We start from the raw sequence: 94,437 nt of genomic DNA on the forward strand, positions 1-94,437 counted from the left end.
AAGAGTAAGATTAGCTCTTAGGTTTAAAATAAACGTTGGCTAGTTTCAGCTTCTTAAAGAAAGATAGCCTCCACTATAATTATTTGTTGACGTATGATTTGTTTAGTTTTCAAAGTGCAATAACAACGGATATTTCGCATTAACGAAATGCCATTTCTCAACTCTCCCAAGAAGGGAAATTTCTTTGCATCGCCCGTAAGCGACTTTTTTAATATAACACATCAATAATTCTTCGTCAACAACTTTTTAAAAACTTTTTTCGTTCTTGCTAAGTTGTTATCAGCGACGTTTATTAATATATCAAGATAGCAATACGAAGTCAATACTCTTTTCGCAAATTATTTAAATGCTTTTTGTTGAGCGAATATACGTTAAGCATTCCTTAGAAGGAGCCACTCGCTTAAACAGAGCAAACAATATTTTATATCTTTCTTCCATCGCTCTTTTAACAATATGATCTATACGCTCGTCTTCTAAGTCAAAAAGAATCTCATCCATTTCTCTCTTAATTAAATACTGAATTTCCTTTACTTCCTTATCATTCATCATCATCCCTAACACTTTAACCACTCCTATATGCTTAATGGTTATTGTAGTGTTATCCATTTTTATTATTTTTATGAGTAGTTAACATATTTTTCTTAGCATTGCATAACTATGAGACAAGGAGTGTATTGGACGAGGTGATGGAAATTGAACTTTTTTTTCGTACTAAATGGCAAAACCATTAAACAATTAACCCTAATTATTATCGCAGCCTTTTTTACAGCATGGTTTTTGTATCTAGAAAGTTATATTCATATTCCTACTTTCTCAGATAAAAATGAACCAAAGGCCATTTACAAAGGTGAGAAGAATCTTGCCTTAACGTTTAATATCGGCTGGGGAGATGAGAAGGCTGAGCCTATACTTGATATTTTAAAAAGAGAGGAGATAGCAACAGCTACCTTTTTTCTATCAGGAGCATGGGCTGAGAGACACCCTGATTTAGTCGAACGAATTGTAAAAGATGGCTATGAAATCGGATTATTAGGATACAATTATGTCGATTATACAAATGTCGAGGAAGAAGAAGTTCGCAAGGATTTAGCTACAGCCCTAGAAGCATTTAAAAAATTAAATATCAAAAATATTAAGCTTGCTCGTGCTCCCACTGGACATTTTGACCAAAAAACATTAAAGATAGCTGAACGTCTCGGCTTAACTTTTGTCCATTGGAGTGTAGATTCTAAAGACTGGACGAATCCAGGAGTTGAGGTCATTGTAAAAAATGTCTCGAAGGCGAAAAAAGGAGATATTATCCTTATGCACGCTTCCGATTCTGCTAAACAAACCGCTGATGCGATTCCTTCTATAATGAAGGAACTTCGAAAAAAGGGACTCAAGTTTGTAAACGTATCTGAAATGATTGTCAATGCTGATTCCAAAACAAAAGAGATTAAATAAGTATATGGACCGAGACAATTTTCAAAAAAAGAAAATTGCTTTACCAGTGGAAGCAAACAGAAATCGCAAATCCTGGACAGGACCATATCGACATTCAAACTTCTAAGCACTTCAAGAAAAGAAGCCTTACGCAGGCTTCTTTTCTTGTGCAGATTTTTGATTTAATTTATGAAGTATGAGCATTTGGTAGCCGTTGCATAATAACAGAGGGTATAGCATTAAGTACAGCCACCCTTCCTCATTCACACGCAAAACGGGCATCCATTCAATAACGGTAACAACAATCATAAAAAAGACGGCCGGAATAAAAGCCTCCTTATTGGTTTGCTTCGCTTTAAAAAAGGCAACAACTAGTGCGACAATTAAAATGAATGCAGGGTCCCATAGATAAGAAGTAACACTACCACCAAAGGCTCTATGACGGAAATAAACTAAATCAAATAAAACAAATAAAATGAGTACAACCTGAACAGCATTCCATAGTCTTACTGATTTAAAAATTCCCAACCCAAAGCGGTGTACAGTTAAGTAAGCAAAAAAGCCCATTTGGCTAATTAAACTAAAAATCAAACCTACTCCGATAAACCAAAACAGCGTCGACAAAATTTTCAGAATATCAAAATCCGTAAAATAGGATTGAAACTCATCCCAACGAACAATAAATCCTATTATCCCTGTTGCAAACCCACCGAGCAACAGCGTGGACATAAACAATTGAACAACATAACGGCTTTTCACGTTTGTTTTCCTCCAAGTTCTAGATTCCCCTCTAGATTGTACCAACCAAAGTTTGAAAAATCTAGGCATTCGGATCAAACGCATAAAAATTGTTAAAATTCTTCATGATAAAGAATAAGTGGGCTTATTTGTTCATCACTAATCGATTTACAACAATAGACCTATTTCAGCATTTAGTGAAAGGAGCTTTTGTTATGAGGAATAAAACGGTTTTGCTCCTCATCGGTTTACTTGTTATTGCAATCACTGGTTGTGCTCAAACAGAGGCAGGCAGCAAAGAACTTGATTACGAGGAAACAAAGAAAATGGTCGTAGATATTTTGAAAACAGATGATGGAAAGAAAGCTCTCCAAGAAGTTATGGGCGATGATGGAATGAAGGAGAAGCTTGTCATGGATCAGGCAGTTGTTTCAACCACTATTCAAGAAACACTTACATCTGAAAAAGGGGCAGAGTTTTGGAAAAAGCAATTTGAGGATCCTAAATTTGCAGAAGCCTTTGCTAAAGGTATGCAATCAGAGCACGAAAAGCTAATCAAGAGTCTTATGAAGGATCCTGAATACCAAGGAATGATGATTGAGCTCCTTAAAGATCCAGAGTTAACAAAAGAAGTCACAGCCTTAATGAAGAGCAAGGAGTACCGGGAGCATCTCCAAAAAGTTATGACAGAAACCTTCGAAAGTCCTCTTTACAAGGCAAAAATTGAAGACATATTGTTGAAGGCCGCCACGGAAAAAGGAAGTGGAGAAGGGGAAAAGAAAGAAGAAGAATAATTCCTAAAGAGGATGTCCCATTGCAAAATGGAACATCCTCTTTGATTATTATTTTTCTAATTTCGAAATGACTTTTTGCGCAATATCTAAATATATTTTTCCAATCTTATGATCTTCTTGGTAGACTGACGGAGCAAAATCATCCTCGTTCCAATCTGGCTGACCTAATGGCAGCTGACCTAACACCTCTGTTCTAAGCTCATCTGCAAGCTTCTCTCCGCCACCTTGACCAAAAACATATTCCTTTTCTCCTGTTAATTGACTTTCAAAATAGGCCATATTTTCAACAACCCCGAGAATTTCATGCTCGGTTTTCAAAGCCATTGCTCCAGCACGGGCTGCAACAAAAGCTGCTGTTGGATGCGGTGTTGTTACGATCAATTCTTTGCAGGATGGAAGCATAGAGTGAACATCTAAAGCTACATCACCTGTTCCCGGAGGGAGATCGAGAAGTAAGTAGTCGAGTTCGCCCCACTCCACCTCATTGAAGAAGCTGTTCAACATTTTACCTAGCATTGGTCCACGCCAGATAATCGGAGCGTTATCTTCAACAAAGAAGCCCATCGAAATGACTTGTACGCCGTAGCGTTCCACTGGAATAATCTTTTCTCCACGTACGGCTGGTCGCTCTGTAATTCCCATCATATCAGGTACGCTAAATCCATAAATATCCGCATCCACAAGACCGACCTTTTTGCCGAGTCGGGCTAACGAAATAGCCAGGTTGACTGATACAGTTGATTTACCAACTCCGCCCTTACCACTCGCAATGGCAATAAAAGTCGTATTGCTTTTTAATAAACCCTCGGATTCATCTTCAGCGGTACGGTGCTGTGCCAATACTTCCTCCGGAAGCTGGGAAAAGCGAATTCCAACCGTCTCAGCTCCACCTTGTTTTAGCAAGCGAACAACTTCTTGCTGAAGCTGTAGCTGTTCAGCGGTACCTGTTTTAGCAATCGCTATTTTTACACTGACGTGGTTTTTTTCTGCCTTTACTTTCACTTCTTCGATTGCATTCAATTCTTTTAACGTTTTATGTAAGAAAGGTTCCTTTATTCCGTTAAGAATCTCAACAACGTTTGCTTCTGATAACATGTATGACACCCTTTCTTGAATTCGTTTCCAATCATAGTATAACATAAACGGGTCGCCTGTCTGTTAATTCGATCACACCCTTTTTGGACAAGCCAAAAAGAAGGCTTCTAACGCCTTCCTATTCGCTCTCCTCCAGCTCATCCTCTTTCGAGTAGTAGCGCAATATGCCTTTATAAACAGACGCGGCTATTTGTTCTTGATAGTCTTCCTGCATAAGTCTTTCACGCTCCGCCGGGTTAGACAAAAATCCCACTTCAACAAGCACACCAGGTTTTTTCGCATATTTTAAAATATACACTTGATTAATCGGCTTTGCCTTTCTCGTCGTGTTTTCTAAATTATGACGAAGTTCATCTTGAATAAATTTTGCCGCCCGAGCATTTTCAGAAATTTGACTAGCATAAAAAGTTTGCGCGCCACTCCACCTTGGAGAAGGAATTGCATTCAAATGAATACTGACGTAAAAATCCGCTTCCGATTCATTGATCATCTCTAGTCTTCGCTTCAAATCCTCTGTTTTTCTGCGACTAAGACCCTTTGTTTCTTCATCTGCCAGATCAATATCTTCTTCCCTTGTCATCATCACTAAAGCACCCTGTTGCTGCAAATAATCTCTTAATTTAAAGGCAATCGTTAATGCGATATCCTTTTCTAGTGCTTCACTGTCGCCAGCACCTCCATCGGGACCGCCGTGGCCAGGATCTAATAAAATAATCTCTCCAGATAAAGGAAGGTTCCACGGCTTAATTGAGTTATCATTTCGAAAGTCGTATTGTAAAATGAAAATTAAGAGGGTAAGCCCTACAAGAAATGCAGCAATTTTTATCTTCCTTCTATTCATTCCCATAACCAACCCTTCCTGCTCGTCCTTTTCATTTCAATATATGGGACAAGAAGAAGGATTAGAACAAATAATCTTTGCTCTTTTCATCCCCCTAGTGAAGCCTTAGCTTATGTCTCCTTTCTCCCTTGCGAAAGCCTTCCATCCACCAACTATCCACATACTGCTCACATACATAATAGAGGGATTCGCTGTAAATTCCTTCCATCCCTTTCCCCCAATAAAGCAAGAAATTATATAATGTATCAATAAGATGTTTTTCTTCTTTTCTGCATCTATTCTTAACGCTCTCCAGCGATTCGCCATAATAACCGAAACGGCTAAAATAAGCCCCTAATAAATACGCTTCTATCGCCACATCATAACAAGCCTCTTCAATTCCGGCTTGCAAAATAAGACTGGACGTTAAATCAGACGAACCGAAAAATTGGTTCACACGTTCTTTTAACGTCTTAAGCGAGATTTCTCTTAAAACAGATCTTTCATATTTCATCTGTTTCTCTCTTCTTTTTTCATTTAAGGTTGTCACCAAATTCACGGATTACTCACCCCTTTTGCATAGTCTTTATCGACTTCAAAAGAGAAATACCAAAACGTCGCTTGATTCCGATTGCCAATTTTTAATCTGAATGGAAAGAAGAGCAACGATTCAAATTAACAGGAATAGCAATGGTCTTCATCAAACAGATTGATGGAGCCTTTAAGGAAATCAAGAAACGATTAAAAAAATTAATTCAAATATGCTGTACCCCCAGAATTAAAGATATGGCAGTTAATCGACCTCCTTATGCCTTTGATATGTTAAAAGAAAAACAACTCCTAACGCTGTTTAGGCTTAAGCCCCTTTTCTGCCAACATCCAATAAACGAGATGATTGGCTAAGTCATGATTGCCACTTTTTTGTAAATTTCAGCTTGACCTCAAAGCTAAAATGAACCGAAATCAACATGAAAAAACAAATACAGCGATCATCCTTAGATGAACGCTGTAAGCGATTTCTAACTTAAGCAACTTCTTTTTTCGAAAGCTCGACTAAATCTGATTGTGGTATTTTAAATAATTGGCTCCATTTTCGTATAGCAGTTATGATAATGACCACACCAAGTACAAGCATGACAATCGAGATGATTCCATTCAGCACATTATACCCCGGGTTTGCTGAATTTAAATAGACATTTTTAACCATCCAATACCCTGCCACATTCACTGTTATATATAGATAAGCAAGTGGTACAAGACATGTCAGCATATACCAGCGCTTTTCAGCGACCTTCAATACAACTGTTGCCCCAACAACAAGACCGATAGAAGCCATCAATTGATTTGAAACCCCGAACAATGCCCATACCGAACTAATGTCCCCTGAGTAAAGAAGATAACCCCAGACAAAACAAGCCAGAGCACTTGCAAAAATATTGGCTCCTAATGAATCCGTGCGTTTTAACGGTTTAAAGAAGTTTCCAAAGAAATCCTGTATAAGATAGCGTGCAACCCTTGTTCCAGAATCTATGGCGGTTAGGATAAACACAGCTTCAAATAGGATAACAAACTGATAGAAGTAAGAGGCCATCTTTTCAAAGATGGGAATTTCCGTGAAGATATATGTCATTCCTACAGCAAGCGTAACCGCTCCACCTGTTCTACCTTCAAGATCCATTCCTACCTCTTCTTCAAGGGTTCTTAAATGTACCGTCTCCATTCCTAATGTCTCAAATTTTTCAGGTGTTGAATTGATGGCAAAGTAGTCTCCTGGTTGGAGAGAAACCGCAGCAATTAAAGCCATGATCCCTACTAAACATTCGACGAGCATGGCTCCGAACGCTACTCCCTTGGCATCACTCCAACGATTGACCATTTTTGGAGTTGTGCCAGATCCAACGAATGCATGGAAACCGGAAATCGCCCCACAGGCAATGGTAATTGATACAAATGGCCACACCGGACCCGCTATAACCGGTCCACCACCATTAATAAATTCTGTAAATGCAGGAAACTGAACATCTGGATTGACGATAAATACTCCAACAATTAAAGCTGCAAAAACACCAATTTTCATAAAAGTACTCAAGTAATCACGTGGTGCAAGTAATAACCAAACTGGAAGCGCAGCAGCAAAAAAGGCATAAATAGGTAAAATAATAGCTAGTGTACTCTTTTCAAGGGTCAGCAGATCACCTAAAGCTGTTCCTTGAATATTGGGTCCCCAGATAATCGCAGCCATAATTAATCCGAAACCAACGATAGTAGCAGCCTTTAAATTTCCTGTTTTTTTATGGTATAATCCAACTCCCATAGCAATGGGAATGGTGATTCCGACTGCAAAGGTTCCCCATGGATTTCTTTCTAACGCGCTCAATACAACCAGTGACAAACCTGCCATGGTAATTGTGATGATAAACAACATCGCTAACCCTGCACAAAAGCCTGCTACAGGGCCAAGCTCTTCTCTTGCAACCTCTGATAGCGACTTTCCATCTCTACGCATAGAAGCAAATAACACAACTAAATCGTGCACCGCTCCACCAATTACAGCTCCGACAAGCAACCACACTAATCCTGGCAAATAACCGAATTGTGCCGCCAAAATCGGACCTACTAAAGGGCCCGCCGCCGCAATAGCCGCAAAGTGATGGCCAAATGTTACCCACTTGTTTGTAGGTACATAATCTTTACCATCCTCCAATTTATGAGCTGGTGTCGGCTTTGAATCGTCTAATTTTAATACTTTTGCCGCCATAAAGGTACCATATAAGCGATAAGCAATTAAAAGAATACATATCCCCGCAACTACAATTGTAACTGCATTCATACAATGACCCCCTTCACATTCTGTTATACATCAACAATAGTACACGATGTAAAGGCTTTCATGGCATTTTCAGGATAAATTGCAGAAATGGGCGGCTGAATTACCAACATGAACCGATGAATTACAAATAATAAAACGAAAAATTCAGAAACCTATCTTTCGCTTTAAATCTTTCACATAAGTTCTACTCACAGGAACGGTCGAACCATCTTTCAATCTTAAGTTATAAGTAGAATTAAACCATGGCTCTATTTCAACGATATGGTCCATGTGAACAATAAAGCTGCGATGAACACGAATAAACGCTGTGTTATTCAATTTTTTTTCTAATACAACTAGCGGCTCGCTTACCTTATACTCATTCTCTATCGTTTTAATAGTGCTTTTTCCCTCGGATGAATGCAAAAATAAAATATCATCATGGTGTAGTAAAACGATTCTTTCGTCCACAAGAATCACCAGCTTATCATTATTCTGTTTAATAAGCTTTGAAGCATCAGGCGTTTCTTGCCCTCTATACCTTAGGTTACTAATTTTCTCCAATGTTCTCTGAAGGCGATTTTCATCAAAAGGCTTTAAAATATAATCAACTGCATTTGATTCAAATGCTTGTAACGCATATTCATCATAAGCTGTTGCAAAGACTATAGCTGGCGGTGGATTCAAAAACTCCAAATGTTGAGCTAAACTTAAACCATTCTCAGAATCAAGCTCGATATCGATAAATATTAAGTCTGGCTTAAGAGAGGTAATTTCCATCAACGCTACATCTATACCATCACCTTCGCCAATAACTTCTACTTCCTTGCTACGATTTAATAAATATTTTAATTCATCCCTAGCTAAGGGTTCATCATCCACAATATAGGCTTTCAGCATTTTTCTCGAAAACTCCCTTTTCATCAAGTGGAATAGAAATCATAATTGTTGTCCCATCCCCTGCTTGACTTTTAATTTGCATACTTGCTTGACCGCTATAAATCCCATTTAGCCTTTCACTAATATTGAAAAGGGCAGTCCCATTCCCTTTTTTTGACTTTACGACTTGTTTACCTAAAAGTTCAATTTTCTCTTTAGGCACCCCCTGGCCATCATCTGACACCATGATTTGCAATTGTCCATCTACCGTTTTAATTTGAACAGAAATATGCCCCTCCTTTTTGCTATGCGGAAAACCATAGTGAATAGCATTCTCAACGAGAGGCTGTAAGGTAAATGGTGGTAGCAAAACGGTCTCTAAATTAGGTTCTACTGAAAAATCAATCATAAATTTATTTGGAAAACGACTCTGCTCCAAAGCGATATAGGCTTTAACATTTTCTAACTCTTTTTCAAGGGGAATGAGCATTTGCCTTGCTCCTTGAAGATTGCCACGAAAGAAAGAACTGAGCTCTAATAATAATTTACGTGCTTTATTGACATCTGTACGGCAAAGCGCAGAAATAGTGTTTATGCTATTAAATAGGAAGTGGGGATGAACCTGGGCCTGTAAAGCTTTAATTTCGGCATCCTTTAGTAGTTCTGCTTGCTTCTCTGCCTGAGCTAATTCTAATTGTGTAGAAAATAAGTTAGCTAGTCCTTCTGCCAATTGCTGCTCTACTTGGTCAAGCTTTTCTTGGGACGCATAGTACATTTTTAACGTTCCGACTGTTTTCCCTTTTACCTTTAAAGGTAAAACGATGGCTGCCTCTAGAGGGCACTCATCATGCAAACATGCAATTTCCCTTTTTGATCTTGCAATAGAGATTTTCCCACCCTCCAGAACTCTACGCGTTAAGTCCGTTTCCGGTTTCCCACCTGGAATATGGTGGTCCGAAGCTTTTCCCAAGTGTGCCAAAACAAGTTTGTCATCAGTTATGGCTACAGCATCCGAATCCGTCAGTTTTAAAATAATTTCTGCAATTTCTGTGCAGGAATGAATATTTAACCCTTGACGAAAAAATGGCAGTGTTTGATCGGCAATAAGAAAGGCCCTGTTCGTTTGACTCGCACGCGTCCGTTCCTCATCTCGCTTAATAAATTGAATAATAAATAAAAATAGCATCATTCCAAAACCATTGACTAAAATCATCGGAAAAGCAATTAACTCAACAACATTCCAAGCTTGCTCAAAAGGTTTGGCGGTCAAAAGAATGATTAGCATCTGTACAGCCTCTAAAAACATCCCCACAAAAACCGCAAATGGGGTATCAATCTTTTTCCCCTGCTTTTTTCTCTTGTAGCCTAAGTATCCAGAGATCATTCCTGCTAAAATTGTTGAAAGCGAGCAAGAGAAAGCGGTAAATCCCCCAAGTGAATATCGATGTATGCCTGCAATGAGGCCGGCACCCAAACCCACCAATGGACCACCTAAAAGCCCACCAATTACCGTCCCCATTACTCTTGTATTTGCCAATGCATTATCCGCCTCTAATTCTGCCAGCCAGGCTGCTCTCTCAATCGTATCAGGATGAATGACAATCCCAGTATAATTACTCAGTATTCCAAAGCCTCCAAATAACATAATCAATATTAATTTCTCATTGGGATTGTTCTGATATTGAACAATTTGACGAAAAGATTTCATTTGTGAAAGCAGAAAAGCTACAATTACAATAATACCGACCTTTTCCAACATTATAGGGACTAAATTTATCATCCTTATCCAACCTTTATCCTCATCTAACCTCATTATAAAGATTTTTTAAGATTAAAAAAGACCTGAAGTTTTAGAATTATATTATCGCTTAAAGCTAGATGTAGATACAATCATTAACAGGTGAGCCACAACAAACGAAATTTATCAATTTCTAGACCGTTAAAAAGCCGTCGAGATAAATCTCGACGGCAAAAGTAAATTTATTTTTTCAATTCCTCATATTGTGCAACAATCTCTTTTGTCAATTCATTTGTTGATTCCAAGCCAGATACTTCCTGCAAAACATAGTCTATACCGTGTTTTTGAAGCATAGCTTGAAGCTTAACTGCATCTTCATCTCCACTGAAATCGAACATTAATGCAGCAGCAATCGCCTTTGCTAAATTAGTATATGATAGACCAGCCTTTTGCGCCTGTACTGCTGGTCGAACTAATCGATCCTCATGCCCTAATTTTCGAAGTGGTGAACGTCCCACTCTTGTAACACCATCATTTAAATGAGCATTTTCGAAACGACCAATAATTTTATCAATATATTTCTGATGCACATCCGCATCTAACCGGTATTCATTAATTAAATAGGCGCCCGTTTCACCAAGGGTTGCTTTTACTTGCTTATAAATTTCTTCATCAGCCAATGTTTGATCGATTGTTTCTTTACCCGCCAAATATCCAAAATAAGCAATTACCGCATGCCCCGTGTTTACAGTAAACAGCTTTCTCTCGATGAACGGAGCTAGCTCAGGAACAATCGTCATCCCTTCAATTCGAGGGATTTCCTCCTTTGTTTCCACTACCCATTCATAGTAAGGTTCAACAAGAACATCAAGGGAACCTTCATTATTTTGAATTGGCACAATCCGATCGACAGCTGAATTCAAAAATGAAACTTGTGCAAGTACCTTCTCTTGTGCCTTCTGATCAAGATGCTCCATAATATAACCTTTTAACAAGTCCGTTGCTGAAATTTGATTCTCACAAGCAATGACGTACAGTCTTTCCTTGTTTTCCTCCACTCTAGCTGCCAACCCTTTTGCAATTAAAGGGGCAATTCTCGGGAGGATACTGGGACCAATCGCAGTCGTTAAATAGACGGCATCTTTTATGGCAGCAATCACTTCTTGTTCCTGCTTTAGATTATTTAAACCTGAGACATTGTCAATCTTCAGCGATTCCTTTGTATCTGTGGCAAGCACCACGCGGTATTCTTTCTTCTCATTCAGTTGGTCGATAATTTGGTCTGCAATGTCGACAAAGATAACCTCGTATCCTGATTGAGAAAAAAGAGCGCCGATGAACCCTCTCCCTATATTCCCTGCTCCAAAATGTACTGCTTTTCTCATCTGAATCATCCCTTTATTTCATGATTTTAAAATTGGTTTCAATATACTTCACAAGGATCGATTTCAACTTGTTATATATCAAATCCTCATTTGCCGAAGAAAAAATAAGCAGCGACTCATCTGTTTCGATGATACTCGTACTAATCAGACTTAATATCTCCTGTTCTCTCAAGCTTAATTCCGCAGGAGCAAGCATGAGAATCAAGTTCTTCATTAACACATCATTGCCGTCCATCCCCTTTACAAGACACGGATTCGGGAGGTGAGTGATTTGAAAAATAAGCTGATGGACATGCTTGTTCCTTGCATGAAAGAGGGCAATATTCGTTTGCGGAATTCCAAGTCCGCCTAGAGTCTCGCGCTCTCTTAAAGATTTAAGGACGTCTGTCCGGTTCTCAAGCAAGGATTCCTCTTCGGCCTTTTGCAACATCGCTTCCAAAATTTCCTCTTGACTTTCCCATCGTTCTCTCCGATAAAAGCGAAAATGATTTGCTATCGCCTCAACACTTTGTTGAACATCCTTCAAGTCTTGCAACATATCGTTTAAATCCAAATTTTCTTCATAAACTTTTGGAAAGTGATCCACTTCAGCATACTGCTTACCTGTTGTTAGCGAGGCAATATGATTTTGTAAAAACGACTTAATAGTGGCAATATTGGCCTCTGTTAACAGCGGATTCACCAGTGTGTACTCAACATTTATAAAAGGCAAACGAACAGTAGAAATAATCATGTCATAGGATTTTAAATCCACCTGACTCTTTATATCTTTAATAGACATGATTTCAATCTGATTGATTTCGCTTATTTCTTTTTTTATGCGACTGGCCAGCATCTTTGATGTTCCAATTCCAGTAGGACAAATAACCAATGCTTTAATGATTAAATGCTCTTCACGCATGACAAGCGCTGAACCAAAATGCAAAACCATGAAGGCAATCTCATCTTCGGGGAAATAATCAATTTCTTGAAACTCTCGTTCAACACTGTTTTTTACCGCCATAAAGAGAACTGGATACTTCTTTTTAATTTCTTCTTTTAGCGGATTAAAGGTCTCCATCTTTTGTTTTATCCGAAACAAGGAAGGGCCCATATGAGCGAGCAATCCCTGAAACAGAGAAAAATCCTGTGTCAAATCTACATGTAATTGATTGGAAACGGATTGGATCACATTTTTTATTTTCTGGGCAAAAATGATGCTGTCATTCGGAACAGCATCAGAAGCCCGGAGCTTTGATCCCTTGAGAATAAGAGCTAAATAAAATATATCTTCCTTTGATACCTCTACATCAAATGTCTCTTCCAATTTTCTCACAATCTGTTCCATCAATTCGTATTCTGCCGCAACCTCACTTTCAGTTAAGCTTACTTCCTCGTCCATAAGGTTGTCAGCATCAATTCTCTGTAAAGTAATATAGATATGGAGAAGCATTTCCAAAAACCCGCTGTCAGCTAATCGTTCAGGAGCACTATGAAAGGCTTCCGTAACAAGAATGTTCACTTCTTGTAAATAGTCTGGCGTAAAATAAAATAATATTTTTTCTTCGTGAAGTGCATCCTGCTCTAAGAGAAATAACTTCTCTATCAACTCATCATGGAAGTTTTGCATAAAAAAGTAAGCGAGCGCTCTGCGCTTGTTTGCTTCATTGCCATCTAACTCAACGCCCACGCCTCTTTTCCTCGTAAGCTTTAACTGAAAATAACTAAGCCAAGCCGTGAGCTCATCTAAATAAACAGCTAAAGTAGCTGTGCTAACACCAAGATAATTTGCTAACAGCTGAGTCTTATACATATCCTCATTCAAGATTGCCAACAAGAGGCGCAACTTCCGTTCCTGTGGTGTTTCATCAATCGGATCACTAGAGGTTAAATGTTGAACAAGGCGAAAGATCTGTTCGTTTTTTCCTTCAATTACTAGTCCTTCGTTCTTGTTGCGCGACAATTTCAGATCATAATGTGCTAAGATCTTCTCCACTGTCTTCAAATCTCGTTGAATCGTCCTAGCACTTACATGAAGAGAGGAGGAAATCGATAAAGCTGTGTGCTTTCCTGATGTTTTAATAATCAGTTCAATGATCGCTTTTTCCCTCGAAGTAATGTGCATAGCCATCAACTCGTTCCTGATAAAATAGCAAAAACACTAAATAGAAAAGCGCCAGCGATACGCTTTTCTATTCAGTAAGCATTTATTTCTTCCCAATAATATCAATAATCTCTTGAGCCGTTTTTGCCTCAACCATTTTTTCAATATTCTCCATATCAGAGCATGTTACAGCTATTCCAGAAAGAATTTCAAGATGCGTTCCATCCTTTCCAGCAATACCAAAAATCAAACGAACTTTTTGACCATCAAAATCAATACCTTCCGGCACTTGTATAACGGTAAATCCAGATTTAAGCACCGCTTTTTTTCCAGCCTCTGTTCCATGCGGAATCGCAACATCATTGCCCATATAAGTTGAAGTCATTTGCTCACGCTCAATCATTGCCTCGATATAGCTTTCTTCAGCATATCCTGCATTGACTAGCGCTTTTCCTGCAAAACGAATAGCCTCTTCCTTGTTGGCAAACTTTTGATTTAAAAAGACATTTTCCGGAAGGAGCAAACCTTCAAACTTCCCTGCTTCAGACTGATTTTCAGTTCCAGCATCCTCTGCATCATCAACGATTTCATGAAGTTCCGAATTGGCTGGAAATTGTAATTTACTTATCAACTTATCGTATTCTGGGCTTGATAAAAAATTATCCACTGAAATATGGTAAGCATTCGGCACTTTGTTTCGTGCTCTTGGCGTTAATTCCTCCTGCGTAATAACAACCTGGGCATCTGCAGGAAGATTGCTGATCGATGTATTGGTTACCGTTACATCCATGCCTGCCTCTTTCACTTTTTTACGAAGAAGAGATGCGCCCATTGCACTTGAACCCATTCCAGCATCACAAGCAAAAATAATTTTAGTCACATGATCCGGCATTGCTCCTTGACTTCCTGCAAATGCATTGGCAACAGAGCTTTTCTTGCCTTTCATTTCCTGCATTTTTTGAGCGGCTGCTTCAATATCATCTTCGTTTTGTTTTCCTGTTTTTAAAATAAAAGAGGAAGCAAGGAATGATACAACCGCAGCCACAATAACACCTGCAAAGTTAGCCAAATAGGCACTTGCATGATGTGGTGTTACCGCAGTAATTGCAAAAATACTTCCCGGCGAAGACGGAGCAAATAATCCACCATTAAGTAGAACTAATGTGAAGACGCCGCTCATCCCACCTAGAATAACAGCCACAATCAGAAGGGGACGCATTAAAATATACGGGAAATAAATTTCATGAATTCCTCCGAAGAAATGGATGACTCCTGCACCTGGAGCAGACCTTTTCGCAGCACCCTTTCCAAAAAACATATACGCAAGTAGAACACCGATACCAGGACCAGGATTTGCTTCTAATAAGAAGAGAATCGACTGTCCTGTTTCTTTTACCTGTTCAATCCCAATTGGTGAAAGGACACCATGGTTAATAGCATTGTTTAAGAATAATACTTTTGCTGGTTCAATAAGGATACTTGTTAACGGCAGTAATCCTGTACCAACCATCCAGTCAACTCCAGCTATAAGCATGTTCGTAAACGTATTAATAACTGGACCCACACCTAAGAAAGAAAGAATAGCAATAATAGCTCCTAAAATACCAGCAGAGAAGTTATTCACTAACATTTCAAACCCTGCACGGATCTTTCCTTCAATCATTTGGTCAAACTTCTTGATGACCCACCCACCAAGTGGACCAATAACCATTGCCCCTAGGAACATCGGGATTTCTGCACCGGCGATTACTCCCATTGTTGCGATCGCACCAACAACTGCCCCGCGTTGATCATATACAAGTTTACCACCTGTATATCCGATTAAAATCGGTAGTAAGTAAGTCACCATTGGACCGACCATAGTAGCTAATTCTTCATTTGGCCATAAGCCATCTGGTATAAATAACGCTGTAATCAAACCCCATGCGATGAATGCAGAGATGTTCGGCATCACCATCGAGCTAAGAAAATTACCGAACTTCTGTACAGCAACCTTAATATTAGACTGAGACATTTTCATCTCCCCTTTATAGTTCGTTCATGATCATCCTATCTTAGAATGACAGCGTTATCAACAAAGTCAAAATCTAGATTTGTCGCATGAACTAAGACAAAAGTAATGTATCTCACGTACGCATATTATTAACTGATTTTGGATGATACGAACTCAAAAAAAGATAGGAGAGCCTTTCTTGAGACTCACTTTACTTTTGCAACTCCGATGGCATAATGCTTAAATAGAATATTTTCGACAATTTCTGCTTTTTCTTCTTCACAATCCACAATGACAATGACTTCCGAATGATATCCTTTCAACTGTCTCCGTTTCTTTTTTAAAATGATCTCCGTAAACAGACGAATGGCAAAGCCCACCAAAAACCCAACAGCTGCTCCGATTAATCCCCAGTAAATCGGTCCCCATGCTAGCTTAAAGCCAATGCTCGCTCCAATAACAGCAAACGCTGTTGATAGCGCTGCGCCAATATCAATCAAAGATGTTCCATCAGAGCGGTTAATTGTATCGAATACCTTATGTTCCTCTTTTCGATTATCAAGGGGAACGACAAAGATATGTTCTTTTTTAATCCCCTTTTTCTCCAAAGTGGCAATAGCCAGTTCAATATAAGTGGTATGTTCAAATGTAGAAAATAGCTGCATATTCTAGTTCACCTTTTGCCCTTTTAATACTTTAAAAGTTGGAGATTGATAATTCTTTTTTAAAAACAACCGCTGTTCCTGATCAAACAATTTATTATTTTCTACCGTATTACTATATGAATCATAAACAGAGAAGCCGTAAAGCGAGGGAAAGAATAAAAACCATTCGGGATTTATCACACTTGTTGCTTCTGCAATTTCTCCTAAAAACAATAGTGAAATCGCTTCGAGACCTCGAGATTGATAAAAGAAAACTACGACCCAAATAATCACAAAAAAAGCTGTCGTAATTCTATGCAAATATAGCTGTCCCAGTCCCGGAATAAAAAGTGACCATATAATAGACATAGCCGGATTTCTTCTATCCAAATAATTAATTTCAAGAGCCCCTATACTAAAAGAATTAAACTGGTGATTTTCACGCTCCGCTAATATATACACTTTGTTCATGTCGATCGTTGTGCGATAACTATCCCAGATTCCAAATATATAAACGGGAATATAAATTAAGAGCCACCTCGTATCTAAAATATCTTTCGCCTTATCAATTTCACCTTGGAAGGAATAGATCATGGCAAAATTGAGATTACATTTTATATTAACGACGACTTCCCAGATAAACAGCACGAAGCCACGAAGATATTTTGATAATAGGAGGTGGCCAAACCCTGGGAAGGCAGCGCTTCACCATGCGATAATGTAGGGGTTTCGACGATGAACTTGAGTGGTCCCAAGAATGCTGACATGTGCTTGATATCTTCTTGCTGTATTATCATTTGTAAAATTGTTCATTTTTTCACCCAATGAATTCTTTTTTCTTAGCATTGCTTTTGTCTTGCGTCTTTATGCAAAGGAGACTTCTGTCAACAATGAACCTTCGGGCCCATTTTCACAAATCACACTACTTGTACGCTGGGGCATACTGAGATTTCCGACGTAAAGCCTAAACTTATCAGCGCATAAGCAGACGCACCTTCAGAACAGTTCCTGCGAAAAAAGGATCGAAGGAATCATGGTACAGGCGTTGCGAAAGAAGATACACAGTGATCTACGACTCTTAAACCACAAAAAACGGCTCTCAACCTAAATAGATTGAGAACCGCTCCTGTATATTTTTACGATACATGCTCAAATTGACTATTATATAGTTCAAAGTAGAAGCCTTTTTTCTTAAGCAGCTCATCATGGTTTCCACTTTCGATAATGTCCCCATCTTTCATCACCATAATCAAATCTGCATTTTTAATTGTAGAGAGCCGGTGAGCAATGACAAAGGATGTCTTTCCAACCATAAGCTTATCCATAGCCTTCTGGATTAATGCCTCTGTTCTCGTATCGACAGAGCTTGTCGCCTCGTCCAAGATCAGCAATGGCGCATTTTCAACCATCGCACGGGCAATGGTGATCAGCTGTTTTTGCCCTGAAGAGAGATTGGCCTTATCATCCAAAACGGTATCATAGCCCTGCGGTAATGTTTGAACAAAATGGTGGAGGCCAACTGCTTTACAAGCCTCCTCCACTTGTTCGTCTGTAACATAGTCCTTGGAATATTTAATATTCTCACGAATCGTTCCTTCAAAGAGCCACGTATCCTGCAGAACCATACAGAAAAGATTATGAATATTATCCCTTGTCAGCTTGCTGATCGGAACTCCATCAATTAAAATTTCTCCATCGTTTACCTCATAAAACCGCATCAGTAAATTTACGAGAGTTGTCTTTCCTGCTCCTGTAGGACCTACAATGGCCACCTTCTGTCCAGCTTTAATGGTTGCTGTAAAATTGTTAATAACGATTTTATCTTCACTATAACCAAATCGAACATTTCGAAACTCGACATCCCCTTTAGCTGTCTTGAGCTTCTCTTTTTTATCACTCTCATCTGCCAGCTCCTCTTCACGAAGAAATTCAAATACCCGTTCACTTGCAGCAGCAGTTGACTGTAAGCTCGTCGCTACCTGGGCAAGCTGAGAGAGCGGCTGAGTAAAGAGGCGAATGTAAATCATAAATGCAACAATGACACCAAATGAAATTGTACCGTTATGAACTAACAGCGCTCCCACAATACAAACCACCACATATCCGAAATTTCCGATAAACATCATGAGCGGCATCATAAGTCCGGACATAAACTGTGATTTCCATGCACTATCGTACAGCCTTGTATTGATATCGTGAAAAATCTTTTTTGCTTCCTTCTCTCCATTGTATACCTTGACGACATCATGGCCAGCATGCGTTTCCTCGATATGTCCATTCAACTTCCCTAATTCCTTTTGTTGTTGAATAAAATGCCGTTGCGATTTTGAAATAATCAACGACATAAAACCGAAGCCAACGATCGTCGATAACACTGCTGATAGAGCCATGATCCAGTTCGTATAAATCATCATCACGAGCGATCCTAAAAACATCGTTACAGAAGTAACTAGCATCCCCAAGCTCTGATTCATCGTCTGGGCAATTAAATCAATATCGTTGGTGACACGGCTCAGAATATCACCATAGCTGGTTTTATCGAAGTATTTTAACGGCAGTCGATTAATCTTCGTTGAGATGTCCGCTCTCAATCTCTTTGTCACCCTTTGCGTAACGGTTGCCATAATAAATCCTTGTATATAATTAAATAAAAATCCTAAACCGTATAAAATCGCAAGAATAACAGCCAAATGGACAATGGCATCGAGATCCATTTCTGCCATGAGTCCCTCACCAATTAAATCCGTCATTTGACTGAGAAAATCCGGTCCTACGATATTAAAGATTGCTCCGGTCATCCCAAGAATTAACGCTAAAAGGATAATGGCTAAATACTTCCTACAGTAGCCGATTAGCTGCTTCATCGCTTTTTTTATATTTGTTGGTCTCGCTCCAGAAGCTCCCATCGGTTTCTCCTTTTTTCCTTGAGGAGGCATCTTTTCATCGTTTGTCACTTCTTTATTAGCCAACTTCAAGCTCCTCCTTCGTCAGTTGAGAATAGGCAATTTCTTGATAAACACTACAGGTTTGCATCAGTTCCTCATGTGTTCCGCTTCCAGCCACTTTTCCTTGATCGAGTACAATGATGCGATCGGCATCCTTAATCGTCCCGATTCTCTGGGCAACAATCAACATTGTCGCATTCTGTATTTCCTTTTTCAATGCATTTCGCAGTACCCGATCTGTTTTATAATCGAGTGCTGAAAAAGAATCATCAAATAGATAAATTTCAGGTCGTCTCGCTATCGCTCTGGCAATCGACAGCCTTTGCTTTTGCCCACCGGAAAAATTTGTCCCTCCTTGAGAAACGCTTGCTTCATACTGTCCTTCCATTTTTTCTACAAATTCTTGACCTTGGGCAATTTCAATTGCTTTTTTCACCATTTCTTCATCTGGAATATCCTCGCCATTATCACCATAGGCGATATTAGATAAAACCGTACCGCTAAATAACACCGCTCTTTGCGAGACATATCCTAACTTATTATGGAGCGCCTCTTGAGAATACTCCTTAACATTGATCCCATCGATTAATACTTCACCGTCTGAAGCATCGTAGAAACGGGGAATCAGGTTAACGAGCGTGCTTTTTCCACTTCCTGTTGAGCCAATGAAAGCAACCGTTTCTCCGGGGTGCGCTTTAAAACTAATGTTTTGCAAAATGTAATCTGCTGCATCAGGGTACTTAAAACTGACGTTCTTAAATTCAACTTCCCCTGCGAGCCCCTCCTTGCCTGCTGTTAAATTTCCATCAAGGATCTTTGCCTCAGTATCCAATACCTCGTTAATCCGCTTGGCCGATACAGATGCTCTTGGCAGCATAAAGAACACAATTGAAAGAAGCATAAACGCCATAATCACTTGCATCGCATAAGAAGAAAATACAACCATATCAGAGAATAGTGATAGCCGATCAACGGCCGCAGCATTATATATGAGATATGCACCAATCCAATAAATGGATAAGCTGATTCCTGACATAATTAAACCCATACTGGGCTGCATTAAGGCCATCAAACGAGTTGTAAACAAATTGGTTTTCGTCAAATCTTCATTTGCCTTTTCAAATTTTGCTTCCTGATAGCCTTCTGCGTTGTAGGCTCGCACAACGCGAATTCCTGTTAGGTTTTCTCTTGTTACTCGATTCAAATTATCTGTCAGCCCTTGAATAATTTTAAACTTCGGCATCGCAATAAAAATCACGATCGACAGCAACAAAATTAAAAAGGCTACGGCTAGCCCAGTAGCAGCTGTCCATTGCCAGCTCTTACCCATAATTTTTGCAATTGCCCAAACAGCTAAAATCGGAGCTTTCACAATTGCCTGCAGCCCCATCGCAATCAATAATTGAATCTGTGTAATATCATTGGTGGAACGAGTAATTAAACTTGCCGTTGAAAATCCGTTTATCTCTTCCATGGAAAAGGACATCGTCTTTTCAAACACCTTTGCGCGTAACCGAACGGAAAATCCCGCTGCCACTTTTGCAGCGAAGTAACCGACTATGATAGCCGCGCCCATACTGCCAACCGCACATAAAAGCATATAGCTCCCTTGGAGTAATATATCGCTCATTTGACTTCCTTCTGTTTGCACAAGCATCGTAATTTCATACATATAATCAGGCAGCTTTAAATCGAGCCAAACTTGCATCACAATGAATACTAAACAGCCAAGTATGAGTAACGAATCTTTTTTCTCCAGATGTTTTAAGATTTTTACCATATTCTAATCCCCTTTTTCTTACTCTCTCTTGTTGGTAATTTCGGCAATCCGCCGCATAATTCTAATTAATTCCTTTGTGTCCTTTTCACCAAGTTCTTGAAGAAGCTCCTCCAACATCAGCATCGCTTTTTCATGCTCTTCTAAAACAAAGCTTCTCCCCGTCCCCGTAATATGGACGACAACAAAGCGTTTATCTTTTGGATCACGAGCGCGCTCGATAAATCCTTTCTTTTCCAAACTTTTCAAAACAGATGCAATGCGGGGGGTGCTAAAGTTAAGCTTTTCACTGAGTTCACCTGCCGTTAGCCCGTCTCCTTCAAATATCAGGGAGCCTAAAATTCTTCTTTCTCCTTGTGTGATGTCCCCCACTTTTTTCTGAAAAGGCATGTGAATAATCTTTTTCATTGTCCCGAACAATTCATTTGCCAACTCACGATAGCTCATGATTTTCCCCCTTTATTTATCTAACACTATTAGATAATATTCTTGTTTGCCGTCGAAGTCAACTAATCACACTTCAAAGACAAAATGAAAAGAGGCCTCCTAACAAGAAGAGCCTCCTCTTTTTCGGTTAATATAATAAATATTTCTTTCGATCCTTGTTAAATTCAGCTAAATCAGCCTGCCACGCTGCTTTCATTTCATCAATCGATTTGCCGGCTTTAATATCAGCGCGGATTGAGCCATTTCCGACAAGATTATCAAAGAAAGAAATTCCTGCTGCGTTTTCTGCTCTAAATTGGAATTCATTTGGATACAGAGCATGGATTGCTTTTACAATATACAATCCTGTTTCAAACGGCTTAAACGAATGTCTATTTTTCACATGGATTTGAACTCCATGACTTAATTCATTGGCATGTTTCGAGAAAGTCGGGATAAACGATGCCGCTCGGAAAGTAACACCAGGTAATCGATAGGAGTTCAATTTTGCAGCTAACTCATCGCTATTAATAAATGGCGCTCCAATCAACTCAAATGGTTTTGTTGTTCCCCGTCCTTCAGAAACATTCGTGCCTTCAATGAGGGCTGCCCCTGGATAAACAAGCGCCGTTTCCAATGTTGGCATGTTAGGTGAAGGGAGAACCCATTCTAATGGCGTTTCATCATAATACATATTACGCTTCCAGCCATCCATTTTCACAACAGTCAAATCTGCTCCAATTTCAAATTCACGATTAAAAAGCTTTGCCAGCTCTCCGACTGTCATTCCGTGGCGTACAGGAATCGGATATTCACCAATGAATGAAGAATACTGATCCTCGAGTACAGGTCCCTCAACTTTTGTTCCACTAATTGGATTCGGACGATCAAGAACGATTATGGGAATATTATTCTCTTGCGCTGCTTCCATCGCTAATGCCATCGTATAAATATATGTGTAAAAACGAGCTCCCACATCTTGGATATCAAATAACAATACATCGACATTGCTTAACATTTCAGGTGTTGGCTTTTTCGTCGCTCCATATAAGCTGTAAACAGGCAGCCCTGTTTTTTCATCAGTATACTGCTCAACATATTCACCTGCTTGGGCACTTCCTCGAACTCCATGCTCAGGACCATAGAGTGCTGTTAAATTTACATTTTTGTGATTGTAGAGAAGATCGACGATACTGGTTAAGTTTTGATCCACCCCTGTTGGATTCGTGATTAAACCGACGCGCTTATCTTTGATCAAATCGATCCTATCCTGCAATAAAACCTCTACACCTAAACGAAATTTTTTCTTCTTCTCTTTATCGTTCTTTGCAACAGCGGCAGATACAATCGATAGTAACAAAGTAAGAACTAATAATCCTGCAAACCACTTCTTCAAAACTACCCCTCCTCTTCGTCCCTTCAAAATTTTGGGAAAAGAGCTGTATCTCTTAGCAGTTACAGCTGAATTCCCCTTTCTCTCTTAGTATCCTAATCCATGATTAAATCCGTATAAAACACTGCCATCATGATTGTAAATCGTAATCGGAAGCTTTCCAGTTGGATGATTTTCACCAAAAATGGTATTTACAGTTGCTTCAAAGCTTGCTGGTCTAAAACCATATTGAACAAGATAGGCATCTACTTCACTGTAGGACATCACATCATATGGATTTCTTGCCCCTACAGCAATAACAGGAATACCCGTCTCGATCAGTTGTCTTGTCATCACCATTTGACTAGCATTTTCTGCTCTATCGTTCACACTAGATGTATAAGTGCCAACTATGATATATTTCGCCCCTTCTACCTGTTCTAATTGCGCCTCTGTAAGTCTCCCTGAAGCGTTGATGTAGACAGCACCTGGATGATGCCTCTGTACCTCCGTAGCAAGAAGGTTTATAGAGTATCCAGATCCACCGACCACAACAACCTTATCTTCCGAAGATACGGAAAGAGGAAGAACGGAATTATTTTTTACAAGAGTAATGGACTTTTCGGCCGCTTCTTTTTCAATCGCTCTATGTTCATCTGAACCTACTACGTTAAGGGCATTCTCAATCTTTTCATCAAGGCTTTTTTCGACTTCAGCCTTAACAATCCCTCTATTTAACTTCAGCGTTAAGATTCTCTCAACAGATTGCTCTAACCGCTCATCCGATATCTCGCCTGCGTTCACAGCATCGTAAAGACCATTTGCTACTTCTACGATGCCAACCGGCATTAACACGATATCAGCACCTGCCTTAACAGCACGAATCGCAGCATCTACAGGTCCAAAATGATCTGCAATGGCAGCCATATTCATTGCATCCGTTACGATCACCCCATTAAAATCCATTTCCTCGCGCATTAAACCCGTTAAAATCTTATGGGACAGTGTACCTGGTACTGCGACTTCCGTTCCGTCTTTCCTTGAGATTGCCGTCGTATCATCAATCTCTGGGAATGTCACGTGTGCTGACATAATCGCATCGATTCCCGCATTCATCGCTTCTTGAAAAGGATATAATTCTACTTCCTTCAAACGATCGAGATCGTGAGGCACCGATGGAAGTCCCACATGCGAGTCAACTGCAGTATCTCCATGACCCGGAAAATGCTTTGCTGTTGCCGCAGTGCCGGTTTCTTGAAGCCCTTTAAGATACGCCTTCCCCAAATGTGCCACTAACTCAGGGTCCTCACTAAATGAGCGAACACCAATAACCGGATTATCTGGATTATTGTTCACATCCAGCACAGGGCCAAAATTCATATTGATCCCAAGAGCGTTAAGTTCTTGACCAATCGCCCTTCCAACCTTTTCAGCTAGTTCTTCAGAACGCGTTGCTCCAAGGGCCATGTTTCCAGGAAAGTCCGTACCTGTTTGAAGCCGCGTTACAATTCCACCTTCCTGATCAATGGATACTAATAATCCATACTTTTCCGCTGCCTCCTGATAAGCATGCACAAGCCTAGTTGTTTGCTCTGCCGTTACTGTATTTTCGCGGAATAAAATGACGCCGCCGAGGTGATAGTCTTTGACAAGACCAGCAATTTCCGCATTCATTTCCGTTACATTTTGGCCATTCCAAGTTCTAAAATCAGGCATTAGCATTTGTCCAACCTTCTCTTCCATTGACATATGCCGGATAGCATTATCAATCAGGTCATAACGCGCCCCTCTTTCTTTTCCTACGATGATTTTATCCTGCTTTTTCTTAAATTGAATCGAAATTCTGTCCCTATATTTGCCATCACTGACAGAGATAAACGTCTTGCCATTGTGGCCCGTTAGAGTTACTACCCCATCTTGGGACACAGAAGCAACATTCTTATTAGAGGATTGCCATTTTAAATTTTCAGATGCAATCATGAAGTGGCCATCCTTATAAACATGGAGTGCGTTTAAATCGAGTTTATAATCAGTTACATCCCTTTTAACCTGTGGAACATTGAGATCAATCACTAAATCTTTAATCCTTGAAGCTGCTGTCGCCCCTGAAAAGGGAATACCTGATAAAAAAAGGACAAACGCTAGAAAGGAAATCATAAATGTTTTTAAAAAGATCCGCATGGTTTTTCTCCTCCAGTCATTTTCTTCATTTAATAGTTCCTTAGCTCCCACTCATTTATCGCAAAGGAAAGCTTCCTTCCTGAATCTAGCTTTGGATTTTTAATATACCAGCCGCGTAAATTCGTTGAGCCATCTGTTCGATAAACAAATCGTAATTTCGTTGCATCTCTAGGTATTTCCAATTCCTTCTTCTCCCAGCCATTACTTATTCCCGTTAATACAGCAAGCTGCTGCCAACGGCCCTCTCTAAAAATTTCTATAGAACCCACATCCCAAACATTCTCAATCATATGCCATGTAGAGAAGGTGAGCTTAGCGTCCTTGGATAAATGAAGCTTAGTTTCCATCGTACGGTTGAGCATATCGCCGTATCCTGCAAACCACGCACCACCTTTACCCGGAATCGAGACCGGAATCGAATCAGCTACATGTCTTGCAAATAAACGACGAGTTTGATTGATTGAGCCCATATCCCTTGATGGATGGACGCGATTGGTTAGCAAGATTGCTACTGTTTTATTGTTTGGGCTTACAACAATTGAAGTCCCCGTATACCCTGTATGTCCAAAAGAATAGGTTCCTTCTGTTAGAGCATCCATATACCAGCCTTGACCTAATTCCCAACCAAGACCGTGGTCATTTCCTGCGAATTCTTCCGTTTGATTCTCCAACAACAGCTCTACTGTTTCTGGCTTCAATATCCTCTTTCCGCCATACTTTCCTTTGTTAATAAAAATATGGGCAAGCTTTGCCAAATCGTTTGCAGTTGAAAAGACACCTGCATGTCCAGCAACTCCATCTAAAGACCACGCGTTTTCATCATGAACCTCTCCCCAGACAAGACCACGATTCGGTACAGCTTGGTACTCTGTCGCAGCAATGCGACTTTTCAATGAGGCTGGTGGATTATACATTGTATCTTTCATTCCTAAGGGTTCTGTAATATGCTCCCGGACAAAATCATCTTGACGTTGGCCGGACAGATGTTCAATTAAAATTCCTAACGTAATCATATTTAAATCACTGTATTCGTACGTTGTTCCTGGCGGGTTTTTCAACGGTTGGTTTAATACCAGCTTCAGCCTATCTTCCCGGGAATTTCCTTCAGTATATATAGGAATCCATGAAACAAATCCTGATGTATGGGTCAACAGCTGACGAATCGTTACATTTTCCTTTCCGTTTGCAGCAAACTCCGGTATATGTGCCGCCACCGGATCATCAAGATGAAACAAACCTTCCTCAAAAAGAATCATCACAGCTGTCGCAGTAAAAATTTTACTAATTGAGGCTAAATCAAAAATAGTATCTTTTTTCATAACGAGCGGTTTTTCCATTTCAGAAAAATGACCGTCAGTATATTGGGCAGAGTAGCCGAATGCGTCATGTTTGACAATTTTTCCAGCTCGCGCCACAAAGGTGACCGCTCCAGGCATTAATTTTTGCGAAATCGCTTCATTCATTACATGATCAATTTGCTGAAGTGGGAATTCTACCATTCCGGCTCCCCGTATTGAGCTTGGATGAAGCTTGCTCGAAACAGGAATGATTTTTGAGTTCCAGGTAAAGACAGGGTGTGGCTTCTGAAATGGAAATGAGGATTTTTCGTGCTTTTCAATCGTTGGAGCATAAGGATGGCCAATGTCCGCAAAAGCTGTAGAGGTGCCTAGCAGCATTGTACAAACAACTGTGATCATAAACGTTTTTCTGTTCATATGTCCTCCTTCATCCTTTTAAATCATTGTAGGCAAGATCTCTCCTAATATACGACAAGGCCGACAGCGCTTACAGTCTATATATAAAAGCATATAGGCAATGATGTATAGTAGTCTATACCACATAGGTCCCATATCATATCGTTTTACAGGACAAAAGAATTGCGTCATCGGAATTATTTTTTAAAATTTCTGACAAATGCATAAAATTTTATTTCAATACTCCTCTAATCTGAAAAAAGAAAACCTTACTGATGTCTTCGCAAGTATTCCTTTCATTTTGAAACGAACAAACGCTCCAAGTAATACGTTTTTGCTCATTAATTTTGGAAATCGAATAGGATAGGCTTAGTTTCAACCTAAATTTTATTTTTTGTTTTATACTCTGTAACCTTTTATGTATGTAGTCCGAAAAAAAGCTTCCATATATTAGTCTGCTTTGTTTTTAGGCTTTGACATTAGTAACAACGGCCTAAATAGAATCATATTTTGTTGATGAGAGTATGAATTGTCTGATGAGCTTGATGCCCACTCAAATTGTAGTCTAATTCATCTCTCCATCGTATCAGTTTAAACCTGATAATAAATACAAAGGAGAAGAAAAAATGTATAATTTTCAAAACCAATTGCAAAACTTGGAAATGTCTCCATACCAGGTTAGTGAGCTAAATCATCTGGACCCTTATGGTGAGAATGCACGTCAATTTGAACAATTCGGAGGCTTTGGTCGGTGCGGAGGTTTTAGATGCTTTAGATGTTTTAGCTGCTTTAGATGTTTTAGCTGTTTCAATTGCTTTAACTGCTTTAGATGTTCCAGTTGCTTCCGCTGTTGGGGTTAATGCTCTTGACAAAATTTTAGGGAATTAAATTGTGTCCTTGCATGAAATTGCGGGGACATTACTTTTTGGCTATTCATAAGGGACAAATAAAGTTACATAGAATGGTAATACATAGCTCGAATCGATTAGAAGCAAGGAGGAGTTGAATGACAAAATTAAACGGTTCCACACGTCTAAAGGTAAAAAGAGATACATTTTATCTTCCTGATTCAGAAGGTGGTGTGTATTTTAGAAATAACGAAAGCTCATTTCGTATGAAAGGCAGCACTATCTATCAGTGGATTGAAACACTGATGCCGATGTTTAATGGGGAACAAACATTGGAAGAATTAACGGACGGACTAACCGCCCCTTACAAAAAAAGAGTTTATGAAATTGGAGAAACGTTATACGAGAATGGCTTTGTTCGAGATGTAAGTAAGGCTCAACCACATCAATTAAATTCTACAGTTCTGGCAAAATATGCTTCGCAAATTGAATTTATTGAAAACTTTGTTGATTCTGGTGCGTACCACTTTCAAGAATTCCGTCAAACTAAAGTTCTGGTCGTCGGAGCTGGTCCCATCCTAGTTTCATTGGTAGGTGCATTAATGGAATCGGGATTACCAAAATTCAATTTTCTGGTAACAGAATCAATCCCGACAAATCGACCAAGGATTTATGAGATCGTGCAGAAAGCTCATGATGTAGACTCCGAGGTAGAGGTTAAGGAGGTTAAACTTGAAAAAGGAAACCACGAGCGTTTATGGAAGCAAGCTGTGGAGCCATATGAGTGGGTTCTTTATGTCTCGCAGGATGGGAATATAAATGAACTAAGAAATCTTAATGTTATCTGTAAGGAAATAGGAAAAGGATTCCTTCCTGCCGTATGTTTAGGGCAAGTAGGGCTATCCGGTCCAGTTGTTCATCCTGAATCAGATGGGTGCTGGGAATCTGCTTGGCGCCGCCTTCATCAATCTGCCGTGCAGATAGACCAGAAGCCTAACAACTACTCTTCAGTATCAGGGGCCATCCTCGCAAATTGCCTTGTATTTGAATTTTTCAAGAAAGCAGCAGGAATTGGAGAGACTCAAAGTAATCAAATTTACCTGCTTGACCTTGAAACATTGGAAGGGAATTGGTTATCATTCATTGCACATCCATTAGTAACATCTATAAATTTAACCCCCAGACTGGTAGCAGACCTTGATGTAAAGATTGAACATGAATCTAACAGAAATGCTCCACCTAGCAAATTATTAGAATATTTTAGTCGGCTGACTTCTAAAGAAATAGGAATTTTTCATTCATGGGAGGAACGAAATTTGACACAGCTTCCTCTGTCACAATGCTATGTTCAGGCAGTAAACCCTTTGACTAACGGACCAGCACCACTTCTTTCAGAAGTGATTTGTGCCGGTTTCACACATGAGGAAGCCAAAAAAAATGCCGGGTTAACTGGCATTGAAATGTATGTTTCACATTTGATCGATTCACATGCTAAGGGATTCAAAAATCGGAATCATGATGTTGATTCGAATATTCCGGAAGGGTTTATGGGGATAGGTGCAGGAGAAACAATCGAACAGGCCGTTTGTCGAGGGCTCCAAAAATATTTAGATCAAGAATTAACAGAACGGGAGGAAAAGCAACAAGACACAATTTTAGATTTGCAGCTCGGGTCCGTGGAAGATCAGTATTGCAAATATTACTTAAGTTCACTAACCACCTTAAATGGGCCACCGGTCATCGATTTAAAAGAGGATGTTCTAGGTTTCCCTGTCATTCGGGTAAGGTCGAATGATCGTTATTACACGAAAGCTGGTTTAAATATAACGCTTGCATTACGAAATGCGTTACAACTCGCACTTTTAAATACTCAAAACCAGGGAATTTCAGAAATTGAGGGACCTGAAACGGAAAGATCTAATTTGCTAGAAAAAAGGGAATTTAAACTCCACATTCCTTCTTGTGATGAAATGACTCAGTTGGAGCTACTACGATCTTCCATTCAGGTTTTAAAAGAACGCAGGGAACGGTTAGTGGTCTATGATCTTTCGTTCGAACCTTTTTTACAACAGGAACTATCAGGGGTATTTGGTGTACAGGTTCGAGGGGAGGATTCCTAATGACAGCCCAAATCACCATAGAAGGAAAGGGTTTATTATCGGATCTAGTCTATACTCAATTATCCGGAAGCTTTTCCATTAAGCGCTTAAGTTTAGTAGAAGATATTCCAATGGAAACAAAACTAGCGCTCGTACTTCACGATTCCTGGTACCCATCGGTTCATCAAAAAGCGGAAGAAAAATTTAGAAATGCAGGTATCCCGTGGCTTCGAGGCTTCGTTTTGTTTGGGGAAGGAATCATTGGACCGTTCGTACCTCCAGACACACCGGGATGTTCTTGCTGTGCTGATATCAGACGTATAACAGCAGCTCCCGATCGTCAAGAAATGTGGGAATTACAAGAGAGAATAACAGCAGAAGAAGATGTACGGCGAGATGCCTGGGGATCACGAACAGGTTTTTACCAAATGGCAAATTTACTAACGAATGAAGTGCGGAGGATTATTCAAGGAGAACCCAGCAACTTAAAAGAAAAAATGTTCATTCTGAACCTGAAAACATTATCAAGCTCTCACCATTTTTTCCTGCCTGACCCATCGTGCCCGATTTGCAGTAATTTGCCTAATGATTCACCAGAATTAGCTCAAATTCGGTTACAATCCAGTCCTAAAGTCAATAGTAGCAGTTATCGCAGTCGTTCGATGAATGAATTAAAAACCGTTTTAACCAAAGATTATCTTGATTCTCGCACCGGGCTTATGAATGGGAAAATGCAGGATTTCAGACTGCCGTTTGCTGATGTATTAGTGAATATGCCTTTATTTAGAGGAAATGAGGGAGTAGCGGGCAGATCTAATACTTATGAAATCAGTGAGATGACCGCCATTTTGGAAGGCTTGGAGCGATATTGCGGAATCGAGCCCCGTGGCAAAAGGACAGTCGTTCGTGAAAGTTATCACCGATTAAAAAATAACGCACTAAATCCACTAAGTGTAGGTGTCCATGAATCTGAAAAATATGAACTGCCTCATTTCCCATTCAAAAAGTTTCATCCTGATGACCCAATGGATTGGGTCTGGGGTTACTCATTTTTGCAAGAGAGACCTATTTTGGTTCCTAAGCTGCTTGCCTATTATAGTTTAAGCTGTGGGGATGGCTTTGTATATGAAACTTCAAACGGATGTGCTTTAGGCGGAAGTTTAGAGGAAGCCATTTTTCACGCCATAATGGAAGTCGTTGAAAGAGATTCATTTTTGTTAACCTGGTATGCCAAGCTCCCCCTTCCACGGCTTGATCTTCGTTCTGCAAACGATCAAGAATTACAGCTAATGGTAGACCGGATTCTTGAAATGGCCGGATACGACCTTTATTTTTACAACTCAACGATGGAACATGGAATTCCAAGTGTTTGGGCAGTGGCAAAAAACAGAAGAGCCCATGGCGTAAATATAATTTGTGCAGCTGGTGCAAACCCTGATCCTGTAAGAGCAGTGAAAAGCTCGATCTACGAACTGGCAGGAATGATGTTTAGGGATGATGAAAAATTGGAAATGAACAGACAGAAATACCAAAAGATGCTGCAAGACCCGTTCGAAGTCCGGACGATGGAGGACCATGGTATGCTATACGGTTTGAAAGAAGCAGAGGATCGACTGAATTTTTTATTAGATAATCATCGTCCTGTACGAATGTTTGCGGAAGAATTTATGGAGCCACCAGCCAATACTGATTTAAAAGATGATCTTCAGGATCTTCTACAGAGGTTCCGCGACTTAAATCTTGATGTTATCGTGGTTGACCAGACCACGGATATCACTAAACGGAATGGATTATTCTGTGTAAAAGTACTTATTCCCGGTATGTTACCGATGACATTTGGACATCACCTTACTCGCGTAAAAGGCTTGCAAAGGGTGCTCACGGTACCTAAGCAGCTAGGCTTTGCACCAACACCATTAACGTATGATCAGCTTAATCCATTTCCACATCCATTCCCATAGTGGAAGAGTAGGAGGACAAAAGGTTTGGATCTAGACACATTTATACATCAATTGCATTTTGACACGGATAAACTCTTTCATCCAGATTGGAAGATAGATTGGGAAGATGCCCCACTTCCATATAAATTGTACCGTGGCTTGCCAGAGATACCATTATCTGCGGAAGTGCCGTCAACTCTCAAGAAGAAAGAAAATAACCAAAGCCCTAGTCTAGATGAGCTTGGTCATTTTTTATGGTATGTATACGGTTTAACTCAATACTCCCAATCTTCGTTAATGGATGATACCAAAGATAAGCTTGTAAGTTATAAACAGTCGTTAAGGAGATTTGTTCCCTCAGGAGGAGCTTTGTATCCTAATGAACTATATGTATATATAAAACTGGATGAAATTCCAAATGGTATTTACCATTACGATGTGGCACATCATCGTCTTATTTTACTACGAGAAGGAACTTACGATTTCTATTTATCTAGAGGTCTTGAAAAGGGCCTTCCCATTTCGGACTGTTTTTGCACCATATTTATCTCGACTGTTTTTTTAAAGAATTTTTATAAATACAATAATTTTTCTTACAGACTCCAAGGGTTAGATGCAGGAGGATTAATTGGGCAATGCTTAGAAATTGCCAATATGATGGGGTTCTCAACACGGGTCTGTTATCAATTTCTTGATCGATCTATTAATCATTTACTTGGATTATCCGAAATGGAGGAAAGTGTATATGCTGTTATTCCATTAAGCAAGAAATCATCAATACCTCGTGTTGATGACGAAAAAAGTGAAGAAATGGTTTCTGCTTCTGAATTGTGTCGGGAAATTCCAGAGTTGCACCATGCTTCCTATAATCGTTCAAATAAAGTCATTGACTATCCTGTACTGAGGGAATTTAATGAACAATCGATGTTTGAAACAAGACAGTCCTTCATAAAATTAACCAAAAACAATACTGAGGCTTCCTTAGGTACGCAGCTGATCCTATTGCCAATTACAGAGTGTTTTTCATACGATATCGCATCTGCCTGCAGAAAGCGATATTCACCTGATATCGATTTTACATTGGGAAAAGTGAGCCTTACACAATTATCTATTCTATTAAAGGAGACATTTTCTTTTGTATACCAAAATGATCTTGACATTACACAGGGACAAATTGAAACACGGACTTCTTTATTTGGCTGTTTTTATAACGTAGAGGGAGTTCCAAATGGCGCCTATTCTTATGACAATAGCACTCATGCACTACAGAGAATAGCCAAAGGGGATTTCCGGGAAGCTTTACAGTCTGGATTAACCATGCCCAACGTAAATTTGTATCAAGTTCCACTCTGTATGCATATTGTTGGAGACAGAGAACACCTTAAGGGGGTATTGGGATATAGAGGTTACCGTATTCAACAAATGGAAGCGGGCATACTCATGCAACGGATGCTTCTGTTGTCGGGTGCATTAGGAATGGGTGGGCATCCATTGTTAGGATTTGATGCGAATCAATGTGATGATCTTTACAGGCTCCATTTGAAAGATAAAACCAGCTTGATTCAAATTCCGATCGGCCCATACCGTCCACGCGCTTGGTTAAAGGGAAGTTTGCATAGCTAGGGAAAAGATCAGATTTTAATTTAGAAGTACAATTCTAAGAACTGAGGCTCGCTTCAGTAGGGCTCAAATTCCTGTTGAACATATTGTTGATCCATAGACTGTATAGGATACAAGGACGGACACAATATAGGTGAGGATTTACAATAATTATTTATACTTTCCATTGTTGATATAATGATCATACTTCCTTTAATTGTTAAAAAAGTGTCGTACCTCTATCAAAGAGAAGCGTGTTTTTAACGCTTCTCCTCTAATTTTCGTCTCTATTTATCTTCTTAAACATTCCCTTATTAAATATTTCTCCATATACAGAAAAAATAGTAACAATTGGGCAACATTTAAAAAACGGCGAACCATCATCTATGATCTCCAACCCCGCAAATAACCACCTCACTTAGAATAACTGTTTAATGTTTTGGCATTGCCCCTCCTATATATGGGGTCCTTATAAATACCGGAATTCTTAAAATATACCCGCCTATTCCTATTAAATTATGATACAAGGTTATGCCAATAACCATAACTAAGCAATTTATCCCCCAAAATAACAAAGGAAGTGAAAAAATGGGTATTATTAGCGGAAAAGAATATATTGATCGTTTAAATAAGCTAGAAAGCGAAATTTGGTTTGATGGTGAAAAAATTAAAGGGAGAATTTCTGAGCATTTTGCCTTCAAAGGAGTTCTTAAGACAAAAGCTTCTCTATATGATTTACAGAATGATCCCATTCTAAAAGATGAAATGACTTTCTGTTTACCTGGTCAAAGGGAACGTATCGGACTTTCTTATATGCAGCCAAAAACAAAAGATGATTTAAAAAGGAAAAGAAAAATGATGGAGCACTGGGCAAGAGCTACCCATGGTTTAATGGGAAGAAGCCCTGATTATATGAACACAGCAGTTATGAGCTTTGCATCCTCATCAGCAATTTTAAACAACAGGGAGAATTGTTTTCCTGAGAACATTCAGTCCTTATATAAAAAGGCGATGGAGGAAGACCTCTCCTTTACACATACATTTATTACTCCCCAGGTGAATCGTTCCCAGTTTTATTTGGGGATGTCTGAGAAGCCTATCTCCGCAAAGGTCATTAAACATAATCAAAACGGGCTGATTATTAATGGTGCCCGCCTCCTCGCTACTCAGGGCGGTTTAACTGATGAATTATTGGTAATTTCTGCGCCAAAATTATATTTTAATAAAGATGAAGCGTTTGCCTTTTCCATCCCTTCTAATACAAAAGGATTAAGATTTATTTGCAGAGAGTCCTTTACAGGAGGAGAATCTTCTTTTAATCATCCCCTAAGCTCAAGATATGAAGAGATGGATTCGATTGTTGTCTTTGACAATACGCTAGTTCCATGGGACCGTGTATTTTTTTATAATAATGTCGAAGTAGCTACAGATTTTATGACCCAAAGCTCTTTTTACATTTTTGCGTACCATCAAGTAGTAAGCAGGCAAATTGTAAAAGCAGAATTTATACTTGGGGTGGCACAACTCCTCGTTGAGGCGATTAATGTTGTCGAGTATCAGCATATACAAGAAAAACTTTCAGAAATCATAATAGGCCTTGAAACCATGAAATCGCTATTAGAAAGGGCAGAAAATGATGCCATATTAGATGAATGGGGATGTATGTGCCCCAGCATGATACCACTGCAAGTTGCCAGTAACATTTTCCCTAGAATATATCCCCGTTTCTGTGAAATTATTCAATTAATCGGTGCTAGCGGAATGATTTCAATTCCCACCGAAAAAGACTTTGGATCAGAAATTAGAGCAGATCTGGATCAATATCTTCAAGCATATAGCATGGATGCTGAGGATCGAGTTAAACTATTCCGTTTAGCATGGGATCTTACGATGAGTCCTTTTGGTACAAGACAAACCCAATATGAAAGATATTTTTTTGGTGATCCCATACGACTGAGCAGCGATTTATACAGAAGCTATTTAAAAGAACCACATGTTGAGAAGATTACTAAATTTTTAAATCTAAAAAGGAAAACTAACTGATAAAGAATATCGATTTAAATAGAAAGCTGTTCATGCTAATATGGGAATATAAAGTAGGCAGTGTTAAATAAACGGGTTAGACTTTGTGCAAGAAACAAGTTGAATTATATATGACATTAAAAGGGGAGGAGATAAATTGGTTGCAAAAACGAAAAAGGATTTTGATGGGTTAAGAGAAATTGGGAAAATTTGTGGAGAAATTCGGGATCAATTAGTCTATAGTACAAAGCCTGGAACTTCCACAGAAGAACTTGATGAAATTGCGAAAGAAATGTTTGAAAAAGCTGGGGCCCAATCTGCTCCAAAAAGTGCTTACGATTTTCCTGGATATACTTGCATAAGCATAAATGAAGAAGTAGCACACGGAATTCCGGGGAAACGAACCATTCAAGAAGGGGACATAGTAAATATTGATGTTTCCGGTTCAAAAAACGGCTATTTCGCAGATACCGGCATTTCCTTTGTAGTAGGAGAAGGAGATACAACTTTACAGAAAATATGTGACGTTGCGAAAGAAGCATTCTATGCTGGACTTAAGAAGGCTAAGCCAGGTTCGAGAAAAAGCGCTCTCGGTAAAGCTGCACACAATGTAGCGAAACAACATGGCCTAACAGTCATAAAAAATCTTACTGGGCACGGTGTTGGCCGTTCAATTCATGAAGAACCAAATCATATTTTCAATTACTTTACTCCATGGGATGACGAAATTTTAAAAGATGGTATAGTAATTGCCTTTGAGCCTATGATCTCTACATTTGAAGAGGAAGTTTTCCAATCCGAAGATGGCTGGACTTTCCTAACCGATGAAAGCTTTGTGGCTCAATACGAACATACGGTTATCCTTACCAAAGAAGGACCGATTATTACTACATTATAAAAGCGTTACACCACAATAGGATACAATGTAGCTATTTAACAGGGCTCTTGCCCATCAGGAGATTGGACAATGCTAAATGAGCAACCGAGCACCTAATAGGGTTTTGTCAAAAAAGAGGGACATTCTGTTCCTCTTTTTTAATGTCTTTTTGGGAAAATCAAAAAGAAAAATCCTTTCACCAATTTATATTCACTTATACTTTAAAAATAGCACAAAGGGAAACTTATTAAAGGCGCTGGATCCCGTTGCAAATCAATCTGTTATTATGGTGCAATTCATCGAATTAAACCAAATTGACAAATTATTTAAGGGAGAAATACAGGTTTATTAATGGATTTCATGTGGATAAAAAAGCACCGACAAGAACTGATGCTTTAAAGCTGTTAAGTTCTTTATAAGATTACAGTTAATTTAAACCAACTTAAACCCATAAATTTTTATTTTTTTTATTTTAATTCCTACATGTAAGCCTAGTAAGTTTATAATTAACTAGAACATAAATATAAACAGAAAGGATGTTTTTCTTGCTTTTTCCATTTCGAAACGATCCTAGAAAAACTTTAATCCCCTACCTAACCAATCTTGATGAAGAATATTGGTATATGAAATCAGATGTTTATCCAAATAACATTGCTTGGATAATATCTCATATAAGTAGCAGTGAAGACTATTGGATTAATGAAGTTGCTCTAAAAAAAGATTGTATTTTAAATGTTAATGAATTCAGTTCCACTAAAGAAATCTTGGAAAGCTATATTCAGATTAGAAAATATACAGATGATATCCTGCACAAATTAGACAATTCGCAACTAAATAAGTTAGTTGAAGTCCCTAAGTTTTCGGACGGATGGACGCCACCTTCAGTGCCTACCCTAAACTGGCTGTTTGATCATGTTTATTCACATGAAAAGTACCATATTGGACAAATTGCAGTTATTGCAAGTCTTAACAGTTTTCAAAAACCTTTATTTTAATATTGTTACAGGAGGGGAGCGTTTCGTCCATCAATAAAGCTCTGTAATATTCATCTCTAGAAAGTGGGGGGAATTTGTACTCTTCTAGCAAGCTTCTTAGGATTATCCCTAATAAGCTCAAATAACCTAGTAAACTTAATACAAAATAAGTAGTTGTTTAATCTCACTTTCGATTTATTATAAGGATTAAAAAGGAGATGTATTGTTCTGAGAAAATATACTGTAATAAAAAAACATGTATCAAACTATCCTGATCCCATTGTCTTAAAGAAAGATCAAAAAGTATTATTTGGAAAAGAAGATACACAATTTCCAAACTGGATTTTTTGCACATCTCTAGACACTCAAAAAGAAGGCTGGGTTCCAAAACAAATTTTAACTCCTCCTAATAACGCGGGAATATCAAGAATTACTCAGGACTATTCTGCTCATGAGTTAACCGCATATCCAGAAGAAGTATTGTTTGGAATAAAGCATTTAAATGATTGGACATACTGTAAAACAGAAAAAGGTGAGTTTGGTTGGATACCTACCTCATGTTTATCTGAATAGAAGAAAAAGCTAACTATAAATCAGGTGAAATGCCTGATTTTTTATTTAAATACAATAACGGTAACAGAAATACGAATATCTTGGCTACTTCTCATCCTGACAAGAAGCAATGATTCAGCCCAGAATAATGTGAATAATGCGTTATGATTCTAAAGATATTTCGGATAAAGTATATACACATAAGGGCATAGAGCAGCTACTCATAGCAATTGAACACTATGAGAAAGGCTGCTTTCTCTATAAAAAATGTGTATATTACATGTGCGATTTTCAACGATTTTAAAGCAACGCATATAAAGTAAAAACCCCCAACCATGCGTGGTTGAGGGTTTAATAATTCCCAATATCTTAACGCTTTGAGAACTGAGGTGCACGACGAGCACCTTTAAGGCCGTATTTTTTACGTTCCTTCATACGAGCGTCACGAGTTAATAGTCCAGCACGCTTAAGAGTTGGACGGAATTCTGGGTCAGCTTGAAGCAACGCACGTGCGATACCATGGCGGATTGCGCCAGCTTGACCAGTATAGCCGCCACCTTTAACGTTAACTAGAACATCATAGCTACCAAGTGTTTCAGTAGCATTTAACGGTTGCTTCACTACTTCACGTAGTGCTTCGAATGGAATGTAATCTGTAATATCACGATCGTTCACCGTAATTTTACCATTGCCTGGAACTAAACGAACTCTTGCAACGGAACTCTTACGACGACCAGTACCAATGTATTGAACCTGTGCCATTTATAAATCCTCCCTTAATTATCCGCGAAGTTCCCAAACTTCAGGTTTTTGTGCTTCATGTGGATGCTCTGCTCCAGCATAAACGTGTAATTTCTTGAACATTTGACGACCTAAAGAATTCTTTGGAAGCATACCTTTAATAGCAAGCTCAAGCATTCTTTCAGGGTAGTTTGTACGCATTTCAAGCGCCGTTCTAGTCTTTAATCCGCCTGGGTGCATGGAATGACGGTAGTAGATTTTGTCAGTAAGCTTCTTACCAGTCAATTCGATTTGAGAAGCATTGATAATGATTACATGATCACCAGTGTCAACATGTGGTGTGAAAGTTGGTTTATGTTTACCACGTAGAATAGACGCTACTTCAGAAGTAAGACGACCTAAAGTCTTGCCTGCAGCATCTACTACGTACCATTTACGTTCGATATTGTTAGCGTTAGCCATAAACGTTGTACGCATGAGTTACCCTCCTAAAATTGTTCATTTTCAAAAATTCATTTTCATGTTCGTATATTCTTTATCACAATAAGTTCCGGGGCTTATCGTGGGATTAAAATACATACCATATTATGATAAAACACTGTACTCCATATGTCAAGAAGTTATTTGACACCAGGACAAGTTGTTATACATGATTCATAAAACACTTTCCACAAGTACAGCCCCTGCGGCGGTGCGGTCTTGCCTGCATAAATCCGATTTTTCTTTGCGAGGATAGCTGGAATATCCGCCACTGCAATTTTCCCAGCTCCAACCTGTAGCAATGTCCCTACCAATATTCTAACCATATTGTAAAGGAAACCATTCCCAACAAAGCGGAAAACAAGGAATCCTCCATCCTCCATTACCTCAATCTCATACATTTCCCTAACCTTATCCTCAACCTCTGTTTTAGCTGAGCAAAAGCTCGAAAAATCATGAACGCCGAGCAAGTGGCGACTAGCAGCCTTAATGGCCGCAATATCAATGGAATAGGGATAATGATAAGCAAAGTTGCGACGAAAAGGATCATGCGCTTGCTCTCTATAGACAAGATAACGATATTCTTTCGCCGTCACATCAAAACGGGCATGGAAAGTAGGCGCAACCTTTGTCACAGCAAGGATTGAGATATCGTCCGGAAGGAGAGTCTGCAGAGCGACACTCCACCTTTCCCCTGGGATCTGCAGCGGAGTGTCAAAATGAATGACTTGACCTCTGGCATGGACACCGGCATCAGTGCGTCCTGAAGCATACACCTTTACTACCTGTCCTTTATGAAGCTTTAGTAATGCCTGTTCTAGCTCACCCTGCACGGTACGTTTATTCGGTTGGATTTGATAACCTGAAAAGGCTGAACCATCATAAGCCAGCTCACATTTTAACCTCTGCATATTTTCTCCTTCTCCTTATGATCTGAAAAAGAATAGCGCTACCGCTATTACAACAAGCAATAACAGCATCAATGTATCGACCAGTCCCCAACGAAGCTGACGGTACCTGGTGCGTCCCTCGCCTCCACGATAGCCTCTTGCTTCCATCGCAATCGCCAGTTCCTCTGCCCGTTTAAAGGAACCGATAAACAACGGGATTAACAATGGGATAATCGCTTTAATTCGTTCCTTCACCGGCCCTCCTGAAAACTCTACTCCGCGAGCTGTCTGAGCCTTCATAATCTTATCCGTTTCCTGCATCAAAGTGGGAATAAAACGCAAGGAAATGGACATCATAAGCGCTAATTCATGAACAGGAAATTTTATCCTCTTCAGCGGGTCAAGTAAAATTTCGATCCCGTCTGTAATCTCAATTGGGGTCGTCGTTAATGTTAATAATGAAGTCATTAAAATTAAAAGGAAAAATCTTAGCGAAATAAAGATTCCCTTCTTTAAGCCTTCTTCATAAATCGTAACCCAGCCCCATTGAAAAATGATCTCCCCTTCCTTCGTGAAAAAAAGATGTAGGATCAAGGTGAATAAGACGAGCCAAAATACTAGTTTTAATCCTCCGAACAAAAAGTGGAGCGGCACTTTTGAAGATAGAACCATAAATAATGTGTAGACTACTAATATGCCATACGTAATGGCATTATTAGCGATAAACACAACACAAACGAATGCAAACACGAGAATCAGTTTTGATCTTGGATCCATTCGGTGCAAGGGAGATTCCGCCGGGATATAACGACCAAAAATCATTTTATCCATCATAATGGTTGTCCCCCTTTAAAAAGCTTTTCAATTTCTCCCGTCAGCTCTTCAATCGTCAAGCAAGTTTTGCCCAGCTTTGTCTGAAAAGCTTTCTCCACCTTCTGTTGGAATCGAACGACTTCAGGGACGTCTAACCCAAGCTCAAGCAGCCCTTCAGGAGAATGAAAGATTTCTTGCGGTGTGCCTTTCTTATATACTTGACCTCGATGCATAATTACAATTTGATCCGCATACAAAGAGGCGTCCTCCATACTATGGGTCACAAGAACAGTAGATAGGTTTCGTTTTTTATGGAGCTGATAAAACATCTCCATAATTTCCTTTCGTCCGCGTGGATCTAGACCTGCAGTAGGCTCGTCTAGGACGATGACATCCGGCTCCATCGCCAGTACCCCAGCAATTGCGACACGCCTCATTTGTCCACCTGAAAGATCGAATGGTGACTTTTGGAGAATTTCTTCTGATAGTCCAACCTGTCTAATTGCTTCTCTGGCCCGTCTCTTTGCTGCTTCCTCAGTAACGCCGAAATTCATCGGTCCAAAACAAATATCCTTTTCTACTGTTTCTTCAAAGAGCTGATGCTCTGGAAATTGAAAGACAATCCCGACTCTTTTACGAATTTCTTTCAAATTCTTTTGCTTTTTCGCATTGGTCACTTCTCGCTCACCAATGACGACCTTTCCTTTTGTAGGCTTCAAAATCGCATTTAAATGCTGAAGAATGGTCGATTTCCCTGAGCCCGTATGGCCAATAATCGCGAGGTAAGTTCCCGATGGAATGTCAATGGAGACATTTTCAATGGCCAAACGTTCAAAGGGTGAATTTGCTTGATAACGATATTCTACTTGCCGGAGTGAGATGTCCATAACTGTGCCACCAACGCTTCCTCTGATAGATAACTTTTGCTAACAGGAATGCCTTTTTCCCTCAGCATTTTGCTTATTTTCACTGGAAATGGAATGTCTAAGCCAAGCTTGACCAATTCCTCATCCAATTGAAAAATTTCCTCAGGCGTACCCTCACGGTATAGTTGTCCGCGATTTAAGACAATCATCCGATCTGCCTTTGCCGCCTCTTCTAAATCATGGGTAATGGAGATCACTGTCATATCATGATCTTCCTTCAGCTCTCGAATAACATTAAGGACTTCTTCTCTTCCCCGTGGGTCCAGCATCGAAGTTGCTTCATCCAACACAATAATTTGCGGACGGAGCGCAATAACACTTGCAATGGCTACACGCTGTTTTTGACCGCCTGACAACTGATGGGGTTCCTGTTGCAAAAATGCTTCCATTTGCACCTGTTTTAAAGAGTTTTCCACCCTCTCTACCATTTCTTCCCGGAGAATACCGTTATTCTCTAAACCAAAGGCGACGTCATCCTGAACAGTAGTACCCACAAATTGATTATCTGGATTTTGAAAAACCATTCCGATCAATTTTCGTGTTTCCCAAACCGTGTCTTCCGTCAATTCCAATTCTCCTATTTGAATCCTTCCTTTTTCAGGATATTGGAGGCCATTTAAAAGCTTAGCTAGTGTTGATTTTCCTGAACCATTATGTCCAACGATCGCTAGCCATTCACCGTCATATATTTGTAAGGATACGTCCTTAAGGGCATATTCCTCTTGTCCTTCATATTTAAAATGTACATGCTCGATTGACACTAGTGGTTTATTCATAATATCCTCCTCTCAACTCCGCTTCACTTTACTATTCTTTTCTAAACTCTTAACGAAATCTACTATACCATTTTTTAAATAAGGATTGGGTACTGAGGAGAAAAAAAGAGGGGCGAAATGATGTTTCCTAGTTAAAGGACAAAAGCGCATGGCGCCTTCAAAGCAATTAAAGCTCGTATCGTTCCTTAGTGTTCTTCGCCATACAAACAATAAAGGGAACCTGCTGTTGACTTATCGTAAGTTGTAAAACCGAAATACTGATTTTTACTGGGACCTGTATTTGTTAGTCTTTGGCGACCTTGTGCTAGGAGGAAATACACTCTTAAAGAGTTCGAAATAATTCCCTTAAAAAAGAAAACTCGCCATTTTGGCGAGCCTTTAGTATGCGAAGACAATTTAAAAATATAAATAAGTTCACTATTTTTCAAAACAAATGTCTTCCATTGGCTCTAGTGTATTACATAAAGCCTGCACCTCTTTAAAAACCCTTTCAAAGAGGTGCGTGAGCTAGACGTGACATGTAAAGCATAATTCCCGCTCATAAGTAAGGAGGAATTAGCGTAAAATAAAGATCCAAAAGATACATGCCCATCGTAACACTCTAGTAATGGCTTAGTTCAATCTTCTCTTACAGAAAAAGGGCAATGAACAAGTTTGTTCAAACTGTCCTATGCCCTTGTTTGGTAGAAAAGCGTCAGCGCCTTTCCACACCCAACAAGCACAAGATCAGCCCACCCTTAAATGATGGATTGATTTATGGCAAAGGAACGATCAAGTTCTTCCTTTTCGAGGGTGTAGACGCTGCTGCTAAACATGAAAAAGGATATTACACTAATTCGATAATGACCATTGGAGCACCGTCTCCACGACGTGGCCCAAGCTTCATGATACGAGTATATCCACCTTGACGCTCTTGGTAACGAGTAGCGATATCAGAGAATAACTTTTGTAGTGCATCTTGGTTTTCTTCAGCATTTGCAATCTCATTGCGAACGAAAGCAGCAGCTTGACGGCGAGCATGAAGATCTCCACGTTTTCCAAGTGTAATCATTTTTTCCACAACTGAACGAAGTTCTTTCGCACGAGCTTCAGTTGTTTCAATACGCTCATTGATGATTAAATCTGTAGCTAAGTCACGTAACATTGCTTTACGCTGAGCGCTTGTGCGTCCTAACTTTCTGTATCCCATGAAAGTTTCCCTCCTTTGTTGAAGTCCTAAAGCATTGGCATATCTCACCTTTAAGGGACTAATTAGTCATCCTTACGTAAGCCTAAACCAAGCTCCTCTAATTTATGTTTTACTTCTTCAAGAGATTTACGTCCTAAATTTCGTACCTTCATCATATCTTCTTCAGTCTTATTCGCTAATTCCTGAACAGTGTTGATGCCTGCACGCTTTAAGCAGTTATATGAACGAACTGATAAATCAAGTTCCTCAATCGTCATCTCAAGAACTTTTTCTTTTTGATCTTCTTCTTTTTCAACCATGATTTCAGCATTTTGCGCTTCATCCGTTAACCCAACGAAGATATTCAAATGTTCTGTAAAGATCTTAGCTCCTAATGCAACCGCATCTTGAGGACCAGTACTTCCATCTGTCCACACATCTAAAGTTAACTTATCATAGTTGGTTAATTGGCCGACACGCGTATTTTCAACTTGGAAAGCCACGCGTGAAACTGGAGTATAGATTGAATCGATTGGAATGACACCGATCGGTTGATCTTCTCTCTTGTTTTGATCAGCAGGCGTATAACCTCGACCCCTTTTGGCCGTTAATCGCATACGCAAATTACCGTTTTTACCTAGGGTCGCAATGTGAAGATCCGGGTTTAAAATCTCAACATCACTATCATGAGTGATATCGGCTGCTGTTACTACACCTTCACCTTGGACATCAATCTCAAGCGTCTTCTCTTCATCAGAGTAGATTTTAAGTGCAAGCTTTTTAATGTTTAAAATGATAGATGTAACATCTTCAACGACGCCTTCAATTGTTTGAAACTCATGAAGTACTCCATCAGCTTGAATCGATGTGACAGCGGCACCTGGGAGTGACGATAATAGGATACGACGTAAGGAGTTACCCAAAGTAGTACCATATCCACGCTCAAGTGGTTCTACGACGAACTTCCCGTACTTTGCATCATCGCTGATCTCAACCGTTTCGATTTTTGGTTTTTCTATTTCGATCATCAAATTACCCTCCTTCAAAACGTCGAAATCTCAGTTAAGAGTCCTAACTGAAATTCCCCCTGTATACGTTCCCGATTGTGCACAACAACTGGATGAATGATTCTGTATTTATTTGACAAAAAACATCTTACTTTTCCCATTATAGACAGGGATTTAAAATCTATACAGAAAAATTACACACGACGACGCTTAGGTGGACGGCAACCGTTATGAGGAACTGGAGTTACGTCTCTAATTGCTGTAACCTCAAGACCTGCAGCTTGAAGAGCACGAATAGCTGCTTCACGACCTGCACCAGGACCTTTAACTGTTACCTCAAGAGTTTTCATTCCGTGTTCCATAGAAGACTTCGCTGCTGTTTCAGCTGCCATTTGAGCTGCAAAAGGAGTAGATTTACGAGAACCTTTAAATCCTAATGCACCAGCACTGGACCATGCAATTGCATTTCCATGAACGTCTGTAATAGTTACGATTGTGTTATTGAAAGTAGAACGAATGTGTGCAACACCTTGTTCAATATTCTTTTTAACACGACGTTTACGTGTATTTGTTTTACGAGCCATTTAAAGTACCTCCTTTACCGATTATTTCTTCTTGTTAGCTACAGTTTTACGTGGGCCTTTACGAGTACGAGCATTGTTCTTCGTATTTTGACCGCGAACAGGTAAACCACGACGATGACGAAGACCACGGTAGCTTCCGATTTCCATTAGACGCTTAATGTTTAAAGATACTTCACGACGAAGATCCCCTTCAACCTTTAGCTTGTCAATGATGTCACGGATTTTATTTAATTCATCTTCAGTTAAATCGCGAACGCGAGTGTTTTCAGAAACACCAGCTTCAGCTAAAACCTTTTGTGCTGTACTTTTACCAATACCATAAATGTATGTTAGAGAAATCACTACACGCTTTTCACGTGGGACGTCTACACCAGCAATACGTGCCATTATATGCGCACCTCCTTAATATTAACCTTGTTTTTGTTTATGCTTAGGGTTTTCACATATAACCATAACTTTACCGCGTCTGCGGATAACTTTACATTTTTCGCAGATCGGCTTAACAGATGGTCTAACTTTCATTATCCTAACCTCCTTGATAGTACGGAGTGCAATAGATTTATTCAGTTCTTACACTCAATCTTGTTTGTAAAAATCCAAAAGCCGATTTTTACGTTAAAGTTCTTTGTATCCGCAATTAATATAGTACGCAGGCACTTTTCTCAGCCCTTACATACAATTTCATTCCTACTAATCATGAATACGATACTAACATGGCTTGGATTAGGAACAAAGATTGAGAAAAGAGCCTCACTTATTTAAAGCGGTAAGTAATTCTTCCGCGTGTTAAATCATATGGGGATAGCTCAACAGTTACTTTGTCACCTGGTAAAATACGAATAAAATGCATGCGAATCTTACCAGAAACATGAGCTAACACTGTATGACCATTTTCTAATTCTACCTTAAACATTGCATTCGGCAAAGTTTCAAGTACTGTACCTTCAATTTCAATTACATCATCTTTCGCCATCGAACTTAGTCTCCCTTCAAAGATTTATCATATTGTGGAAAAACCTTTCTCCTTCCACGCTAGTGAACAAATCTTATTGATTATTGAATTCAAACTTTTTCAATGCATATCGCAGTTTTCCATTCGTTACGTGACCGGTTTCTAATAAACTTCTTTGAACTTCTAGAGATACATAATCAATTAGCTCGAGGTGTAATAGATTCTTCTTTTTCGGCCGGTCAAATTTCTTTTTATCGCCGTCCGCTACAAAAACAAAGCGATCATCTAACAACCTTACTATTATAGCATATTGTCCTGCATCTCGCCCGTGTGAAATTAAGACTATTTGACCTAATTTTGATCGAGAAGGATAGTCCATCCTTGGATCACCTTCTTAGACTATCGTTAGAATGTCATAGCCGGTTTCCGTAATCGCAATCGTATGCTCAAAATGAGCACATCTCTTGCCATCTGTTGTTACTACCGTCCAATCATCAGCCAAAGTTTTAACAAAACGACTTCCCACATTCACCATCGGTTCTACGCAAAGTACCATTCCCGGTTTTAACAATGGACCTTTATTAGGTGGACCATAATGAGGAATTTGTGGGTCCTCATGTAAGTCTTGCCCTATTCCATGCCCAACATACTCACGCACGATAGAAAAACCATTCGATTCTACATACGTCTGAACGCTATTGGAGATGTTCGATAGACGCGCACCTGGACCAGCTTCCTTAAGACCATTGTACAAAGATTGTTCTGTTACGTCTAAAAGACGTGCAGATACTTCGTCAATTTTACCAACAGGGTAAGTCCACGCCGAATCACCGTGATAGCCTTCATATTTCGCACCGATATCAATGCTAATAATATCGCCCTCTTGTAAGACACGCTTACCAGGAATACCATGAACAAGTTCTTCATTCACAGATGCGCAAATGCTTCCAGAGAAACCATTATACCCTTTAAATGAAGGATATGCATGATGAGAACGAATAAATGCTTCGGCAATTTCATCCAGCTCTTTTGTCGTTATCCCAGGAGCAATATGTTTTTTCAATTCCTGATGGGTTAATGCTACAATCCGTCCAGCTTCACGCATGATTTCAATTTCCCTAGGGGTTTTACATATAATCATGCAGTTATGCCCCCGAGGAGATGATCTATATCAACAAACACTTTATTAATATCCTGTTTGCCGTCAATATTTCTCAAGTACCCTTTTGTTTCGTAGAAATCAAGTAATGGTTTCGCTTGTTCGATGTTTACCTGAAGGCGATTATTTACCGTTTCAGCATTATCATCTGCACGTTGGTACAGTTCCCCACCACAACGATTACATACACCCGCTACGGCAGGAGGATTGAATACTAAGTGATAAGTGGCACCACAGTTTTTACAAATGCGGCGTCCTGTTAATCGCTCCATTAAAATGCTTTGATCAACATCAATATTCAAAACGAAATCAATCTTTTTCCCCAATTCAACCAGAATGGATTCCAGAGCCTCTGCTTGAGGAACTGTTCTTGGAAAACCATCCAACAAGAATCCATTTTGACAATCTTCTTTGCTTAACCGTTCTTTCACAATTCCGATTGTTACTTCGTCTGGAACAAGCGCTCCTTGATCCATAAAAGATTTAGCTTTTAAGCCTAATTCCGTACCTTCTTTCATTGCTGCACGAAACATGTCGCCTGTTGAAATATGAGGAATGCCGTATTTTTCGACGATTTTCTCGGCTTGTGTACCTTTACCGGCACCCGGAAGACCCATTAAAACTAAATTCACGTGAATTCCTCCTTAGGCTAAAACGGTATGGGAACCAGTTAGTTGTCCCCACGACCGAATTATTTAATAAAACCTTTATAGTGACGTTTAACAAGCTGAGCTTCAAGTTGTTTCATCGTTTCAAGGGCAACCCCAATCACGATAAGCAAACTTGTTCCACCGATTTGCGCAGACTGAGGCAAACCAGCAAAATTTACGAAAAACACCGGCAATATTGCAATAGCCGCTAAGAAAATCGCACCAACAAATGTTAAACGATATAAGACACGAGTTAAATATTCCTGTGTACTCTTCCCTGGACGAATACCTGGAATATAACCACCTTGTTTCTTCAAGTTATCAGCTACCTGTTCAGGATTAACTTGAATAAAGGCATAAAAATAAGTAAACGCAATAATTAGTGCGCTATAGATTACCATTCCGATTGGCTGTGAATAATCAAAAACTCTTTGAATCCACAATGTAACATTGTTTTGTTCAAAAAACTGCGCAATCGTGGTAGGTGTTACAATAAATGAAATTGCAAAGATAACCGGAATAACTCCAGCAGCATTTACTTTTAACGGTAAATGTGTGGATTGACCAGTAGGCGTACGCCCCGCCACCATACGTTTCGCGTATTGGATTGGAATTTTACGTAACGCTTGGTTAACGAAAATAACTCCAACAATAATCGCAATGACAGCAACCAAAATAAGAAGCATGGTCACGATACGAATGAATAGCGCATCTCCAGCGTTTTCGAATTGTTGAGCATAAATTTGATTTAATGTTGAAGGGATTCCTGATACGATACCTGCAAAGATGATAATCGAGATTCCGTTACCAACACCCTTGGACGTAATTTGCTCGCCAAGCCACATTAAAAACGCCGTTCCTGCCGTTAAAACCGTAGCAATTAGCAAATAGCTAGCGATACCAGGGTTGTTAATTAACATTCCGCCAGCCATGTTGTTGAAACCATACGACATCCCAAAAGCCTGAATGAACCCTAGAACGATGGTGAAATAACGTGTAAATTGAGCTAATTTACGACGTCCCACTTCTCCTTGCTTAGACCATTCCGTAAACTTCGGTACAACATCCATTTGTAGCAATTGAATGATGATCGACGCTGTAATGTACGGCATGATTCCCATCGCTAAAATCGAGAAGTTCAATAATGCACCACCGCCAAACGTATTTAGTACACCAAATACATTTAGCTGATCCTGAGCTTTTAAAACTTCAGCATCCACTCCCGGTACGGGAATAAATGTACCGATTCGGAAAACAATCAACATTAAAAGGGTGAATATGATCTTTCGTCTTATATCACCCACGCGCATAAAATTGGAGATTGTCTGAAACATTAAATCACCTCTAAGTTACCGCCGGCAGCTTCAATTGCTTCCTTAGCAGCAGAGGAGAATTTATGAGCTTTAATTGTAAGCTTTTTCTCTAACTTGCCGTTAGCAAGAATCTTGATTCCTGCTTTTTCTTTGCTTACAATCCCTGTTTCGATAAGAAGTTCTGGAGAAACGACTGTACCGTCTTCGAAACGATTTAAAGCATCAAGGTTAACGATCGCATACTCTTTACGGTTGATATTTGTAAATCCACGTTTTGGTAAACGACGGAATAGAGGTGTTTGACCACCCTCAAATCCTGGACGTACGCCACCGCCCGAACGAGCATTTTGACCTTTATGACCTTTACCAGCAGTCTTACCATTACCAGACCCAATACCGCGTCCCTTACGTTTACGTTCGTGACGAGATCCTTCTGCAGGTTTTAATTCATGAAGTTTCATGTTGGCACCTCCTTATTTTAAGAAGAATTAAATTATATTTCTTTCACTGTTACTAAGTGAGCAACTTTGTTAATCATTCCACGGATAGCAGGATTATCATTTTTCTCCACTGTTTGATGCATTTTGCGAAGACCTAATGCTTTAACAGTTTCCTTTTGATCCTGTGGGCGACCAATAACACTGCGAGTGAGGGTAATTTCTAATTTGTTAGCCATTTGATTTCCCTCCTTATCCTAACAGTTCTTCTACTGACTTACCACGTAATTTCGCTACGTCTTCAGCACGTTTTAATTGTTTTAATCCGTCCACAGTGGCACGAACCATATTAATTGGTGTATTTGTTCCTAATGATTTAGAAAGGATATCACCAACACCAGCCAATTCCAGAACCGCACGAACTGGTCCTCCAGCGATAACTCCTGTACCTTCAGAAGCTGGCTTAAGAAGAATTTCACCAGCGCCAAAGTGTCCGATAACTTGGTGAGGAAGAGTAGATCCTACCATAGGCACTTCGATTAAGTTTTTCTTCGCATCTTCAATTGCTTTACGGATAGCATCTGGTACCTCTTGAGCTTTCCCAGTACCAAATCCAACGTGACCGTTTTTGTCTCCTACTACTACAAGAGCAGAGAAACGAAAACGACGTCCACCTTTTACAACCTTCGCTACACGATTAACTGTAACTACGCGTTCTTCAAGTTCAAGTTTGTTTGGATCAATACGACGCATCTATTGTGTCCCTCCTTTGTCTCTTAAAATTCTAACCCATTTTCACGAGCTGCATCAGCCAAAGCTTTCACACGTCCGTGATATAAATAACCTCCACGGTCAAAAACAACAGCTTTTAAACCTTTTTCTACTGCGCGCTTTGCAACCAATTCTCCGACCTTAACTGCTGCATCAACGTTTCCAGTAGATTCAAGACTAACTTCTTTATCTAAAGTTGAAGCACTTACTAAAGTAACTCCATTCACATCGTCAATGAGTTGCGCATAAATGTGTTTGCTAGAACGGAACACATTTAAACGAGGACGAGCTGCAGTACCAGAAAGTTTAGAACGCACACGTGCGTGTCTTTTCTTACGGGTTGCATTTTTATCAGCCTTCGTAATCATTTAGGTCACTCCTTTCGTTTACCTACGCGGCATTACTTACCTGTTTTACCTTCTTTACGACGAACATATTCGCCTTCGTAACGAATTCCTTTACCTTTATAAGGCTCTGGCGGACGAACATCACGGATGTTAGCTGCTAATGCACCAACACGCTCTTTGTTAATTCCTTTTACAGTTACCTTAGTATTTGAAGGAACTTCGATTTCAAGGCCTTCTTCAGGCTCGATTTCAACAGGATGAGAGTAACCAACGTTCAATACAAGTTTCTTTCCTTGCTTTTGAGCACGGTAACCGACACCGATAAGTTCTAAATTTCTTTCAAAACCTTTAGAAACACCTTCTACCATGTTTGCAAGTAGTGCACGAGTTGTACCGTGAATAGTACGGTGTTCTTTAGATTCAGAAGGACGAACTACGTTAATTACGTTCTCTTCCATTTTAATTTCCATATCAGGGCTGAATGAACGACTTAATTCACCTTTAGGACCTTTTACAGTTACGACGCTGCCGTTAATAGTAACGGTAACACCTGCTGGAATTTCAATTGGTTTTTTTCCTACACGAGACATTTATTGCACCTCCATTCTTTAAGAAACTCTATTACCAAACGTAAGCTAATACTTCTCCGCCAACTTGTTTAGCGCGAGCTTCTTTATCTGTAAGAACGCCTTGAGAAGTAGATACTAATGCGATACCAAGTCCGTTTAGTACACGTGGTACTTCGTTCGTTTTAGCATAAACACGAAGACCAGGCTTGCTGATACGTTTTAAACCTGTGATAACACGTTCGTTGTTAGCACCGTATTTTAAGAAAATACGAATGATGCCTTGCTTGTTATCCTCGATATATTCAACATCACGAATGAAACCTTCACGCTTTAAAATTTCAGCGATCTCTTTCTTAATATTAGAAGCAGGAACCTCTAATTTTTCGTGACGAACCATATTCGCATTACGGATGCGAGTTAGCAAATCTGCAATTGGATCTGTCATGACCATTGTTTTTTACCTCCTTCCCAGAAATGGGGTTTACCAGCTAGCTTTTTTCACACCAGGAATTTGTCCTTTGTATGCTAATTCACGGAAACAAATACGGCAGAGCTTAAATTTACGGTATACAGAATGTGGACGCCCACAACGTTCGCAGCGTGTATATTCTTGTACCTTAAATTTCGGCGTGCGTTTTTGCTTCGCAATCATTGACTTTTTAGCCACGTTTTCGCCTCCCTTATTTTAGCGATTACTTTTGGAATGGCATTCCAAATTGAGTTAAAAGTTCACGAGCTTCTTCATCAGTATTAGCTGTAGTAACGATAACGATATCCATACCACGAACCTTGCTTACTTTATCATAATCAATTTCAGGGAAGATTAACTGTTCTTTTACACCTAAAGTGTAGTTACCACGACCATCAAATGATTTCTTAGAGATACCGCGGAAGTCACGTACACGTGGTAAAGATACAGAAACTAATTTATCGAAGAATTCGTACATACGCTCACCACGAAGGGTAACTTTTGCACCGATTGGCATCCCTTCACGAAGACGGAAACCAGCGATTGATTTTTTAGCGCGAGTTACAACCGGTTTTTGACCAGTAATTGTCGCTAATTCTTCAACTGCGTTATCTAATGCTTTTGCGTTTTGTACTGCATCACCAACACCCATGTTGATAACGATTTTTTCTAACTTAGGCACTTGCATAACTGATTTATAGTTAAACTTGCTCATTAGAGCAGGAGTGATTTCTTTTTGATACTTTTCTTTTAGGCGGTTCATTCATTGTACCTCCCTTCTTCATTTGAACTATTTATCTAGAACTTCACCGGATTTTTTTGCAACACGTACTTTTTTGCCATCTTCCACTTTGTAGCCTACGCGAGTTGGCTCACCAGACTTCGGATCGATTGGCATTACGTTTGATACATGAATAGGTGCCTCCTGGCTGATGATTCCACCGTTAGGATTCACTTGGCTAGGCTTAGAGTGTTTTTTAACGATATTTACACCTTCAACTAAGACACGGCTTTGTTTTGGGTAAGCTGCTAAAATCACACCTGATTTGCCTTTATCCTTACCAGAGATGACCATTACTTTATCACCTTTTTTTACATGCATCTGTTCGCACCTCCTTAAAGGCAATTAGTTTTGAAATTATAGTACTTCTGGAGCTAATGATACAATTTTCATAAAGTTATTATCACGGAGTTCGCGAGCAACTGGTCCGAAAATACGTGTTCCACGTGGGCTCTTGTCGTCACGGATAATTACACATGCGTTTTCATCGAAACGAATGTATGAACCATCAGTACGACGTGCTCCGCTCTTTGTACGAACAATAACAGCCTTTACAACGTCGCCTTTTTTAACAACGCCTCCTGGTGTTGCTTGTTTCACTGTACAAACGATAACATCACCAATATTAGCAGTTTTGCGGCCTGAACCACCAAGAACTTTAATGGTAAGTACTTCACGAGCACCTGAGTTATCAGCAACTTTTAAACGTGTTTCTTGTTGAATCATTTGTGTAACCTCCCTTCGGGATGAAAACTAATTCCGAGCATTATATAATGACAGCTTTTTCTACTACTTCTACTAAACGGAAACGTTTAGTTGCGGAAAGTGGGCGAGTTTCCATAATACGTACAACATCGCCGATTTTTGCTTGGTTCTGCTCATCATGAGCTTTGTACTTTTTAGAGTACTTAACGCGTTTACCGTATAATGGATGCTTCTTGTATGTTTCAACAAGTACAGTAACTGTCTTATCCATTTTGTCTGAAACGACACGTCCAGTGTAAACTTTGCGTTGGTTGCGTTCACTCATTGTGCGAACCTCCTCTCAAAGATTATCGATTATTGACGCCGATCTCTCTTTCACGAATAACAGTTTTCATGCGAGCAATCGCTTTGCGTACTTCACGGATGCGAGCTGTATTTTCAAGTTGTCCAGTCGCCAATTGAAAGCGCAGGTTGAAAAGCTCTTCTTTTAATGATTTAACTTTTTGTTCTATTTCGGCAGTGGTAAGGTCACGAATTTCATTAGCTTTCATTTGATTCACCACCAATTTCTTCTCGTTTTACAAACTTACATTTTACAGGAAGTTTGTGTGATGCAAGTCGTAATGCTTCACGTGCGATTTCTTCAGAAACACCTGCGATTTCAAACATTACTTTCCCAGGTTTAACAACTGCAACCCATCCTTCTGGAGCACCTTTACCGGAACCCATGCGGACTTCAAGAGGCTTAGCTGTGTAAGGCTTATGCGGGAAAATTTTAATCCAAACTTTACCGCCACGTTTCATATAACGAGTCATCGCAATACGTGCAGCTTCAATTTGACGGTTTGTAATCCAAGATGCCTCAGTTGCTTGTAAACCGAATTCACCGAAATTAACTTCAGTACCGCCCTTCGCTTGACCGCGCATTTTTCCACGGTGTTGACGACGATATTTAACGCGTTTAGGCACTAACATATTATTTGCCTCCTTCCTCAGTTTTCTTCTTAGTTGGAAGGACTTCTCCCTTATAGATCCATACTTTTACGCCAAGCTTTCCGTAAGTTGTATCTGCTTCAGCAGTAGCGTAATCGATATCAGCACGAAGAGTATGAAGTGGAACAGTTCCTTCGCTATAGCTTTCAGAACGAGCGATGTCAGCTCCGCCAAGACGACCAGATACCATAGTTTTGATACCTTGAGCTCCAGCGCGCATTGCACGTTGAATAACTTGTTTTTGAGCACGACGGAAAGATACGCGGTTTTCTAATTGGCGAGCAATGTTTTCCGCAACTAATTTCGCATCGATATCAGCTTTTTTGATTTCAAGAATGTTGATGTGTACACGTTTGCCAGTAAGTGAGTTAAGAGCTTTACGTAACGCTTCAACCTCAGTACCACCTTTACCAATAACCATTCCTGGTTTAGCAGTATGGATAGTGATGTTAACGCGGTTAGCAGCACGCTCGATTTCTACTTTAGAAACAGAAGCATCACTTAAACGCTTAGTGATATACTCACGAACCTTTAGGTCTTCGTGTAAAAGATCAGCATAGTCTTTACCTGCGTACCACTTAGACTCCCAATCACGGATGACACCGATACGCAAACCGACTGGATTTACTTTTTGACCCACTGATTATCCCTCCTTCTTTTCTGTTAATACGATTGTAATGTGGCTAGTGCGCTTGTTGATTGCACTTGCACGACCCATTGCACGTGGACGGAAACGTTTTAGAGTTGGTCCCTCGTCAACGAAAACTTCCGAAACTACAAGGCTATTAACGTCCATTTCGTAGTTATGCTCGGCATTTGCCATAGCAGAATTTAATAATTTTTCAACGATTGGAGAAGCAGCTTTTGGCGTATGTTTTAATATCGCTACTGCTTCACCTACTTGCTTTCCTCGAATTAGATCTACAACTAAACGAGCTTTACGAGGCGCAATACGGACTGTTCTTGCAACAGCTTTTGCTTGCATCTGAATGCCTCCTCTCATTAACGTCTTGTTTTCTTGTCATCACTTGCATGACCTTTGTAAGTACGAGTTGGAGCAAATTCTCCAAGCTTGTGACCGACCATGTCTTCAGTGACGTATACAGGTACATGTTTACGACCATCATAAACAGCGATTGTGTGTCCGATGAATTGTGGGAAGATCGTAGAACGGCGTGACCAAGTTTTTACCACTTGTTTGCCTTCTGTTTCATTTAGCTTTTCGATCTTGTTCATTAAATGTTCATCAACAAAAGGTCCTTTTTTTAAGCTGCGACCCATGATTGAACCTCCCTTCGCGATTGCCCTACGGCTCTTAGTTGGAACCGTAGCCCAATCCCGTTATTTTTTACGACGACGTACGATAAATTTATCTGATTTATTGTTTTTCTTACGAGTTTTCGCACCAAGTGTTGGTTTACCCCATGGTGACATTGGTGACTTACGTCCGATTGGCGCACGTCCTTCACCACCACCGTGTGGGTGATCGTTAGGGTTCATAACAGATCCACGTACAGTTGGGCGTTTGCCTAACCAGCGTGAACGACCTGCTTTACCAATGTTGATAAGTTCATGTTGCTCGTTACCAACTTGACCTACAGTTGCACGACAAGTAGCAAGAATCATACGAACCTCACCAGAGTTTAAACGAACTAGTACGTATTTGCCCTCTTTACCAAGAACTTGTGCAGACGTACCTGCAGAACGTACTAATTGTCCACCCTTACCTGGCTTTAATTCGATGTTGTGTACGACTGTACCAACAGGAATATTTGCTAAAGGTAGAGCATTTCCTACTTTAATATCTGCCTCAGGTCCAGACATTACCTCCATACCTACTTCTAAATTCTTAGGAGCTAGGATGTAACGCTTTTCTCCATCAACATAATGAATTAATGCAATGTTTGCTGAACGGTTTGGATCGTATTCGATTGTAGCAACGCGGCCTGGAATGCCATCTTTGTTACGTTTAAAATCGATGATACGATATTGACGCTTATGACCGCCACCTTGATGACGAACTGTTAACTTACCTTGGTTGTTACGGCCACCCTTACTTTTTAAAGGAGCAAGTAATGATTTTTCCGGCTTATCTGTTGTGATCTCTGCGAAATCAGATACCGTCATACCGCGACGACCATTAGAGGTAGGTTTATACTTTTTAATCGCCATTTGTTTTCCCTCCTCTTCTTCTTTTAATCAATTAAACCTCAAAGAATTCGATTTCTTTGCTGTCTGCAGTTAATTTAACGATGGCTTTACGACGTTTATTTGTGTAACCGCCAAATTTACCCATACGCTTAAATTTACCTTTATAGTTTTGAACGTTTACTTTCTCAACTTTAACGCCGAAGATTTCTTCAACAGCATCTTTAACTTGAGTTTTATTCGCTCTAACGTCAACTTCGAAAGTGTACTTTTTCTCAGTCATTAAATCAGTTGAACGTTCAGTGATAACGGGGCGCTTAATGATTTCGCGTGCATCCATTATGCAAGCACCTCCTCTACTTTTTCAACCGCTGCTTTTGTCATGATTAACTTGTCATGACCTAAAACATCCAATACGTTGATTCCACTAGCAGTTACAACTGTTACACCAGGGATGTTACGAGCAGATAATGCTACGTTTTCATCTAAATCAGCTGTAACAATAAGTGCTTTTGAATCAACAGAAAGACCTTTTAGGAAACCTTTGAAGTCTTTAGTTTTTGGAGTTTCGAAAGCAAGGCTTTCTAATACTAAAATGTTTTCTTCTACTACTTTAGAAGATAATGCCGATTTAATCGCTAAGCGACGAACTTTTTTCGGTAATTTATAGCTATAGCTGCGAGGTACAGGACCGAATACAGTACCACCTCCGCGCCATTGTGGAGAACGGATCGAACCTTGACGTGCGCGACCAGTTCCTTTTTGACGCCATGGCTTACGACCACCGCCAGCTACTTCAGAACGGATTTTTGTTTTATGAGTTCCTTGACGTAAAGAAGCTCTTTGAGCTACAACAGCTTCAAATAACACATGGTTATTAGGCTCAATACCAAAGATGGAATCATTAAGCTCGATTTCACCAACTTGAGATCCAGCTTGGCTAAACAATGTTACTTTTGGCATTCTTGTTTCCTCCTTTCTGCCTTAATGATTATGCTTTAACCGCACTTTTGATTTTTAATAGAGCTTTTTTAGCTCCCGGTACGTTACCTTTGATTAATAATAAGTTACGTTCAACGTCAACCTTTACAATTTCAAGGTTTTGTACAGTAATTTGCTCGCCACCCATACGACCTGGTAATGCTTTACCTTTAAATACGCGGTTTGGAGCTACAGGACCCATAGAACCTGGGCGACGGTGATAACGAGAACCGTGTGCCATTGGTCCGCGAGATTGCCCGTGGCGCTTGATAGAGCCTTGGAAACCTTTACCCTTTGAGATTCCTGTTACATCTACGATATCGCCTTCAGCGAATACATCTACTTTGACTTCCTGACCAATCTCTAACTCAGCTAAACCTTCCCCGCGGAATTCACGTACGAAGCGCTTAGGAGCAGTACTTGCCTTTGCGACATGTCCCTTTTCAGGTTTGTTTGATAGCTTTTCACGCTTGTCATCAAAACCTAATTGCACAGATACATATCCGTCAGTTTCAACAGTTTTCTTTTGAAGAACTACGTTTGGAGCTGCTTCAACAACTGTTACCGGGATAAGATCACCATTTTCAGCAAATACTTGAGTCATACCGATTTTTCTTCCTAAGATTCCTTTGGTCATTACAGTCACACCTCCTATTAATTATCATCTTTTATTTCATTGTTTGAAGTTTCAATGTTACATCTTTTATAGTTCAAAATTAAAGTTTAATTTCGATATCTACGCCAGATGGTAAGTCTAAACGCATTAATGAATCAACAGTTTGTGGTGTTGGGTTCACAATGTCGATTAGACGCTTATGAGTACGCATCTCAAATTGCTCACGAGAGTCCTTGTACTTATGCACCGCACGAAGAATTGTATAAACAGATTTTTCGGTTGGTAATGGTATCGGACCTGATACAGCAGCACCAGAACGCTTTGCTGTTTCCACAATTTTTTCTGCAGATTGATCAAGAATTCTGTGATCATATGCTTTCAAACGGATACGAATCTTTTGTTTTGCCATTATTTTCCCTCCTTTTCGCCTATTTTAAAATAGACATTCTCCGTGAAAATTTCCCACACACTCGCCATGGCAAAGCGGCCGGGTGTGTCAGCAACCTTCCACATCATCGCAGTCAAAGACCAACATTGTCTATTATACAATGAATCATAAAGGAAATGCAATATTAAATTTCATTTCTTTATCAATCACACTTGTTCTATTATATAGACTACCGCTGACGTTTTCAAGTACACGGGAAATAGTCGAACTATTAAATGAAAAGGACATCGAAATTAATTTAAGTTAAGAAAATATTAATGCTCTCCCAGCATTGATGAAATGGAAGATTGCTCTGGATCAGATTGATGGGGTTTTAGTTTCATTACGGGGACTTTGAACACCGCTGTTGTGGGTATGGTGGTTTTCTACGACTATAATCTTAAAAATTATTTGCTCTTGAAAAAAACAACACGTTTTTTCCAAGAGCAGTATTTTAACTTGCTCCTATGTCATAAAATTACTCATAGAATGTAGTAAAAGACTCCACCGGTACCCTTGATGTCCCGAAAGCTGGAGCTTGGGCTTTTCCGATAGCAATTAGCGTTATCGGAAATACATTTGCAGGTAAGTCAAAACGCTTAGCAAACTTTTCCTTATCAAAACCACCCATTGTCACTGTATCGTATCCACGATCTTTTGCAAGTAGCATGAACTGCATAGCAAACGCACCAGCATCATAGGCAGCAATTAGCTTTCTTGTTTCTTCAGGAACGTTTGGATAAAAGTTTAACGTATTTTTAATGGTGTTATTGGCAATTTCTTGAGAAACATGACCTTCTGCTACATTTTGATTGAAAATCTCCTCTGCATTTTTGTATGCTTCTGAATCACTAAGAATAGCAACAACTGCAGAAGATTCTTCAATTTGAGCTTGGTTGTTTCCAATAGCACGCAGTTCTTTTTGCAATTCCTTATTTTTGATTACGATAACACGCCATGGCTGTAAATTACTTGAAGATGGAGCCTCTGAAGCAAGACGCAACAGCTTTTCAATCTCCTCTTTAGCAATGGTATAATTCGGATCGTAAGAGCGGACCGACTTACGTTGTTGTACAATTTCGTCAAGTTGTGACATTATGATTTCCTCCTAAACTTACTATTCATTAGCTTTATTAACTTACCATTTGTAAGTTAATGAGTCAAGGAGGAACTCTCATGTTATAATGCAAGTATTAATAAAACTAGGAGGAACATAAATGGAATCATCTCCAAACAACAACAGAACCCAACTGGATCAAAACGGACATCCTAGCAGTATTTGCGTTAACTATCAAAAAACTATTGAATTTATCGGTCAAAAATGGGTAGGGATGATCATTTATACTTTACTTGACGGACCTAAAAGATATTATGAATTAATGGAAATGATTGAAGGGATTTCGGACAGACTTCTCACCGAAAGATTAAATGAATTAGTAAAAGAAGGACTTGTCAGAAAGAGTTATTTGGAGGGATCTTTAAAAAAGGTTCAATACGAGTTAACACCAAATGGGAAAGGATTGCAGGATATCATTTCCGCCATTCATAAATGGGTCGAACAAAAAGACATATTGAATAAACGATGAAGCGTTAACTCTAGCCACAAATAATACTATTAAGAATAGAAGATAAATAAAAAAAGCAGATAGGTCGTCACCTATCTGCTTTTAATATTGTCTAGCTATTACTCAACAATCGCAGTAACAACACCAGAACCTACAGTACGTCCGCCTTCACGGATTGAGAATCTAGTACCATCTTCAATTGCGATTGGAGAAATAAGCTCAACGTTCATTTCAATGTTATCTCCAGGCATAACCATTTCTACACCTTCTGGTAAATTAACAACACCAGTTACATCAGTTGTACGGAAGTAGAACTGAGGACGATAGTTTGAGAAGAATGGAGTATGACGTCCACCTTCGTCTTTAGATAATACGTAAACTTCAGCTTTAAATTTTGTGTGTGGTGTAATTGAACCTGGTTTAGCAAGTACTTGACCACGTTGGATTTCTTCACGAGCAACCCCACGAAGAAGTGCTCCAATGTTGTCTCCAGCTTCAGCATAATCAAGAAGTTTACGGAACATTTCTACTCCAGTTACTGTAGTAGATTTTGGCTCTTCAGCAAGACCAATGATCTCAACCACGTCACCAACTTTAACTTGACCACGTTCAACACGGCCAGTAGCAACTGTTCCACGACCAGTGATAGAGAATACGTCCTCAACAGGCATCATGAATGGCTTATCAGTCTCACGAGTTGGATTTGGAACATATTCGTCAACAGCATTCATTAATTCAATGATTTTTTCTTCCCAAGCTGCATCTCCTTCAAGAGCTTTAAGAGCAGAACCCTTGATTACAGGAATATCATCACCAGGGAATTCATATTCTGATAATAGGTCACGAACTTCCATTTCTACTAATTCAAGAAGTTCTTCGTCGTCTACCATATCACACTTGTTCATGAATACAACCAAGTGTGCAAGACCTACGTTACGAGAAAGTAGGATATGTTCACGAGTTTGTGGCATTGGACCATCAGCAGCAGATACTACTAAGATACCGCCGTCCATTTGAGCAGCACCAGTGATCATGTTCTTAACATAGTCAGCATGCCCTGGGCAGTCAACGTGTGCATAGTGACGGTTAGCTGTTTCATACTCAACGTGAGAAGTGTTGATTGTGATTCCACGCTCTTTTTCTTCTGGAGCGTTGTCGATTTGATCATAGCCGCGTGCTTCACCGCCACCTGCTTTTGCAAGTACAGTTGTGATAGCAGCTGTTAAAGTTGTTTTACCATGGTCAACGTGACCAATAGTTCCGATATTAACGTGTGGTTTTGAACGGTCAAATTTTTCTTTAGCCATTAGGAAAATCCTCCTTTAAATATAGAAAAGTTTAAGTATATGGATGCCGTAGGAAAAAGTTATTCCTTTCCTACAGCTTCGTACATAAGTAGTTATACTTTAAAGACAGGCGAAAATCAATTATTCACCTTTATTTTTCTTGATGATTTCTTCTGAAATTGATTTTGGCACTTCTTCGTAGTGGTCAAAGTGCATAGAGAATACTCCACGACCTTGAGTGCTTGAACGTAAAGTTGTTGCATAACCAAACATTTCAGAAAGTGGAACCATAGCACGGACAACTTGCGCATTACCACGAGCATCCATACCTTCAACACGTCCGCGACGGGAAGTGATGTTACCCATAATATCTCCCATGTATTCTTCAGGGATGATTACTTCAACTCTCATCACCGGCTCTAAAATAACAGGGTTACATTTTGATGCTGCATTTTTAAGGGCCATAGAAGCAGCGATTTTAAACGCCATTTCTGAAGAGTCGACATCATGGTATGAACCATCAAAAAGTCTTGCTTTAATATCTACTACTGGGTAGCCTGCAAGAAGTCCTCTTTCAAGAGCATCTTCAAGTCCAGCTTGAACAGCAGGGATGTATTCACGAGGAACGACACCACCGACGATACCATTTTCGAATTCGAAGCCTTTTCCTTCTTCGTTTGGTGAGAATTCGATCCAAACGTGTCCGTATTGTCCACGTCCACCTGATTGACGTGCGAACTTTCCTTCAACTTGAGCAGATGTACGGATTGTTTCGCGGTAAGCAACCTGTGGCGCACCAACATTAGCTTCAACTTTGAATTCACGCTTCATACGGTCTACAAGGATATCTAAGTGAAGCTCACCCATTCCAGCGATGATAACCTGACCAGTCTCCTGGTTCGTATGCGCACGGAATGTAGGGTCTTCCTCTTGTAGTTTTTGAAGTGCCGTTGTCATCTTATCTTGGTCAGCTTTTGACTTAGGCTCGATTGACAATTCAATAACCGGCTCTGGGAATTCCATTGATTCAAGGATAACCGTTGCTTTTTCATCACATAAAGTGTCGCCTGTTGTTGTATCCTTTAAACCAACTGCAGCTGCGATATCTCCAGCGTATACCATTGAAATCTCTTCACGGCTATTCGCATGCATTTGTAGAATACGTCCTACGCGCTCACGCTTACCTTTTGTAGAGTTTTGTACATATGAGCCAGAGCTTAATGTACCAGAATATACGCGGAAGAATGTTAATTTACCAACATAAGGATCAGTCATAACTTTAAATGCAAGTGCAGAGAACGGCTCGTTGTCGTCTGAATGACGTTCAACTACCTCATCACTATCAGGAAGTGTACCTTTAATAGAAGGAACATCTAATGGTGATGGAAGATAATCAATGACTGCATCTAGCATCTTTTGAACACCTTTGTTTTTGAAAGCAGAACCGCAAATAACTGGGTATAATTCAACATTAACAGTACCTTTACGGATAGCAGCTTTTAACTCATCCGTAGTGATTTCCTCACCACCAAGGTATTTTTCCATTAAGTCTTCGTCAAGTTCTGACACTGCTTCAATTAACTTTTCACGGTATTCCTCAGCTTGATCCATATATTCAGCTGGGATTTCACGCTCTTCAATATCCGTTCCAAGGTCATTTCCGTAGAAAGTAGCTTTCATTTCTACAAGGTCAATGATTCCTTCGAACGCATCTTCTGCTCCAATTGGTAATTGGATTGCTACAGCGTTAGCTTGCAAGCGATCATGAAGAGTTTTTAAAGAATAAAGGAAGTCCGCACCTAGCTTATCCATTTTATTAACGAATACAACACGTGGAACTCCATAAGTTGTTGCTTGACGCCAAACTGTTTCTGTTTGTGGTTCAACACCAGACTGTGCATCAAGAACAGCTACCGCACCATCTAATACACGAAGAGAACGCTCAACTTCAACTGTGAAGTCTACGTGTCCCGGTGTGTCGATGATGTTAACGCGGTGACCTTTCCATTGTGCAGTTGTTGCTGCAGATGTAATTGTAATCCCACGTTCTTGCTCTTGCTCCATCCAGTCCATTTGAGACGCACCTTCATGTGTTTCACCGATCTTATGAATACGACCAGTATAATAGAGTACGCGCTCAGTTGTTGTTGTTTTACCAGCATCAATGTGAGCCATGATACCGATATTGCGAGTATTTTCTAAGGAGAACTCTCTTGCCATTCAGTTTTTCTCCTTCCATATGAGTGTATTTTTTATTAAAAAGAGATTACCAACGATAATGTGCAAATGCTTTGTTTGCTTCAGCCATTTTATGTGTATCTTCACGTTTCTTCACTGATGCACCAGTGTTGTTAGCTGCATCAAGAATTTCGTTAGCAAGACGCTCTTCCATTGTCTTTTCACCACGAAGACGTGAATAATTTACTAACCAGCGAAGACCTAAAGTAGTACGGCGCTCTGGACGCACCTCTACTGGTACTTGGTAGTTAGATCCACCTACACGGCGTGCTCTTACTTCAAGAACAGGCATAATGTTCTTAAGGGCTTGATCAAATACTTCCATTGGGTCTTTGCCAGTACGTTCACGAATAATATCAAATGATGAGTAAAGGATAGATTGTGACTTACCTCTTTTACCATCAACCATCATTTTGTTGATTAAACGAGTAATTAACTTTGAATTGTAAATTGGATCTGGTAATACATCTCTTTTTGCTACAGGACCTTTACGTGGCATATTTCTTCCTCCTTTCAAAGAAGCTTATTTTTAAGTTTTTATTTCTTTGATTCTTTTGGTTTCTTCGTACCGTATTTAGAACGACCTTGCATACGGTTGTTTACTCCAGCTGTATCTAAAGCTCCACGAACGATGTGATAACGTACCCCCGGTAAGTCTTTTACACGTCCGCCGCGGATTAATACTACACTGTGCTCTTGAAGATTGTGTCCGATACCAGGAATATATGCAGTTACCTCAATGCCGTTTGTTAAACGCACACGAGCATATTTACGTAACGCTGAGTTCGGTTTCTTCGGAGTCATTGTACCAACACGAGTACAAACACCGCGTTTTTGTGGAGATGATACATCAGTTTGTGCTTTTTTGAAGCTGTTATAACCTTTGTTAAGTGCTGGTGATTTTGACTTTTCCTCTTTTGATTTACGAGGCTTGCGCACTAATTGGTTAATAGTAGGCATTTATGTTTCCTCCCTTCACTTTTTCATTTAAGCCCACACATCCAGGTGGTTCATTTTGAAACAAAAAACAAAGTCCTTGCAGTTAATCTGCAAAAACAGTTTTTAATGGGTTATCGCAACGGTAGATGCGGCAACTTCTATGCCACAAGCTTTCCCTAGTGATTTCATAGAATCAACATAGATTACCGGGGTGTTTGTTTCTTTAGCTGTACTTACAACTGAAGCTGTCACATGGGGATCAGCATCAGACGCCACTAGTACTTCTTTTACGTTTCCATTCCTCAGCGCTTTTACCGTCTGCTTTGTTCCTACTATAATTTTTTTCGCCTGCAATACTTTTTCATAAGACATCGATCATATCCTCCAAAGTAACAGGTAATAGGAGCACCTTTGCTATATTAGCATTTTCTAAAACCAATGTCAATAAAAGTTTAAAAATTTTATTAGAAGTGGTTTGTCATTGTTAGTTTTTGCTCCGCTTCAACTCTTCCACTCACACAGCTATTTCAAAACCCATTCTAAAAATGCGGTACTCACCATTTGGTAAGCACCGCATTGTTCATTGTTAACTTTACTCAACTGTTACAACATCTTCAGATTCTTCGATTGCGGCAACTGGTTCCGCTTTACGGTAGCGTTGCATACCCGTACCGGCTGGAACAAGTTTACCAATAATGACATTTTCCTTTAATCCTAGTAACTCATCACGTTTTCCTTTAATCGCAGCATCTGTAAGAACTCTTGTCGTTTCTTGGAAAGACGCAGCGGATAAGAAGGAATCTGTTTCAAGGGAAGCTTTCGTGATACCAAGCAATACTGGACGACCGGTTGCTGGTAATTTTCCTTCAAGCAAGGCTTTTTCGTTTGCATCTGTAAATTGGTGAATATCGAGTAAGGAACCTGGTAAAACATCTGTTTCCCCTGCATCGACGACACGGATTTTGCGAAGCATTTGACGAACCATTACTTCCACGTGCTTATCGCCAATTTCAACCCCCTGCATTCGATATACCTTCTGTACTTCTTTAAGCAAGTACTCTTGAACAGCTGTTACATCCTTTACTTTAATAAGTTCTTTCGGATCGATTGAACCTTCTGTGAGTTCCTGACCTCGTTCTACACGATCATTAACAACAACCTTTAAGCGAGCAGTATAAGGAGCCGTGTACGTACGTGATTCAATTTCCCCTTGAACAACGATCTCATGTTGGCGATCACGGCCTTCATTAATGCCGACGACAACACCTTCAATTTCAGATATAACCGCTTGACCTTTTGGATTACGTGCTTCAAAGATTTCTTGAATACGCGGTAGACCTTGTGTAATATCGTCTCCAGCAACCCCACCTGTGTGGAATGTACGCATTGTTAACTGTGTACCTGGCTCACCAATGGATTGAGCAGCGATAATACCAACCGCTTCACCCACTTCAACTTCTTGACCAGTTGCAAGGTTACGACCGTAGCATTTTTTACATACGCCGTGGCGAGTATTACATGTAAAGGCTGAGCGAATCCATACCTCTTCAATATTCGCTTCCGTAATCTCAGCAGCTAAATCTTCTGTGATTAATTCATTTTCTGGAACAATTACTTCATTCGTTTCAGGGTGTTTAATCGCTCTTCTAGCATAACGACCGATTAGGCGCTCATCTAGAGATTCGATAATTTCTGTTCCATCACGTAATGCACTTACCAACAAGCCTCTATCTGTGCCACAATCATCTTCACGAACGATGACATCTTGAGCTACATCGACAAGACGGCGTGTTAAGTAACCAGAGTCAGCCGTTTTAAGTGCAGTATCTGCAAGACCTTTACGGGCACCGTGCGTAGAGATAAAGTACTCTAATACGGTCAAACCTTCACGGAAACTTGAGATAATCGGCAACTCAATGATACGTCCAGCCGGGTTCGCCATCAATCCACGCATACCAGCAAGCTGGGTGAAGTTTGATGCGTTACCACGGGCACCTGAGTCACTCATCATAAAGATTGGATTTGTCTTCTCTAATGATTTCATCAGTTTTGCTTGTATATTATCTTTCGCTGCACTCCAAATAGAGATTACCCGATCGTAGCGCTCATCTTCCGTGATTAATCCACGTCTGAATTGCTTCATCACGTTATCTACTTTGCTTTGTGCTTCTTCGATAATTTCTTGCTTTTCTTTCAATACAACGATATCTGCTACACCAACTGTGATACCAGCTTTTGTAGAATATTTGAAACCAAGATTCTTCATGCGGTCAAGCATTTTAGAGGTTTCAGTAATTTTGAATCGCTTAAATACTTCAGCAATGATATTCCCAAGAATTTTCTTCTTGAATGGGTCTACCAACGGTAAGCTTTTAATGATTTCTTTTACATCCGCACCCTTTTCTACAAAGTATTTCTTCGGAGTTTCCTCTTCTAAATTACTTTTTGTAGGTTCATTAATGTAAGGGAATGATTCTGGTAAAATCTCATTAAAAATCAGTTTACCTACTGTTGTAATAAGAAGCATATTATTTTGTTCTTCTGTAAATGTTTCGTTATTTAAAGATCCTGCATGAACAGCTACACGAGTATGCAGATGAACATAACCGTTTTGGTAAGCAATTAATGCTTCATTTGTATCCTTAAAGACCATTCCTTCGCCAACAGCATTCTCACGTTCTAGTGTAAGGTAATAGTTACCAAGGACCATATCCTGCGATGGAGTAACAACCGGCTTCCCATCCTTAGGGTTGAGAATGTTTTGTGCTGCAAGCATAAGAAGTCTTGCTTCTGCTTGTGCTTCAGCAGATAACGGAACGTGTACTGCCATTTGGTCACCATCAAAGTCCGCATTGTATGCTGTACATACAAGTGGGTGAAGGCGAATAGCACGACCTTCTACAAGAGTTGGTTCAAAGGCCTGAATCCCAAGTCTGTGTAGAGTAGGGGCGCGGTTTAAAAGAACCGGATGCTCCTTAATGACATCTTCAAGCACATCCCAAATCTCAGGAGATAAACGCTCGATTTTACGCTTTGCCGATTTGATATTATGAGCTAATCCTTTTTCAACAAGCTCCTTCATTACGAAAGGCTTAAATAGTTCAATCGCCATTTCCTTCGGTAATCCGCATTGATACATCTTTAGGTTCGGTCCAACTACGATAACGGAACGTCCTGAATAGTCAACACGCTTACCAAGAAGGTTTTGACGGAAGCGTCCTTGTTTCCCTTTAAGCATATGTGAAAGAGATTTTAACGGACGATTACCCGGTCCAGTAACTGGGCGCCCACGACGACCGTTATCAATTAATGCATCGACAGCTTCTTGAAGCATACGTTTTTCGTTTTGTACGATGATGCTTGGTGCTCCTAAATCTAATAGCCGCTTTAGGCGGTTATTGCGGTTAATCACTCGACGATATAGATCATTTAAATCGGATGTCGCAAAACGTCCCCCATCCAATTGAACCATCGGGCGAAGCTCCGGTGGAATAACTGGAAGCACATCTAAAATCATCCAAGATGGCTCATTTCCTGAATTACGGAATGCTTCTAACACTTCAAGTCGTTTAATCGCTCTTGTACGACGTTGACCTTGAGCTGTTTTTAATTCTTCTTTTAAGAAATCAACTTCTTTATCGAGATCGATATCAGTCAAAAGCTTTTTAATCGATTCTGCACCCATAGAAGCTTGAAATTTATTACCGTATTTATCACGATATGCACGGTATTCTTTCTCAGATAAAAGTTGTTTCTTTTCTAGCGGTGTGTCACCTGGTTCAGTAACCACATACGAAGCAAAATAAATGACTTCTTCTAAAGCACGTGGAGACATATCTAAAATTAATCCCATTCTGCTTGGGATTCCTTTGAAATACCAAATATGTGAGACAGGAGCAGCTAATTCAATATGTCCCATACGCTCACGACGAACCTTAGCTCTGGTAACTTCAACACCACAGCGGTCACAAACAACGCCTTTATAACGAACACGTTTGTATTTTCCGCAATGGCATTCCCAGTCCTTTTGTGGTCCAAAAATACGTTCGCAGAAAAGACCATCTTTTTCTGGTTTTAATGTACGATAGTTAATTGTTTCTGGTTTTTTCACTTCACCAAATGACCAAGAGCGAATTTTGTCGGGTGAAGCTAGACCGATCTTCATATACTCAAAATTATTGACATCCAGCAAGGGGCCTACCTCCCTTTTGATCTACAGGTTTTACCCTTTTTGCTAATCTATGATTACAATTTTCCGCAGTTTCCCCCCGTAACAACAGAGAGAAACTGCGCATGATTTCATGAACTCGTACAGTGTAAGTTATTCTTGTATCCCAACTTTTTCGGATTCTATTTCCTCACTGACAGGAGCGACGGTTAATGATTCTACTTGCCCCTCTTCATCATCCTCTAAATCGCGCATTTCAATTTCCTTTTCATCGCCAGAAAGGATTTTAACATCCATCCCTAAGCTTTGAAGTTCTTTCATCAATACGCGGAATGATTCAGGGACACCTGGTTCAGGGACATTTTCACCTTTGACGATCGCTTCGTATGTTTTCACACGACCAACGACGTCATCGGATTTTACGGTTAAAATTTCTTGTAGGGTATAAGCCGCACCATAGGCCTCTAATGCCCAAACTTCCATTTCTCCAAATCTTTGTCCACCGAACTGAGCTTTACCACCAAGTGGCTGCTGAGTAACAAGTGAATAAGGACCTGTTGAACGAGCATGGAGCTTATCGTCAACCATGTGAGCAAGCTTAATCATGTACATAACCCCGACAGAAACGCGATTATCGAACGGCTCACCAGACCGGCCATCATAAAGGATTGTTTTTGCGTCGCGATCCATTCCTGCTTCTTCTATCGTGGACCACACATCTTCCTCAGTTGCACCGTCGAATACCGGTGAAGCTACATGAATGCCTAGCTGTCTCGCAGCCATACCTAAATGAAGCTCTAACACCTGACCGATGTTCATTCGAGAAGGAACCCCTAGTGGGTTTAACATAATATCAACTGGCGTTCCATCCGGTAAATACGGCATATCCTCTTCTGGTAAAATACGAGAGATAACCCCTTTGTTACCGTGACGTCCGGCCATTTTATCTCCTTCGTGAATTTTCCGTTTTTGAACGATATAAACACGAACTAACTGGTTCACACCTGGAGGAAGTTCATCACCATCTTCACGGTTGAAGACTTTTACGTCATGAACAATCCCTCCGCCACCATGTGGTACACGAAGCGATGTATCACGAACTTCACGAGCCTTCTCACCGAAAATCGCATGTAATAAACGTTCTTCCGCAGTAAGCTCTGTTACTCCTTTAGGGGTTACTTTACCGACTAGCAAATCCCCGTCCTTTACTTCCGCACCGATGCGAATAATCCCACGCTCATCAAGATTTCTTAGCGCATCTTCCCCAACGTTTGGAATATCACGAGTGATTTCCTCTGGTCCTAATTTTGTATCGCGGGATTCTGATTCATACTCTTCAATATGAATTGAAGTATAAACATCATCTTTAACAAGACGTTCACTCATGATAATGGCATCCTCATAGTTATAACCATCCCATGTCATGAATGCAACTAATACATTTCGTCCAAGCGCAAGTTCTCCAAGTTCCATCGAAGGTCCATCTGCAAGAATTTCTCCTTTTGTCACACGATCGCCAACAGCGACGATTGGACGCTGGTTGTAACAAGTACCTTGGTTAGAACGGACAAACTTCAACATCCGGTATTTATCAAGGTTCCCTTTCACTTCTTGACCATCTACGACAGTCATGCGACGAACCCATACTTCTCTTGCTTCCACATGCTCAACAATACCTTCGTGCTTACAGATAACAGCAGCTCCAGAATCTTTACCGGAGACATACTCCATCCCTGTACCTACACGCGGTGCCTCTGGTTGCATAAGTGGTACCGCTTGTCGCTGCATGTTCGCACCCATCAGGGCACGGTTCGAATCATCGTTTTCCAAGAACGGGATACATGCAGTTGCAGCAGATACTACCTGTTTAGGAGAAACATCCATATAATCAATACGTTCTCTTTTTACAACTGTATTTTCTCCGCGAAAACGTGAAATAATATCTTCATCTAAGAAAGAGCCATCTTCAGCTAAACGCGCATTCGCTTGGGCTACAACGTAGTTATCTTCTTCATCAGCAGTTAAGTAATCAATTTGATTCGTTACTTTTCCTGTTTCAGGATCAACGCGACGGTAAGGAGTTTCAATGAAACCAAAGCGGTTCACCTTTGCATAGGAAGATAAAGAGTTGATCAAGCCGATGTTTGGCCCTTCAGGTGTTTCAATCGGACACATACGGCCATAGTGGGAATAGTGAACGTCACGCACTTCCATCCCTGCCCGTTCACGCGTTAAACCACCTGGTCCTAATGCAGATAGACGACGCTTATGCGTAAGCTCCGCTAATGGATTCGTCTGATCCATAAATTGAGACAACTGTGAGCTTCCAAAGAATTCTTTAATAGAAGCGATCACTGGACGAATATTGATCAATTGTTGTGGAGTAATCGTATTCGTATCTTGAATCGACATTCTTTCACGAACAACACGCTCCATACGAGACAACCCGATGCGGAACTGGTTTTGTAAAAGCTCACCAACTGAACGAAGACGACGGTTTCCTAAGTGATCGATATCATCTGTGTCCCCTACTCCATAGAGCAAGTTAAAGAAATAACTAATAGAAGCAATGATATCTGCCGGAGAAATGTTCTTGACAGCTTCTTCTACATAGGCATTTCCAATAACATTAATAACTTTCTCTCCATCTTCATTTGGAGCATATATTTTAATTGATTGAAGTAAAACATCGTTCTCAACGACACCACCAACAGGAGTGATCGTTTTAAAACCAATATTTTTCTCTAAATGTGGAATAATACGATCTAAGGTACGTCGATCAAGCAGCGCTCCTTTTTCAGCAATGATTTCGCCTGTTTCAGGATCGACAAGTGTTTCTGCTAAACGCTGATTAAATAAACGATTCTTTATGTGAAGTTTCTTATTAATCTTATAACGCCCTACATTCGCTAAATCGTAGCGCTTCGGATCAAAAAATCGAGAAACCAATAAGCTTTTCGCGTTCTCTACGGTCGGTGGTTCACCTGGACGTAGACGCTCATAAATTTCCAATAACGCTTTATCTGTGCCTTCTGTGTTGTCTTTTTCGAGAGTATTACGAATGTATTCGTTCTCTCCGATTAAATCAAGAATCTCTTGATCAGAACCAAACCCAAGTGCACGCAAAAGAACCGTAACAGGTAATTTCCTCGTACGATCTATCCTTACGTAAACCACATCTTTGGCATCAGTTTCATACTCTAACCAAGCACCACGGTTCGGAATTACAGTGGCAGCGAAACCTCTTTTACCATTTTTATCAACTTTTCCGCTATAGTACACACTTGGAGAGCGTACTAATTGCGAAACGATAACCCGTTCCGCCCCGTTAATAACAAAGGTTCCGGTTTCTGTCATCAAAGGAAAATCTCCCATGAAGACATCCTGATCCTTCACCTCGCCCGTCTCTTTATTGACAAGACGAACTTTTACTCGCAATGGCGCTGAATATGTAACATCTCGTTCCTTCGATTCCTCAACGGAATACTTTGGTTCGCCAAGGCTGTAATCAATAAACTCAAGAGACAGATTACCAGTGAAGTCCTCGATCGGTGAAATATCCTGAAACATCTCACGCAATCCTTCATCCAAAAACCATTGATAAGAAGAGGTTTGGATTTCAATAAGATTTGGTAATTCTAATACTTCACTGATTCGTGCGTAACTTCTCCGCCTACGGTGTCGTCCATACTGAACTAGTTGACCTGTCAACTGATTCACCCCTCAAATCAAGCGTTATAGTGCATCTATTGCTGTCTTATAGAATAAAGGCGCCTTGATTGGCTAAAACAATCCAAAAGGCCTTATCTTATAAGACAAAAAAGAAAAAGGGTTTTATTCTCAAAAACCACATTTTTCACATTACGAACTATTATTTTGTTAGTTTTTCCTTACTAAACCAACTTTATACAATTTTCGTTGAAATTAGTAATTACACCAGTTTATATTATGTTGGCATTGTATAATATTATCATAGTGAAAATGTCAAGTCAAATATTTTTTTGCACGTAAAATAAAATAACCTTTTTTCTTTTCAACCGTTTCTACATCACCAAAAAGCGCGCTTATTTTTTCAATTGCAGAAGGAGCTCCTTGCTTTTTTTGAATGACAACCCAAAGTTCTCCCCCATCCTTCAAATAAGAAAAGCTTTGTTCAAAAATTTGATGAACGATTTTTTTACCAGCGCGAATAGGCGGATTCGTTAAGATCGCAGCAAATTGTTGCTGCTTGACATTTGTGAGACAGTCACTTTCATAGATCGATACCTTCGATATGCCATTTATTTCAGCATTCTCCTTCGCCAAGGATAAAGCTCTTTCGTTGACATCGACCATATGGACATGACGTCCTGTATCTTTCGCCAAAGCCAATCCGATCGGACCATAGCCGCAGCCAACATCCAAAAGATCGCCCGCTATTTCCGGCAAACGAAACGATTCCACCAATAGCCTTGACCCAAAATCGACCTCTCCTTTTGAAAAAACACCATTATCCGTCTTAAATTTCAGATCGCACCCTCGTAAAGTAAAGTTCCAATGCTTCGGATTACTCTCAACCCTCTGTTCCCGTGAATAATAATGTTCAGACATCGTTCCACCTCTTTCTACATGCATTATAAAAAACTTTATACTGAAACACAAAAAAGCCCGCTGTATTAGCGAGCTTTTTATTCATGAACGAAATTACTTAACCTCTACGCCAGCTCCAACTTCTTCAAGCTTAGCTTTGATTTCTTCAGCTTCCTCTTTAGAAGCTCCTTCTTTAAGTGGTTTTGGAGTGTTATCAACAAGTTCTTTTGCTTCTTTAAGTCCAAGACCTGTGATTTCACGAACAACCTTGATAACTTTGATTTTTTGATCTCCTGCAGAAGCAAGAACAACATCAAATTCAGTTTTTTCTTCAGCAGCACCGCCAGCAGCAGCTCCACCCATAACGGCTACAGGAGCAGCAGCAGTTACGCCAAATTCTTCTTCAATAGCTTTTACTAGGTCATTTAATTCTAAAACAGTCATGTTTTTAACTGCTTCAATGATTTGTTCTTTAGTCATGATTTAATTTCCTCCTTGGAATGTTTTCGTTTATTTTTAAAACCCAATCAAAATTTCTGATTTATGCGCCTTGTTCTTCTTTTTGATCTGCCACAGCTTTTGTAGCAAGAGCAAGGTTGCGGATAGGTGCTTGAAGCACGCTGAGTAACATAGAAAGTAAGCCTTCGCGGGATGGTAGATCTGCAAGAGCTTTAATGTCATCAACTGTTGCTACATTTCCTTCGATAACACCTGCTTTAATTTCAAGAGCCTCGTGCTTTTTCGCAAATTCATTAAGAATTTTCGCTGGTGCAACTACATCTTCTGTACTGAACGCAATTGCGTTTGGTCCTGTAAGAACCTCATTCAATCCAGTAAGTTCAGTAGCTTCTGCAGCACGGCGAGTTAAAGTGTTTTTGTACACTTTGAATTCGATTCCAGCTTCACGAAGCTGTTTACGAAGTTCAGTTACTTCTGCAACGTTTAAACCACGGTAATCAACAACAACTGTTGAAACACTTGATTTTAATTTACCAGCAATTTCGTCAACGATTGTTTGCTTTTGTTCGATAGCGTTGCCCATCTTTACACCTCCTGTAGATTTCTACACTTATACCGATTCAAATGCGCCTTGGCGGTTTTGCGCCCACTCAGGTAAGAAGGCATCCGCCGGAGACTTTATTTTATTCAGCCCGAGGTCAAATCCGGCTAAATAAAATAAAAACCTCCACATCAAACAGACATGGAGGAAGTATACAATAGTCGCAGTACAACTAATTCATTCATCTATCGTATGACCTCGGTAGGGAAAATTTAAGCCGAAAGGCCCCTACTGTCTGCGGTACAAATGTTATTTATTTTTCACAACAGAATTTATTATATAAAATACAATCCTGATTGTCAATTTATATTTTAATTATTTTGCAACAGAAGAAGGATCAACCTTAACTCCCGGTCCCATTGTTGTCGTAACTGTTACATTTTTCATGTACGTTCCTTTTGCTGCCGCTGGCTTCGCCTTCATCAATGTATCGAAAATTGTGTTGAAGTTTTCAACTAATTTTTCATTTTCAAATGAAGCTTTTCCAATTGGCACATGAACGTTACCAGATTTATCAACACGGTATTCTACTTTACCAGCTTTGATTTCATTAACTGCTTTCGTTACATCAAAAGTAACGGTACCAGTTTTAGGATTTGGCATTAAACCTTTAGGTCCTAATACACGACCAAGCTTACCAACTTCACCCATCATATCTGGAGTAGCCACGATAACATCAAACTCGAACCAACCTTGGTTGATTTTGTTGATATACTCTGCATCTCCTACATAATCTGCACCAGCAGCTTCTGCTTCTTTCATTTTTTCGCCTTTAGCAAAAACTAATACACGTTGAGTTTTACCGGTTCCGTTTGGAAGAACAACAGCTCCACGGATTTGCTGGTCGGCTTTCTTAGGATCAACCCCTAAACGAAAAGCCGCTTCAACAGTTGCATCAAATTTAGCAAAATTTGTTTTCTTTGCAAGATCAATTGCTTCTTCTACAGGATAAGCTTTTAGACGATCTACAAGCTTTGTAGCTTCTAAATACTTCTTACCTTTTTTAGTCATTTTATTTCCTCCTTGAAATGTGGTTTTAGCGGAATAACCTCCCACTGCGAAAAGCGAGGCGCCTTGACCAGCCCCGACAAGCACAAGACGAGCCGGAAAGAAGGTTGTTCTTTAACCTTCATTCCGGATTGACTTGTGACCAAGGGAAAATGCTTTTCAATTTTCCACTCGAGGGGCTAGGCGCCACAGCTAGACAAAACGAAAAGCGCAAGAGCCTCGTTCATGGGCGACAAGTATAAGACGAGCCGACATGGAGGTTGTTCTTTAACCTCCTTGACGGATTGGCTTATAACCTCGAACCCATAGGATCTGGAGCTAGTCATCAAAAAAGCGCAAAGCACTTTTGACAGAACAAAGGTTGCGAGTGAAACCAAATTCAACGTCGCAACCCCATTTAATCAACCTTAAACTAAGCATGAATTAGTCTTCGATAACGATACCCATGCTGCGTGCAGTACCTTCAACCATGCGCATAGCTGCTTCAACGCTAGCTGCATTTAAATCAGGCATTTTTGATTCAGCAATCTCGCGTACTTTATCACGCTTAACTGTTGCTACCTTATTACGGTTCGGTTCACCAGAACCAGACTCGATTCCAGCTGCTTTCTTAAGAAGAACGGCAGCAGGCGGAGTTTTCGTAATAAATGTAAATGAACGGTCTTCAAACACCGTAATTTCAACAGGTATGATTAAACCAGCTTGTTCAGCTGTACGAGCGTTAAACTCTTTACAGAATCCCATGATATTAACACCTGCTTGACCTAGTGCCGGTCCAACTGGTGGTGCTGGATTCGCTTTAGCTGCAGGGATTTGCAATTTTACTACCTTAATTACTTTTTTAGCCACGAGACACACCTCCTTAAAGTCCGTGATGTGGTAATAGGGTGATTTTACGAATAAAATAAACCCTCCCACTCAACTAGTTGTCTTTATATTCACAAATAAAGAACTCGGCAATATTCCGTCTCTTTCTCGAGACATACTGACCTATGAAATATTAACACTTTTCAAACTCGATTTCAAGTTTTTTCGAAAAAGAAATAAAAGGGGAGGTCATGTTCCCCTTTCAAACATAAGCAGGTCAACCGCCTGTCCAAAATCTGCTTACTTAGTCTATTTACAGGCGAACATGTAGCTAGTTTTACATTGACAACTTATAATTTGTCAATTTGTGTGAATTCCAGTTCAACTGGTGTATCACGACCAAACATATTAACAAGAACTCTCAACTTCGCTTTATCTTTATCAATCTCTTCAATTGAGCCTGTAAAGTTAGCAAATGGACCCTCTTTAACACGGACTGTTTCCCCAATTTCGAAATCAATATCGATTCTTTTCTCTTCCACACCTAACGTCTTCAAGATAGAATTAATTTCCTCTTGCAAAAGCGGTGTCGGCTTGGATCCAGAGCCAGCAGAACCAACAAATCCGGTTACTCCTGGTGTGTTGCGAACAACATACCAAGAATCATCCGTCATGATCAATTCCACTAATACATAACCGGGAAACACTTTGCGCTTTACTGTTTTTTTCTTGCCATTTTTAATATCCGTTTCTTCTTCCTCCGGCACAATCACACGGAAAATCTTATCTTGCATTCCCATCGTTTCAACACGCTTCTCAAGGTTTGTTTTAACCTTGTTCTCATAGCCTGAGTAAGTATGAACCACATACCAATTCTTTTCCATTTGTCAGGACACTACGTCCTTCCCTCCCTACACAAATCAAATTCTCCTCGACGATCCTGTACCGCTACAAGCACATTCTCCAAAGGCACTAACCCCTGTTAAATCTAGTAAGCCTAAATACAAGCACTGCAAAAACTAGCATTTTTAAATCTCAAAACTTCACATCTGTCATTTTTTTGCAAATTAAAAAACCCGTCACCGGGCTTTAAAAAAATTCCTATCACCTTTCCATTATACCATTAAGTCATGGGGGTTATTCAAGGAATTAAACGAATCAATTCAGAAATCCCCAAATCGACTACTGCAAAGAAAATGGTAAAGAAAATAACCGTAACTAAAACCGTAATAGTATAGCTCGTTAGCTCTTTCCTTTTAGGCCAACTAACTTTTCCCATTTCACGGCCGACATCTTTGAAAAAATTTACGATGCGTTGCATGAGTAGACCTCCAACTTTTTAAGGAATTGCTGTTCTAAGAAGAATAAATAATGACCAATGCTCCATGATAAACCATACTACCATTAGAAAAAAATCTATATTAAATTTCAGTTATTTCGTTTCACGATGAAGTGTATGAGCATTGCACGTATTGCAAAATTTCTTTAATTCTAGACGCTCTGCTTCTTTTTTACTTGCAGTTGAATAATTTCTAGTACCACAATGAGAACAGGCAAGAGCAACCTTCTTTGTCATTTTGCCACCTACTTTTATATCTCTAAAACTGTATCACGGACAAGATACACTGTCAATATGTAATAAAAGCAAACACCGAGGAGCTTCACGGACACGATTTCACAAAGTAAGCTCCCGCACCTCTAGATATCTTTCTAGCTTTCTTTTGACACGTTGAAGAGCATTATCAATTGATTTCACATGCCGATTTAATTCTTCTGAAATCTCCTGATAGGATTGTCCATCTAAATATAACGCTAATACTTTACGCTCTAAATCACTTAGGAGCTCAGACATTTTAATCTCGATATGGTCAAATTCTTCCTGATTGATAATAAGTTCTTCAGGGTCCATGACTTTCGCACCAGAAATCACGTCCATTAACGTACGATCCGATTCTTCATCATAGATCGGCTTGTCCAATGAGACATAAGAGTTTAGCGGAATATGCTTTTGCCTTGTTGCCGTTTTGATCGCCGTTATAATCTGTCTCGTAATGCAGAGCTCTGCAAACGCTTTAAAAGAAGTAAGCTTGTCCTCTTTGAAATCACGTATAGCTTTATACAAACCAATCATGCCTTCTTGAACAATATCTTCCTTGTCTGCACCAATTAAAAAATAGGACCTAGCTTTTGCCCGTACAAAATTACGATACTTGTGAATGAGGAAATCCAAGGCCTCTCCTGCACCTTGATGAACCAACTCCACCAGCTCTTCGTCTTCAAGCTGAACATAATTAATAAAGCTTTCGTTTTCTTTTGTTCCGTAGTCAGTACTCACTAGGATCCCCCCGACCGTACAAGCTAGTTAGCAATATTATACAGTAGCTTTTTTTACCCCGTCAACCTGTCATCTCTCGCCTCTCCGCCATTTTTCGAAAATTTCTGCCACTTCCTTCGTAAGCGGTATCTTGGAATTCGGGCCCTTTTCTTGGATTTTTTTAACTTTTTTTTCAATTTTTCGCTCAATCGATTCCATTTCAATCAAAAGTTCTCTTGCAGATTTACGTAGAGCACCTTGCCCAAAAATAGCCCATTGTTCCGTATAATCCGAAGTCGCTACGTGTATTTGCGTCTTGCGATTATTCAAAGAAATAGCTAACTTTTCAATCCTCTCATCTGCCGTCTCGTTAGTCCGTGTAAAAATCACATCCACTTTAAAATTGCGGTATTTTCTTTCTGTTCCTTTGACATACTGGGCATCAAATACAACAATTACTCGAAACCCAGAATACGCTTGATATTCTGCCATTTTTTCGACTAAGCGATCGCGAGCTGCAGCCAAATCTTTATTTTTTAACTCTTTTAGTTCAGGCCAATCACCGATTATGTTATAGCCATCTACAATCAGGATGTCCATGCTTTTCACCCAAGCGGGTAACGTTTTCGATATACTTCATACATAAGAAGCGCAGCCGCTACGGAAGCATTTAATGATGTTACCTTCCCTTTCATCGGCAAACGGATGAGAAAATCACATTTATCCCTAATTAAACGACCCATGCCTTTTCCTTCGCTTCCAATTACTAGACCGAGCGGTAGCGTGCCGTCAAACTCGCGGAAATCCTCCTTACCCTTTGCATCCGTACCCGCAATCCAAACTCCGCGTTCTTTCAGTTCATCAATCGTTCTTGACATATTCGTCACTCTTACGACTGGAATATATTCAATCGCTCCAGTCGACGCCTTTGCTACCGTCGCCGTCAATCCAACTGCTCTTCTTTTTGGAATGATAATGCCATGGGCGCCCACCGCATCGGCTGTTCTCATAATTGAACCTAAATTATGCGGATCTTCAATTTCATCAAGGAGGAGAAAGAATGGAGCTTCACTCCTTTTCTCAGCACGGGAAAACAAATCATCCAGCTCCGCATACTGATAGGCAGCAACCTGAGCAATGACGCCTTGATGATTCCCTTCAACCAAGCCATCAATTTTTTTCTTCGGTACAAACTGCACCATCACATTCCGTTCCTTAGCCAAGCCGATCACTTGTTGCATTTGCCCTTTTTGAGAACCCTCTGCAATCAATACTTTATTCACATCCCGCTCCGATTTTAACGCCTCAATAACAGGGTTTTTTCCAATAATATAATCTTGACTCACCTAGGCTCCTCCTTTCTGGCCATCAACAACGGCAAATGACTGCAGAACAACTTCATCTAACCGCTCTTCTTTTTTTAATAAATACAAGTAGCCGATCAACGCCTCAAAGGCAGTACCGTACCGATACGTTTGCACATCCGTATTTTTCGGCACGGTTCCTGACTTTGCATTTCTCCCTCTCATCACTACAGCAGTCTCTTCTTCCGTTAAAAGCTTTTGCTCAAGAAAATAGCGAATTATTTTTGCCTGCGCTTTTGCTGACACGTATTTTGTCGCCTCTTTATGAAGGTGATGCGGCTTAACCCGTCCATTTTGGATAAGATGTTCACGTACATAAACCTCAAATACAGCATCACCCATGTACGCTAATGCTAAACTATTTAATTGTTTCACTTCTAAGTTGCTTTCATATGGGAGCATCTGTTAGCCTCTTTTCCAACGAGTACCTTGTGGAGTATCTTCTAGAATAATTTTCATATCTTTAAGCTGATCGCGAATCTCATCTGCTAATTGAAAATCCCGATCCTTCCGAGCTTGAATCCGTTTCTCAATCAATGCTTCAATTTCTTCGTCCAACAGGACATCATCTTCAAGCTTTAGCCCTAATACGTCGAACAACTCTTTAAATTCATTCATAAGAGCAGCGATTACTTCAGCAGACGTATTCTTTTCCATAAGGTATAAATTTGCCAGCTTAGCTAATTCAAACAAAACAGAAATGGCATTTGCCGTGTTAAAATCATCATCCATCGCCCCAATAAATTGGGAGTGCAATTCTTGTATTTGCTTAAGCCAACTTTGATTTTGATCCGTTAATTCAGCACTCACCGCTTGGCGATGCTTCAAATTCTGATAAGATGTTTTAATTCGCTCTAACGCTGACTCAGTATTAACGAGCAGTTCCTCTGAATAATTGATCGGATTCCGATAATGAACAGAAAGCATAAAGAAGCGCAGAACCTGCGGGTCATGTCTCTTAATAATGTCATGAACAAGGACAAAATTCCCTAATGATTTAGACATCTTTTCATTATCAATATTAATATAGCCATTATGCATCCAGTATCGGGCAAATGCTTTTTCTGTTAGCGCCTCAGATTGCGCTATTTCATTTTCATGGTGCGGAAAAGCCAAGTCCTGTCCCCCAGCATGAATATCAATGGTATCTCCTAAATATTTTCTTGCCATTGCCGAGCATTCAATATGCCATCCAGGTCTTCCTTTTCCCCAAGGACTTTCCCAAGAAATTTCCCCCGGCTTCGCTGCTTTCCAAAGAACAAAGTCAAGCGCATCTTGCTTTTTTTCTCCAACCGCTATACGCGCACCCACTCGAAGCTCATCAATTGATTGGTGGGAAAGCTTCCCATATTCCTTGAACTTTCGTGTATGATAATAAACATCTCCATCTGATTCATAAGCATAACCTTTTGCCATTAACATGCTTATAAAATCAATAATGATATCCATATTTTCTGTCACACGTGGATGAACATCTGCCTCTTTGCATCCTAAAGCATGGACATCTTCATGGTAAGCCGCAATAAAGCGATTAGCGATATCAGGAACCTCTTCTCCTAATTCATTAGCTACTCGAATGAGCTTATCATCAACATCTGTAAAATTGGAAATGAATTTCACGTCAAAACCGCGAAATTGAAAATACCTTCTAACAGTATCGAATACGATTGCCGGACGCGCATTTCCAATATGAATATAATTGTATACAGTCGGTCCGCACACATACATTTTCACCTTTCCCTCTTCTAAAGGAATAAAATCTTCTTTTTTCCTTGTGAGGGTATTATAAACTTTAATTGTCATTCTACATGCTCCTTTCTCGCTGTAACTCATCTATTTCCTTCTGCAATTGCTTCATTTTTTCTTCTAACATTTTAAATCGATCTGCAACAGGGTCGGGAAGATCCGAATGATTTAAATCTTTGTTGAGCTTTACCCCATCTTGGATCACGACTTTACCCGGAATCCCCACTACCGTAGAATTCGGGGGAACCTCCTTCAACACGACAGAGCCAGCACCTATTTTAGAATTTTCCCCCACTGTAATCGAACCTAGTACTTTAGCTCCTGTGGCGATTAAAGCATTATCTTTAATAGTAGGGTGACGCTTTCCCTTTTCCTTCCCTGTACCGCCTAGCGTGACACCTTGAAACACGGTAACGTTGTCGCCAATCTCACATGTCTCTCCTATAACGACCCCCATGCCGTGATCAATGAAAAAGCGGCGGCCTATTTTTGCACCAGGGTGAATTTCAATTCCCGTAAAAAAACGGCTAATTTGCGAAATGACGCGTGCAATAAAATAAAGTTTTCTTTTATAAAAGGCGTGCGCTATGCGATGACTCCAAATCGCATGCAACCCGGAGTAAGTTAAAATAACTTCAAGATAAGTCCTTGCAGCTGGATCTTGATCAAAGACAACCTCAATATCCTCCTTCAACATCTTAAACATTCTCTCTTCCCCCTTTCAAGTCTAACAGCATTTAGATTAACGCGATATTAAACCATATTGTGCATAAACCAAAAATTTGTTTTGTGCGCTTTTCATCGTCAAAAAAATCGCAGACAATAAAAAATGCGCCCCTGTCTATAAGACAGAGACGCATTTTCGCGCGGTTCCACTCTGTTTAGGCCGAAAGCTCAACCTCAACTTTTAAGCATTTAACGGTCGCAACCCGCTCAAAGTCTACTAAGGACAAACCCTTTCGAAATGAGACTCAGAGGCGCATTTCAGAAAAAGAGGGGCTTTAAACCAATCTCAGCTGAAAAAATCATTACACCGATTTTTCCTTGGTTCTCTCTTGAAAGCTTCAATTTCCTACTTTTCCTCATCTACATTTTCCCTGTATTTAAACATTGATTCTGTAATTTTACTTATACTATATTACATTTTCCCAAAACTGTTAACTAGTAGATTCCCACTAGCGAAAGAAATTAATCAATTATCGAATTATAAAAGCTGCTTTAATCGACTTATAACTTTCTTTTGTCCTATTAAAGCTATCGCTTTTGGTAAGTCCGGTCCATGAGTTTGCCCTGTTGTAGCAACACGGATAGGCATAAATAATTTCTTTCCTTTTTGACCTGTGCTTTTCTGAACGGCTTTAATAGAAGCTTTAATCCCCTCTGCAGTCAATTCATCTGCCTGCTCGATTTCTTGTAAAAAGGCAGCCAATACAGCCGGAACATCTTCATCAGCCAATACAGCTTCGGCTTCATCGTCTCTAATTACTTCATCCTTAAAGAATAACTCAGAGAGCTCGACAATCTCTGCACCATAGCTCATTTGTTCCTGATAAAGAGCAATTAAATCATAAGCCCATTGCCTGTCTGCTTCGGTCATATTTTCACTCACTCGACCCGCTTTAATCAGATGAGGCAATGAAATCTCTACGAGCTTATCAATTTCTAGCTTTTTCATATATTGATTATTCATCCAAGCCAACTTTTGCTTATCAAACAATGCCGGTGATTTAGACAATCTTTCAGCATCAAAAATTTTAATTAATTCATCCTTGGAGTAGACTTCCTCTTCACCAGCCGGAGACCAACCAAGCAATGCAATAAAGTTGAATAACGCTTCCGGAAGATATCCCAGCTCCTCGTATTGCTCAATAAATTGAATGATCGACTCATCGCGTTTGCTTAGCTTTTTGCGATTTTCATTAACGATGAGCGTCATATGTCCAAAAACAGGAGCTTGCCAATTTAAAGCTTCATAAATCATCAATTGTTTAGGTGTATTGGAAATATGATCATCCCCACGTAAAACATGGGTGATGTTCATTAAATAATCATCGACCGCAACAGCAAAGTTATAAGTTGGCGTGCCATCCTTTTTGACGATAACAAAATCTCCTCCAACCCCATCGGAGTCAAAAGATACATTCCCTTTCACCATATCATCAAAAGCATATACTCGTCCTTCTGGTACACGGAAACGAATGCTCGGTTGTCTACCTTCTTTTTCAAATTGATCTTTTTGTTCTTCTGTTAAATGACGGCACCGACCAGAATAACCAGCAATTTGCTTAGAATCGCTTTGCGCTTCTCTTTCCGCTTCTAATTCCTCTTCCGTACAATAGCATTTATAAGCTAGACCGTTATCAAGAAGCTCCTGGTAGTATTTGGCATATATTTCATTTCTTTCAGACTGACGATAAGGACCATAGCCACCATCTATATCTATGCTCTCATCCCATTCAATGCCAAGCCACTTTAAGTACTTTAGCTGACTTTCTTCTCCTCCAGCTATATTGCGCTTTTTATCCGTATCTTCTATACGAATAATAAACTTTCCGCCTTGATTGCGGGCAAATAAATAGTTAAATAAAGCAGTCCGTGCATTTCCAATATGCAAATGTCCCGTTGGACTTGGTGCATAACGAACTCGAATATCGTTTGACATAATGTTCCTCCTATATGAATTCATGTCTCCTCATTGTAACACGAAAATCATTTCACTTTCTGCAATAATACAACAGCTTGTGCAGCAATTCCTTCCCCCCTGCCAGTAAAGCCAAGCTTTTCTGTCGTTGTGGCCTTCACATTAATTTGCCCAGGGTCACACTCTAACAACTCTGCGATTCTTACTTTCATTTGTTCTATGTAAGGGGCCATTTTTGGTTTTTGGGCAATAATCGTACAATCTGCATTCACCAACGAATACCCCTTTTCCTTAATCATTTGCCAAATATGCACGAGAAGCTTTGCCGAATCAGCGTCCTTAAATGCTGGATCAGTATCCGGAAAATGCCTTCCGATATCCCCTTCTCCAACTGCTCCTAAGCATGCGTCTGTTATCGTATGTAAAAGCACATCTGCATCCGAGTGTCCAAGCAGCCCTTTTTCATGAGGAATTTCAATTCCTCCAATAATTAACGGCCTTCCCTCTGTTAATTGATGTACATCAAAGCCTTGCCCTATTCGAAACATCCTTTATCACCTTTCATTCATAGCCATCACCTCAATAGGCTCAAGCCTTCATCAACGCCCAGTCTTTTTCATAATTGCCTCTGCAAAATAGAGATCTTCTTTCGTAGTCAGCTTAATATTATCATAACTTCCTTCAACAATCTTTACTGGATAATGCAATTTCTCCACTAGACTTGCTTCATCTGTTCCAAGAAAATTTATTTCAAGAGCATGCTCATGCGCCCTTTTAAGAATAGACATACGAAAAGCTTGTGGGGTTTGAATTGCCCACAAGCTTGATCGATCCACAGTCTCAACCACTTCGTTCTGTTGAACTCTCTTGATTGTATCCTTTACAGGAACCGCTGCTACCGCTGAGCCATGCTCATCTGCTGCTACTACCAACTGATGAATAAGATGAACGTCAATGAAAGGTCTAGCACCATCATGGACCAAGACAACCCCTTTGGTAGTTGCTGCTTGCAGCCCATTATAAACGCTATATTGCCGTTCCTCTCCACCGTAAACCATTGCCGCAACTTTGTGGATACCATACTCTTTCATTAATTTTCTAAACGAGCTTTCGTCCTGCGGAGCTATCGCCAATATAATACCAGCGCATTGTTTATCTTCCTCAAAAACCCTTAAAGTATGAATAAGGACAGGAATATCATTTAGTTCCAAAAGAAGCTTGTTTTTCCCTGCTCCCATTCTTTTTCCTTGTCCGGCAGCAGGAATGATGACTTCATAAGCCATAATAAACTCCAATCCAGCTCCAATGAGCCTTACTAATAACTAAATTATTTATCTAGCTAAGCTCTATTATAGAGCTTTTTCTAATAATTTGGGCTTGGCAAAAATCATTCGTCCAGCAGATGTCTGAAGAACACTTGTTACCAACACCTCAATATGCTTGCCAATATAATCGCGACCACCTTCTACCACGATCATTGTTCCATCGTCCAAATAGGCAATTCCTTGATTTTGCTCTTTTCCATCTTTAATGACTTGAACGTTCATTTCTTCACCAGGCAGCACTACTGGTTTAACCGCATTGGCAAGATCGTTAATATTTAAAACCGATACCTTTTGCAATTCACACACTTTATTTAAGTTGAAATCATTTGTAACAACGACGCCATTTGTTAATTTTGCCAATTTTACAAGCTTACTATCGACCTCTTGAACATCCTCAAAATCACCTTCATAAATCTCCACATTCATCGAGAGCTCTTTTTGAATGCGATTCAGAATATCAAGCCCTCTACGTCCGCGGTTTCTTTTCAAAACATCAGACGAATCGGCAATATGCTGTAATTCACCTAACACAAATTGCGGGATGACAATCGTACCTTCAAGAAACCCTGTTTGACAAATGTCAGCAATTCTACCGTCAATAATAACGCTCGTATCTAAAATCTTCAGGACATTCCGATCCCCTGCTTCTACATCCTCTTCAACAGGCTTCTTTTTATTTCGAGCTAACAACGCCATTAACTCATCTCGTTTTTTGTAGCCCACCTGGAAACCTAAATAACCGAATAATAACGTAATTAAAATAGGAGCCACAGTATTTACGATCGGAACCTCTATCATATTTAGTGCGAATCCTACTAAAAATGCAATAACAAGTCCAAAACCTAAACCAATACTAACCGCTAAAATATCTGTGATCGGGGCCTTAACTAAGGATTCTTCAACCCACTTCACAAAATTAACAATATAATCAACTGCCCAAAAAGTAATAAGATAAAATATAATAGCACCAACTACCGCAGTTACGTAAGGATTGTTAATGACCAGAATATCACCAAAACTGAGTAGATTTAATAAATCACCAATAAAAAAAATCCCAAGCGTTCCACCTGTAATAAGGAAGCAAGCTTGAATTATTCGCTTTAACATTCCTTCACCTCCTTTATACATTATAAACAAATTCTATAAATTGAAACCTAATATTACAGAGTTTTTTAACTTTGTTAAGAGAGTGCAACGCATTTGTTATATTAGAAAAATGCAAACTCATTTTTCTTTCGCTCCACTCTTTTTCGTTCATTTAATACAATATAAGCGTAGCACCCTAAAAAAAAAGTGTCAAATGAGATGATTCGTTAATTTTGGGTAAAAAAGACAAAAGACGAACAATTTGTATAAAAAAAGAAATAACATTCGTTTTTAACTGAGAAATTAGGTATATATTACCTGATTTTATTCGTTTCATAGCATTAAACAGCCATTTAGACCTAATTAAGACAAACTGTTAATTCTAGCATATGAACAATTCGAATTCAATGGATTTTTTAAAATCAGCCATTCTGCAACAACTCCAACCTGGCTTTAATCGTTCCTTAGTTATCCATTAGCTCTTCTGTAGAAACAGGAACAATTTGAGAACTCTCACTTGTCGTGTAATTTGGTTCTATTCGCCATCGACGCGGACTATATAAATATTTATTTATCAACAAACCAAAGCTTAAAAATCTTCAACATGACATGTATACATTCATTTCTGAACAGGTGACTGACTGAATAAAAACATTATACGTGCACTGTCAATAATGATAAAAAACAATTTATACCTACCGATTAAACGAAATTCTATCTAGCATAATACCTGCAACAACCTCGAACTATGTATTTATTCTATATTGCTTTCCACTTCCTTTACTAAGTATCCGTTTTCTGTTTTGTTGAACTAAGATTTTGATACATGATTGCTTCAGCCTTTCCCGTTTCTCTGCCGGTTGAGGCAACGCCAAGGTCGATTTGCACCATCTAGATGGTTGCCGTGTCTTGAGCCATATAAAAACGCCATTATTAAAATGGCGTTGAGTTAAATACTATATCAATTACTTCGGCTAATGTGTTACACGGGATCACTTCGATGTTTTTAAAAGCACTTTGGTTTCGTAAGGCATTTCTGGCAATATACGCTTTTTTATAGCCCATTCGCTCAATTTCACGAATGCGCGCTTCTAAAGTAGGGACCTTCTTTAATTCCCCTGTTAATCCTATATCAGCAATAAAAACAACATCGTTTGGAATTCCTTTTCCTTTATAAGAAGAGACGATACTCATGAGAACAGCTAGGTTGCTAGACGTTTCCTTTAACCGTATGCCTCCAGTTGTTTTAATGACGACATTTTGCGTCAGCATCTGTAAACCCGCGCGTTGCTCCAATATCGCAGTGAGCGTATTGATTTGATCCTTACGCATACACTCACCAATCCGAGATGGGTACGGAGTAAAGGTCGGAGATACTAAACTCTCCACCTCAACAATAATTGGCCTTGTCCCTTCCTTTATCACCGTAAGCGCACTTCCGCTTACGATTTCATTTCGTTGCGTAATGAAAAATTCAGAAGGATTATCAATTGCTCTTAGACCATCCTCTTCCATCGAGAAAAAGCCCATTTCCCCCGTGCTTCCATAACGGTTTTTGCTGGCGGAAAGCTGCTTTAGTTCTTCCCCATCTTCACCATCTAAAACAAGCACTGTATCAACTAAATGCTCCAAAGCCCGTAATCCGGCTAACTCATTATCCTTTGTCATCTGTCCGACCATCATCACCGCTCTTGGCCGCTCTGCACTTTTTGCCACCTTCAGCATCGCATTGGCACATTCCATCGTTTGCGTCGGACTTCCAGGCCTTGAAGGGTATTCTTCTAATACGAAGGTTTGAATACTGTCAATAATGACGACGTCTGCATCTACCGCTTCAATGATCCCTAACACATTGTTCATGCTCGTGTCAGAATGAATCCAAATATTCTCATGAATACTTGGTAAAATCCGCTCTGCCCGGTTTTTGATTTGACTCTCACTCTCCTCACCTGATGCGTAGAGAATTTTATAGCCCTTTGAAGCCAAATCCTGACTTACCTGCAGTAGCAGAGTGGACTTCCCAGCCCCAGGCACCGCTGTAATGATCGATAGGGAGTCCTTAACGATACCACCACCCATTACCCGGTTAAATTCAGAGATTGATGTTACGAGTCGGTCGCTTTTTGAAGAATTTGTCTCTAATAATCTTTTAACGGCCACATTGGTTCTCGCCACTCTTGGCTTTGTTTGCTTTGATTCACTACCGCCACTTGTTTGTTCCTTAAGGGTTCCCCGTTCTCCACAGCCATTGCAAAACCCTTGCCATTTAGGGTGCTGGGTTTCACAGCTTGTACAAATATAAACTGTTTTTACTTTTTTCAACCTGATCATCCTCATCCGTGAATCTACTTCTACCATCATACAAAATGGTACAAAAAGAAGGCTCTTTTTACAAAAATGATTGCTTCCCTCATTATCGTCACAATCTTACATACTTATTTTACCTCTAAAATTCCAATAGAGGGGCAAGGAAAATGATACATACTAAAAAATTTTAGGAAAGCTGTGCAAAAGAAATGAGGTATCCGCACCGTAAAATGCGAATACCTCTGATCCCATTTCCTTTATTTATTAAGCTGTGGCGCGTTCGACTTCACGGTGAATTCACCATTTTTAACATCAATGATCACCGCTTGCCCTGTTAACACAGTACCCTTAAGCAGCTCTTCAGACAAGCGATCTTCAATATGCTTTTGAATCGCTCTTCTTAATGGGCGAGCTCCGTATTCTGGATCATAGCCCTCATCGGCAATCTTCTCTATTGCAGCAGCTGTCAGCTGCAATTTAATATCTTGTTCATTAAGACGTTTAATTAATTGATCAGACATTAATGTAACAATATTTGTTAAATGTTTTTTCTCTAATGCATGGAAAACGATAATCTCGTCAATACGGTTTAGGAATTCAGGACGGAATGCTCTTTTTAATTCCTCCATCACTTTCCCCTTCATATCTTTATAATCCTGCTCTCCATCTTGAAGATTAAAACCGACATACTTGTTGCGTTTTAACGATTCTGCACCGACATTCGACGTCATGATTAACACCGTATTGCGGAAGTCTACCGTTCTTCCTTTCGAGTCTGTCAAACGACCATCCTCAAGCACTTGAAGCAAAATGTTAAAGACATCTGGATGTGCCTTTTCGATTTCATCAAGAAGGATAACAGAATATGGCTTCCTGCGAACCTTTTCTGTTAATTGTCCACCCTCATCATAGCCAACATATCCTGGAGGCGAGCCAACAAGTCTTGAAGTCGAGTGCTTCTCCATGTATTCAGACATATCTACTCGAATCATCGCATCTTCGTCACCGAACATCGCTTCCGCTAACGCGCGGGCAAGTTCTGTTTTCCCAACTCCGGTAGGTCCCAAGAAAATAAATGAGCCAATCGGTCTCTTCGGATCCTTTAAACCAGCACGAGCTCTACGCACCGCTTTGGAAATGGCATTAACCGCTTCTTCTTGACCAATAACACGAGAATGGAGGATTTCTTCAAGATTCAGAAGCTTTTGCGTTTCCGTTTGAGCCAATTTAGAGACAGGAATACCGGTCCAGCTCGATACAACACTCGCAATATCTTCCACCGTTACCTCCGAATTCTCTTTCCCTTGTTTTTCTTTCCACGTTTTCTTCGTCTCTTCTAATTGTTCACGCAGACGCTGTTCAGAATCTCTAAGTGAAGCTGCCTTTTCAAATTCCTGACTTTGAACGGCCGCATCCTTCTCTTTTCGAACTTCTTCTAATTTCACCTCAAGTTCTTTTAAATTAGGAGGTGTTGTATAGGAACGAAGCCTTACTTTAGAACCTGCTTCATCAATTAAATCGATCGCCTTATCTGGTAAGAATCGATCGGAAATATAACGATCCGATAACTTAACCGCTGCTTCAATCGCTTCATCTGTAATCGAGACGCGATGATGAGCTTCATAACGGTCACGCAGTCCTTTTAAAATTTGCACAGATTCTTCAGAGGTCGGCTCGTCAACCGTAATCGGTTGGAAACGACGTTCTAGCGCAGCATCCTTTTCAATGTATTTTCGATATTCGTCAAGTGTTGTCGCACCGATACATTGGAGTTCTCCACGAGCCAATGAAGGTTTTAAAATATTCGACGCATCAATCGCTCCTTCTGCTCCACCGGCACCAATTAAAGTGTGCAATTCATCAATGAATAAGATGATATTTCCAGCCTGACGAATCTCATCCATAACTTTTTTCAAACGATCCTCAAATTCACCGCGATACTTCGTGCCAGCCACCACTGTTCCCATATCTAATGTCATCACTCTTTTATCTCGTAGAATCTCAGGAACTTCATTATGGACGATTTGTTGAGCAAGACCTTCAGCAATTGCTGTCTTACCAACTCCCGGCTCTCCAATAAGAACAGGATTATTTTTAGTACGGCGGCTTAACACTTCAATCACACGTTGGATTTCTTTGCTGCGACCAATAACCGGATCAAGACTTCCTTCACGGGCAATCGCTGTTAAATCACGGGCTAAACTATCTAGTGTCGGTGTATTTGCACTTGCTGCTGAACCGCCTTGATGTCCCGCAGATTCGTTGCTACCTAATAATTGGAGGACCTGCTGGCGAGCCTTGTTTAAGCTAACACCTAGATTATTTAATACACGGGCTGCCACACCTTCACCCTCACGAATTAAACCAAGGAGAATATGCTCCGTTCCAACATATGAATGGCCAAGCTTTCGTGCCTCATCCATCGATAGCTCGATCACTTTTTTCGCTCTCGGAGTGTAGTGTGGCGTCTGCGAGGCATCTTGACCTCTGCCGATTAAGTTCTCTACCTCTTCTTGAATTTTGTCAGAACCTAATCCCAATGCATAAAGAGCTTTGGCAGCTATCCCTTCACCTTCGCGGACAAGACCTAGCAATACATGTTCCGTTCCAATATTGTTATGACCTAAACGATTCGCTTCCTCTTGCGCTAAAGCCAATACTTTTTGAGCTCTTTCTGTAAATCGTCCAAACATCATCGTCTATATCCTCCCTACTAAATTAGGTTTATTAATGTTCCATATTCAATCGTTCTCTTATTAATGAAGCACGCCTTATATCCCGTTCATCTGGTCTTAAAGGACCTCCGGCATATTGTTGCAAAAATCCCGGCTGAGTGAGAATCATCAGTTCGTTCAAGATATTTTTAGAAATATTTTTAATGAATCCCATATCAATCCCTAAACGGACATCTGATAAACAGCTTGCCGCTTCTTTGCTTTCAATCACTCGACAATTAGACAGGACCCCATATGAGCGAAAAACTTTGTCTTCTAATTGTATGTTTGAAGTTTTTGCTAATGCTTCTCTTGCTGATCTTTCCTCGGAAATTAATTGGGCCACGACACCTTGAAGATCTTCAACGATATCCTCTTCCGATTTTCCCAGAGTAATTTGATTGGATATTTGAAAAATATTGCCCAGTGCCTCGCTGCCTTCACCATATATCCCTCTCACTACTAATCCAAGCTGATTGATCGCCGGTATAATCCGATTTAACTGATGGGTAAGAACAAGACCAGGCAAATGCATCATGACAGACGCTCTCATCCCTGTCCCTACATTTGTCGGACAGCTTGTTAAATAACCAATCTGTTCATCGTATGCATAATCTACTTGCTTCTCGATATGATCATCAATTTCATTGGCAACTTTCAATGCTTCTGAAATTTGTAGTCCAGGAAACAAACATTGAATCCGAATATGGTCTTCTTCATTCACCATGATGCTGACTTCTTCATTCTCTGAAAGAATACATGCACCTAGTACAGCATTTTTCTCAAGATACGGACTAATTAAATGCTTTTCTACCAACACCCTTTTTTGCAACGGCTGAAGGTCATCCATCACTAATAATTCCAAAGTTCCAATCGAGGAAAATGGATGCCCACTTACACTTTGGTAAACGGCATCAATTACTTTCTGACCCTCTTCACTTGTAAATACTGTCGGAAATTTATAATCCTTGAAATTTCTAGCCAAACGTATTCGCGAACTTAATACAATGTCTGAATTGGGACCTTCCGCACTCATCCATGAGCTTACTGCTTGGTTTAAGAACCTCTCCAATGACATGTCAATATCCTCCCTCATTACTACGCTCTAACTGTTTTTCTAATGAGCGTATTTGATCGCGAATCTCTGCTGCCTTTTCAAATTCTTCACGAGAGATAAGTTCTTGAATCGTTTGCTTTAGATTTTCAATATTTTTGCGAACATGGAGGCTTCCTCCTATTCGCCTTGGTATCTTCCCATTATGAGCCCAATTTCCACTATGCAAACGTCTAATAATTGGATTTAATTGGCCCTTAAAAGTTTCATAGCAATTTGCACAACCAAATCGACCTATTTTAACAAACTGCTCATAAGTCATCGAGCATTCATCACAACGCAAGCTATCCTCTTTATAAAGCGGAGCTTGCGCTTGCTTCGCTGGTTGAAAATTGTTTTGGAGATTGAACAAACCAGCCAATAAATTATTAATAGAAAATCCCCCTGTATTTACGATAAAGGCCTCACCTTTTTCTTGAGCACACTTTTCACATAAATGCAGGACTGTTTTTTCTCCATTATTAACTTGTGTAAAATGCAAGGTTGCTTCTCTTTCATGGCATTCCTGACACTTCATTGTCCTATCACCCCTTATACTCTCTTTATTTATATTTAAGAGTAGTGAGCATTGCTTTTATCATTCTTGAACGAAGCTCATCTCTATACGGTAAATCAATATATAATACCGAACGATCCATAACACTAAGCATAATCTTTGCTTCTCTTTTTGAAATAACTTCTTCTTCAACAAGTCGATATATTACATTTTCGGCACTATTTTGCGATATCCGATTATCAATAATCGATAATAGTTGGTCAATAAGGTCTGCATGATCATAAGATTGGACTCTCATGATTCGGATATAGCCTCCACCACCTCTTTTGCTTTCAACAATATAACCTTTTTCAATCGTAAATCGCGTATTGATCACATAGTTGATTTGAGATGGGACGCATTGAAATTTGTCAGCAATTTCACTTCTCTTAATTTCAACAATCTCTTTTTCGCTCATTTCCAATACTTGTTTCAAGTAATGTTCAATGACGTCGGAGATATTCCTCAAAAGACCTCCTCCTATCTGACTTTGACTATATTTGACTTTTATTATACATGAAGAAGACGTCAATTTGCAACGAAGGAACCTTAACAATTCATTGGATGATTTTTGCTTTGATTATGGGACTTTAAAAGGGTGCTCTCCTTTATTCACCTTACTAATTTTCCCCATTTTTTGTGATTTTCAAACGAGTATTAATGAATTGGATAGTTGAATGTTCCTTCCTGCAGCAATTATCAATAGTGCCCCCTTTTTATAGATGAAAAGCTTCAGAGGGTAACTCTTTTTGATCGTTTATACTCGAATGATGGCAAGGCTTTTAGAATAACTGCACTGATCTTTAGGTTGAACGTTTCTATTCGCTCGTGATTACGCTCGGTTTTGTGCTGAAAAGTACACACTTGGTAGGATTTTAGTTTACGTTGAGTTGCGGGGATTTGGTAAGGTTAAGTAGTTTCTGACGTTAAATTGCGCTGTTTTAGAGGGTGGGCGTGTTTTGTAGTTTTGTACGTTGGATTGTACGCGTTTGGTGTTCAATTGCGCCAATTTAAGGCATAATTGCGCGTATTTCAATGCTTATTGCGCATCTCGCCATTCCAGCCACACTTGGGATCAAAAAAAGAGCACCCATCATATGGAATACTCTTTTTACTTTGCCCGGCAGCGTCCTACTCTCACAAGGGGACAGCCCCTCACTACCATCGGCGCTGAGAAGCTTAACTTCCGTGTTCGGTATGGGAACGGGTGTGACCTTCTCGCTATCGTCACCGGACTAT

General features: G+C 39.8%; 97 protein-coding genes, 1 rRNA gene, 1 pseudogene and 1 other annotated feature. Of the genes and pseudogenes, 11 read left to right on the forward strand and 88 right to left on the reverse strand.

The window, feature by feature from the left end:
- Positions 1-342 precede the first annotated feature (342 nt).
- Positions 343-561: a hypothetical protein gene (locus FCJ93_RS17920; RefSeq protein WP_095313849.1), complete on the reverse strand. Its 219-nt coding sequence runs from the start codon at positions 559-561 to the stop codon at positions 343-345.
- A gap of 132 nt (positions 562-693) precedes the next feature.
- Here FCJ93_RS17920 and pdaB point away from each other — a divergent pair, with 132 nt between their 5' ends.
- On the forward strand, positions 694-1,446 hold the full coding sequence (pdaB, locus tag FCJ93_RS17925) for a polysaccharide deacetylase family sporulation protein PdaB (protein ID WP_095313847.1): 753 nt from the start codon (positions 694-696) through the stop codon (positions 1,444-1,446).
- A 126-nt stretch (positions 1,447-1,572) separates the two neighbouring features.
- Here pdaB and FCJ93_RS17930 read toward each other — a convergent pair whose 3' ends face one another.
- A complete protein-coding gene (locus tag FCJ93_RS17930; protein ID WP_095313845.1) occupies positions 1,573-2,184 on the reverse strand; it encodes a KinB-signaling pathway activation protein in 612 nt (203 codons plus the stop codon).
- A 194-nt stretch (positions 2,185-2,378) separates the two neighbouring features.
- Between FCJ93_RS17930 and gerD the strand changes: the two genes are divergently transcribed.
- Positions 2,379-2,957, forward strand: coding sequence for a spore germination lipoprotein GerD (gene gerD, locus FCJ93_RS17935; RefSeq protein WP_095313843.1), 579 nt, complete (start codon positions 2,379-2,381; stop codon positions 2,955-2,957).
- A 48-nt stretch (positions 2,958-3,005) separates the two neighbouring features.
- Here the strand turns inward: gerD and FCJ93_RS17940 are convergent, their stop codons facing one another.
- The 17 genes and pseudogenes from FCJ93_RS17940 to FCJ93_RS18020 form a co-directional block, all read right to left on the reverse strand.
- Positions 3,006-4,052 (reverse strand): Mrp/NBP35 family ATP-binding protein, encoded by a 1,047-nt coding sequence (locus FCJ93_RS17940; protein ID WP_095313841.1) that lies wholly within the window; start codon positions 4,050-4,052, stop codon positions 3,006-3,008.
- A gap of 118 nt (positions 4,053-4,170) precedes the next feature.
- Positions 4,171-4,893: an N-acetylmuramoyl-L-alanine amidase CwlD gene (cwlD, locus tag FCJ93_RS17945; protein ID WP_095313857.1), complete on the reverse strand. Its 723-nt coding sequence runs from the start codon at positions 4,891-4,893 to the stop codon at positions 4,171-4,173.
- A gap of 94 nt (positions 4,894-4,987) precedes the next feature.
- Positions 4,988-5,431, reverse strand: coding sequence for a YbaK family protein (locus tag FCJ93_RS17950; protein ID WP_095313837.1), 444 nt, complete (start codon positions 5,429-5,431; stop codon positions 4,988-4,990).
- 465 nt (positions 5,432-5,896) lie between these two features.
- Complete coding sequence (locus tag FCJ93_RS17955) at positions 5,897-7,702, reverse strand: carbon starvation CstA family protein (protein WP_095313827.1); 1,806 nt, start codon at positions 7,700-7,702, stop codon at positions 5,897-5,899.
- 144 nt (positions 7,703-7,846) lie between these two features.
- Positions 7,847-8,581 (reverse strand): LytR/AlgR family response regulator transcription factor, encoded by a 735-nt coding sequence (locus FCJ93_RS17960; protein ID WP_095313823.1) that lies wholly within the window; start codon positions 8,579-8,581, stop codon positions 7,847-7,849.
- Complete coding sequence (locus FCJ93_RS17965) at positions 8,556-10,340, reverse strand: sensor histidine kinase (RefSeq protein WP_137744318.1); 1,785 nt, start codon at positions 10,338-10,340, stop codon at positions 8,556-8,558. Before FCJ93_RS17965 ends, FCJ93_RS17960 begins: the two co-directional genes overlap by 26 nt.
- A 200-nt stretch (positions 10,341-10,540) precedes the next feature.
- Complete coding sequence (locus FCJ93_RS17970; RefSeq protein WP_095313817.1) at positions 10,541-11,683, reverse strand: mannitol-1-phosphate 5-dehydrogenase; 1,143 nt, start codon at positions 11,681-11,683, stop codon at positions 10,541-10,543.
- 13 nt (positions 11,684-11,696) lie between these two features.
- Positions 11,697-13,793, reverse strand: a complete 2,097-nt coding sequence (locus FCJ93_RS17975) for a BglG family transcription antiterminator (RefSeq protein WP_321177981.1) — start codon at positions 13,791-13,793, stop codon at positions 11,697-11,699.
- A gap of 76 nt (positions 13,794-13,869) precedes the next feature.
- A complete protein-coding gene (locus tag FCJ93_RS17980) occupies positions 13,870-15,780 on the reverse strand; it encodes a PTS mannitol transporter subunit IICBA (RefSeq protein ID WP_095313815.1) in 1,911 nt (636 codons plus the stop codon).
- A gap of 185 nt (positions 15,781-15,965) precedes the next feature.
- Positions 15,966-16,424 carry an inorganic phosphate transporter gene (locus FCJ93_RS17985; protein WP_095313813.1) on the reverse strand — a complete coding sequence of 153 codons (459 nt, stop codon included), beginning with the start codon at positions 16,422-16,424 and terminating at the stop codon, positions 15,966-15,968.
- Between the two features lie 3 nt (positions 16,425-16,427).
- Positions 16,428-17,216, reverse strand: a pseudogene (locus FCJ93_RS17990) (hypothetical protein).
- 323 nt (positions 17,217-17,539) lie between these two features.
- On the reverse strand, positions 17,540-19,339 hold the full coding sequence (locus FCJ93_RS17995; RefSeq protein WP_137744337.1) for an ABC transporter ATP-binding protein: 1,800 nt from the start codon (positions 19,337-19,339) through the stop codon (positions 17,540-17,542).
- A gap of 25 nt (positions 19,340-19,364) precedes the next feature.
- Positions 19,365-21,128, reverse strand: coding sequence for an ABC transporter ATP-binding protein (locus FCJ93_RS18000; protein WP_137744319.1), 1,764 nt, complete (start codon positions 21,126-21,128; stop codon positions 19,365-19,367).
- Positions 21,129-21,146: 18 nt separating this feature from the next.
- A complete protein-coding gene (locus FCJ93_RS18005) occupies positions 21,147-21,572 on the reverse strand; it encodes a MarR family winged helix-turn-helix transcriptional regulator (protein WP_095313809.1) in 426 nt (141 codons plus the stop codon).
- Between the two features lie 127 nt (positions 21,573-21,699).
- On the reverse strand, positions 21,700-22,947 hold the full coding sequence (locus FCJ93_RS18010; protein ID WP_137744320.1) for an exo-beta-N-acetylmuramidase NamZ family protein: 1,248 nt from the start codon (positions 22,945-22,947) through the stop codon (positions 21,700-21,702).
- Between the two features lie 84 nt (positions 22,948-23,031).
- Entirely contained in the window at positions 23,032-25,104 is a 2,073-nt protein-coding gene (locus FCJ93_RS18015; protein ID WP_137744321.1) for a glycoside hydrolase family 3 protein, read from the reverse strand.
- Positions 25,105-25,133: 29 nt separating this feature from the next.
- Positions 25,134-26,819 (reverse strand): serine hydrolase domain-containing protein, encoded by a 1,686-nt coding sequence (locus FCJ93_RS18020; RefSeq protein WP_095313801.1) that lies wholly within the window; start codon positions 26,817-26,819, stop codon positions 25,134-25,136.
- A gap of 641 nt (positions 26,820-27,460) precedes the next feature.
- Between FCJ93_RS18020 and FCJ93_RS25505 the strand changes: the two genes are divergently transcribed.
- The 8 genes from FCJ93_RS25505 (at position 27,461) to FCJ93_RS18060 (ending at position 37,730) form a co-directional block, all read left to right on the forward strand.
- Positions 27,461-27,658 (forward strand): heterocycloanthracin/sonorensin family bacteriocin, encoded by a 198-nt coding sequence (locus tag FCJ93_RS25505; RefSeq protein ID WP_408014805.1) that lies wholly within the window; start codon positions 27,461-27,463, stop codon positions 27,656-27,658.
- A 146-nt stretch (positions 27,659-27,804) separates the two neighbouring features.
- Positions 27,805-29,766, forward strand: a complete 1,962-nt coding sequence (locus FCJ93_RS18030; RefSeq protein WP_095313797.1) for a putative thiazole-containing bacteriocin maturation protein — start codon at positions 27,805-27,807, stop codon at positions 29,764-29,766.
- Positions 29,766-31,706 (forward strand): TOMM precursor leader peptide-binding protein, encoded by a 1,941-nt coding sequence (locus FCJ93_RS18035; RefSeq protein WP_095313795.1) that lies wholly within the window; start codon positions 29,766-29,768, stop codon positions 31,704-31,706. The genes FCJ93_RS18030 and FCJ93_RS18035 overlap by 1 nt, the downstream gene beginning before the upstream one ends.
- 24 nt (positions 31,707-31,730) lie before the next feature.
- Positions 31,731-33,308, forward strand: coding sequence for a SagB family peptide dehydrogenase (locus FCJ93_RS18040; RefSeq protein ID WP_095313793.1), 1,578 nt, complete (start codon positions 31,731-31,733; stop codon positions 33,306-33,308).
- A gap of 564 nt (positions 33,309-33,872) precedes the next feature.
- Entirely contained in the window at positions 33,873-35,327 is a 1,455-nt protein-coding gene (gene hpaB, locus FCJ93_RS18045) for a 4-hydroxyphenylacetate 3-monooxygenase, oxygenase component (RefSeq protein ID WP_095313791.1), read from the forward strand.
- Between the two features lie 136 nt (positions 35,328-35,463).
- Positions 35,464-36,204: a type I methionyl aminopeptidase gene (gene map, locus FCJ93_RS18050; RefSeq protein ID WP_095313789.1), complete on the forward strand. Its 741-nt coding sequence runs from the start codon at positions 35,464-35,466 to the stop codon at positions 36,202-36,204.
- A gap of 515 nt (positions 36,205-36,719) precedes the next feature.
- Positions 36,720-37,178 carry a DinB family protein gene (locus tag FCJ93_RS18055; protein ID WP_235879537.1) on the forward strand — a complete coding sequence of 153 codons (459 nt, stop codon included), beginning with the start codon at positions 36,720-36,722 and terminating at the stop codon, positions 37,176-37,178.
- Positions 37,179-37,403: 225 nt separating this feature from the next.
- Positions 37,404-37,730 carry an SH3 domain-containing protein gene (locus FCJ93_RS18060; RefSeq protein ID WP_268951603.1) on the forward strand — a complete coding sequence of 109 codons (327 nt, stop codon included), beginning with the start codon at positions 37,404-37,406 and terminating at the stop codon, positions 37,728-37,730.
- Positions 37,731-38,078: 348 nt separating this feature from the next.
- On the opposite strand, the gene rpsI is transcribed toward FCJ93_RS18060, so the two are convergent.
- From rpsI to FCJ93_RS18255, 38 genes are all read right to left on the reverse strand, one after another.
- Positions 38,079-38,471 (reverse strand): 30S ribosomal protein S9, encoded by a 393-nt coding sequence (gene rpsI, locus FCJ93_RS18070; protein ID WP_019157118.1) that lies wholly within the window; start codon positions 38,469-38,471, stop codon positions 38,079-38,081.
- A gap of 18 nt (positions 38,472-38,489) precedes the next feature.
- Positions 38,490-38,927: a 50S ribosomal protein L13 gene (gene rplM / locus FCJ93_RS18075; protein ID WP_137744323.1), complete on the reverse strand. Its 438-nt coding sequence runs from the start codon at positions 38,925-38,927 to the stop codon at positions 38,490-38,492.
- A gap of 143 nt (positions 38,928-39,070) precedes the next feature.
- Positions 39,071-39,841 carry a tRNA pseudouridine(38-40) synthase TruA gene (gene truA / locus FCJ93_RS18080; RefSeq protein WP_095313775.1) on the reverse strand — a complete coding sequence of 257 codons (771 nt, stop codon included), beginning with the start codon at positions 39,839-39,841 and terminating at the stop codon, positions 39,071-39,073.
- Between the two features lie 15 nt (positions 39,842-39,856).
- A complete protein-coding gene (locus FCJ93_RS18085) occupies positions 39,857-40,654 on the reverse strand; it encodes an energy-coupling factor transporter transmembrane component T family protein (protein ID WP_095313772.1) in 798 nt (265 codons plus the stop codon).
- A complete protein-coding gene (locus FCJ93_RS18090; RefSeq protein ID WP_137744324.1) occupies positions 40,651-41,520 on the reverse strand; it encodes an energy-coupling factor ABC transporter ATP-binding protein in 870 nt (289 codons plus the stop codon). Before FCJ93_RS18090 ends, FCJ93_RS18085 begins: the two co-directional genes overlap by 4 nt.
- Positions 41,496-42,335, reverse strand: a complete 840-nt coding sequence (locus FCJ93_RS18095) for an energy-coupling factor ABC transporter ATP-binding protein (protein WP_137744325.1) — start codon at positions 42,333-42,335, stop codon at positions 41,496-41,498. Before FCJ93_RS18095 ends, FCJ93_RS18090 begins: the two co-directional genes overlap by 25 nt.
- 826 nt (positions 42,336-43,161) lie before the next feature.
- Positions 43,162-43,524, reverse strand: a complete 363-nt coding sequence (gene rplQ / locus FCJ93_RS18100) for a 50S ribosomal protein L17 (RefSeq protein ID WP_019157112.1) — start codon at positions 43,522-43,524, stop codon at positions 43,162-43,164.
- Positions 43,525-43,586: 62 nt separating this feature from the next.
- Complete coding sequence (locus FCJ93_RS18105) at positions 43,587-44,531, reverse strand: DNA-directed RNA polymerase subunit alpha (RefSeq protein ID WP_095313764.1); 945 nt, start codon at positions 44,529-44,531, stop codon at positions 43,587-43,589.
- Positions 44,532-44,704: 173 nt separating this feature from the next.
- Positions 44,705-45,094: a 30S ribosomal protein S11 gene (rpsK, locus tag FCJ93_RS18110; RefSeq protein ID WP_019157110.1), complete on the reverse strand. Its 390-nt coding sequence runs from the start codon at positions 45,092-45,094 to the stop codon at positions 44,705-44,707.
- Positions 45,095-45,115: 21 nt separating this feature from the next.
- Positions 45,116-45,481, reverse strand: coding sequence for a 30S ribosomal protein S13 (rpsM, locus tag FCJ93_RS18115; RefSeq protein ID WP_095313762.1), 366 nt, complete (start codon positions 45,479-45,481; stop codon positions 45,116-45,118).
- Positions 45,482-45,502: 21 nt separating this feature from the next.
- Complete coding sequence (rpmJ, locus tag FCJ93_RS18120; protein ID WP_000868344.1) at positions 45,503-45,616, reverse strand: 50S ribosomal protein L36; 114 nt, start codon at positions 45,614-45,616, stop codon at positions 45,503-45,505.
- A 232-nt stretch (positions 45,617-45,848) separates the two neighbouring features.
- Positions 45,849-46,067: a translation initiation factor IF-1 gene (gene infA, locus FCJ93_RS18125; RefSeq protein WP_019157108.1), complete on the reverse strand. Its 219-nt coding sequence runs from the start codon at positions 46,065-46,067 to the stop codon at positions 45,849-45,851.
- Positions 46,068-46,140: 73 nt separating this feature from the next.
- Entirely contained in the window at positions 46,141-46,425 is a 285-nt protein-coding gene (locus FCJ93_RS18130; RefSeq protein WP_137744326.1) for a KOW domain-containing RNA-binding protein, read from the reverse strand.
- A 15-nt stretch (positions 46,426-46,440) separates the two neighbouring features.
- Positions 46,441-47,187, reverse strand: a complete 747-nt coding sequence (gene map / locus FCJ93_RS18135; protein ID WP_137744327.1) for a type I methionyl aminopeptidase — start codon at positions 47,185-47,187, stop codon at positions 46,441-46,443.
- Entirely contained in the window at positions 47,184-47,837 is a 654-nt protein-coding gene (locus FCJ93_RS18140; protein ID WP_137744328.1) for an adenylate kinase, read from the reverse strand. Before FCJ93_RS18140 ends, map (FCJ93_RS18135) begins: the two co-directional genes overlap by 4 nt.
- A 59-nt stretch (positions 47,838-47,896) precedes the next feature.
- Positions 47,897-49,189, reverse strand: a complete 1,293-nt coding sequence (gene secY / locus FCJ93_RS18145; protein ID WP_137744329.1) for a preprotein translocase subunit SecY — start codon at positions 49,187-49,189, stop codon at positions 47,897-47,899.
- Complete coding sequence (gene rplO / locus FCJ93_RS18150; protein ID WP_137744330.1) at positions 49,189-49,629, reverse strand: 50S ribosomal protein L15; 441 nt, start codon at positions 49,627-49,629, stop codon at positions 49,189-49,191. The genes secY and rplO overlap by 1 nt, the downstream gene beginning before the upstream one ends.
- Before the next feature lie 32 nt (positions 49,630-49,661).
- Positions 49,662-49,844: a 50S ribosomal protein L30 gene (gene rpmD, locus FCJ93_RS18155; RefSeq protein WP_095313750.1), complete on the reverse strand. Its 183-nt coding sequence runs from the start codon at positions 49,842-49,844 to the stop codon at positions 49,662-49,664.
- Between the two features lie 13 nt (positions 49,845-49,857).
- The gene (rpsE, locus tag FCJ93_RS18160) at positions 49,858-50,358 is read right to left on the reverse strand and encodes a 30S ribosomal protein S5 (RefSeq protein ID WP_095313748.1); all 501 of its coding nucleotides are present in this window, start codon (positions 50,356-50,358) and stop codon (positions 49,858-49,860) included.
- 23 nt (positions 50,359-50,381) lie between these two features.
- Positions 50,382-50,744 (reverse strand): 50S ribosomal protein L18, encoded by a 363-nt coding sequence (rplR, locus tag FCJ93_RS18165; RefSeq protein ID WP_095313746.1) that lies wholly within the window; start codon positions 50,742-50,744, stop codon positions 50,382-50,384.
- Positions 50,745-50,776: 32 nt separating this feature from the next.
- Entirely contained in the window at positions 50,777-51,313 is a 537-nt protein-coding gene (rplF, locus tag FCJ93_RS18170) for a 50S ribosomal protein L6 (protein ID WP_095313742.1), read from the reverse strand.
- Between the two features lie 31 nt (positions 51,314-51,344).
- Entirely contained in the window at positions 51,345-51,743 is a 399-nt protein-coding gene (rpsH, locus tag FCJ93_RS18175; RefSeq protein WP_095313741.1) for a 30S ribosomal protein S8, read from the reverse strand.
- Positions 51,744-51,773: 30 nt separating this feature from the next.
- Positions 51,774-51,959, reverse strand: a complete 186-nt coding sequence (gene rpsN, locus FCJ93_RS18180; RefSeq protein WP_001085700.1) for a 30S ribosomal protein S14 — start codon at positions 51,957-51,959, stop codon at positions 51,774-51,776.
- A 25-nt stretch (positions 51,960-51,984) separates the two neighbouring features.
- Positions 51,985-52,524, reverse strand: coding sequence for a 50S ribosomal protein L5 (gene rplE, locus FCJ93_RS18185; RefSeq protein WP_095313737.1), 540 nt, complete (start codon positions 52,522-52,524; stop codon positions 51,985-51,987).
- A gap of 27 nt (positions 52,525-52,551) precedes the next feature.
- A complete protein-coding gene (rplX, locus tag FCJ93_RS18190; protein WP_019157095.1) occupies positions 52,552-52,863 on the reverse strand; it encodes a 50S ribosomal protein L24 in 312 nt (103 codons plus the stop codon).
- A gap of 36 nt (positions 52,864-52,899) precedes the next feature.
- Positions 52,900-53,268, reverse strand: coding sequence for a 50S ribosomal protein L14 (rplN, locus tag FCJ93_RS18195; protein ID WP_019157094.1), 369 nt, complete (start codon positions 53,266-53,268; stop codon positions 52,900-52,902).
- Between the two features lie 40 nt (positions 53,269-53,308).
- Positions 53,309-53,572 carry a 30S ribosomal protein S17 gene (rpsQ, locus tag FCJ93_RS18200; protein WP_019157093.1) on the reverse strand — a complete coding sequence of 88 codons (264 nt, stop codon included), beginning with the start codon at positions 53,570-53,572 and terminating at the stop codon, positions 53,309-53,311.
- Positions 53,573-53,594: 22 nt separating this feature from the next.
- A complete protein-coding gene (gene rpmC / locus FCJ93_RS18205; protein ID WP_003351417.1) occupies positions 53,595-53,798 on the reverse strand; it encodes a 50S ribosomal protein L29 in 204 nt (67 codons plus the stop codon).
- A complete protein-coding gene (gene rplP / locus FCJ93_RS18210) occupies positions 53,788-54,222 on the reverse strand; it encodes a 50S ribosomal protein L16 (RefSeq protein ID WP_095313734.1) in 435 nt (144 codons plus the stop codon). Before rplP ends, rpmC begins: the two co-directional genes overlap by 11 nt.
- 1 nt (position 54,223) lies before the next feature.
- Positions 54,224-54,880 (reverse strand): 30S ribosomal protein S3, encoded by a 657-nt coding sequence (gene rpsC, locus FCJ93_RS18215; protein WP_019157091.1) that lies wholly within the window; start codon positions 54,878-54,880, stop codon positions 54,224-54,226.
- 3 nt (positions 54,881-54,883) lie between these two features.
- A complete protein-coding gene (rplV, locus tag FCJ93_RS18220) occupies positions 54,884-55,225 on the reverse strand; it encodes a 50S ribosomal protein L22 (protein ID WP_095313732.1) in 342 nt (113 codons plus the stop codon).
- 17 nt (positions 55,226-55,242) lie between these two features.
- A complete protein-coding gene (rpsS, locus tag FCJ93_RS18225; RefSeq protein WP_095313729.1) occupies positions 55,243-55,521 on the reverse strand; it encodes a 30S ribosomal protein S19 in 279 nt (92 codons plus the stop codon).
- A gap of 60 nt (positions 55,522-55,581) precedes the next feature.
- A complete protein-coding gene (gene rplB, locus FCJ93_RS18230; RefSeq protein ID WP_095313727.1) occupies positions 55,582-56,412 on the reverse strand; it encodes a 50S ribosomal protein L2 in 831 nt (276 codons plus the stop codon).
- A gap of 31 nt (positions 56,413-56,443) precedes the next feature.
- Positions 56,444-56,728 carry a 50S ribosomal protein L23 gene (rplW, locus tag FCJ93_RS18235; RefSeq protein ID WP_095313724.1) on the reverse strand — a complete coding sequence of 95 codons (285 nt, stop codon included), beginning with the start codon at positions 56,726-56,728 and terminating at the stop codon, positions 56,444-56,446.
- Positions 56,728-57,351 carry a 50S ribosomal protein L4 gene (rplD, locus tag FCJ93_RS18240; protein ID WP_095313723.1) on the reverse strand — a complete coding sequence of 208 codons (624 nt, stop codon included), beginning with the start codon at positions 57,349-57,351 and terminating at the stop codon, positions 56,728-56,730. Before rplD ends, rplW begins: the two co-directional genes overlap by 1 nt.
- 28 nt (positions 57,352-57,379) lie before the next feature.
- A complete protein-coding gene (rplC, locus tag FCJ93_RS18245) occupies positions 57,380-58,006 on the reverse strand; it encodes a 50S ribosomal protein L3 (RefSeq protein WP_095313721.1) in 627 nt (208 codons plus the stop codon).
- Positions 58,007-58,085: 79 nt separating this feature from the next.
- On the reverse strand, positions 58,086-58,394 hold the full coding sequence (gene rpsJ / locus FCJ93_RS18250) for a 30S ribosomal protein S10 (RefSeq protein ID WP_003354783.1): 309 nt from the start codon (positions 58,392-58,394) through the stop codon (positions 58,086-58,088).
- A 496-nt stretch (positions 58,395-58,890) separates the two neighbouring features.
- A complete protein-coding gene (locus FCJ93_RS18255) occupies positions 58,891-59,508 on the reverse strand; it encodes a nitroreductase family protein (RefSeq protein ID WP_137744331.1) in 618 nt (205 codons plus the stop codon).
- Between the two features lie 121 nt (positions 59,509-59,629).
- Between FCJ93_RS18255 and FCJ93_RS18260 the strand changes: the two genes are divergently transcribed.
- Positions 59,630-59,998: a winged helix-turn-helix transcriptional regulator gene (locus tag FCJ93_RS18260; RefSeq protein WP_095313717.1), complete on the forward strand. Its 369-nt coding sequence runs from the start codon at positions 59,630-59,632 to the stop codon at positions 59,996-59,998.
- A gap of 98 nt (positions 59,999-60,096) precedes the next feature.
- On the opposite strand, the gene tuf is transcribed toward FCJ93_RS18260, so the two are convergent.
- The 31 genes from tuf to rrf all read right to left on the reverse strand — a co-directional run bounded on the left by tuf (position 60,097) and on the right by rrf (position 94,433).
- A complete protein-coding gene (tuf, locus tag FCJ93_RS18265; RefSeq protein WP_095313715.1) occupies positions 60,097-61,284 on the reverse strand; it encodes an elongation factor Tu in 1,188 nt (395 codons plus the stop codon).
- Between the two features lie 120 nt (positions 61,285-61,404).
- A complete protein-coding gene (gene fusA, locus FCJ93_RS18270) occupies positions 61,405-63,483 on the reverse strand; it encodes an elongation factor G (protein ID WP_095313712.1) in 2,079 nt (692 codons plus the stop codon).
- Positions 63,484-63,529: 46 nt separating this feature from the next.
- Positions 63,530-64,000 carry a 30S ribosomal protein S7 gene (gene rpsG, locus FCJ93_RS18275; RefSeq protein ID WP_019157082.1) on the reverse strand — a complete coding sequence of 157 codons (471 nt, stop codon included), beginning with the start codon at positions 63,998-64,000 and terminating at the stop codon, positions 63,530-63,532.
- Between the two features lie 38 nt (positions 64,001-64,038).
- Positions 64,039-64,461 carry a 30S ribosomal protein S12 gene (rpsL, locus tag FCJ93_RS18280; RefSeq protein WP_095313710.1) on the reverse strand — a complete coding sequence of 141 codons (423 nt, stop codon included), beginning with the start codon at positions 64,459-64,461 and terminating at the stop codon, positions 64,039-64,041.
- Between the two features lie 102 nt (positions 64,462-64,563).
- Positions 64,564-64,812 carry a 50S ribosomal protein L7ae-like protein gene (locus FCJ93_RS18285; protein ID WP_095313708.1) on the reverse strand — a complete coding sequence of 83 codons (249 nt, stop codon included), beginning with the start codon at positions 64,810-64,812 and terminating at the stop codon, positions 64,564-64,566.
- 220 nt (positions 64,813-65,032) lie between these two features.
- On the reverse strand, positions 65,033-68,632 hold the full coding sequence (rpoC, locus tag FCJ93_RS18290; RefSeq protein ID WP_095313706.1) for a DNA-directed RNA polymerase subunit beta': 3,600 nt from the start codon (positions 68,630-68,632) through the stop codon (positions 65,033-65,035).
- A gap of 129 nt (positions 68,633-68,761) precedes the next feature.
- Positions 68,762-72,319 (reverse strand): DNA-directed RNA polymerase subunit beta, encoded by a 3,558-nt coding sequence (rpoB, locus tag FCJ93_RS18295; protein WP_095313704.1) that lies wholly within the window; start codon positions 72,317-72,319, stop codon positions 68,762-68,764.
- A 273-nt stretch (positions 72,320-72,592) separates the two neighbouring features.
- Complete coding sequence (locus FCJ93_RS18300; protein ID WP_095313702.1) at positions 72,593-73,198, reverse strand: class I SAM-dependent methyltransferase; 606 nt, start codon at positions 73,196-73,198, stop codon at positions 72,593-72,595.
- Positions 73,199-73,291: 93 nt separating this feature from the next.
- Entirely contained in the window at positions 73,292-73,657 is a 366-nt protein-coding gene (gene rplL, locus FCJ93_RS18305; RefSeq protein WP_095313699.1) for a 50S ribosomal protein L7/L12, read from the reverse strand.
- A 61-nt stretch (positions 73,658-73,718) separates the two neighbouring features.
- A complete protein-coding gene (gene rplJ, locus FCJ93_RS18310; RefSeq protein WP_095313695.1) occupies positions 73,719-74,219 on the reverse strand; it encodes a 50S ribosomal protein L10 in 501 nt (166 codons plus the stop codon).
- Between the two features lie 126 nt (positions 74,220-74,345).
- Positions 74,346-74,496: a sequence feature (ribosomal protein L10 leader region), on the reverse strand.
- Between the two features lie 56 nt (positions 74,497-74,552).
- Complete coding sequence (rplA, locus tag FCJ93_RS18315) at positions 74,553-75,293, reverse strand: 50S ribosomal protein L1 (protein WP_444544519.1); 741 nt, start codon at positions 75,291-75,293, stop codon at positions 74,553-74,555.
- A gap of 375 nt (positions 75,294-75,668) precedes the next feature.
- On the reverse strand, positions 75,669-76,094 hold the full coding sequence (gene rplK, locus FCJ93_RS18320) for a 50S ribosomal protein L11 (RefSeq protein ID WP_019157072.1): 426 nt from the start codon (positions 76,092-76,094) through the stop codon (positions 75,669-75,671).
- A gap of 308 nt (positions 76,095-76,402) precedes the next feature.
- Complete coding sequence (gene nusG / locus FCJ93_RS18325) at positions 76,403-76,936, reverse strand: transcription termination/antitermination protein NusG (RefSeq protein ID WP_095313688.1); 534 nt, start codon at positions 76,934-76,936, stop codon at positions 76,403-76,405.
- A 257-nt stretch (positions 76,937-77,193) separates the two neighbouring features.
- Entirely contained in the window at positions 77,194-77,373 is a 180-nt protein-coding gene (secE, locus tag FCJ93_RS18330; RefSeq protein WP_095313686.1) for a preprotein translocase subunit SecE, read from the reverse strand.
- Positions 77,374-77,484: 111 nt separating this feature from the next.
- A complete protein-coding gene (gene rpmG / locus FCJ93_RS18335; RefSeq protein ID WP_095313683.1) occupies positions 77,485-77,628 on the reverse strand; it encodes a 50S ribosomal protein L33 in 144 nt (47 codons plus the stop codon).
- A 99-nt stretch (positions 77,629-77,727) separates the two neighbouring features.
- The gene (sigH, locus tag FCJ93_RS18340) at positions 77,728-78,387 is read right to left on the reverse strand and encodes an RNA polymerase sporulation sigma factor SigH (protein WP_095313679.1); all 660 of its coding nucleotides are present in this window, start codon (positions 78,385-78,387) and stop codon (positions 77,728-77,730) included.
- A gap of 69 nt (positions 78,388-78,456) precedes the next feature.
- Entirely contained in the window at positions 78,457-78,966 is a 510-nt protein-coding gene (locus FCJ93_RS18345) for an NYN domain-containing protein (protein ID WP_095313675.1), read from the reverse strand.
- A gap of 5 nt (positions 78,967-78,971) precedes the next feature.
- Complete coding sequence (gene rlmB, locus FCJ93_RS18350) at positions 78,972-79,712, reverse strand: 23S rRNA (guanosine(2251)-2'-O)-methyltransferase RlmB (protein ID WP_137744332.1); 741 nt, start codon at positions 79,710-79,712, stop codon at positions 78,972-78,974.
- Complete coding sequence (locus FCJ93_RS18355; RefSeq protein WP_095313668.1) at positions 79,713-80,132, reverse strand: Mini-ribonuclease 3; 420 nt, start codon at positions 80,130-80,132, stop codon at positions 79,713-79,715.
- 3 nt (positions 80,133-80,135) lie between these two features.
- Positions 80,136-81,533, reverse strand: a complete 1,398-nt coding sequence (gene cysS, locus FCJ93_RS18360) for a cysteine--tRNA ligase (protein WP_137744333.1) — start codon at positions 81,531-81,533, stop codon at positions 80,136-80,138.
- A 1-nt stretch (position 81,534) separates the two neighbouring features.
- Entirely contained in the window at positions 81,535-82,182 is a 648-nt protein-coding gene (cysE, locus tag FCJ93_RS18365; RefSeq protein ID WP_095313663.1) for a serine O-acetyltransferase, read from the reverse strand.
- 498 nt (positions 82,183-82,680) lie between these two features.
- Positions 82,681-84,138 (reverse strand): glutamate--tRNA ligase, encoded by a 1,458-nt coding sequence (gene gltX / locus FCJ93_RS18370; protein ID WP_137744334.1) that lies wholly within the window; start codon positions 84,136-84,138, stop codon positions 82,681-82,683.
- Positions 84,139-84,185: 47 nt separating this feature from the next.
- Positions 84,186-84,665 (reverse strand): 2-C-methyl-D-erythritol 2,4-cyclodiphosphate synthase, encoded by a 480-nt coding sequence (gene ispF, locus FCJ93_RS18375; RefSeq protein ID WP_095313659.1) that lies wholly within the window; start codon positions 84,663-84,665, stop codon positions 84,186-84,188.
- A gap of 51 nt (positions 84,666-84,716) precedes the next feature.
- Entirely contained in the window at positions 84,717-85,400 is a 684-nt protein-coding gene (ispD, locus tag FCJ93_RS18380; RefSeq protein ID WP_137744335.1) for a 2-C-methyl-D-erythritol 4-phosphate cytidylyltransferase, read from the reverse strand.
- Positions 85,401-85,466: 66 nt separating this feature from the next.
- Positions 85,467-86,549: a PIN/TRAM domain-containing protein gene (locus tag FCJ93_RS18385; protein WP_095313655.1), complete on the reverse strand. Its 1,083-nt coding sequence runs from the start codon at positions 86,547-86,549 to the stop codon at positions 85,467-85,469.
- Between the two features lie 912 nt (positions 86,550-87,461).
- The gene (radA, locus tag FCJ93_RS18390; RefSeq protein ID WP_095313653.1) at positions 87,462-88,850 is read right to left on the reverse strand and encodes a DNA repair protein RadA; all 1,389 of its coding nucleotides are present in this window, start codon (positions 88,848-88,850) and stop codon (positions 87,462-87,464) included.
- Between the two features lie 242 nt (positions 88,851-89,092).
- Positions 89,093-91,531 (reverse strand): ATP-dependent protease ATP-binding subunit ClpC, encoded by a 2,439-nt coding sequence (clpC, locus tag FCJ93_RS18395; protein WP_095313651.1) that lies wholly within the window; start codon positions 91,529-91,531, stop codon positions 89,093-89,095.
- 31 nt (positions 91,532-91,562) lie between these two features.
- Positions 91,563-92,627: a protein arginine kinase gene (locus tag FCJ93_RS18400; RefSeq protein ID WP_137744336.1), complete on the reverse strand. Its 1,065-nt coding sequence runs from the start codon at positions 92,625-92,627 to the stop codon at positions 91,563-91,565.
- 1 nt (position 92,628) lies between these two features.
- The gene (locus FCJ93_RS18405; protein ID WP_095313646.1) at positions 92,629-93,180 is read right to left on the reverse strand and encodes a UvrB/UvrC motif-containing protein; all 552 of its coding nucleotides are present in this window, start codon (positions 93,178-93,180) and stop codon (positions 92,629-92,631) included.
- 25 nt (positions 93,181-93,205) lie between these two features.
- Entirely contained in the window at positions 93,206-93,667 is a 462-nt protein-coding gene (locus FCJ93_RS18410) for a CtsR family transcriptional regulator (protein ID WP_095313643.1), read from the reverse strand.
- 649 nt (positions 93,668-94,316) lie between these two features.
- Positions 94,317-94,433 (reverse strand): 5S ribosomal RNA (gene rrf, locus FCJ93_RS18415).
- Positions 94,434-94,437 lie beyond the last annotated feature (4 nt).

This window comes from Robertmurraya siralis (genome assembly GCF_005502275.1).
GTDB classification, from domain to species: Bacteria; Bacillota; Bacilli; order Bacillales; family Cytobacillaceae; genus Robertmurraya; species Robertmurraya siralis.

What these genes read in the sequence shown, in the direction of transcription:
- gerD (WP_095313843.1), top strand. Translation starts at nt 2,379, where the DNA reads ATGAGGAATAAAACGGTTTTGCTCCTCATCGGTTTACTTGTTATTGCA.
- FCJ93_RS17940 (WP_095313841.1), bottom strand. Translation starts at nt 4,052, where the DNA reads ATGTTATCAGAAGCAAACGTTGTTGAGATTCTTAACGGAATAAAGGAA.
- cwlD (WP_095313857.1), bottom strand. Translation starts at nt 4,893, where the DNA reads ATGAATAGAAGGAAGATAAAAATTGCTGCATTTCTTGTAGGGCTTACC.
- FCJ93_RS17955 (WP_095313827.1), bottom strand. Translation starts at nt 7,702, where the DNA reads ATGAATGCAGTTACAATTGTAGTTGCGGGGATATGTATTCTTTTAATT.
- FCJ93_RS17960 (WP_095313823.1), bottom strand. Translation starts at nt 8,581, where the DNA reads ATGCTGAAAGCCTATATTGTGGATGATGAACCCTTAGCTAGGGATGAA.
- FCJ93_RS17965 (WP_137744318.1), bottom strand. Translation starts at nt 10,340, where the DNA reads ATGATAAATTTAGTCCCTATAATGTTGGAAAAGGTCGGTATTATTGTA.
- FCJ93_RS17970 (WP_095313817.1), bottom strand. Translation starts at nt 11,683, where the DNA reads ATGAGAAAAGCAGTACATTTTGGAGCAGGGAATATAGGGAGAGGGTTC.
- FCJ93_RS17975 (WP_321177981.1), bottom strand. Translation starts at nt 13,793, where the DNA reads ATGGCTATGCACATTACTTCGAGGGAAAAAGCGATCATTGAACTGATT.
- FCJ93_RS17980 (WP_095313815.1), bottom strand. Translation starts at nt 15,780, where the DNA reads ATGTCTCAGTCTAATATTAAGGTTGCTGTACAGAAGTTCGGTAATTTT.
- FCJ93_RS17985 (WP_095313813.1), bottom strand. Translation starts at nt 16,424, where the DNA reads ATGCAGCTATTTTCTACATTTGAACATACCACTTATATTGAACTGGCT.
- FCJ93_RS17995 (WP_137744337.1), bottom strand. Translation starts at nt 19,339, where the DNA reads ATGCCTCCTCAAGGAAAAAAGGAGAAACCGATGGGAGCTTCTGGAGCG.
- FCJ93_RS18000 (WP_137744319.1), bottom strand. Translation starts at nt 21,128, where the DNA reads ATGGTAAAAATCTTAAAACATCTGGAGAAAAAAGATTCGTTACTCATA.
- FCJ93_RS18005 (WP_095313809.1), bottom strand. Translation starts at nt 21,572, where the DNA reads ATGAGCTATCGTGAGTTGGCAAATGAATTGTTCGGGACAATGAAAAAG.
- FCJ93_RS18015 (WP_137744321.1), bottom strand. Translation starts at nt 25,104, where the DNA reads ATGCGGATCTTTTTAAAAACATTTATGATTTCCTTTCTAGCGTTTGTC.
- FCJ93_RS18020 (WP_095313801.1), bottom strand. Translation starts at nt 26,819, where the DNA reads ATGAACAGAAAAACGTTTATGATCACAGTTGTTTGTACAATGCTGCTA.
- FCJ93_RS25505 (WP_408014805.1), top strand. Translation starts at nt 27,461, where the DNA reads ATGTCTCCATACCAGGTTAGTGAGCTAAATCATCTGGACCCTTATGGT.
- FCJ93_RS18030 (WP_095313797.1), top strand. Translation starts at nt 27,805, where the DNA reads ATGACAAAATTAAACGGTTCCACACGTCTAAAGGTAAAAAGAGATACA.
- FCJ93_RS18035 (WP_095313795.1), top strand. Translation starts at nt 29,766, where the DNA reads ATGACAGCCCAAATCACCATAGAAGGAAAGGGTTTATTATCGGATCTA.
- hpaB (WP_095313791.1), top strand. Translation starts at nt 33,873, where the DNA reads ATGGGTATTATTAGCGGAAAAGAATATATTGATCGTTTAAATAAGCTA.
- FCJ93_RS18055 (WP_235879537.1), top strand. Translation starts at nt 36,720, where the DNA reads ATGTTTTTCTTGCTTTTTCCATTTCGAAACGATCCTAGAAAAACTTTA.
- rpsI (WP_019157118.1), bottom strand. Translation starts at nt 38,471, where the DNA reads ATGGCACAGGTTCAATACATTGGTACTGGTCGTCGTAAGAGTTCCGTT.
- rplM (WP_137744323.1), bottom strand. Translation starts at nt 38,927, where the DNA reads ATGCGTACAACGTTTATGGCTAACGCTAACAATATCGAACGTAAATGG.
- truA (WP_095313775.1), bottom strand. Translation starts at nt 39,841, where the DNA reads ATGCAGAGGTTAAAATGTGAGCTGGCTTATGATGGTTCAGCCTTTTCA.
- FCJ93_RS18085 (WP_095313772.1), bottom strand. Translation starts at nt 40,654, where the DNA reads ATGATGGATAAAATGATTTTTGGTCGTTATATCCCGGCGGAATCTCCC.
- FCJ93_RS18090 (WP_137744324.1), bottom strand. Translation starts at nt 41,520, where the DNA reads ATGGACATCTCACTCCGGCAAGTAGAATATCGTTATCAAGCAAATTCA.
- FCJ93_RS18095 (WP_137744325.1), bottom strand. Translation starts at nt 42,335, where the DNA reads ATGAATAAACCACTAGTGTCAATCGAGCATGTACATTTTAAATATGAA.
- rplQ (WP_019157112.1), bottom strand. Translation starts at nt 43,524, where the DNA reads ATGGGATACAGAAAGTTAGGACGCACAAGCGCTCAGCGTAAAGCAATG.
- FCJ93_RS18105 (WP_095313764.1), bottom strand. Translation starts at nt 44,531, where the DNA reads ATGATCGAAATAGAAAAACCAAAAATCGAAACGGTTGAGATCAGCGAT.
- rpsK (WP_019157110.1), bottom strand. Translation starts at nt 45,094, where the DNA reads ATGGCTCGTAAAACAAATACACGTAAACGTCGTGTTAAAAAGAATATT.
- rpsM (WP_095313762.1), bottom strand. Translation starts at nt 45,481, where the DNA reads ATGGCACGTATTGCTGGTGTAGACGTCCCACGTGAAAAGCGTGTAGTG.
- rpmJ (WP_000868344.1), bottom strand. Translation starts at nt 45,616, where the DNA reads ATGAAAGTTAGACCATCTGTTAAGCCGATCTGCGAAAAATGTAAAGTT.
- infA (WP_019157108.1), bottom strand. Translation starts at nt 46,067, where the DNA reads ATGGCGAAAGATGATGTAATTGAAATTGAAGGTACAGTACTTGAAACT.
- FCJ93_RS18130 (WP_137744326.1), bottom strand. Translation starts at nt 46,425, where the DNA reads ATGGACTATCCTTCTCGATCAAAATTAGGTCAAATAGTCTTAATTTCA.
- map (WP_137744327.1), bottom strand. Translation starts at nt 47,187, where the DNA reads ATGATTATATGTAAAACCCCTAGGGAAATTGAAATCATGCGTGAAGCT.
- secY (WP_137744329.1), bottom strand. Translation starts at nt 49,189, where the DNA reads ATGTTTCAGACAATCTCCAATTTTATGCGCGTGGGTGATATAAGACGA.
- rplO (WP_137744330.1), bottom strand. Translation starts at nt 49,629, where the DNA reads ATGAAACTTCATGAATTAAAACCTGCAGAAGGATCTCGTCACGAACGT.
- rpmD (WP_095313750.1), bottom strand. Translation starts at nt 49,844, where the DNA reads ATGGCTAACAAATTAGAAATTACCCTCACTCGCAGTGTTATTGGTCGC.
- rpsE (WP_095313748.1), bottom strand. Translation starts at nt 50,358, where the DNA reads ATGCGTCGTATTGATCCAAACAAACTTGAACTTGAAGAACGCGTAGTT.
- rplR (WP_095313746.1), bottom strand. Translation starts at nt 50,744, where the DNA reads ATGATTACGAAGGCTGATAAAAATGCAACCCGTAAGAAAAGACACGCA.
- rplF (WP_095313742.1), bottom strand. Translation starts at nt 51,313, where the DNA reads ATGTCTCGTGTAGGAAAAAAACCAATTGAAATTCCAGCAGGTGTTACC.
- rpsH (WP_095313741.1), bottom strand. Translation starts at nt 51,743, where the DNA reads ATGGTCATGACAGATCCAATTGCAGATTTGCTAACTCGCATCCGTAAT.
- rplE (WP_095313737.1), bottom strand. Translation starts at nt 52,524, where the DNA reads ATGAACCGCCTAAAAGAAAAGTATCAAAAAGAAATCACTCCTGCTCTA.
- rplX (WP_019157095.1), bottom strand. Translation starts at nt 52,863, where the DNA reads ATGCATGTAAAAAAAGGTGATAAAGTAATGGTCATCTCTGGTAAGGAT.
- rplN (WP_019157094.1), bottom strand. Translation starts at nt 53,268, where the DNA reads ATGATTCAACAAGAAACACGTTTAAAAGTTGCTGATAACTCAGGTGCT.
- rpsQ (WP_019157093.1), bottom strand. Translation starts at nt 53,572, where the DNA reads ATGAGTGAACGCAACCAACGCAAAGTTTACACTGGACGTGTCGTTTCA.
- rpmC (WP_003351417.1), bottom strand. Translation starts at nt 53,798, where the DNA reads ATGAAAGCTAATGAAATTCGTGACCTTACCACTGCCGAAATAGAACAA.
- rplP (WP_095313734.1), bottom strand. Translation starts at nt 54,222, where the DNA reads ATGTTAGTGCCTAAACGCGTTAAATATCGTCGTCAACACCGTGGAAAA.
- rplV (WP_095313732.1), bottom strand. Translation starts at nt 55,225, where the DNA reads ATGCAAGCAAAAGCTGTTGCAAGAACAGTCCGTATTGCGCCTCGTAAA.
- rpsS (WP_095313729.1), bottom strand. Translation starts at nt 55,521, where the DNA reads ATGGGTCGCAGCTTAAAAAAAGGACCTTTTGTTGATGAACATTTAATG.
- rplB (WP_095313727.1), bottom strand. Translation starts at nt 56,412, where the DNA reads ATGGCGATTAAAAAGTATAAACCTACCTCTAATGGTCGTCGCGGTATG.
- rplW (WP_095313724.1), bottom strand. Translation starts at nt 56,728, where the DNA reads ATGGATGCACGCGAAATCATTAAGCGCCCCGTTATCACTGAACGTTCA.
- rplD (WP_095313723.1), bottom strand. Translation starts at nt 57,351, where the DNA reads ATGCCAAAAGTAACATTGTTTAGCCAAGCTGGATCTCAAGTTGGTGAA.
- rplC (WP_095313721.1), bottom strand. Translation starts at nt 58,006, where the DNA reads ATGACCAAAGGAATCTTAGGAAGAAAAATCGGTATGACTCAAGTATTT.
- rpsJ (WP_003354783.1), bottom strand. Translation starts at nt 58,394, where the DNA reads ATGGCAAAACAAAAGATTCGTATCCGTTTGAAAGCATATGATCACAGA.
- FCJ93_RS18255 (WP_137744331.1), bottom strand. Translation starts at nt 59,508, where the DNA reads ATGTCACAACTTGACGAAATTGTACAACAACGTAAGTCGGTCCGCTCT.
- FCJ93_RS18260 (WP_095313717.1), top strand. Translation starts at nt 59,630, where the DNA reads ATGGAATCATCTCCAAACAACAACAGAACCCAACTGGATCAAAACGGA.
- tuf (WP_095313715.1), bottom strand. Translation starts at nt 61,284, where the DNA reads ATGGCTAAAGAAAAATTTGACCGTTCAAAACCACACGTTAATATCGGA.
- fusA (WP_095313712.1), bottom strand. Translation starts at nt 63,483, where the DNA reads ATGGCAAGAGAGTTCTCCTTAGAAAATACTCGCAATATCGGTATCATG.
- rpsG (WP_019157082.1), bottom strand. Translation starts at nt 64,000, where the DNA reads ATGCCACGTAAAGGTCCTGTAGCAAAAAGAGATGTATTACCAGATCCA.
- rpsL (WP_095313710.1), bottom strand. Translation starts at nt 64,461, where the DNA reads ATGCCTACTATTAACCAATTAGTGCGCAAGCCTCGTAAATCAAAAGAG.
- FCJ93_RS18285 (WP_095313708.1), bottom strand. Translation starts at nt 64,812, where the DNA reads ATGTCTTATGAAAAAGTATTGCAGGCGAAAAAAATTATAGTAGGAACA.
- FCJ93_RS18300 (WP_095313702.1), bottom strand. Translation starts at nt 73,198, where the DNA reads ATGTCTGAACATTATTATTCACGGGAACAGAGGGTTGAGAGTAATCCG.
- rplL (WP_095313699.1), bottom strand. Translation starts at nt 73,657, where the DNA reads ATGACTAAAGAACAAATCATTGAAGCAGTTAAAAACATGACTGTTTTA.
- rplJ (WP_095313695.1), bottom strand. Translation starts at nt 74,219, where the DNA reads ATGGGCAACGCTATCGAACAAAAGCAAACAATCGTTGACGAAATTGCT.
- nusG (WP_095313688.1), bottom strand. Translation starts at nt 76,936, where the DNA reads ATGGAAAAGAATTGGTATGTGGTTCATACTTACTCAGGCTATGAGAAC.
- secE (WP_095313686.1), bottom strand. Translation starts at nt 77,373, where the DNA reads ATGCAACGCATCGTAAATTTTTTCAAAGATGTCGGCCGTGAAATGGGA.
- rpmG (WP_095313683.1), bottom strand. Translation starts at nt 77,628, where the DNA reads ATGACAAAGAAGGTTGCTCTTGCCTGTTCTCATTGTGGTACTAGAAAT.
- FCJ93_RS18345 (WP_095313675.1), bottom strand. Translation starts at nt 78,966, where the DNA reads ATGGACATCCTGATTGTAGATGGCTATAACATAATCGGTGATTGGCCT.
- FCJ93_RS18355 (WP_095313668.1), bottom strand. Translation starts at nt 80,132, where the DNA reads ATGCTCCCATATGAAAGCAACTTAGAAGTGAAACAATTAAATAGTTTA.
- cysS (WP_137744333.1), bottom strand. Translation starts at nt 81,533, where the DNA reads ATGACAATTAAAGTTTATAATACCCTCACAAGGAAAAAAGAAGATTTT.
- cysE (WP_095313663.1), bottom strand. Translation starts at nt 82,182, where the DNA reads ATGTTTAAGATGTTGAAGGAGGATATTGAGGTTGTCTTTGATCAAGAT.
- gltX (WP_137744334.1), bottom strand. Translation starts at nt 84,138, where the DNA reads ATGTCAAACGATATTCGAGTTCGTTATGCACCAAGTCCAACGGGACAT.
- ispF (WP_095313659.1), bottom strand. Translation starts at nt 84,665, where the DNA reads ATGTTTCGAATAGGGCAAGGCTTTGATGTACATCAATTAACAGAGGGA.
- ispD (WP_137744335.1), bottom strand. Translation starts at nt 85,400, where the DNA reads ATGGCTTATGAAGTCATCATTCCTGCTGCCGGACAAGGAAAAAGAATG.
- FCJ93_RS18385 (WP_095313655.1), bottom strand. Translation starts at nt 86,549, where the DNA reads ATGTTAAAGCGAATAATTCAAGCTTGCTTCCTTATTACAGGTGGAACG.
- clpC (WP_095313651.1), bottom strand. Translation starts at nt 91,531, where the DNA reads ATGATGTTTGGACGATTTACAGAAAGAGCTCAAAAAGTATTGGCTTTA.
- FCJ93_RS18400 (WP_137744336.1), bottom strand. Translation starts at nt 92,627, where the DNA reads ATGTCATTGGAGAGGTTCTTAAACCAAGCAGTAAGCTCATGGATGAGT.
- FCJ93_RS18405 (WP_095313646.1), bottom strand. Translation starts at nt 93,180, where the DNA reads ATGAAGTGTCAGGAATGCCATGAAAGAGAAGCAACCTTGCATTTTACA.